General features: G+C 53.8%; 102 protein-coding genes and 2 rRNA genes (1 of these 104 only partly in view). 40 read left to right on the top strand and 64 right to left on the bottom strand.

Annotated elements, in window-relative coordinates; all coding sequences use genetic code 11:
• Window positions 1–79 precede the first annotated feature (79 nt).
• Both OH144_RS01830 and OH144_RS01825 read right to left on the bottom strand, forming a co-directional pair.
• On the bottom strand, window positions 80–241 hold the full coding sequence (locus OH144_RS01830; protein WP_266204581.1) for a hypothetical protein: 162 nt from the start codon (window positions 239–241) through the stop codon (window positions 80–82).
• Between the two features lie 27 nt (window positions 242–268).
• A complete protein-coding gene (locus tag OH144_RS01825; RefSeq protein ID WP_266204580.1) occupies window positions 269–1198 on the bottom strand; it encodes a lytic transglycosylase domain-containing protein in 930 nt (309 codons plus the stop codon).
• A 302-nt stretch (window positions 1199–1500) separates the two neighbouring features.
• On the opposite strand from OH144_RS01825, the gene OH144_RS01820 reads away from it, so the two are divergent.
• The 3 genes from OH144_RS01820 (at window position 1501) to OH144_RS01810 (ending at window position 3164) form a co-directional block, all read left to right on the top strand.
• Entirely contained in the window at window positions 1501–1752 is a 252-nt protein-coding gene (locus OH144_RS01820) for a hypothetical protein (RefSeq protein WP_266204579.1), read from the top strand.
• A 186-nt stretch (window positions 1753–1938) separates the two neighbouring features.
• Window positions 1939–2541, top strand: a complete 603-nt coding sequence (locus tag OH144_RS01815) for a TetR/AcrR family transcriptional regulator (RefSeq protein WP_266204578.1) — start codon at window positions 1939–1941, stop codon at window positions 2539–2541.
• Window positions 2542–2630: 89 nt separating this feature from the next.
• Entirely contained in the window at window positions 2631–3164 is a 534-nt protein-coding gene (locus tag OH144_RS01810; protein ID WP_266204577.1) for a YceI family protein, read from the top strand.
• A gap of 103 nt (window positions 3165–3267) precedes the next feature.
• On the opposite strand, the gene OH144_RS01805 is transcribed toward OH144_RS01810, so the two are convergent.
• The 9 genes from OH144_RS01805 to OH144_RS01765 all read right to left on the bottom strand — a co-directional run bounded on the left by OH144_RS01805 (window position 3268) and on the right by OH144_RS01765 (window position 14795).
• Complete coding sequence (locus OH144_RS01805; protein WP_266204576.1) at window positions 3268–3573, bottom strand: hypothetical protein; 306 nt, start codon at window positions 3571–3573, stop codon at window positions 3268–3270.
• A gap of 143 nt (window positions 3574–3716) precedes the next feature.
• Entirely contained in the window at window positions 3717–4172 is a 456-nt protein-coding gene (locus tag OH144_RS01800) for a YybH family protein (protein WP_266204575.1), read from the bottom strand.
• Window positions 4173–4259: 87 nt separating this feature from the next.
• Window positions 4260–4814, bottom strand: a complete 555-nt coding sequence (locus OH144_RS01795) for a glycine zipper domain-containing protein (protein ID WP_266204574.1) — start codon at window positions 4812–4814, stop codon at window positions 4260–4262.
• A gap of 1320 nt (window positions 4815–6134) precedes the next feature.
• Entirely contained in the window at window positions 6135–6890 is a 756-nt protein-coding gene (locus tag OH144_RS01790) for a class I SAM-dependent methyltransferase (protein WP_266204573.1), read from the bottom strand.
• 6 nt (window positions 6891–6896) lie between these two features.
• Window positions 6897–7349 carry a hypothetical protein gene (locus tag OH144_RS01785; RefSeq protein WP_266204572.1) on the bottom strand — a complete coding sequence of 151 codons (453 nt, stop codon included), beginning with the start codon at window positions 7347–7349 and terminating at the stop codon, window positions 6897–6899.
• Between the two features lie 824 nt (window positions 7350–8173).
• The gene (locus OH144_RS01780) at window positions 8174–9379 is read right to left on the bottom strand and encodes a sensor histidine kinase (RefSeq protein WP_266204571.1); all 1206 of its coding nucleotides are present in this window, start codon (window positions 9377–9379) and stop codon (window positions 8174–8176) included.
• On the bottom strand, window positions 9369–9941 hold the full coding sequence (locus OH144_RS01775; RefSeq protein ID WP_266204570.1) for a chemotaxis protein CheB: 573 nt from the start codon (window positions 9939–9941) through the stop codon (window positions 9369–9371). Before OH144_RS01775 ends, OH144_RS01780 begins: the two co-directional genes overlap by 11 nt.
• Entirely contained in the window at window positions 9941–10771 is an 831-nt protein-coding gene (locus tag OH144_RS01770; RefSeq protein ID WP_266204569.1) for a CheR family methyltransferase, read from the bottom strand. Before OH144_RS01770 ends, OH144_RS01775 begins: the two co-directional genes overlap by 1 nt.
• Complete coding sequence (locus OH144_RS01765) at window positions 10761–14795, bottom strand: response regulator (protein ID WP_266204568.1); 4035 nt, start codon at window positions 14793–14795, stop codon at window positions 10761–10763. Before OH144_RS01765 ends, OH144_RS01770 begins: the two co-directional genes overlap by 11 nt.
• A gap of 37 nt (window positions 14796–14832) precedes the next feature.
• Here OH144_RS01765 and OH144_RS01760 point away from each other — a divergent pair, with 37 nt between their 5' ends.
• Window positions 14833–15021, top strand: coding sequence for a hypothetical protein (locus OH144_RS01760; protein ID WP_266204567.1), 189 nt, complete (start codon window positions 14833–14835; stop codon window positions 15019–15021).
• Between the two features lie 12 nt (window positions 15022–15033).
• On the opposite strand, the gene OH144_RS01755 is transcribed toward OH144_RS01760, so the two are convergent.
• From OH144_RS01755 to OH144_RS01745, 3 genes are all read right to left on the bottom strand, one after another.
• Entirely contained in the window at window positions 15034–15285 is a 252-nt protein-coding gene (locus OH144_RS01755; protein WP_266204566.1) for a hypothetical protein, read from the bottom strand.
• A 61-nt stretch (window positions 15286–15346) separates the two neighbouring features.
• A complete protein-coding gene (locus OH144_RS01750; RefSeq protein ID WP_266204565.1) occupies window positions 15347–15601 on the bottom strand; it encodes a hypothetical protein in 255 nt (84 codons plus the stop codon).
• A gap of 987 nt (window positions 15602–16588) precedes the next feature.
• The gene (locus OH144_RS01745) at window positions 16589–17041 is read right to left on the bottom strand and encodes a hypothetical protein (RefSeq protein WP_266204564.1); all 453 of its coding nucleotides are present in this window, start codon (window positions 17039–17041) and stop codon (window positions 16589–16591) included.
• 311 nt (window positions 17042–17352) lie between these two features.
• Between OH144_RS01745 and OH144_RS01740 the strand changes: the two genes are divergently transcribed.
• From OH144_RS01740 to OH144_RS01725, 4 genes are all read left to right on the top strand, one after another.
• Window positions 17353–19536, top strand: a complete 2184-nt coding sequence (locus OH144_RS01740) for a M3 family metallopeptidase (RefSeq protein ID WP_266204563.1) — start codon at window positions 17353–17355, stop codon at window positions 19534–19536.
• A gap of 186 nt (window positions 19537–19722) precedes the next feature.
• Window positions 19723–20889 (top strand): hypothetical protein, encoded by a 1167-nt coding sequence (locus OH144_RS01735; RefSeq protein WP_266204562.1) that lies wholly within the window; start codon window positions 19723–19725, stop codon window positions 20887–20889.
• A gap of 18 nt (window positions 20890–20907) precedes the next feature.
• The gene (locus tag OH144_RS01730; protein WP_266204561.1) at window positions 20908–22572 is read left to right on the top strand and encodes a BCCT family transporter; all 1665 of its coding nucleotides are present in this window, start codon (window positions 20908–20910) and stop codon (window positions 22570–22572) included.
• Entirely contained in the window at window positions 22569–23444 is an 876-nt protein-coding gene (locus OH144_RS01725) for a universal stress protein (RefSeq protein WP_266204560.1), read from the top strand. The genes OH144_RS01730 and OH144_RS01725 overlap by 4 nt, the downstream gene beginning before the upstream one ends.
• A 33-nt stretch (window positions 23445–23477) precedes the next feature.
• Here OH144_RS01725 and OH144_RS01720 read toward each other — a convergent pair whose 3' ends face one another.
• From OH144_RS01720 to OH144_RS01705, 4 genes are all read right to left on the bottom strand, one after another.
• On the bottom strand, window positions 23478–24089 hold the full coding sequence (locus OH144_RS01720; protein WP_266204559.1) for a MarC family protein: 612 nt from the start codon (window positions 24087–24089) through the stop codon (window positions 23478–23480).
• 124 nt (window positions 24090–24213) lie between these two features.
• Window positions 24214–24891, bottom strand: a complete 678-nt coding sequence (locus OH144_RS01715) for a site-2 protease family protein (RefSeq protein WP_266204558.1) — start codon at window positions 24889–24891, stop codon at window positions 24214–24216.
• Window positions 24892–25145: 254 nt separating this feature from the next.
• Window positions 25146–25427 carry a hypothetical protein gene (locus tag OH144_RS01710; RefSeq protein ID WP_266204557.1) on the bottom strand — a complete coding sequence of 94 codons (282 nt, stop codon included), beginning with the start codon at window positions 25425–25427 and terminating at the stop codon, window positions 25146–25148.
• 166 nt (window positions 25428–25593) lie between these two features.
• Window positions 25594–27360 carry a chloride channel protein gene (locus tag OH144_RS01705; RefSeq protein ID WP_266204556.1) on the bottom strand — a complete coding sequence of 589 codons (1767 nt, stop codon included), beginning with the start codon at window positions 27358–27360 and terminating at the stop codon, window positions 25594–25596.
• A 439-nt stretch (window positions 27361–27799) separates the two neighbouring features.
• On the opposite strand from OH144_RS01705, the gene OH144_RS01700 reads away from it, so the two are divergent.
• Window positions 27800–28303: a DUF4168 domain-containing protein gene (locus OH144_RS01700; RefSeq protein ID WP_266204555.1), complete on the top strand. Its 504-nt coding sequence runs from the start codon at window positions 27800–27802 to the stop codon at window positions 28301–28303.
• 124 nt (window positions 28304–28427) lie between these two features.
• Here the strand turns inward: OH144_RS01700 and OH144_RS01695 are convergent, their stop codons facing one another.
• Window positions 28428–28964 (bottom strand): YceI family protein, encoded by a 537-nt coding sequence (locus tag OH144_RS01695; protein ID WP_266204554.1) that lies wholly within the window; start codon window positions 28962–28964, stop codon window positions 28428–28430.
• Between the two features lie 338 nt (window positions 28965–29302).
• Here OH144_RS01695 and OH144_RS01690 point away from each other — a divergent pair, with 338 nt between their 5' ends.
• From OH144_RS01690 to OH144_RS01670, 5 genes are all read left to right on the top strand, one after another.
• Window positions 29303–29923, top strand: coding sequence for a carbonic anhydrase family protein (locus OH144_RS01690; protein WP_266204553.1), 621 nt, complete (start codon window positions 29303–29305; stop codon window positions 29921–29923).
• A gap of 20 nt (window positions 29924–29943) precedes the next feature.
• Entirely contained in the window at window positions 29944–30840 is an 897-nt protein-coding gene (locus OH144_RS01685) for a hypothetical protein (RefSeq protein ID WP_266204552.1), read from the top strand.
• Window positions 30841–30948: 108 nt separating this feature from the next.
• A complete protein-coding gene (locus tag OH144_RS01680) occupies window positions 30949–31920 on the top strand; it encodes an aldo/keto reductase (RefSeq protein WP_266204551.1) in 972 nt (323 codons plus the stop codon).
• A 151-nt stretch (window positions 31921–32071) separates the two neighbouring features.
• The gene (locus OH144_RS01675; RefSeq protein WP_266204550.1) at window positions 32072–32524 is read left to right on the top strand and encodes a GNAT family N-acetyltransferase; all 453 of its coding nucleotides are present in this window, start codon (window positions 32072–32074) and stop codon (window positions 32522–32524) included.
• A 433-nt stretch (window positions 32525–32957) separates the two neighbouring features.
• Entirely contained in the window at window positions 32958–33128 is a 171-nt protein-coding gene (locus tag OH144_RS01670; RefSeq protein WP_266204549.1) for a hypothetical protein, read from the top strand.
• 121 nt (window positions 33129–33249) lie between these two features.
• On the opposite strand, the gene OH144_RS01665 is transcribed toward OH144_RS01670, so the two are convergent.
• Window positions 33250–34500, bottom strand: coding sequence for a multidrug effflux MFS transporter (locus OH144_RS01665; protein WP_266204548.1), 1251 nt, complete (start codon window positions 34498–34500; stop codon window positions 33250–33252).
• Between the two features lie 126 nt (window positions 34501–34626).
• Between OH144_RS01665 and OH144_RS01660 the strand changes: the two genes are divergently transcribed.
• Window positions 34627–34863: a DUF3820 family protein gene (locus OH144_RS01660; RefSeq protein WP_266204547.1), complete on the top strand. Its 237-nt coding sequence runs from the start codon at window positions 34627–34629 to the stop codon at window positions 34861–34863.
• Window positions 34864–34919: 56 nt separating this feature from the next.
• Here OH144_RS01660 and OH144_RS01655 read toward each other — a convergent pair whose 3' ends face one another.
• Complete coding sequence (locus tag OH144_RS01655; protein WP_266204546.1) at window positions 34920–35603, bottom strand: pseudouridine synthase; 684 nt, start codon at window positions 35601–35603, stop codon at window positions 34920–34922.
• A gap of 75 nt (window positions 35604–35678) precedes the next feature.
• On the opposite strand from OH144_RS01655, the gene OH144_RS01650 reads away from it, so the two are divergent.
• From OH144_RS01650 to OH144_RS01640, 3 genes are read left to right on the top strand one after another with little or no spacing between them, the layout of a single operon-like run.
• Complete coding sequence (locus OH144_RS01650) at window positions 35679–36380, top strand: peptidase associated/transthyretin-like domain-containing protein (protein WP_266204545.1); 702 nt, start codon at window positions 35679–35681, stop codon at window positions 36378–36380.
• Between the two features lie 3 nt (window positions 36381–36383).
• The gene (locus OH144_RS01645) at window positions 36384–36665 is read left to right on the top strand and encodes a GNAT family N-acetyltransferase (protein WP_266204544.1); all 282 of its coding nucleotides are present in this window, start codon (window positions 36384–36386) and stop codon (window positions 36663–36665) included.
• A gap of 13 nt (window positions 36666–36678) precedes the next feature.
• Window positions 36679–37353: an outer membrane beta-barrel protein gene (locus tag OH144_RS01640; protein WP_266204543.1), complete on the top strand. Its 675-nt coding sequence runs from the start codon at window positions 36679–36681 to the stop codon at window positions 37351–37353.
• 274 nt (window positions 37354–37627) lie between these two features.
• On the opposite strand, the gene OH144_RS01635 is transcribed toward OH144_RS01640, so the two are convergent.
• A complete protein-coding gene (locus OH144_RS01635) occupies window positions 37628–39151 on the bottom strand; it encodes a gluconokinase (RefSeq protein WP_266204542.1) in 1524 nt (507 codons plus the stop codon).
• Window positions 39152–39925: 774 nt separating this feature from the next.
• Here OH144_RS01635 and OH144_RS01630 point away from each other — a divergent pair.
• Window positions 39926–40333, top strand: coding sequence for a hypothetical protein (locus tag OH144_RS01630; protein WP_266204541.1), 408 nt, complete (start codon window positions 39926–39928; stop codon window positions 40331–40333).
• Between the two features lie 45 nt (window positions 40334–40378).
• Here OH144_RS01630 and OH144_RS01625 read toward each other — a convergent pair whose 3' ends face one another.
• Window positions 40379–40852, bottom strand: coding sequence for an META domain-containing protein (locus tag OH144_RS01625; RefSeq protein WP_266204540.1), 474 nt, complete (start codon window positions 40850–40852; stop codon window positions 40379–40381).
• 150 nt (window positions 40853–41002) lie between these two features.
• Window positions 41003–41857 (bottom strand): hypothetical protein, encoded by an 855-nt coding sequence (locus OH144_RS01620; RefSeq protein ID WP_266204539.1) that lies wholly within the window; start codon window positions 41855–41857, stop codon window positions 41003–41005.
• 254 nt (window positions 41858–42111) lie between these two features.
• Here OH144_RS01620 and OH144_RS01615 point away from each other — a divergent pair, with 254 nt between their 5' ends.
• Window positions 42112–43128, top strand: coding sequence for an alkaline phosphatase D family protein (locus OH144_RS01615; protein ID WP_266204538.1), 1017 nt, complete (start codon window positions 42112–42114; stop codon window positions 43126–43128).
• Window positions 43129–43190: 62 nt separating this feature from the next.
• On the opposite strand, the gene OH144_RS01610 is transcribed toward OH144_RS01615, so the two are convergent.
• From OH144_RS01610 to murI, 15 genes are all read right to left on the bottom strand, one after another.
• Window positions 43191–44537 carry an amidohydrolase family protein gene (locus OH144_RS01610; protein WP_266204537.1) on the bottom strand — a complete coding sequence of 449 codons (1347 nt, stop codon included), beginning with the start codon at window positions 44535–44537 and terminating at the stop codon, window positions 43191–43193.
• A 95-nt stretch (window positions 44538–44632) separates the two neighbouring features.
• A complete protein-coding gene (locus tag OH144_RS01605; protein WP_266204536.1) occupies window positions 44633–47659 on the bottom strand; it encodes an amidohydrolase family protein in 3027 nt (1008 codons plus the stop codon).
• Window positions 47660–48654: 995 nt separating this feature from the next.
• On the bottom strand, window positions 48655–50550 hold the full coding sequence (locus tag OH144_RS01600) for an amidophosphoribosyltransferase (RefSeq protein WP_266204535.1): 1896 nt from the start codon (window positions 50548–50550) through the stop codon (window positions 48655–48657).
• A 7-nt stretch (window positions 50551–50557) separates the two neighbouring features.
• Window positions 50558–52063: an NADH-quinone oxidoreductase subunit N gene (locus OH144_RS01595; RefSeq protein WP_266204534.1), complete on the bottom strand. Its 1506-nt coding sequence runs from the start codon at window positions 52061–52063 to the stop codon at window positions 50558–50560.
• Window positions 52064–53809: a complex I subunit 4 family protein gene (locus OH144_RS01590; protein ID WP_266204533.1), complete on the bottom strand. Its 1746-nt coding sequence runs from the start codon at window positions 53807–53809 to the stop codon at window positions 52064–52066. It abuts the gene before it with no gap.
• Window positions 53810–53873: 64 nt separating this feature from the next.
• Complete coding sequence (nuoL, locus tag OH144_RS01585; RefSeq protein WP_266204532.1) at window positions 53874–56009, bottom strand: NADH-quinone oxidoreductase subunit L; 2136 nt, start codon at window positions 56007–56009, stop codon at window positions 53874–53876.
• 360 nt (window positions 56010–56369) lie between these two features.
• The gene (nuoK, locus tag OH144_RS01580) at window positions 56370–56678 is read right to left on the bottom strand and encodes an NADH-quinone oxidoreductase subunit NuoK (protein ID WP_323134771.1); all 309 of its coding nucleotides are present in this window, start codon (window positions 56676–56678) and stop codon (window positions 56370–56372) included.
• Between the two features lie 2 nt (window positions 56679–56680).
• The gene (locus tag OH144_RS01575; RefSeq protein WP_266204531.1) at window positions 56681–57193 is read right to left on the bottom strand and encodes an NADH-quinone oxidoreductase subunit J family protein; all 513 of its coding nucleotides are present in this window, start codon (window positions 57191–57193) and stop codon (window positions 56681–56683) included.
• Window positions 57194–57340: 147 nt separating this feature from the next.
• Window positions 57341–57943 (bottom strand): NuoI/complex I 23 kDa subunit family protein, encoded by a 603-nt coding sequence (locus tag OH144_RS01570; RefSeq protein WP_266204530.1) that lies wholly within the window; start codon window positions 57941–57943, stop codon window positions 57341–57343.
• Between the two features lie 32 nt (window positions 57944–57975).
• On the bottom strand, window positions 57976–58545 hold the full coding sequence (locus OH144_RS01565; protein ID WP_266204529.1) for an NUDIX hydrolase: 570 nt from the start codon (window positions 58543–58545) through the stop codon (window positions 57976–57978).
• 123 nt (window positions 58546–58668) lie between these two features.
• On the bottom strand, window positions 58669–59772 hold the full coding sequence (locus tag OH144_RS01560) for a complex I subunit 1/NuoH family protein (RefSeq protein WP_266204528.1): 1104 nt from the start codon (window positions 59770–59772) through the stop codon (window positions 58669–58671).
• Window positions 59773–59976: 204 nt separating this feature from the next.
• Window positions 59977–60735, bottom strand: coding sequence for a type I methionyl aminopeptidase (gene map / locus OH144_RS01555; protein WP_266204527.1), 759 nt, complete (start codon window positions 60733–60735; stop codon window positions 59977–59979).
• A gap of 20 nt (window positions 60736–60755) precedes the next feature.
• On the bottom strand, window positions 60756–61934 hold the full coding sequence (locus OH144_RS01550; RefSeq protein ID WP_266204526.1) for a glutathionylspermidine synthase family protein: 1179 nt from the start codon (window positions 61932–61934) through the stop codon (window positions 60756–60758).
• 14 nt (window positions 61935–61948) lie between these two features.
• The gene (locus tag OH144_RS01545; protein ID WP_266204525.1) at window positions 61949–62497 is read right to left on the bottom strand and encodes a hypothetical protein; all 549 of its coding nucleotides are present in this window, start codon (window positions 62495–62497) and stop codon (window positions 61949–61951) included.
• Window positions 62498–63194: 697 nt separating this feature from the next.
• A complete protein-coding gene (murI, locus tag OH144_RS01540; protein WP_266204524.1) occupies window positions 63195–64010 on the bottom strand; it encodes a glutamate racemase in 816 nt (271 codons plus the stop codon).
• Window positions 64011–64352: 342 nt separating this feature from the next.
• Between murI and OH144_RS01535 the strand changes: the two genes are divergently transcribed.
• The 3 genes from OH144_RS01535 (at window position 64353) to OH144_RS01525 (ending at window position 67341) form a co-directional block, all read left to right on the top strand.
• A complete protein-coding gene (locus OH144_RS01535; protein WP_266204523.1) occupies window positions 64353–64856 on the top strand; it encodes an RDD family protein in 504 nt (167 codons plus the stop codon).
• 90 nt (window positions 64857–64946) lie between these two features.
• Entirely contained in the window at window positions 64947–65336 is a 390-nt protein-coding gene (locus OH144_RS01530) for an SPW repeat protein (protein ID WP_266204522.1), read from the top strand.
• A gap of 115 nt (window positions 65337–65451) precedes the next feature.
• Entirely contained in the window at window positions 65452–67341 is a 1890-nt protein-coding gene (locus OH144_RS01525) for an ABC-F family ATP-binding cassette domain-containing protein (protein ID WP_266204521.1), read from the top strand.
• A gap of 41 nt (window positions 67342–67382) precedes the next feature.
• Here OH144_RS01525 and OH144_RS01520 read toward each other — a convergent pair whose 3' ends face one another.
• Complete coding sequence (locus tag OH144_RS01520) at window positions 67383–68489, bottom strand: hypothetical protein (RefSeq protein WP_266204520.1); 1107 nt, start codon at window positions 68487–68489, stop codon at window positions 67383–67385.
• Window positions 68490–68591: 102 nt separating this feature from the next.
• A complete protein-coding gene (locus OH144_RS01515; protein ID WP_266204519.1) occupies window positions 68592–69665 on the bottom strand; it encodes an alkaline phosphatase family protein in 1074 nt (357 codons plus the stop codon).
• 640 nt (window positions 69666–70305) lie between these two features.
• Here OH144_RS01515 and OH144_RS01510 point away from each other — a divergent pair.
• Both OH144_RS01510 and OH144_RS01505 read left to right on the top strand, forming a co-directional pair.
• Window positions 70306–70449 (top strand): hypothetical protein, encoded by a 144-nt coding sequence (locus OH144_RS01510; protein ID WP_266204518.1) that lies wholly within the window; start codon window positions 70306–70308, stop codon window positions 70447–70449.
• Between the two features lie 141 nt (window positions 70450–70590).
• Window positions 70591–71334: a phenylalanine 4-monooxygenase gene (locus OH144_RS01505; protein ID WP_266204517.1), complete on the top strand. Its 744-nt coding sequence runs from the start codon at window positions 70591–70593 to the stop codon at window positions 71332–71334.
• 188 nt (window positions 71335–71522) lie between these two features.
• On the opposite strand, the gene OH144_RS01500 is transcribed toward OH144_RS01505, so the two are convergent.
• From OH144_RS01500 to OH144_RS01490, 3 genes are all read right to left on the bottom strand, one after another.
• Window positions 71523–72230: a hypothetical protein gene (locus OH144_RS01500; RefSeq protein WP_266204516.1), complete on the bottom strand. Its 708-nt coding sequence runs from the start codon at window positions 72228–72230 to the stop codon at window positions 71523–71525.
• 123 nt (window positions 72231–72353) lie between these two features.
• The gene (locus OH144_RS01495) at window positions 72354–73493 is read right to left on the bottom strand and encodes a CaiB/BaiF CoA transferase family protein (protein WP_266204515.1); all 1140 of its coding nucleotides are present in this window, start codon (window positions 73491–73493) and stop codon (window positions 72354–72356) included.
• A gap of 77 nt (window positions 73494–73570) precedes the next feature.
• Window positions 73571–74326, bottom strand: coding sequence for a YebC/PmpR family DNA-binding transcriptional regulator (locus OH144_RS01490; protein WP_266204514.1), 756 nt, complete (start codon window positions 74324–74326; stop codon window positions 73571–73573).
• Between the two features lie 650 nt (window positions 74327–74976).
• On the opposite strand from OH144_RS01490, the gene OH144_RS01485 reads away from it, so the two are divergent.
• From OH144_RS01485 to OH144_RS01465, 5 genes are all read left to right on the top strand, one after another.
• Entirely contained in the window at window positions 74977–76422 is a 1446-nt protein-coding gene (locus OH144_RS01485; protein ID WP_323134770.1) for a DEAD/DEAH box helicase, read from the top strand.
• Between the two features lie 10 nt (window positions 76423–76432).
• The gene (gene pncA / locus OH144_RS01480; RefSeq protein ID WP_266204513.1) at window positions 76433–77047 is read left to right on the top strand and encodes a bifunctional nicotinamidase/pyrazinamidase; all 615 of its coding nucleotides are present in this window, start codon (window positions 76433–76435) and stop codon (window positions 77045–77047) included.
• A 333-nt stretch (window positions 77048–77380) separates the two neighbouring features.
• Window positions 77381–79831 (top strand): TonB-dependent receptor domain-containing protein, encoded by a 2451-nt coding sequence (locus tag OH144_RS01475; RefSeq protein ID WP_266204512.1) that lies wholly within the window; start codon window positions 77381–77383, stop codon window positions 79829–79831.
• Window positions 79832–79994: 163 nt separating this feature from the next.
• Window positions 79995–81158 (top strand): serine hydrolase domain-containing protein, encoded by a 1164-nt coding sequence (locus OH144_RS01470; RefSeq protein ID WP_266204511.1) that lies wholly within the window; start codon window positions 79995–79997, stop codon window positions 81156–81158.
• A gap of 83 nt (window positions 81159–81241) precedes the next feature.
• Entirely contained in the window at window positions 81242–81433 is a 192-nt protein-coding gene (locus tag OH144_RS01465) for a hypothetical protein (RefSeq protein ID WP_266204510.1), read from the top strand.
• 141 nt (window positions 81434–81574) lie between these two features.
• Here OH144_RS01465 and OH144_RS01460 read toward each other — a convergent pair whose 3' ends face one another.
• From OH144_RS01460 to rocF, 4 genes are all read right to left on the bottom strand, one after another.
• On the bottom strand, window positions 81575–82510 hold the full coding sequence (locus tag OH144_RS01460; RefSeq protein ID WP_266204509.1) for a 1,4-dihydroxy-2-naphthoate polyprenyltransferase: 936 nt from the start codon (window positions 82508–82510) through the stop codon (window positions 81575–81577).
• A gap of 66 nt (window positions 82511–82576) precedes the next feature.
• Complete coding sequence (locus OH144_RS01455; protein ID WP_266204508.1) at window positions 82577–83074, bottom strand: glutathione peroxidase; 498 nt, start codon at window positions 83072–83074, stop codon at window positions 82577–82579.
• A gap of 377 nt (window positions 83075–83451) precedes the next feature.
• Window positions 83452–85242 (bottom strand): arginine--tRNA ligase, encoded by a 1791-nt coding sequence (argS, locus tag OH144_RS01450; protein WP_266204507.1) that lies wholly within the window; start codon window positions 85240–85242, stop codon window positions 83452–83454.
• 2 nt (window positions 85243–85244) lie between these two features.
• Window positions 85245–86213, bottom strand: a complete 969-nt coding sequence (rocF, locus tag OH144_RS01445) for an arginase (protein WP_266204506.1) — start codon at window positions 86211–86213, stop codon at window positions 85245–85247.
• A gap of 80 nt (window positions 86214–86293) precedes the next feature.
• On the opposite strand from rocF, the gene OH144_RS01440 reads away from it, so the two are divergent.
• Complete coding sequence (locus OH144_RS01440) at window positions 86294–87688, top strand: type III PLP-dependent enzyme domain-containing protein (protein WP_266204505.1); 1395 nt, start codon at window positions 86294–86296, stop codon at window positions 87686–87688.
• Window positions 87689–88020: 332 nt separating this feature from the next.
• Here the strand turns inward: OH144_RS01440 and OH144_RS01435 are convergent, their stop codons facing one another.
• The 4 genes from OH144_RS01435 to OH144_RS01420 form a co-directional block, all read right to left on the bottom strand.
• Window positions 88021–88761, bottom strand: coding sequence for a YqjF family protein (locus OH144_RS01435; RefSeq protein WP_266204504.1), 741 nt, complete (start codon window positions 88759–88761; stop codon window positions 88021–88023).
• A 6-nt stretch (window positions 88762–88767) separates the two neighbouring features.
• Complete coding sequence (locus tag OH144_RS01430; RefSeq protein WP_266204503.1) at window positions 88768–89367, bottom strand: DUF4240 domain-containing protein; 600 nt, start codon at window positions 89365–89367, stop codon at window positions 88768–88770.
• Window positions 89368–89465: 98 nt separating this feature from the next.
• Entirely contained in the window at window positions 89466–90011 is a 546-nt protein-coding gene (locus tag OH144_RS01425) for a hypothetical protein (protein WP_266204502.1), read from the bottom strand.
• Between the two features lie 584 nt (window positions 90012–90595).
• Window positions 90596–91126 (bottom strand): D-glycero-alpha-D-manno-heptose-1,7-bisphosphate 7-phosphatase, encoded by a 531-nt coding sequence (locus OH144_RS01420; protein ID WP_266204501.1) that lies wholly within the window; start codon window positions 91124–91126, stop codon window positions 90596–90598.
• Window positions 91127–91239: 113 nt separating this feature from the next.
• Here OH144_RS01420 and hemG point away from each other — a divergent pair, with 113 nt between their 5' ends.
• From hemG to OH144_RS01380, 8 genes are all read left to right on the top strand, one after another.
• Complete coding sequence (gene hemG, locus OH144_RS01415) at window positions 91240–92586, top strand: protoporphyrinogen oxidase (protein WP_266204500.1); 1347 nt, start codon at window positions 91240–91242, stop codon at window positions 92584–92586.
• 17 nt (window positions 92587–92603) lie between these two features.
• A complete protein-coding gene (locus tag OH144_RS01410; RefSeq protein ID WP_266204499.1) occupies window positions 92604–93338 on the top strand; it encodes a polyprenol monophosphomannose synthase in 735 nt (244 codons plus the stop codon).
• A gap of 254 nt (window positions 93339–93592) precedes the next feature.
• On the top strand, window positions 93593–94534 hold the full coding sequence (locus tag OH144_RS01405; protein WP_266204498.1) for a TerC family protein: 942 nt from the start codon (window positions 93593–93595) through the stop codon (window positions 94532–94534).
• Window positions 94535–94863: 329 nt separating this feature from the next.
• Entirely contained in the window at window positions 94864–95970 is a 1107-nt protein-coding gene (locus OH144_RS01400) for a 3-deoxy-7-phosphoheptulonate synthase (protein ID WP_266204497.1), read from the top strand.
• A 228-nt stretch (window positions 95971–96198) separates the two neighbouring features.
• Entirely contained in the window at window positions 96199–97065 is an 867-nt protein-coding gene (locus OH144_RS01395) for a prephenate dehydratase domain-containing protein (protein WP_266204496.1), read from the top strand.
• Window positions 97066–97069: 4 nt separating this feature from the next.
• Window positions 97070–98251 carry a pyridoxal phosphate-dependent aminotransferase gene (locus OH144_RS01390; RefSeq protein ID WP_266204495.1) on the top strand — a complete coding sequence of 394 codons (1182 nt, stop codon included), beginning with the start codon at window positions 97070–97072 and terminating at the stop codon, window positions 98249–98251.
• Window positions 98252–98254: 3 nt separating this feature from the next.
• A complete protein-coding gene (locus OH144_RS01385) occupies window positions 98255–99373 on the top strand; it encodes a chorismate mutase (protein WP_266204494.1) in 1119 nt (372 codons plus the stop codon).
• A gap of 123 nt (window positions 99374–99496) precedes the next feature.
• Window positions 99497–99823, top strand: a complete 327-nt coding sequence (locus OH144_RS01380) for a DUF3817 domain-containing protein (protein ID WP_266204493.1) — start codon at window positions 99497–99499, stop codon at window positions 99821–99823.
• Window positions 99824–100524: 701 nt separating this feature from the next.
• Here the strand turns inward: OH144_RS01380 and OH144_RS01375 are convergent.
• Both OH144_RS01375 and OH144_RS01370 read right to left on the bottom strand, forming a co-directional pair.
• On the bottom strand, window positions 100525–101562 hold the full coding sequence (locus OH144_RS01375; RefSeq protein WP_323134769.1) for a bile acid:sodium symporter family protein: 1038 nt from the start codon (window positions 101560–101562) through the stop codon (window positions 100525–100527).
• A gap of 86 nt (window positions 101563–101648) precedes the next feature.
• A complete protein-coding gene (locus OH144_RS01370; protein ID WP_266204492.1) occupies window positions 101649–103634 on the bottom strand; it encodes a biosynthetic peptidoglycan transglycosylase in 1986 nt (661 codons plus the stop codon).
• 365 nt (window positions 103635–103999) lie between these two features.
• On the opposite strand from OH144_RS01370, the gene purB reads away from it, so the two are divergent.
• On the top strand, window positions 104000–105355 hold the full coding sequence (purB, locus tag OH144_RS01365) for an adenylosuccinate lyase (RefSeq protein WP_266204491.1): 1356 nt from the start codon (window positions 104000–104002) through the stop codon (window positions 105353–105355).
• An 87-nt stretch (window positions 105356–105442) separates the two neighbouring features.
• On the opposite strand, the gene OH144_RS01360 is transcribed toward purB, so the two are convergent.
• The 10 genes from OH144_RS01360 to OH144_RS01315 form a co-directional block, all read right to left on the bottom strand.
• A complete protein-coding gene (locus OH144_RS01360) occupies window positions 105443–106228 on the bottom strand; it encodes an NAD(P)H-binding protein (RefSeq protein ID WP_266204490.1) in 786 nt (261 codons plus the stop codon).
• 108 nt (window positions 106229–106336) lie between these two features.
• Window positions 106337–106858, bottom strand: a complete 522-nt coding sequence (locus tag OH144_RS01355; RefSeq protein ID WP_266204489.1) for a GNAT family N-acetyltransferase — start codon at window positions 106856–106858, stop codon at window positions 106337–106339.
• Window positions 106859–106959: 101 nt separating this feature from the next.
• Window positions 106960–108108 carry a glycosyltransferase gene (locus tag OH144_RS01350; protein WP_266204488.1) on the bottom strand — a complete coding sequence of 383 codons (1149 nt, stop codon included), beginning with the start codon at window positions 108106–108108 and terminating at the stop codon, window positions 106960–106962.
• On the bottom strand, window positions 108108–109082 hold the full coding sequence (locus OH144_RS01345) for a glycosyltransferase family 2 protein (protein ID WP_266204487.1): 975 nt from the start codon (window positions 109080–109082) through the stop codon (window positions 108108–108110). Before OH144_RS01345 ends, OH144_RS01350 begins: the two co-directional genes overlap by 1 nt.
• Before the next feature lie 3 nt (window positions 109083–109085).
• Window positions 109086–109604 (bottom strand): DUF4199 domain-containing protein, encoded by a 519-nt coding sequence (locus OH144_RS01340; protein WP_266204486.1) that lies wholly within the window; start codon window positions 109602–109604, stop codon window positions 109086–109088.
• 28 nt (window positions 109605–109632) lie between these two features.
• Entirely contained in the window at window positions 109633–110142 is a 510-nt protein-coding gene (locus OH144_RS01335; protein WP_266204485.1) for a DUF4199 domain-containing protein, read from the bottom strand.
• Between the two features lie 62 nt (window positions 110143–110204).
• Window positions 110205–111470 carry a dihydroorotase gene (locus tag OH144_RS01330; RefSeq protein ID WP_266204484.1) on the bottom strand — a complete coding sequence of 422 codons (1266 nt, stop codon included), beginning with the start codon at window positions 111468–111470 and terminating at the stop codon, window positions 110205–110207.
• A 1-nt stretch (window position 111471) separates the two neighbouring features.
• Entirely contained in the window at window positions 111472–113478 is a 2007-nt protein-coding gene (locus OH144_RS01325) for a BatA domain-containing protein (RefSeq protein ID WP_266204483.1), read from the bottom strand.
• Between the two features lie 410 nt (window positions 113479–113888).
• Window positions 113889–114000 (bottom strand): 5S ribosomal RNA (rrf, locus tag OH144_RS01320).
• Between the two features lie 104 nt (window positions 114001–114104).
• Window positions 114105–115343: ribosomal RNA gene (locus OH144_RS01315) — 23S ribosomal RNA — on the bottom strand (it continues 1654 nt past the right edge of the window).

The raw sequence follows: 115343 nt of genomic DNA, 5'->3' as shown, positions 1-115343 counted from the left end.
ATAGCAGGTTAAGGTATAAAAAGGGCCGCCTTGCGATTTTGCAAAGCGGCCCTCTCTGTGTTTACTTAGGCTTGGCTCGCTATGGCCAGCGTGTCAGCTGCGCGGCTCCCCTCAGCTCTTGCCGCACCTGCGGACCATCAAAGTAGCGCAGCACCGATTCTCCCTCATTCTTCACACCCAGGCTGTGCACGGCCCACCCCCGGGCCTCCGGCTCTCTTTCCGCCTGGCGCAAGGCATCCACAAAATCATACCCTACCCACAGCTATGCTTACATCGCCTCCTGCGGCAGCTGTAGCTCAAACTCCTCTCCTTTCGCCACTGTCAGCTTGTAATCCTTTATCCAAGGGTTGTAGAGGCGCAGGGTTTTATAGTTGGTACCCTGCTCCAGGGCAAAGGCGGGCAGGTCAGCGAGCGTGGAGGCAACTTTAACCGTACGGGAGGGCAGTGGCTGGTAGCCGTGCTCCTCCGGCAGCTCAAAGTTATACTTCTGCGGGTTGCCCAGCACTTCCTTCAGGGCCAGGATACGGAACATGTAGCGGGAGGTCTCGTCGTTTAGGTAAAGGTCGTAGTAGGAGCTTACCCCCTGGCGCTCCAGCGCGCGGCCAAGGCCGGCCATGCCCCTGTTGTACGAGGCGGCGGCATTGGTCCAGGAGCCGAACCGCTGTTTGGCACTTTTCAGGTACTTTACGGCGGCTAGCGTGGCTTTTTGCACATGGAAACGCTCGTCTACTTCCCCGTTCACGATCAGGCCGTAGCCCCGGGCAGTGTCGGGCATCAGCTGCCAGAAACCTGCGGCGCCTGCCGGGGAGGTAACGTGCCCAAACAGGCTTTCGGCCAGCGCCAGGTAAATGAAGTCTTCCGGAATGTCGTTCTCCTGGAGCAGGGCTTTTATCTCCGGCACGTAGCGCTGCATGCGCTTCAGGCCCAGCAACGTGGTGGCATGCAGGTATGAGTTTACCAGCAGCTCGCGGTCCAGCCGCTCGGCCACATCCGGTATATGGAGCGGCACCGGCTCGCCGGCAAAGCTAAGGGCGTCTGGCACAGCTGGCGGACTAAAAACCGGCTTCAGGGCTTTTGCATTCGTCTCTGAGGCTGCTGAAACGCCCCCCGCCGTCATGATCTGCTGCTGGCTGCACAGTTGCAGTGCCACCACCAAAATCACTGTAACCCAAATGTACTTCCAAATCTGCTGTGCCATGATGCCTTCCCTCCTGTTTTAATATGTAATAAATGTACCGCTGTTAACTTCCCTTAAGTTAGGGAGAAATGCAAAAGCATCAAAACCAGTTCCTCCCTATTGTATTTATACTTGCACCGGCTTTACAGGTATGATGCTGTCTGAGCGCAGGAAAAAACATAGAATTCCATGTTGAAACTTGCCATTTCAGCTGTTCTCCTCTCCTTCCCCGTCTCAGCAGAAGATGACCTGGTGTTACGGCTTTTCAGTAGGTAGCCGCAGAGAGAAAACCGCATCCGAAAGTATACATAACCGCCAATTCTATGAAGTACCTGCAACTGTTGCTTCAACATAGGCCCGGCAACTATTCCTTTGTGCGAAACCTGAAGCCGACCTTACGGTTTGTGGCCCTAGTGGCTACGCCGCTCTCCCTCATCAACAGTTTTGTTGGCACTTATGGCAGCGCTGATTTTCTGGCGCAGTGGGCGAACAGGTTCGCGTTCAGCCTCATCATCATTTATCCGCAGGCAGTGGTGTACGTTAGCCTTATTAAATGGTACGACAGCAAACGGTAACGGATTAGGGCCGTTGTGGCGAAGCGACGCAGCAAGTATAAATTTTAAGTAGCCCTCCTTCTTTTTATAGTATACTCCAGGCAGGCGCCGGGTAAATCCGGATTAACACCTCATCGGATTTTGTTCTTAGCCCGGGAACCTATACCTTTGCTAACACTGTTAGGTAAAGTAACAGAAGTATAAGAAATGGGAATAGCGGAACGGAAGAAACGGCATAAAGAAGAGGTACGAACCTCCATCCTTGCGGCGGCCTGGCAACTGGTGCTGCAGGATGGGTGGCAGGCGCTCTCTATCCGTAAGATCGCGGAGGCCATTGAGTACAGCGTTCCTGTTATCTACGACCACTTTACGAATAAGGAGGCCATTCTGCTGGAGCTTACAAAGCAAGGCTTCCGGCAGCTGAACCAGGAGCTTATCGGGGCCAAGGACAAGGCAAAAACTCCGGAGGAGCAGATCGAGGCTATGGCTTACGCCTACTGGAAGTTTGCCTTCGACAACCCGGCTTACTACCAGGTGATGTATGGCCTGGGCATCCCCTCCTGCGAAACCGTGAACCAGATCAGCGAGCTGGGTACTTTCAGCGAACTGATCCTGCAGCCGGTAAAAGAGCTGATCGCGTTGGGCAAGCATCCGGAAACAGACCCTTTCCTGAAGCTGCACACGTTCTGGTCTATGCTGCATGGCCTGGTCTCGATCAATATGATGGGCAGCGGCGAAAACAAAAACGAACTGAACGGGTTGGTGCTGCAGGATTTTATCCGCGGCTTCGTGTCAGGCATGAAAACCTAATTTTTTTGCCCTTATACCTAACACCGTTAGAAAACATAGCATCATTATATTTTTATAATACAAACAAGTAAACTTTAATACGAGTAATTATGGCAACTACAAAATGGTCTCTGGACCCAACCCACAGCGAGCTTGGTTTTAAAATTAAGCACCTGATGATCTCTAACGTTACCGGCAAGTTCACCCAGTTCGAGGGGGAGGCTGAAACGGAAGGCGATGACTTTACGAACGCAAAAGTGGTGGCCAACATCAACCCGGCCTCTATCGACACCAGCAACGAGCAGCGCGACGAGCACCTGCGCAACGCGGACTTCTTCGCAACAGAGGAATACCCGAACATGACATTCGTTTCCACCAAGGTGGAGAAGGCGGACGATGATACTTTTAACCTGTATGGCGACCTGACCATTAAGGACACTACCAAGCCGGTGAAGCTTTCTGTTGAGCATAACGGTGTGGCCACAGACCCATGGGGCAACGTGAAGGCGGGCTTCTCTATCAGTGGCAAGATTAACCGTAAAGACTGGGGCATTAACTACAACGCTGCCCTGGAGACAGGTGGCGTGATGCTGGGCGAAGAACTTAAGATACAGGGCGAGGTACAGCTGGTAAAGCAGGCCTAAGCTCCTTCTTCATAACCATACTTCGAGGCTGTCCGGATATACTGGGCAGTCTCGTTTTTTATATAAAATCTACGATGGCCTGGCATAAAGTATAAAAATGGACCTACCCCCGCTCAATAACGATGTACCTGGCCGAGAAGCCGTTTTGCTTGTAGAGCGCCTGCAGCGCCGTGATCAGGGATTGGATGCCTGTGCCTTTGTTGTTGTTGTGGCTGCTGAGCGGCTCGAGGTAGTTTTTGTAGCCTCTCCCACTGATGCGCCCCATGTAGCTCCTCGCTTCTGCCTCTCCCACTTCCGTCAGCCCCTTGGCCAGCACCACGCGCCGCATATAGGGCAGCGCCGACTTCATACTTTGGTAATCAGAAAAAGCGTAGAGGCGATAGTACGAGCTTAGCTTAATGGAATTCATGAAGGCAAAGATAGCAGCCTTGGCTGTAAGCCGCTTACTTGATTTGGGCAGCGCCCTCTCCCTAAAAAGAAAAGCCATGCAACTCTCCAGCTGCATGGCCTCCCGTTTATACTTAAGCAGCTTTCCTCAGCTGCCCATACTTGTTAATTCTTTACCTGCACCGGCAGCCCCTCCAGCTGAGCATAGCTCAGTTTCCAGTCGCCTTCCGCGGTTTTCTTCCAGAGAAGCATAAAGTTACCCTCTCCTATGCCGCGCAGCTGTTCCTGGCCGGTAGGGAGCACATCCACCGAGAAGGTGCCCGCCTCGTAGGCGATCTCATCGTCTACGCCCGAGCTTACCACGTTTGTTTTCAGGTCGGCGATGGTGCCGTAGGTATCTTTTACCCACCTGTTTGCCACCTCGGTTTTGCCGTTGAAGTGCGTTTCGCCCTGAATGAACTGAACGTCATCTGCCAGGTACGAGATCACTTTTTCCGGGTCGTTGCTGTTCCAGGCCCCGATAAACTCCTGGTTCAGGCTTTGTACGTTCACCGCCTCTTCCGGCTGTGTGCAGGAAGTAAAAATAGCGGCAAAGAACAGGATATATACATAGCGTTTCATAAGTTCGATTGTTAAAAGTATAACATCTGTAAGTCTGGTCTGTCTGCAGCAAGCTTTATACTTGCTGCAGACAGAGCTACTTTATACTTACCAGCTTTTTCTTCTTACCTCAGAGGTAGAGTAAGCGGTTGACGGGTCGCCGAAAGAAAGGTTAGGCAAATACCCCATGCTGATGATCGGGTTGTACAGCTCGTCGTTGTAGGCTGCGTAAGGCACTGTTACCTGATTCTGCGCCACCAATGCCTGCCTGGCTGGTTCCGCCTGCTTTTTAGCCGCTACCGGCTTACTGGCCGGGGTGGTTCTGGCGGCAACCGTTCTGGCGCTGCTGGCCTCAGCGGCTGCCCTGTTAGCGGCGGCAATTCTTTCTGCCTCGGCAGCCCGCTCGGCCTCTGCTGCTTTTTGTCTGTTATCGATGCCCTTACCGATGGCATAGCCTGCGCCGCCACCTACCACACCGCCCACTACACCGCCTACCACGCGGTTGCGCTTATGTATTACGGCACCGGCTGCTGCACCTGTGGCAGCGCCAATAACGGCACCTTTAGCCTGTGGGCTTATTTTTCTGTCTTGTGCCTGGGTTGCAGAACTCAGCAGGATCGATACTATAAAGACCAAACTGAAAATGTAATTTACCTTTTTCATAAAACGTGCTTTTAAGGTTTTAATAAACTATCACGTATGGATGAAAGGATAATTACAAGATATATGCCACAACAGCTGTGCTACCGTCTGTCATACACCTATAATATTGACTATCAGTATATTAATTTTTTATAATTTTCTAAGTGTGATACGAAAACAGGGGCAATCGCCAGGGAAAGGGGCGGCAACTGGGGAAGTATATACTTAACCCTAGTGTGATTTATGTAGAAGTATAGACTTGTTCCTGGCTCCTCCCCATCCTCTTAATCTAGCGTAAGTCTACAGATTCGTATTTTGCAATGGTGCCGGGCTTACTAATTCACTGATTACCAAAACTATAGACTTATACTTGCTACTGTACTGTATACTTGAGCTATACTATCGCTGCCGCGGGTTTGTAACCCGACTGGTTTGAAAAGCCATACTGTATACTTTGGTTGTGCTGCTATACTTTTATACTTAAGTTTATACTTCATACCTCCCCTGGCGCAAGCGTCCGCTTTTGCCTCTCTTAGCCGCTGCTTCCTGCAACTGGAATCAGGCTATCCTTGCTAGCTGCCGTTCATCCACGGCTTTACAACCAACTTGTTGCATTCTATACTTTGGTGCTCTCCAGCCCGAGAGGGCTCGTCCTTTGGCATCGCGCTGTCTATTGAAGCTGCTCCTCGCTCCGCTCCGGGCTGCTGAGCAAGCTCAGCACCGCAACAATAGAAGGCGCTCAACCCAACGACTGGGTATCAGTTCGATAGCCACGGCTGACGAAGCTTGAACAGAGCTCCCCTCCTTGGACTACCGAGAACGAGAGTTCGAAGGTAGCGAGCGCAGCTCTGAGGGGTAGGGGTGGTTGGACCAGGTACAGCAGAACTCCCTCTCCTGTTTTTAGGAGAGGGCTGGGGTGAGATATAATTCCCCTCCTCGGAGGGGTTAGGGGTGGGTTTATACTTTGTAGTCCTGCTGTTCCGGATTTGCAATCCGGAACGCTGTTACCTGCGGATTTGCAATCCGCTTTTCTGTCCGTAGCTACTGCCTTTGCCGGGGCAGATTACAAATCCGCGGCTATTATACTTCCGGATTGCAAATCCGAAAGAGCAGGAAAGGGTAGGTTTATACCTGTAGAGACAGGTCGCGACCTGTCCGCGCGATACCAAACGGAGTTCATACTTCAGCAGAAGTAATGACAGCCTCCCCTCCTTAGACAAGGAGGGGTAGGGGTAGTTGGATTCGGTACTGCAAAGCTCCCTCCCCTGTTCTTAGGAAAGGGCCGGAGAGGGTTGAAAGCTCCCCTAACAGCAGGTTTGGCTTAACCGCAACTTGAGTGACTTAGTCTGTGGCCTTCCGGAACACCAGAAAATGCTGGCGGGGCAGAAAGTCCTCTTGCCTCTGTAGCTCAAAGCCATTTGCGCCCAGTTCTTTGGTTATCTGGCGCACGCTCATCTTATGCAATTCCTTCACCCGCACATCCGGGTCCTCGGCGCGGTACTCGAGCAGCAGCAGTTCGCCATCGGGTTTCAGTGCCCGGCGTATGGCTTGCAGCACCTCCTGCGGGTATTCCAACTCGTGGTATACATCCACCATAAAAGCCAGGTCCAACGAGTTGTCGGGCAGGTTTACCGTCTGGCTGCCGCCTTTCACGACCTCTACATTCGTCAGGCCGAGTTCTGCCTTGCGCTTTCTGATTGCCGCCACGAATTCATCCTGTACCTCCACGGCATACACCTTCCCCTCCGGCACTTTGGGGGCTACCCGGAAAGTATAATACCCTACCCCCGCACCGATATCGGCCACCACGCTGTTTGGCCGCAGTTCCATGTTCTCAATGGCCAGGTCTACCTGGTCCTCCTCCTGGCGCGACTCCCGCTCCAGCCACGCCCCGCCTGCGGGGCTAATAATGCCCGCAATTTCACGGCCCATGTATACTTTGCCAATGCCACCGCGGTCAGGTGTTTTGTAGGTATATCCGTTTGCGGAAACCTGTTTCTGCTCCTGCGCCTGGCAAGAGTTGCAGGCGCTCAAGCACAGCAATAGAAGTATAAAGTATAATCCGGAAATTAGTTTGGCTGTGGCAGGCAGGTGCATAGGCTATCAGGTTAGTTTTTCAAGGCGCTGCGTCAGGTCGTCAATCAGTTCTTCGCTCCACCTGCCGGCCACCTGTTCGTATTCAGATTTTTCCCAGCGCTGCAGGTAGGGCTTCTCGAGCCAGCTGTTGTTCTTGTCCGGCCCCACAGTATAACTGTTGTACTCTAGTTTGAACAATACGTCTTTGGTCAGGTCAAATGTTTCTACGCCCGGCTTCTGAAAGCCCTCCAGCCGCAGCTTTAGCCCCAGCTGCTGCACGTTGCCATTCTCCACGCTTATTTCTGTGTCAGCATCTGCCGCCGGGTCCCTGGTCCAAGTGTCGATGATCCGCTCCAGCCCGAAATTATCAAAGAGGGGAAGTATGGGGCTGATGCTTTGGTGAATGTGCTCTGCCAGTGTGGGCAGGATGGTGTTGTAAAGGTGCTGGATGGTTTGCTTATCGCGTGTTGGGTATTCCATGGGTTTATTTTTTGGTGTTGATGGGTTGGTCAGGTGATTGCTTCTTCAGCTGTACGATCATAGCCGCCGCTTTTTGCAACAGGACACAAGCTATACTTGCTAGCTGCTGTTCATCCACGGCTTTACAACCTTAATTGTTTCATTTCTGACATTGGTGCTCTCCAGCCCGCGAGGGCTCGTCTTCCCGCATCGCGCTGTGTTCCCTTCTTTTGCTACCCTTCGGTCGCAATGCCGCTTTCGCGGCACCGGAATCTCACAAGGCGCTCAACGGAAAGACTGTGATTTGGTTCGATAGCTGTTGCTAATTGTCATCTCGACCTATGGGAGAGATCTCTTTAGAATTCCGGCTTGATCTCTCACAGCTACGCTGGCTCTCTTCGGCTCCCGCCTCAAGAGTACTCGAGATGACAGGGAAAGGAGTAAGTATAATTCTCCTCCTCTGGACTAGCCAAAACGTGAGTTTTGAGCTAGCGAGCGTAGCTCTCAGGGGTGGGTTTATACTTTGTAGTCCTGCTGTTCCGGATTTGCAATCCGGAACGCTGTTACCTGCGGATTTGCAATCCGCTTTTCTGTCCGTAGCTACTGCCTTTGCCGGGGCAGATTACAAATCCGCGGCTATTATACTTCCGGATTGCAAATCCGAAAGAGCAGGAAAGGATGGGTTTATACTTGTAGGGACAGGTCGCGACCTGTCCGCGCAACGCAACAACTATGCAGTTTATACTTCAGCAGGAGTAATTACGGGCTCCCCTCCTTAGCCAAGGAGGGGCAGGGGTGGTTGGAACACTATAAAGGGGAATCTTTTTTAAACCTCACATCCTGCCCTACTTCAGGTATACCCTGAACTCAGACCCTACGCCCAGCTCGCTTTCAAACTCGATCTTTCCGTCGCAGTTCTCCACAATTCTTTTCACGATGGCCAGGCCCACCCCGGAGCCTTCTACGTGGGCGTGCAGGCGCTTGAACATGCCGAACACTTTACCCTGGTCCTGCTTGCGCAGCCCCAGGCCGTTGTCGCGCACCGTCAGCAAGGTATAATCCCCTGCCACTGCAGTAGTGATAACGATCTCGGGCTTCCTGTCCGGCGAGCTATACTTGATGGAGTTGGAGACGAGGTTGTACAGGATGCTGCGCAGGTTCTTGCGGGAGAAAGTAATTTCGGGAGCGGCCGTAAAATCGTCCACAATGGTGGCGCCATACTTTTGGATGAGGTCTTTGATGTACAGCTTCACATCCTCCAGTATCTCCTTAAAAGGCACGCTTTCAGGCGCCACAGCCTGCTCCTCGTACTGCACCCTGGCTACCTCCGTTAGGTCTAAGAGCGTGTTTTTGAAGCGGCCCACGGCATCGTTAATCATACCTATAATCGGCGTTACATCCTGCAGGTCGAGTCTTTTCTCCTCCAGCGTATCCTGCAGGACCGTTATCAAGCCCTCTATGTTATTGATGGGCGCCTTCAGGTCGTGGGAGGCGGTGTAGACGAAGTTATCCAGGTCCTTGTTTACCTTGGTCAGTTCACGGGTGCGTTCCTGCACGCGCTCCTCCAGTTGCTGGTTTAGGTCTTTGGTTTCTTTGTTGATCCGCTCCAGTTCCTTTTTCTGCAGGTAAAAGCGCACAAAGGCCGCCACCTTGGCTTTGGTGATGGACGGGTGCAGCGGCTTGAAGAGGAAATCCACGGCGCCGGCCTCAAAGCCTTCCAGCACGTGGGTCTCCTGCTGGGCAATGGCCGTTACGAATATGATCGGGATGTCGCGGGTCTTGGAGATATCGCGCAGGTAGCGGGCTACCTCGTAGCCGTTCATGCCGGGCATCTGCACATCCAGCAGTATAAGAGCGAGTTCCTCCTGCAGCGCGATCTTCAGGGCCTCCTCGCCAGAGTTAGCAAATAGGTAAGTGATATGATCGTCGTCCTCCGAAAGCAGGCTCTCCAGACTCACAAGGTTCTCAGGCTTGTCATCCACCAGGAGTATCTTTACGGGGTGCACGGTCGTATCCGGGATAAATAGCTTCAGGTCGTGGTCAGTGTTCATGTAAGGAAAGCAAAAACTCCTTTATGCGCGCAACATTCATTACGGTGCAGCCAGGGATACTATCGATGGCTGCCTGTGGCATGGTGGCTACCTCGGCTTCGTGCGGGTCTTGTGCAATCGCCATACCTCCTTTTTCAAAGATATAGTTTAATCCTGAACTTCCGTCCCTGCTGGCGCCACTTAAAAGTATACCCACCGTGTTTTCGCCAAAAACATCCGCGGCGCTGGCAAAGGTAACGTCTATGGAGGGGCGCGAATAATTCTCCTGTTCCGAATCATCCAAAGAGAACGTATGGTCCTTTTCGAGCAGCACGTGGTAATTGGCCGGAGCCAGGTATACGTGCCCCGGCAAGGCCGGCTCCTTCTCCTCTACCTCCACCGTCCTGAGCAGCAGCTTTCTGCCAAATATATCCTGCAGGCTGCCTTCCTGGTTGCGCAGGCGGTGCAGCACCAGTATAACAGGTATGCTATAACTGACCGGCAGGTCCGTTAAAACGGAGAGCGATGCCTGAATGCCGCCCCAGGAACCGCCCATCACGATCAGTTTTGGGGATGCTCGCATCAGCTTACTTTACGGTATATGCGGTTGCTTTTATCTACGATGTCGTACCTGGGGCTGATGCCCGACATAGCCAGCGTTTCCTTTTTGCCCAGCGCCAGGTAACCCAGGCTCACCAGGCTCTCATCGAAGAGGTTGAACACGCGCTCCTGCAGCTGCCGGTTAAAGTATATCAGCACGTTGCGGCACACTACCAGGTGGAACTCGTTGAACGAGGTATCCGAAGCCAGGTTATGCGGGTAAAACACCACGTTGCGCACCAGCGATGCGTTAAACTTTACGCTGCCGTAGTTACTGGTATAGTACTCCGCGAAATCGCGCTTGCCCCCCGCCGCATAGTATGCCGCCGCATAGGCCGCCATGCTGGAGGCTGGGAAAATGCCTTCCTTCGCCTGCTTCAGCACCTTTTGGTTGATGTCGGTAGCGTAGATCTTGGTGCGGCCCAGCAGCCCCTCCTCCTGCAGCAGTATGGCCAGCGAGAAAAGCTCCTCGCCCGTGGAGCAGCCGGCATCCCAGATCTTGATAAACGGGTAGGTGCTAAGTATGGGCAGCACGTTCTGGCGCAGCGACAGGAAGAACGTCGGGTCGCGGAACATCTCCGTCACGTTCACGGTGATCTCCTGCAGGAAATTCTCGAAAAAGAAGCTGTCTGAGAACAGCCTGTCCCGCAGCGCCTCCATACCCGGCAGGTGCTTCTGCCCCAGGAATCGTTTGACCCTGCGGTAAACCGAGGCCCGCGCGTAGCCGCTGAAATCATACCCGTACTGCGTATGTATGTCCTGGATGAGCGCCTCTACCTCCTGCTCAAACAGCTCATCCGTCTTAGGCTTCATACAACCAAACCCGCATTAAGGTCAGCAACTTGTCAGTATCCACTGGTTTTGGTATATAATCAGAAGCGCCGGCCTCTATACATTTCTCTCTGTCTTCTTTCATGGCTTTTGCGGTGAGGGCAATGATCGGGAGTTGCTTAAAACGAGAAATCTCCCGAATTCGTTTTGTCGCCTCAATGCCGTCCATCTCCGGCATCATCACATCCATCAGCACCATGTCTATGTCGCTTTCGGAGCCCAGCTTCTGCAACGCCTCCTTCCCGTTGTAGGCAGCCGTTACCTCCATGCCGTGCATCTCCAGCAAGCTGCTCAGCGAGTAAATGTTGCGCACGTCGTCATCCACCACCAGCACCTTTCTGTCGCGCAGCACCTCCTCCGGCACGTGCAGCTTCATCCTGAACTCCCTACCCTGCGGCAGTTTCTGGTTTACCTTGTGCAGGAACAGCTGCACCTCATCCAGCAGGCGCAGGTACGAGTACTCGTTCTTGATGATAATGGTGTTGGCGAATTCCTTTAGCTGTGTTTCCTCTTCCTCGCTCAGGTCTTTGCCCGAGTAGATGATGATCGGGATATCCGAAAGTGTGGTCTGCAACCTGATCTTCCTCATCCATTCGTAGCCTTTCATGCCCGGCAGGTTGAGGTCAAGTATGATACAGTCTACTTTCTGCCTGGCCAGCACCTGCTCGGCTTCCTCCGCCGAGTAGGCGGGGGTGGACTTGAGCCCATGCGCCAGCAGCAGCTCACCTACCGCTCTGTTTTCGATCTCGTTATCCTCCACAATAAGGATGTTCTCGATCGTAGCGTCCGACCCGTTGAGTATAGAGCTAAAGGCTTTGTTCAGCATTTCCAGCGTAACCGGCTTTGGCAGGTACTCCTGTTTCTCAGCATGCTCGCCGATCACATCCTTGTCGTAGGCCGACATTACGTGCACGTTCATGTGGCGCAGCTCCCTATCCTCCCGCACCTGCTTCAGCACGTCCCAGCCCGTCATGTCAGGCAGGTGGATGTCGAGCAGCATGGCGTCGGGCTTCTCCTCGCGGGCCAGACGCAGTCCTTCGCGGCCGGTATAGGCCTGGTGCACTTTGAAATTTTTAGCCAGGGCAAAGTCTGCCAGAATATCACTGAAGCCCTTGTCATCCTCCACGATCAGCACTTTAATATCCTGCTTCTCCTGGCGCTCCATGCTCCTGAACATTTGCCCTACACCTTGCCCTTTGCTTTGCGCGGGAGCAGGAGCAGTTGGCTGAGCCTGTTTTATACTTGTGGCTGGCTCAGGCTGCTCCTTTTCCACCACCTGCGGCACGCGCGGCAGGTACAGGGTAAAGGTGCTGCCCTGGCCCGGCTCGCTCTCCAGCATCAGCTCGCCGCCCAGCAGCGTGGCCAGTTCCTTACTGATGGTAAGGCCCAGGCCGGTGCCGCCATATTTGCGCGTAGTCGACGTGTCTGCCTGCTGGAATGCCTCGAACACCACGTCCTGCTTCTCTTTTGGTATGCCGATACCGGTGTCGCGCACCGAGAAGGCCAGGATATCGTTCTGCTCGCGCAGCTGCTCCGACCTGAACTTTGGCTTGTGCAGCACCGGCGATATGGAGAACTCCACCTCGCCACCGGCGTCGGTAAACTTAAGCGCATTGCCAATAAAGTTTTTCAGGATCTGCTCCAGGCGGAAGCGATCGGTTACAATGGTTTCGGAGCTGCCCGGGTTGATGCTTTCGATAAACCGGATCTGCTTCTTGGTGGCCACCTCCCCAAACAGCGGCTTCATCGAGATATCCTCCAACTTCAGTTCCTCTGTCTCCAGCTTCACCATTCCTGACTCGATCTTGGACAGGTCCAGGATCTCGTTTATCAGCCGGAGCAAATCGTTGCCTGACTTGTGGATGATCTGGGCGTGGTCGATCTGTTTGGTTGAGAGGGTGTTCTCCACGTTGTCGGCCAGCAGCCTGGAAAGTATGAGGATGCTGTTGAGCGGGGTACGCAGCTCGTGGCTCATGTTGGCCAGGAAGTCGCTCTTATACTTGCTCACCGTCTCCACCTGCTGTATCTTCAGCTCGATGGCTTCGCGGGCATCCTCCAGGGCCCTGTTCTTGGCGCCAAGCGCTTCGTACTGCTCCTCCAGCAGCTGGGCTTTTTCCTCCAGCTCGGCGTTTTTCTCCTGCAGCTCCTCCTGGTTCACGCGCAGCTCCTCCTCGGATGCCTTCAGTTCAGCATTCAGCTGGCGCAGGTCTTCCTGCTGCGTTTCCAGCTCCTCGGCCTGGTTCTGGGTTTCGTACAGCAGCTCCTGGGTTTGCAGGTGTGCTCTTAAAGTATGGATCATCACTGCCACGCGCTCCGCAACAGTATCGAACAACCTTTGGTGCAGTTCCGTGTAGGGGTGGCGCGCGGCAAGCTCCAGCGCCCCAACGATATTGTTGCCAAAGTATAAAGGTACGATGATAACCGAGGCAGGCCCAATATCTGAAAGGGCCGTTTTAATCTTCAGGTGCTCCTCCGACACGCCCTCCAGCACTTTCACCTTGCGCTCCTGAACGGCCTGCCCCACTTTGCCCAGGCCAATCTCAAAAGTAGGAAGTTGCTCCAGGTTCACGGCCACGCCATAGCTGGCCGCGGGTGTCAGCCTGCCGTCGCTTTGGTGCAGGTACAGGACACCCGCCTCAGAGCGCGTATACTCACACAGGAAGTGAATGGCCTTTTCGGATACTTTCTCTAGGGCTGTTTCGCCGCTTACGTGGCTGTTAAGCTCCGCCACGCCGGTAAGTATAAAGTTGCGGTTGGTGTTCTCGGTGGTAAAGCGCTGCAGGTTGTTTTTCATGTCGCGGATGGCCATGCTCAGCACGTCTTCCTCGCTTTGGGCAGTTACCGCCACATCGTAGCGCCCCTCGCCAATGGCCTGTGCCACTTCCGAGAGATGCACTGTTTTATACAGCACTCCCCTGAAGGAGGTAGCCACGCTCCCAATCTCATCTTCGCTATCGATATCGATCTTTACATCGGTAGCGCCCAGCTTGATGCGGTCGGCAGCGGTTTTCAGCTTCGTGAGCGATACTGAGATCATGTTGATGATGTAGATGGACAGGGCAACCGTTAGGCCAAGTATGAGCAGAAAGGCAATGATGAGCGTGGCCACGGCCTGCTGCTTCTCCACCACCCGCTCGCTTATATCGCTCTTGATGCTGCCTGAAAGCGCCGTTTCCGCCTTGCGGAAATCCTCTATGCTGACGGTAAACTCGTCAAAGACGGTGTCCGGGTCGAAGGAGGTCAGGTTCAGCTGTGGGTCTGCCTCGATGGACTGCAGCACGGTTGCCACCTTTTTATAATTCCCGGAGGAGATAATGCCCTGCACCTGGCGCATTGCCTCCGGCCCGGCATAGCGGCTAAAATTATCGAGGGCCCGGTTGTAGGCAGTAATCTGCGACCTGATGGTGGCGTAGTCGTTGTAATTGAAGCGCTCCCCCTGTATGGCATTTAAAAAGTAGCTCCTGACCCTGGCCAGTTGTATTTTGGCCTCGGTGAGCTGGCGGAAACTCTCAAGCTGGCGCCCCAGAAACGTGTTGCCGACACCCGTGGCGTTCGCGTCCATCCTGTTGAGCAGGTTGAAGATCAAGCTGCTCGAGTACTCCCTATACTCCTGCTGATTAAAATTCTGCTGATCGAGGCGGCTCCTATACTTCTTCTGCTCGCTCAGCAGCAATAGTTCCGGCAGTACCCGGCCCGAACGCTCCAGGAAAGCACTCAACTCCCTTTCGGCAGCATCCGTGGTGGCCCGGGCTGCCTTTGCCTCCAGCAGCATGTCGGTGTCGCCGGTTGCGGAGGCCAGCATGCGGGCACGTTCCCGCTGAAACGCATGAAGCAAAGCGGATATTTTCTCCGACTCCTCCAACTGCAGTTCCTCCTGCTTCAGGGCGGCGTTCTCTTCCAGTTCATTCTCTACCGCGGATACAAGAAAGTATACCAGCGGAACGAGCAGCAGGGAAAGCAGCAGAATAAGCTTATCCCTGATCTTTAGGTTCTTTATGAAGTTCATCTAACGTGCGTATAGTCCGGTTCTGTTACCTACTAGATTGCAAGTTAGTAAAACAAAGTATGAGTTTCCCGCCCGTATTGCCTTTCTTCCTGAGGTTTCGGCCTTTCTGCTGCGCTTTGGCGCCAGAGCGGACGGCCCGGGAAAAGGCATAGCAGGATGTGCATGGGGGATGCGGCGCACCATTTTCCCGGAGGGTTCCGGTACGGGCGCAGGGGTGGGTAAATAGAATACCGGCAGGTTACCAATCAAGCATTTCCATCAGGTCTACCTGAGTAATGTAGGGCTCCAGTGCCTTATTGCTGGTAAAGCCACGCACCAGGCTGATGTAATCGTTTTCAGGATTATACCAGACTTCGGCAAAAAAGCTGCCCAGGTTGTAAAGCTCAATGCGGTAGCCTCTTCTGCCACGGTAGGCAATAAAATTCCCGTGCGCCCAGATAATCTCCAGTCTTCCTGCCAGGGTGTGGGTGTTAAATAGGTTGAGGTTCATGTGGTAGTATACGAGGTTATTCAGAAAAGGAGGCACCCTGTACGGGCTTTGTTACAACGCGTTAGGAGGCCGCCTTAGGATAGGCGTCATACTCGTCCGGGCTCTCAAAATCCCAGTATACTTCCAGGGTAGTGGGGCCGCTGAGGTAGGCTGGAATGGGCGTATAGATCACCAGGCCGTCCTTGAAGACGCGCTTGCCCGATCTGGAAAGGCGCATGGCCTGCCAGAGCAGCCTGTCGCGAATCTCGGTGCTTACCGGCCGCCTGGCATTGACAAACGGACTACCCTCCCCGAATTTAAAAACAGTGGTGTACATGGCGTTGTGGTTCTGATGGTACAATCTATCCTACGCAAGTTTCAATTATTTAGTATAAGGAATCGAAGGAATTATTACCTTGTGTTACGAGATCCGGAAATTGTGGGTGCTGCCGAAGCCCTGTGTTCCATAGCTCTACTTTTATACTTTTTATACTTGCTGTTCCGGATATCCTTGTCTGGAACCTCTCTGCTGCAGATCTCCTGATCTGCACAAGCTATACTTTATACTTGCCTTTTTCTATGGTGCAAGTCTTTTGACTTGTACCTATCATGGCGTCGGGTTTGCAATCCGACTGGCTTGAAAAGCCATACTTATACTTTGGCTATACTTCCATAGCCGCTGCTTTCCGCAACTTGAAACAAGCTATGCTTGCTAGCTGCCGCTGATCCTCAGCTTTACGACCAACTCGTTTCATTTCATATTTTGGCTCACTCAAGCCCGGGAGGGCTCGTCCTTTGGCATCGCACTGTCTACATTTCCTTTGCTCCTAAAGTCGCAATGCCTCGCTCTCGCTCGTCACCAGAAATCTAGAAGGCGCTCAACCCAAGGACTGGGTATCAGTTCGATAGCCGCCGCTGACGGAGCTTGAACGGAGCTCCCCTCCTTGGACTACCGAGAACGAGAGTTCGAAGGTAGCGAGCGCAGCTCTGAGGGGTAGGGGTGGTTGGACCAGGTATCGCGAATGCCCCTCCCATGTTTTTAGGGGAGGGCTGGGGTGGGGTGAATTCCCCTCCTGGGAGGGGTTGGGGTGGGTTTATACTTTGTAGGGACAGGTCGCGACCTGTCCGTGCGATATCTGCTGCAATGAAACTTATACTTTGTAACTACAGCTTAACTTCCCTTCCATCAAGATCTCCCGAAATAAGTGCGGGATTTTTAACTTCCAGGATGGCATAAGGAAGCAAAAGTGTGCTTCTAGAAGCGAGCGTAGCGCTGAGGGGGAAGGGTCGCTCGAACCGGTAATTCCCGCCCCCAATCCTCCAATTACTTCGCCTCCTTCTCCCCCAACAGCCACTGCAGCGCCGTTTGTTTATCCATGAAAACCTCGTGCCGGGCGGTGCCGTGGTGCTGGTAGTTCTTTTGTGCCCGCTGGGTAAAGCCCCTGAAGGCAACGAGGCTGTTGTAATGGTCGGGAAGGAGAACAGCGATTTTGCTGATGTCGGATGTTGCCACCAGCGCCGTCCACTCGTTCTCTACCCAACGTTGCTCCTGCGAAGTGATCACGAAAATCTCCGCGTCATCAATCAGCCAATGCCTTACCTTGTTTTCAATAGAGAAGTCTAGCGCCCAGAGAAACCCCTCTCGCCGCTCATCAAAATCGATTTGCCGCATCCACTGAATCGTTAGCAGCGAGCCTGCTTCATAATAAAGAATTGAGACAAACCCGTTCCGGAAAACCTCCTCAGACACGAACTCATGATACCTGGCTTCTTCCATAAGGCACACTTTTGCTCTGTTTAGCGATGATCATTCTTATATCCTCATCCTAAAAGAGTTACACGATAATTATAAAAATATGATGGCAAAATATTGCTTTTATGGGCTTAAAGACACGGAAACAGACAATCTTAAACTGTTGCTGCACGATATTTGTGCAGACACCACCGCACGAAGTATAAAAAGCAGCCACACTGCCTTAGCTACCCTGCGGGGCGGGGCGGCATTATAGTTGTTTTTTGTATCTTGTGCTTAATTTGCAGTTAACACCGCCTGAGCAGGGCATTATTCACCCAATTTTAAAGTATTCTATGCAAAAGAAAATTATAACAGCAGGTAGCCTGATGGCTGTACTTGCCCTGACCAACTGTGCCACGGTAGAGGACAAGTCGCAGCAGGCACAGGCAACCGTAGAGCAGGCGCAGGCTGAAACCAACCCGCTCCTGAAGGAATGGACCGGACCGTACGGCGGCGTGCCAGCCTTCGACAAGATGAACCTGGCCGACCTGAAGCCTGCCATGGAAAAGGCCATGGCCATGAACCTGGCCGAGATAGAGGTGATCGCCAACAACCCGGAGCCTGCCACCTTCGAGAACACCATCGAGGAGATGGAGCGCGCCGGCGAGGAACTGGGCCGCGTATTCACCTACTATGGCATCTGGAGCAGCAACGTATCCACGCCTGAGTTCAGAGAGGTGCAGGCCGAGATGGCTCCCAAGATCTCTGAGTTCAACTCTAAGATCTCCCAGAACGAGAAGCTGTTTCAGCGCATCAAGACCGTTTACGAGAACTCCCAGAAAAACCCATTGCCTGCCGACCAGCAGCGCGTAGTGCAGCTGGTATACGAAGGCTTTGCCATGGAAGGCGCCGACCTGAGCCCGGAAAAGAAAGAGCGCTATGCAGAGATCAACAAAGAACTTTCATCGCTTTACACTGAGTTCTCTAATAACATACTGGCCGACGAGGAGAAGTATGTTGTGTACCTGACAAAAGAACAGTTGGGCGGCCTGCCGGAGTCGTTTGTAAAGGCTGCTGCCAAAGCCGCTGCTGACCGCGGGCAGGAAGGCAAGTATGCCGTGACAAACACCCGCTCCAGCATGGACCAGTTCCTGACCTACTCGAACGAGCGTGCGCTGCGTGAGAAAGTATGGAAAAACTACTACTCCCGCGCCGATAACAACGACGAGCACGACAACAAGCAGAACATTGTAGACATTCTGAAGCTACGCCGCGAGCGCGTGCAGCTGATGGGCTACGACAACTATGCGCAGTGGCGCCTGCAGAACCGTATGGCCAAAACCCCTGAGGCGGCCATGGACCTGATGATGGCCGTATGGCCGGCTGCCATTGCCAGAGCCAAGGAAGAAGTGGCCGACATGCAGCAACTGGCAAACAAGACGAGCAAAACCAAGATCACGATTGAGCCGTGGGATTACCGCTACTACGCCGAAAAAGTGCGCCAGGCAAAGTATGACCTGAACTCTGACGAGGTGAAGCAGTACCTGGAGCTAGGCAACCTGACCGATGCGATCTTCTTTACGGCTGGTGAGCTGTTCAACTTCAAGTTCACGCCGGTACCGGAGGGCTCTGTGCCGGTTTTCCATGAGGATGTGAAAGTATGGGAAGTGACCGACAAGACAACCGGTGCCCACATCGGCCTGTGGTACCTCGATCCGTTCGCGCGCCAAGGCAAGCGTTCCGGTGCCTGGGCTACCACGTACCGCGCCCACACCACCTTTGACGGCAAGAAAAACGTGCTGTCGTCTAACAACTCCAATTTTGTGAAGCCTGCCCCGGGCGAGCCGGTGCTCGTATCGTGGGACGATGCGGAAACGTTCTTCCATGAGTTCGGTCATGCGCTGCACTTCCTGGCCTCTAACGTGAAATACCCAACCCTGAACAGCGGCGTGCGCGACTATACCGAGTTCCAGTCGCAGTTGCTGGAGCGCTGGCTGTCTACGGACAAGGTGATCAACAACTACCTGAAGCATTACAAGACAGGTGAGCCGATGCCGCAGGAGCTAGTGGCCAAGATCAAGAAGGCCGCTACCTTTAACCAGGGCTTTGCCACCACTGAGTTCCTGGCTTCTGCCCTAATGGACATGCACTTCCACCTGGTAGACCCGAGCGGACTGGACCCTGCCAAGTTTGAGAAGGAAACGCTGGCAAAACTGGGGATGCCGAAGGAAATCGTGATGCGTCACCGCTCCCCGCACTTTGGGCACGTGTTCTCCGGCGAGGGCTACGCCACTGGTTACTACGGCTACCTATGGGCCGACGTACTGACCTCAGATGCAGCAGAGGCTTTTGCTGAGGCGCCAGGCGGATTTTATGACGCCGAGGTAGCAGCCAAGCTGGTAAAATACCTGTTTGCCCCACGCAATTCCATGGACCCTGCCGATGCTTACCGTCACTTCCGCGGCCGCGACGCCAAGATCGACGCGCTGATGCGTGACCGCGGTTTCCCGGTACCGGGCCCGCAGTCTAAGAAGTAAAATCACCGCTGCACGCTAAGCTTATACTTTGAAGCGCGGTTTACAAGCAAAGGCCCTGCAGACGTTGTGTTTGCAGGGCCTTTTGCTATAGCACGAGTCTGCCCATACGCCCCTCCTTTCCCGTTCCGGAGTAACTTTTGCCCCCTTAGCTCGTCAATAGAGAAGTATACTTTAACGGCTGTACAATTGAAGATAGCTTTACAATACCGGTTCTGTTTACTGTTAGCCCTCTTTCTTATCTCCGGCAGGGTGTGCCAGGCGCAATTCCCGGAAGAGAAGCCTGAGGAAAAGCCATACCTGAAATTGGGCGGCGCCGTGCGTTTTAACTATAACCTCTCTACCTGGAAGGAGGACCAGTTAGACCGTGGCGGGGACTTTGGCTTTGACATGTTTCGCATCAATGCCGAAGCCGAGTACAAGGGCATCAAGCTCAATGCCGAGTTCCGCCACTACTCCCAGGCTTTTGGAGGTTCTTTTCTCAAACAGGGCTGGTTTCAGTACGATTTTTCAGAGCAATCGCAGCTACAGGTGGGCCTGAACCAGGTACCCTTTGGAATCCAACAATACAACTCCAACAACTGGTTCTTTAACATCACCTACTACGTGGGCTTTGAAGATGACCACGACATGGGCTTCAAGTATATCCACGACTCCGGCCGCTGGCAGTGGCAGGCGGCCTATTACAAAAGCGCCGAGGAGTTCGTCTTTGCTTTAACAGATCCCAGCCCCAACCGCTATTCCTACGATGTGACCGCACGTAATAAGGAAAACAACCAGCTCAACTTTAAGGTCGTGCGCCGCCTGGGCGATAGCCTGGCACACGAGCTGGGCGTTTCGCTGCAGGGCGGGCTACTCTACAACCTCGACACCGAGCGCAACGGCACCCGCTACGCCGAGGCAATACATTACGAACATAAGGCCGACCACAGCCCCTGGAACATCAAGCTGCAGGCCATGCTCTATCATTTCAACCCAAAATATGCTGCCGGGGCCAATCCGGGCTTCGTAGAAATGGGCGCTTACGGGGCTAACTATAACGTGGCCAACAAAGGGGAAATTTACACGGCAAACATCGCCTACCACATTCCTTTAAATACCCGTCTCGTACAAAGTATAGATATTTACAACAACTATGGCTTTTACAACAAACGAGTAAGCGGTTTCGAAAACGCTCACATGAACGTACTTGGCGCGCTCTTTACAGCCGGCCCCATGTATATCTATACCGACGCAGCCTTCGGCTATAATCACCCGTGGCTGGGCCCCGAGTGGACGAATGCCCTTGCCGCAGGCACACCCGGCGACACGAATTGGCACATGCGCTTTAACATCAACATGGGGTATTATTTCTAACTTATAAAAACACGATGCATGAGTAAAGTAAGAAGTGATACAAAGAGGTCGTTTGGCCTGGATGTGAACGGCCCCGTGTTCTGGTCGTCCATTGTGTTCCTGGTGGTAAGCATAGCCCTTGTGCTTATTTTCAGGAAAGATGCGGAGGAGTTTTTCAGCAACACCCAGGCAGTCATTACATCCAGCATGGGCTGGCTGTTTATCTTGAGCGTCAACCTTTTTGTCGCCTACTGCCTGTACATGGCCTTCAGTCGGTTTGGTAAAATCCGATTAGGTGGGAAGGACGCTAAACCAGAGTTCAGCACCTCGGCCTGGTTTTCTATGCTATTCAGCGCCGGTATGGGCATTGGCTTGCTGTTCTGGAGCATTGCGGAGCCCATCAACCATTTCCAGACGCCTCCGCTCGGTGAGCCCGGCACACCGGCCGCCGCCCGACAGGCCATGAACTTCACTTTCCTGCACTGGGGGCTGCATGCCTGGGCCATTTATGCGCTGGTGGCGCTGGCGCTAGCTTACTTTACCTATAACCGACAGATGCCGCTAACAGTACGTTCCGCCTTCTATCCTTTTCTGGGCGAGCGTATCCATGGCGTGGTGGGGCATGTGATTGATATCCTGGCCGTGATCGCGACGCTGTTCGGCCTGGCCACTTCGCTGGGGCTGGGCGTGCAACAGGTGGCCGCCGGCCTGAACCATGTGTTCCCGGCCATTGTGAACGATATCACCACTCAAATCATACTTATCGTGGTGATCACTGGTATTGCGACCATTTCGGTGGTGACCGGAGTGGATAAAGGTGTGCGTATCCTGAGCGAGTGGAACATCCGCGTGGCGCTGTTCATACTGGTGGCCGTGTTGGTACTGGGCCCAACCGTTTTTATACTTGGCTCCTACGTGCAGAACACCGGCTCCTACATCGGCAACTTCATGCAGCTCTCGTTCTGGAACGAGGCTTACTCCACCCGGAACTGGCAAGGCTCCTGGACGGTCTTTTACTGGGCCTGGTGGATCTCCTGGGCGCCTTTCGTAGGCATCTTTATCGCGCGGGTCTCCAAAGGCCGGACGATAAAGGAGTTTATTCTGGGTGTGCTCATTGCCCCCTCGCTCCTCTGCTTCCTGTGGATGACGGCCTTCGGCAGCACCGCCCTACGCGAAATCCTGGCTGGCGACGCCACCATAGCGGAGGCCGTGGCAGCCGACATGTCCACCGCCTTGTTCGTGTTCTTCGAGCAGCTGCCTTTTTCAACGGTACTTTCTGTGATAGGCGTTATACTTATAGCCGGCTTCTTTGTCACCTCTTCCGACTCCGGTTCGCTGGTAGTGGTTAGCCTGACCTCCGGCGGCAAGCTAGACCCCCCGGTTGGCATACGCGTCTTCTGGGCGCTAGCGGGCGGGGCTATCGCGGCGGTCTTGCTGATCGGCGGCGGCTTACAGGCACTGCAAACAGCCGTCATCATCACGGGCCTGCCCTTTGCCATCATTCTTTTGCTGATGTGCTTCAGCCTGTACCGCGGCCTGAGCGAGGAGGCCGAGGAGGAAACTAGGCTCGGCAAGGCCCAGCAGCGCAAGGCTTACCAGCAACTGGTGGCCGAGATGCTGGCTAAGCGTGCCCAGAAACAAGATGCTAGAACAGCTGAGAGCAGAAAAGACGCCTCCATATCACCAAACCCTGATACGTTATGATCTCAATTGATGCCATGATGGTCTGCCTCGACCTGAGCGACCTGGATGAGAAACTCGTTGCCTTTTCCCGCTCCCTCTGCGAACGCCTGCAGGTGCGGAAGGTGTACTTCGTGCACAACATCAGACTCTATGAACTGGGCGATGATTTCCGGGAGATGATCGGAAATGTAGACCTTAGCAGAGAAGTAGAGGAGAACATCACCGACATCGTAGCGGAGCAATTCGGCAACATCACCGACCACGAAATACTGGTAAGCGAGGAGCCCAACACCGAGGTGATACTTGCTGACATAGTGAAGCGCTATGGCATAAGACTGACGCTGCTGGGGAAGAAGATGAGCGACAAAAGCACAGGTGCCCTGGGCACGAAGCTACTGCGCATACTCCCCTGCAGCCTGCTGGTCTTCCCCGAGACGGCCAGCTTCAACGTCCGGAGGGTACTTGTGCCCATTGACTTCTCGGACACCTCGGTACACGCGCTGAGGCTCAGCAAAGAGCTGTCGGACCAGCTGAACCTGCAGCTGGAGATCATGCACGTCTACCGGCTGCCGACACAGTTTTTCCCACTGATATCGGAAGAAAAAGCCGTCCGGAAGGCCGAGGAACTGGTGACAGAGAAGTTTGCTGACCTGCAGAAGCGCCACCGGGAGATTGCCGGGGTGCCCTATACCCTGGTGCGTGCCGCCAACAAAAGTATAGCCGAGCGCATTGTCCTGCACCTGGAGAGAGGCCGCCACGACCTCTTGGTGCTCGGCCTGAAGGGAAACAACCCGCTCCCCTCGCTGAGCCTGGGCAGTGTACCCACCGAGCTGTATAACACCGATATCGACGTGCCGCTTTGGCTGGTGTACTCGAAGGAGGTGATAAAGTAAAGAGGTAGGACTTTGGAGGGAACCTGGTTTCGGCTAGCCTAGCCCACCCGAAACCAGGTTCCTGATCCCCGTCACGATCATGTCTATACCGATGGCGCCGAGGAAGAAGCCGTTGACGCGCAGTAGCAGCTCCATGTTCTTGTCAAAGGCCAGCTGCACCTTTTTGGAGCGCATGCTGCGGCGAATGTTTTTCAACCCCATGATGATGGCAAAGTTGACAAGCATAATGATGGCAAGCGACAGTATGCCCTGCCACAGCACCAGCTGCTCCGACATCAGCACGGTGAGGGAGATGGTGCCGGCACCGACCATAAACGGCAGCGCGATCTCGGAGGCAAGGTCGTGCAGGTCGCCTTTTATCTGGATGAACGCTTGCTTGCCCTGCACAATAAAGATATAGGCAAAAGAGAACAGCACCACGCCGCCGAATATCCTGAACGACTCAAAGTTGATGCGGAAAACCGTCTGGAACACCACATCGCCAAAAAGAAGAAACACCAGGTAAATGCCAAACGAGATTAGGGAGGCCTTTAGGAAGACGGCCTTAAAATCTGCGTTCGACAGGTCGCTCATCACCGGCTTGAGGTACAGGAAGAGCGCAAAGGGGTTCAGCATCACCAAAAAGCTAAAAATTGCTGCAATCATAAGTTAGGTTGTATTTATAAAGTATAGCATACTACGGGGTGTTCCGATGGAGAATCCGCCCCCTCCGGCGGGCGGGCGTAGGCTTCGCGTCAGTGCTCACAAAAGGCTCCCGCCCGGCAATGTGTCATAGTGGCACCTTGGGATAATTAAAAACCTCCACCTCTTCGCCATTCTTCGTATGGAGCAATCGGCTCGGGCGATTATTTTGCGCTAATTGATGCGCTCGGGCAAGTGCCTGCTCCTCCTCCTTAAAAGCCTCCACCACGGTTCTGTTATGATCCAGCACTTGCCACTGTTCCTTCTTCTCATCCCACTGGATGCGGTAAATACTCTCGGCTGTGGGCCGGTTGCGGATCAGGTCAAGAATGTACTTGCCGTCGCTGTAGCTGCCGTCCGGGTAAGGCATGGGCAGCAGCGCAAAGAAGATGTAGTACATCGAAAAGTACGTAAACTGGTAGGTGAGCATCCCGGGTTCCAGCATATCCTCCTCCACCATAAATACGATAGCCACCGCCGATAGGGCGTTGAACAGCACTCCCCCCGAAAAGATGAGGATGTTGGAGAATCGCTGGTTGCGCTTTAGGTTATCATAAGAGCAGAGCCCGTACCAAAAATAATACTTCCTCACCTCCAGTATCCCCACCCGAAACAGAACGTCTCCGGACCCCACGGTTACTTTTATATTCTTGCCGCCCATCAGCCAGGCAAAAAACACATGGCCTGCCTCGTGGAGAAAGGAAATTACCGGAAGCACAAGAAAGAAAGCCAGGAAGAACTTCGGAATGTCGTTGATGCCAAACATAGTCCTCTCTGTTACGGTATTCTGGAGAATTGTATGTCCTAATGTCGTGATGAGGCGATATCCCAAGTCCTGCCGGCGCCGCGCTACCGGTAAACGTTACGGCGGCAGAGACCGACAGCCTGCGGGGAAGTATGAGCGGGAAACATGCTCTTGGGGCCGGGCCGGATGAAGTATAAACCCAGCGCCGACAGGCATTGCTCCAAACAAGAAGAGGAAGCACCTGGCTTCCTCTTTCTGCTTATGAAGGCAAGTCATTAACTGGTGTACTTGTCCTTGCCAAGTTGCTTTACGAGCTTGTTGTATACGCCCAGCAGCAGGAAAGACGGGGCCCACTGGCCTACGAATAAAGCTTCTTCGTCTTTCTTCATCACTTTAAGTGTGGCTGATATAGCCATAGAACCCAGCGCGGCCCACAGGTACATATCGGAGGGGATGCGGGCGGTATATTCTTCTATTGCTGCAGCCACCGGCCCTTCTTGTTTTTGCGGGTTCGCCTTGTCGGCTTTGTTTTTCAGGTCGTTCATTGATGTTTCCATAGTCTACTAATGGTTTAAATTTTAGGTTTATTTCAGTAGAAACGGAGCATACTGTTTTAATGTTATGAAAAAGTGTTCAAATGTAAGCTTGCCCACACTTTGCCGCCGCAGGGTTTTACTTGCCTTATACTTACAGCGGGCCGAGGCACGCATGCGCTGCCTCTCCCTAAAAAAACCGGTTTACCTTGGTCAGCTCCTTCCGATACTGCGTTAGCAGGCGGCTCTTGGAGATAAAGCCCTTGAACTTGCCGTGCCGCACCACCGGCAGCGTCCACAGCTTGTAGGTGTCAAACTTATCCAGCACATCCGAGGCCGACTCGTCGATCTCCGCCACGGCTTCCGGCGGGTGCATCAGGTCGCGGGCAAGTATGTTGTCGTAATTGGAGGTGTCACCCAGGCGCTGGCGCAGGTCGCTCAGCGTGATAATGCCCTGCAGCATACCCTGCTCATCGAGCACCTGCTGCACATTCCTGTTCGATTTGGTAAACCCCTCCACCACCTCCCGGAAGGAGGCGCTCTCCCTCACCGGCGTGTCATCCGCATCTATCAGTTGCTTTATACTTAGCTGGTTCAGCAGGATGCGGTCTACGCGCAGCGCCTTGCTCTGGCCCGCGGGCTGCACCACGCTGCGGCTCAGGTTCTCCATGTAGTACTTGAGGAAGTACGACACGGCGCACACCAGCATCAGGGGCACAAACAGCTGGTAGCTCTGCGTGATCTCGGCCACCAGGAATATGGCGGTAACGGGCGCGTTCATGATGCAGGCAAACACACTGGCCATGCCCAGGAAGATGAAAGTGGCGGGGTTGAGCGCGTAAAACGGAAGCACGAGCACCGCCACCTTGTAGAACAGGAACCCCAGCAGGCCGCCCGTAATCAGGGAGGGCGCGAAGTAGCCGCCCTCCCCGCCCGAGTTCACGCAAATGCCCGTGCTGATCGGCTTCACCATCGTGATCAGGAAAAAGAAGAACAGGTTGAACCACACGTTGTTGGGCAGGGCAGCCAGCGGCGAGTTCACCAACAGCGAGCGTTCCTCGTTGTTGAGCAGCGCGTTTATACTTACATAGCCCTCGCCATACATGGGCGGCAGCAGAAAGATGATGCTGCCCAGGGCAAGCCCCCCTACCAGCGCCCGCAGGTAAGCGTTCTTGATGTTGTTGAAGACCTTGGCGCAGTAGCTGTAGGTCCGGAGCAGGTAGTTCGACATGAGCCAGCCCAGCACGCCCAGTAACACCACCAGCGGAATCTCCTCGTAGGCAAAGTCGGTGAGCGGCACCTGGAAGCGCAGGTGCTCGCCCATGATGAACTCAAAGAGGATCTTGCCGGCCGCCGCCGCCACCAGCAGCGGGATCAGCAGCGTGGGGGTGAACTCGGGAAGTATGGTTTCGAGGGCGAAGATGAAGCCCCCCATGGGCGCGTTATACACCGCCGAGATGCCCGCCGCCACGCCGCACCCGATCAGCAGCGTGCGCAGCCGGTAGCCCAGGCCCAGGAAGCGCCCCACATTGGAGCCCACGGCCGCCCCGCTCGAGATGATGGCCGCCTCCACACCCGAGCTTCCGCCAAAGCCGATGGTAAGGCCCGTGGTGATGAACTTGGAGTAAATTAGCCGCAGCCGGATAACCGAGGAGTGGTTCTCGATGGCGTCGATGACGTGGCGCGCGCCGCCAAAGTATGCCGTCTGGCTGAAGATGTTGCGGTTGATGAACGTGACGATCAGAAAGCCGATGAGCGGCAGCAGGAAGTACAGCAGTTTGGGAGCGAAGTATACGGCGTACTGCTCTATGTAAAAGATGATGGTCTTGATGAGTATGGCCGAGAGCCCCACAATGGATCCAACCACCACGCTTAGCACAAAGGGCATCACACGGTTGTTGCTCTGCCGCCTGCGCCACTTCAGAAAAGCCAGCTGGTATGGGTTTAGTCTGCTCATGTACTCGTGTTCGTACGCTTTCTATACGTTTTTGGCATGATACGCCTTGCCTAGGCAGGGGATTTATACTTTAGCAGGCATGGTGTAAGGTAACGTCGGGCCGCCTTCCTCTATCCGACAACGAAAGTTTAAGGAAATGGCTGCATTTAACTTTTTCCCGGCCTTGCACACGCCCCGTAACAAGTTATGATACTGATACATAAACCTAAAAATACATAGTAACACATCCGTGCCAGTCAGCCCCTCTGCCCCGCGCTTCAGCACATCTTCTATCCCTCGTTTTTTGAATTTACCCTCAAAAATGTTTAGCTTGAGCTGAGCGGGATATACGTGCCTGTCGCCAGCAGGAGGGCAGGCTGCATCTTTTGCTCTCTTCCCGGGGGCAGGGAGAAGGTATCCTTTTTAAATCAATTTTTCACCCAATCCAAAAAAATCCATTATGGTATTCATTAAGAAAGGGACAATTGCAGCCGCGTTTGTGATGGCAACCATGTGCCTGGGCAGCGCGGCTAATGCTCAGGAGGCAGCCGCTACCCCGGACGGAGCCGCCCAGGAGCAGGCACAACAGCAGTACTCGGAGGAAGACCTCCAGAAATTCGTGGAGGCCAACACCAGCGTGACCGACATTCAACAAACCAGCCGCGACACCGTGGTTGCCGTGATCGAGGAAAACAGCCTAACGCTGGAGCGCTTTAACGAACTGGCCAAGGCGCATCGCGCCAAAAAACTGGAGGAGGTAGCCGAGAACCCGGAGGAGATCGCCGCCTTCAGCAACGCCGCGCAAGCGGTAGTAAAGCTGCAGCCTGAAACCAAAGAGAAAATAGAGGCGGCTGTGCAGGAGCATGGCCTGACGATGGAAAAGTATAACGCCCTGATGAAGGCCTACAAGGAAAATCCTGAGGTACAGAACCAGGTAAGAAAAATAGTGGCCGAAAAGAAATAACGGTTGCTGCCAATGCATGTAAACTAAAAGCTCCGGACATAACTGCCCGGAGCTTTTTTTTATACTTACGAAGTATACACCCTCACCCGCGCATTACGGGCAAGCACAAAGCCAAGCGGTAGACTTACGCCTGCTTCACCAGCTGTATCTCGCAGTTCAGCTTTATGTCGTCGCTTACCACCACGCTGCCCGCCTCGGTCACGGCGTTCCAGGTAAGGCCGTACTCCTTGCGGTTTATTTTCCCGGTTACCGTAAAGCCGGCTTTTGTCTGTCCGTAGGGGTCTACCACAATACCGCCAAACTCCACGTTTACGCTTACCGGCTTGGTGGTGCCCCGAATGGTCAGGTCGCCGTGCAGCTTATACTCGTCTTCGCCCACTTTCTCGAAGCTCTTCCCCTCATACTTTACCTGCTCGTGGCTTTGGGCATCAAAAAAGTCGGCAGACTTCAGGTGCGTGTCGCGCTGCTCGTTATTGGTGCTGATGGAGTCTACATCGGCAGTGAATAAAATACGGGAAGCTTTGGTAAAGTCATCCTCCTCGGTCTCTACCTCCACGTTAAATTTCCCGAAATAGCCTGTCACCGTCGAGATCATCAGGTGCTTCACCTTAAACTGCACTTCGCTGTGGGTTGGGTCTACTACCCATTTTGTTGTAGCCATAGTTACTCGTTTTATATGTGTTAATTATTTTCCAGAATTAGTAAGCTCCTTATTATCAGAGCTGAGTAAGGTAAACGGGCGACGATGCATAACGTTCTCTCCCGCACGGCCGCTCCCTTAACCCCTACATTACATGTACATACATTTAATTTAGCAAAAGGTTTACGTTTTATACTTAGTCCCTAAAAAAATTTGCCAGCGCGCCGCGCAGAACGCCTCCCTGAAATTATACTTGCACACATTTTTTCTGATTGTGCTATATTTGAAGTCAGTAACTACTGCAGTGACTTGGGAAACCGGCACAGGCAGCATTCTAAACTAAATTCCAACACCGCCCCATGAGAGTACACACCAGAGAAACCCAGAGCAGCCTCACACCTGAAAAGGCCATCCAGTTCCTGAAAGAGGGCAACGACCGCTTCGTGCGAAACCTGAAGGCTAACCGTAACCTGCTGCAGCAGGTAAACGAAACCTCCACCGGGCAGTTCCCCTTCGCCATCATCCTCAGCTGCATCGACTCCAGAACCTCTGCAGAGCTTATTTTTGACCAGGGCCTGGGCGACATCTTCAGCACCCGCGTGGCGGGCAACGTGGTGAACGAGGATATCCTGGGAAGTATGGAGTTTGCCTGCAAGGTGGCCGGCTCTAAGGTAGTGTTGGTTTTGGGCCACACCCACTGCGGCGCCATCAAAGGCGCCTGCGACCATGTGGAGATGGGGCACCTGACCGGCCTGCTGCAAAAGATCGAGCCTGCCATAAAGCTGGAAACCACCACTACCGACAGGAGCAGCAAAAACACGGAGTTTGTTCAAAGCGTGGCCGAAAACAACGTGCACCTGATGATGGAGCGGGTACGGGAAGAAAGCCCGATCCTGAAGGAGATGGAGCAGAGCGGGGAAATCAGCATCATCGGGGGCATGTATGACGTGGAGACCGGCAAGGTGGATTTTTACGAATAGACCATACTTACTGGGAGTAAATGAAAACGAAGAGCCTGCTGCTCGTTCTACTTAAGGTTATTCTTCTCTCCTGCACTGTTGAGCCTTTAGAAGAGAGAGTAGAGCAAGCTTCAGAGGCCTCCGTACATACTCCTGCTCAAAGTTCTGTCCTGTACCTTAACAAGGTCGGTTATTTCCCGGAAACAGGTGAGTTTTATGTTTCCCTTCACTCTATCAAACCATTAACTGAAGAAGACTACAATTTTTTAAGCAAGAAAGCTGATTCTGTAGTATTTGATGATAATGAAAAAGGCAGGTTCAGGCTACCGAAGGCAACAGCAAGAGAGTACTTCAATTTCAGCAGCCTGGATACGATAAAAGTGTATGACTCCGAACATAACTTTATCACAAAGGCCACACTTGCGCGAGCAGAACATTTCCTCCACATAAACGGCTATTTCATTGCTGTCTTTAAGCCAGCAGACGTTGTTCCGGACAGGCAGGCCGACTTCTATTGTTTAGGCACAGCAAGTGTGGAGTTAGAGGATCTGACAATGCAATCAGTAGCAAGCGAGGAGCTGACAGAAAGGATAATAAAAGAACTTGACCTGAAGCCGGAGTATGTATGGCACTCGGAGCACGTATTGGTGGAGCCATACAATGCCACCTATTCTGTCTATGCTTTCAGCGAAGGCTCCGGAAAAACGATCTCATACATTACGGAGCTAAAGGATAATGAACTCCGGGTGCTTTATAAACTACAGGAAGAGTACACACTGAATAGTATCCAGCCTGTACCTGTGGAAAGGAATGGTAAACCGGTTCTGCTGCTACACCTTACACTACCTGAATCGGATGCGGTGGATGATTATGTGGTTGGCGTTTATGATGGAAAGGAATACCAACTGCTGCCAGATAACCGGATTAAGCTTAAATAAGCTGCATTACCAAATGTAAGCATCCTTTCATACTTCACAGCAAAGTAGAAGCGCATACTTCTTCCGCAGCTTTTCGTACTTTAGGATTCCACCAAAACAAAAGAACCTATGCAGTACAGACGATTTGGCCGCACCGGCTGGGATATAAGCGAAGTAGGCTATGGCATGTGGGGCATGGCCAGCTGGACCGAGTCGGACGACCGGCAGTCGGAGCAGTCCCTGGATCTGGCCGTGGAGCGCGGCTGCAACTTTTTCGACACGGCCTGGGGCTACGGCAAAGGCCACAGCGAGGAGCTGCTGGGCCAGCTGCTCAGGCGCCACCCGCAGCAGCGGCTATACATCGCTACCAAGATCCCGCCCAAAAACTTTACCTGGCCCTCCCGGCCGGAGTTTAAGCTGGAGGATGTTTTCCCGGCGAGCCACATCATCGCCTACACTGAGAAAAGCCTGAAGAACTTGGGCGTGGAAACGATTGACCTGCAGCAGTTTCATGTATGGGAAGACAGCTGGGCGGAGCACGAGGAGTGGCAGCGCGCCGTGGAGAAACTGAAGGCCGACGGCAAGATCCGGCACATGGGTGTCAGTGTGAACCGCTGGGAGCCGGAGAACGTGCTCAACACGCTTCGCACCGGCCACATCAGCACTGTGCAGGTGATCTACAACATCTTCGACCAGGCACCCGAGGACGAGCTGTTCCCGCTCTGCGAGAAGCTCGACATCGGCATCATCGCCCGCGTTCCGTTTGATGAAGGCACCCTTACCGGCACCCTCACCAAAGACACCACCTTTCCGGAGGGCGACTGGCGCAACACCTACTTCGTGCCCGAGAACCTGAACAGCAGCGTGGACCACGCCGAAAAATTAAGGCCGCTGGTGCCGCAAGGGATGACGATGGCAGAGATGGCCCTGCGCTTTATATTGAGCAACCCGCAGATCAGCACCACCATACCCGGCATGCGCAAAGCCAACCACGTAGAGGCCAACCTGGCCACCAGCGACGGCAAGGGCCTGCCACAGGAGCTGCTGCAGGAGCTGAAAAACCACCGCTGGGACCGCCAGCCGACTGAATGGTCGCAGTGAAAGTATAAAGTATAAACAGCCTGAGCCCTGGCACAAGCGTCCGGACTTAAAGTATAACCACAGCCGCTGCCACTCCCGCAGCGGCTTTTTTATGCTTACAGGAAGTCAGATGTATGCTATCTTTGCCCCATCAATTTCTGAACAAGATTACATGAGCCTTACCCAACTAAGCAAAGCTTTCGACGAGCTTACCCCGCACGAAATGTATGAGATGTTGCGCCTGCGCAGCGAGGTGTTCGTGGTGGAACAGACCTGTGTGTTCCTGGACATGGACAACAAGGACCAGAAGTGCCAGCACCTGCTGCTCTACCAGGATGGCGAATTGGTGGCTACCTCCCGCCTGGTGCCGCCCGGCCTCTCCTACCCCGACGCCATGTCCATTGGCCGCATTGTTACAAGTATGAAAGTGCGCGGTACAGGTGTGGGCAGGATCCTGGTGGATTACTCGATAGAAGAATGTTATCGTCTTTATGGTCAGGGGCCTATCAAAATCGGGGCGCAGGTATATGCCAAGGGTTTCTACGAGAGCTTCGGCTTTGTGCAGTCAGGCCCGGTATATGATGAGGACGGGATCGACCATATTGAGATGACGAAGGTGGAGTAGTAGGTTTAAAGCATTTAATTGCGCTACCGGGTCCAACCACCCCTGCCCCTCTGCTTCACCCCACCCCAGCCCTCCCCTAAGAACAGGGGAGGGAGCTCTGCTACTTCTGCTGTCATCTCGAGCAGGGCGAGAGTTCTAGCCGGAATTCTAAAGAGGTCTCTCCCAAGGGTCTGGATAGCAAATAGCTATGGCTATCGAACCTGTTCCCAGTCCTTGTCCAGAAGACAGTTATCATCCCCCTGCCCCCTTCCAAGGGGGACTTGGTTCAAGTTGTATCAGCCAAGGCTATCGAAAACTGATCCCAGTCCTTGGGTTGAGCGCCTTGTGAGATTCCGGTGCCGCCTTGGCGGCATTGCAACCGAAGGGTAGCAAAGGAAGGGAACACAGCGCGATGCCAAAGGACGAGGCCTACCGGCCTAGAGGGAGCCAAAGTATGAAATGCAACGATAGGTATGTAAATCTACAGGATGAACGGAAGCTAGAAAGTATAGCTTGTTTCCAGTTGCGTCAATCAGCAGCAAAGGCACAAGCCGACGCTGGCGCTAGTGAAAGTATAACCGAAGTACAAAGTATAAATTATGCGGATCTGGAGATTCCGCAGTAGAGAAGGTTCTGGACAAGGATGTCCGGAACAGCGGAAAACAAGTATAAACAGGTCTAAGTGACTAAACGGCACGGGTTACAAACCCGCGCCAGCATAAAGGCTGCAGAGAGCAAAATGCCTTCTACCGCTCCCGTCCTGTCGAAATCAGCACCGAGGTACCTTCCTCTACAGCGCGGCGGCTGGCGCGGAAACGAATGGTGCGCTTGCCCAGCAACAGCAACAGCAGCCCCACTACAGAACAGCCTGCCATTACGCTTACCATCGGCAAAGCGGTGCCCGTATGCAGCACACTCACCGCCGCCGACATCAGCCCCCCCATCGCCATCCTGAAACTGCCCAATAGCGCCGCGGCACTGCCCGTGTTTTTGGTGAAAGGCGCGAGCGAGAGCGCCGTGGCATTGGGATTAAGTAAGCCCTGCCCTGTTAGGAAGATGAACAGCAGCCCGATAAGCGCCAGCTTGCTGAACCAGCCATAGTACGTGCCCACCACCAGCAGTATTCCCACGGCCGTCTGGTAAAAGAGGGTAAAATTGATCACCTGCTCGCTTTTAAACCTGTTCAGAATCACGTGGTTGAGCTGGGTGGAGCCGATCATAGCGAAAGCCAGGAAAGCGAAGATCCAACCGTATTCCTGCTCGCTTACGTTGTAAATGTTCATGAACACATCCGCGGAGCCCGCTATGTAGGCAAAAGGAGCCGCCGTAGCGATTCCCCCGGCCAGGGTATACAGCAGAAACTGCTCCTGCTTCAGCACCAGGACAAAGTTTTTCAGCACTGCCTTCGGTTTCAGGGAGATGGAGGCATCCGGCTGCCGCCCCTCCGGCAGCGCAAAGTACACCCCCAGCATAATCAGGGCAGTGATCACGGCAAGTATAACGAACACCGCGTGCCAGCCAAAGGCTGCCGTCACGTAACCGCCCACCGTAGGCGCCACCATCGGCGACACGGCAATCACCAGCGTGAGCAGCGAGAAAGCCTGGGCCGTTTTGTTCACCGGGAAAATATCACGCACCAGCGCCTGCGCCGCCACCATGCCCACACAGCCGCCAATGGCCTGCAGGAACCGCATCAGGATAAACGAATCGATGGACTCGGTGTAGGCACAGGCCAGCGAGGTAAGGATGTAGATGAAAAGGCCTGCGTAAAGTGGGTTCTTGCGCCCGTAACGGTCCAGCAAGGGGCCGTAGAGCAGCTGCCCTACCGAAATACCTACCAGGTAAGCTGTGAGCGATAGCTGCACCTGCGCAATGGTGGTTTTCAGGTCGGAGGCAATGGCCGGGAATCCGGGCAGGTACATATCAATCGAGAATGGACTGATCGTGGCCAGCGAACCCAGGATAAGTATGATGATGAAGTATTGTTTACGCGTCATGTAAGGTGGTAAAATCGCCTCAAAGTTACAACATATATTAGACTCTGCAGCTGCTCCTGCCGCTGCCGCACAGAGGTATATAACCCCTAACTTGGTGCAAAGTTTAGGAATGTTTACCTTGCCTGCATGAATACCCAGGAGGCACAGCCTAATCCCAACATTTTGCTGGAACTTGTAGAGCACCGCATGCCATTTGGCAAGTATAAAGATACCCTGCTCTGCGATCTGCCCGTCTCGTACCTGGAGTGGTTCAGCAGCAAAGGCTTTCCGCCGGGTAAGCTGGGCATGCAGCTGGCCACCATCTTCGAGATCAAGACAAACGGGTTGGAGTATTTGCTGGCTCCGCTCAAGCGCCGCCGCTAGGCCGCATTATCAGGTTTTTACGCTGTTGGCAGGTTAAAGTACAGTGTAGGGTTGCCCTACGCCACGTCAAAGCAGCTTACCTCCCTCACTTCCCCGGCTGCCATTTCACTTATACGGATGTTTCCGATGCGCACGCGCACCAGGCGCAGGGTCGGGAAGCCGACCGCGGCCGTCATTTTGCGCACCTGCCGGAACTTGCCCTCTGTAAGCGTGATGGAAACCCAACTGGTAGGTCCGTGCCGCTCATCGCGGATGCGGCGGGCTCGCTCAGGTAGCTCGGGCGCAGCCTCAAGCCGCTGTACCCGGCAAGGCTTGGTCTGGTGCCACTCCTTTTCGGTGCGGATAGAAATGCCCTGCGCCAGCTGCTGCAGCGCCTCCTCCGTCACCACGCTATCCACCTGCGCGTAATACTCCTTCTCTACTGTGCTGCCGCGCACCGCCTCGCTCACTTTACCGTCTGTAGTCAGCAGCAGCAGCCCCTCGCTGGCCTCGTCCAGCCTCCCGATGGCCATGGTGCCTTCCGGGAAGCCATACAGCTCCCCCAGCACTTTCTTCTTGCTGGTTTCACTGATAAACTGGCTCACGTAGCCGTAAGGCTTGAAAAGTATAAAGTGGCGGTGCATAGGGTAATATTTTATCCGGCTGCAAAGGTACGGGAATGGTTTTATACTTGCCACCTGCAACCATACTTCTGCCCGATGGGTCGTCTCGGAAAGGCACAGCCGCCTTTGTTGCTGCACGTTATTTTACATAAACTATGGAAGGAAACATTATAAAATTTATATATTGTAAATAAATCCTACGGGCACCACTCCATGAAAACATGCACGAAGCTCCCGCTATACTTTGCCCTGCTGCTTTTAAGCTGCTGTCTCACCGCCTGCGACCTCCACAAGTACGACTATATCAGCAAGTACTGCCCCGGCTCCTGCACTGTTATTAAGGGCCGGATAACCGACCAGAACGGGCAACCGGTTGCCAGCACCATCATGCGCATCAAGTGGCATAACGACGGCTACCTGCAGCCAGCCTACACCACCGAAAAAGCCGCTACCATCACCGATATGAATGGAACTTACGAGTTGCGCTTCCTGCTCCGCGACAGCGAACTGGAGAAAGGCTACTTTCAGATTGAGGCTAGCAAGGAACTGGATACCTACCTGGGCTGTACAGACAACAGCCTGTGGTACTCTCGTGACATCTCCCGCGACACTACCATCATCCAGAACTATACCATCGCTCCCTCGGCCTTGTTAGAGTTTATTACCGACATCCAGGAACCTGAACAGCCACAGGAGCGCTACCAGGCCTTGGTAAAGTATAAACTAAGGACCACCGACTCCGACAGCTGCACCTATGCTTACGATGGCCGCGGGGGATATCTGAGGGGGCAGGTACAAGTGCCTGCTGACATACCCGTGGTAGTTTATATTTTAAAGCCAGGGGCCGGAATGACAAAAAAGGACGTGCTGACGCTGCAGTCGGGTGAAAGGCGGCGCTATACCTTACAATTTTAAAGTATGAAATACGAGATCTTACACGAAGAGAAGTACCAGCAGTTTACCGCCAAGCTAGGGCAGGACGAGGAGGCGGAGATAGCCTACGCCAGGCCGGAAGAAGGTGTGCTGGACCTGACGCATACGTACGTGCCCGAGGCTTACCGCGGCACCGGGCTGGCGCAGGAACTGATCAACGCGGCCCTGGAGTACGCCCGCCAGCACCACCTGAAAGTAATCGCCTCCTGCCCGGCCGTGAAGAAACACATCGCGCGGCACCCCGAGCACCAGGACCTGCTGCAGTAACCTATACTTCCCGATGAAGCGATTTATACTTTATGTACTCCTGCTGCTCTGCACCTTACCTGCCGCTGCACAAACAGAGGCAGAGCCTGCGCCAAAGCATGTGCTGGGCCTGCAGTTGGGGATCGCTCCTGTAAGCGGTAGCTTTGGCAAGGGTGGTTTTGACGATGCGTACCCGGCCTTTGCCCGCGACGGGTTGCTGCTGACGGCCAGCTACCGCTACAACCTCGGCAGGCACCTGGCCGCCGGGACTTCGGTGAGCTACCGCCACAACCGCTACGATCTCGATGCCTTCGCTGCCCCGGACGATGAACTGGTAACTGGCAAAAGCTCCGAAGCCTGGCGCTCTGTGTTTACCCTGGCCGATGTATACCTACGGTTCCCGGTGGAGGGGGTGCTGGAAGCATACCTGAAAGGCTCCATGGGCGCCTCCTTTAACCGCAGCGCCTCCTGGCAGGTGCAAACCGTTTACGGTGACATCGTGATGCCCGCCGACAGGGCCACGGCCCTCGCGCTGGGTTGGGGCAGCGGCATCGGTTACAACGCGCACCCTTTCCTGGTCACGGTGGAGGCCGGCATGCTGCACACCAAACCTGTGTTTACCGTTCCCAACACCCAAGGCCATCTTTTCCGGCACCGCCAGGCTATGAACACGTTTCATGTCAGCCTTGGCGTACAGTTCACGCTATAGCCTTGATGGAAGACGAAAAAAATCTTGCACATTTTTCCTACCTGTTTCAAGGCTAGAAAAGTGCGTTAGTGCATCAGAAACCAAGGTTTTATACTTTAGCAGCTCATCAACACAAAAAAATTGTGTGAAATTTTTCACCTAACCGTAACCTTGCATACCCGGCCCCGTTAAAGAGTATGGCTAAAAGTTGAAAATAGATTAATAAAAGCAAGGGACTCTGGAGACGGAGTTCCTTCTTTTATTTTAGGTGGGTCTCACTGTTTCCACCGGTAGATCACACCTTGCCCAGCTGCTCAAAACTATCCTTCAGCTTCGGGTACAGCGATTCGAAAACGGCGTAGCTCTTGGCATAGGTTTGGTGGTTTTTCTCGTCAGGCTCAAAGGTGCGGCTCACCCGGATCATACTTTCCGCAGTTTCGAGCGAGGGAATCAGTTTAAGGGCGTACATGCCCATGATGGCTGCCCCAAAGGCGGAGCCCTCACGGGTCTCGGTCAGCTGCACTTTCTTGCCGGTCACGTCGGCCAGCATCTGCACCCACAACTCGGAGAAGCAGAAACCACCATTGGCGTAAATCGATGCAATTGGCCCGACCACCTGCTCCAGCGCCTGCACCACGCTGTTCACGCTGTAGATCACGCCTTCCATCACCGCCCTCAGAAAGTGCGCCCGCTTGTGGTTATACCCAGCCCCGATAAAACAGGCCCGCGCTGAACCATCCCAGATAGGGGCCCGCTCACCGAGCAGGTAAGGCAGGAAGAGCAGCCCTTCCGCGCCCGGCTTTATACTTTCCGCCACCTCGTTCAGCAGTTCATAGATGTCCTGGTCCTTCAGGCTGGCTTCAACGGTTTCGGCGGCGTAGAACGTATCCCGGAACCAACGCAGCGCCACCCCGCCATTGTTCACCGCCCCGCCCAGCACAAAATGGTCCTCGTTTAGGATGAAGCTGAACACGCGCTCTTTCAGGTCGGTGGCGGGCTGGCTGGCCATCATGCGCACCGCACCGCTGGTGCCAATGGTCACCACCGCCTCCCCGGGCCGCACCGCATGCGAGGCCAGATTGGCCAGTGTGCCATCGCTGGCTCCAATTACGAAAGGCGTGTCGGCCGGGAGGTGAAGCGCTGCGGCATCCGCTTCCTGAAGGCCCCTGAAAGTATAGGTGGGCGGCACCGGCTCCGGAAGTTGCTCCGGATGTATGCCCGCCACCTGCAGGGCATCCTCGTGCCAGTTAAACTCAAAGATATGGAACAACCCCATGGCCGAGGCCACAGAGTAATCAACTTTATACGCTCCGAAAAGCCGGAAAAGCACATACTCTTTAATGCCGATGAACTTGGCCGCCTGCTCAAACAGCTCCGGCTGCTCCGCGCGCAGCCAGCACAGCTTCACGAGCGGCGACATGGGATGCACCGGCGTACCGGTCTGCAGGTAGATCTTATGGCCCACGGTGCTGCTCTTGATCTCGTCGGCATACGTATGGCTGCGGGAGTCGGCCCAGATGAGGCAGCGGGTCAACGGCTTACCGGCGGCATCCATTACGATCAGGCTGTGCATGGCGCTACTGAAGCTCACCCCCTCTATCTTATACTCCTGCTGCCCCAGCCACTCTGCCACGCCGCTGAGGGTCGCGAGCACCGCCTGCAGCACCTGCTCCGGCTCCTGCTCTGCCTGCCCCGGCTCCTGGCTGATGATCGGGTACTCCTCCACCCGCTGGTACAGTACCTCGCCGCCCATCCCAAAGGCTACGCTTTTGGTGCTGGTGGTGCCGATATCCACGCCGATAACTGTGCTTTGTTGCATCGTTGATGATTTTAGTGTTGCATACGCAACCGCTGGTACAGGTTTATACTTCTGCGGTATTTTTGTTTAAGATCATACTTTGCGGCTTCACGTGCAACCCCGCTTTGCGAATACACGCTACTGCCGTTGCTCAAGAACCGGCTATACATACTTTACAGCTTCTGAACAGCTATATGTGCGCGGCCAAAGCCTGCTGAGGCGCTGCTGCAGGATTCCCTCTCGCCGGTCCACACACCTTGTATAAGCGCCTTTATACTTTACCGCGCCTGCCAACGGACATCAGAAACAGGTTTTACACACTTCTGCCCCCTTGCCGCACGCCCGCAGCCAGTGAAGTGCACCTACCAAAGCCACTGATTACCAGCTTTAAACTGTGCGGTGCGGTAGCTGAGTTTACAAGTATGATTTTATATGGAAGGCCAGGGGATATCCATCTCTGCTCGCTTTCCTCCTCCTGCTGAGCCTTATCACGGTATACTTCCGTTACCAGGAGCGGCAGCGGCTTAAGAAACAATAGTAACCTCCTTTTGCCACATACAGCCACGTCTGCAGCCATTATGGGCTGTGGATAAAGTATGAAAATGTAGATAAAGTGTGGGCTGGCGATCTCCCGAAAAAGTATAAGCCACTGCCTTTCAGTCCTTTTTACAGTTGCTACCCACGGGCCGCCACTGCGGCAGTGTAAAATTTGTCCACATTCACATTTCGTACATATTGATTACCTATTTTTGTAAAGAACAAGACGCTTACACAAACAGGCAACGGACAGTAGCGATGGTTAAGACAAACACACACAGAGGCGAGGTAATACGCGATGCCATCAAGGCGAGCGGCGTGGCAATAGGCGTGGTGGCCGAGAAAATGAGCATCAGCCGCAAAACACTTTACAATAAATTCAAGGAGTCGAGCATTCCGTACAGTTTTATTTTGAAGCTGGGCGAGGTGATCCACCACGATTTTTCACAGGACTTCCCACACCTGGGTAAAACTGTGAAAAAAGAGGCCCCAAAGCCGCAGCCGCAAATGAGCACCAGCCTGCTCCTGCCCTTCGACAGCGATCCGCAGGAAGTATATAAGCCCAGCAACCTCCGCGACTGCGAGCAGGAACTGGTGAACCTGCAGCGCAAGTACATTAACCTGCTGGAGAAATTCAACGAGCTGCTGCTGAAGACGCAGGCATAGCCCTGCGCCAATTCCCAGCGCCCGAGGGGCTCCCCCGCCCCCGGATCAGTATTTGATGATGCCTCCTTGCTCGGCGTCGTTGTCAATGCTCTCTTCGGTGCCGGCCATAAAGGTGGCTACGGCGGTTCCGTTGGCATAGAGCGTAAGCACCTCACCGGAGATCCGGTAGCTATCCACGCGGCTGAGTATATCCATCAGCTGGTTTTCCTGGTCCATGTCGGGGCAGGCCATGCGCGAGGAGCCGAGGCCGGATAGCGCCAGGTTTTCACCGTTAAGCTCATACCTGCCAAAAAACCTATTGCACCCGGTAAACCCATGTACCCGGGTTTTGCCCTCCTCAAAGCGGATAAAGGCCGTTCGGGTGTCCTGCGGCCGCTGCACGTCCTGCCCCTCCAGCGAGAGCAGCGTCCAGTAGGCATCCAAAACACTATCCGTTTGGGCTGTCCGGTTCGTAGGCTGCCTGGTGCAGGCGCCGGCCAGCAAAAGCAGTAGCCCTAGCACCGGAAGTATACGTGTCATTCTTTTCATCATCTGGTAAATTTATCACAAGAGTATAACCGCCTTTCCTGGCAGCAATGTTTATACTACGCAGCAGTTGCCCTAAAGTATGGCACTGAAAAAGCCCGCAGCTTAGCCGCGGGCTTTGTAGTTCAAACCTGCCAGGCTATCCTACCCTCTCGGAGATTCCATGCCGTAGCTGCTTGCGCCGGAGTTTGCGCGGTAATCCGGACCGGATGTTTCGCCGGGGCGGCGGTAGCGGCTGCTGCGCTGGCTGTAGTCGTCGTTGTCGCTCACGTAAGAGCGGTTGCTAGCATAAAGGCCGGTGGCATAGTTATCGCGTTGGCCGGAGTTGCTGATCTCACCACGATAGCGCATGTCGTCGCTATCGTAATCGCGGTCGTAGTAGTTGCGCTGCTGGCCGCCGCGGTAATCGTTATCGGAGCGCCTTTCGCGGTGCTCGCCGCGGTCGTAGTAGGCATCTATGCCCAGCATGTTATAGCCGCGGTCAGAGCGGCCCCTGTACATCTTCTCATCGCGGTTAAAGTCCTCATAGCGGCGGCCCTGGCCACCGCTACGGTAGCTGTTGTCCTGGCGTCGGTAACGGTCGCTGTCGTGGCTACCGGAGCCGGCACTGTAATTTGTGCCCCTGGCGGTGCCATAGGTGCCGTAGTTATCCTCAGCACCCCAGCCTGTGCCTCTTTGTCGCTCATAGCCGCCGCTTTGCTCGTTGCGGCGGTTCCCCATGTAGGGGTTAGGGTCGCCATAGTGATAATCGCTGCCGCGCTGTTCCGTTACGCCACGGTAGCTGCTGGCGCCGTAGCCGCCCACCGGCCCGCCGCTGCGGTAGCCGAAGTTAGGATCTGGGTTAGCGCTGCGCACGTTGCGGTACTCGGCGTTCTCATCGCGCATGCCATAGTAGTTGCCATGGCGGTTGCTGTAGCGGTCTCTGTAATTGTCAAAGGCCTCGTTACGGTCGGATCTATTTTCGTAATCTCGCTGATACTCTCTGTCGTTTCTTTCCATAGTAAAGTCAGTTTATTTTACATGTATACTACCCTATAAACGCACCTCAGCTCTATACGTTTTCTTTTGCCGGACTCAACATGCTTCTGGTCGCCTCCGAGCCATACCCCAGACTACGGCCAGTTAGTACCAACCGTATACTCAGCAGAAAGCCCTGCCCCTCAGCATAGGGTTTTCTTTTGGCCTGCCGGAACATATGTGCAAGAGCAGGTGTAGTAGGAAGTATGCTTGCAAAGAAATGTACTATCAGGAACATGGCGCTGATTATCCTAGCCCTGTGCCTGTTTTCAATAGATAACCTAAAGGCCCAGAACAGGCAAACCACTATTGCCTTCGGCTCCTGCAACAACCAGGACGAGCCGCAGCCGCTGTGGCCCTCCATTGTAGCCACAGACCCCGACCTGTGGATTTGGCTGGGCGATAACATCTATGCTGATACGGAAAACATGGATACCCTGGCCAACAAGTACAACCGCCTGCTGCAGCACCCCGGCTATCAGGCACTACAAAAAACTGCCGCTATCACCGGCACCTGGGACGATCATGACTACGGCTATAACGACGCAGACGGCAACTACCCCAAAAAGGCGGAAAGCCAGCAACTGTTCCTTGATTTTATGGGCGTGCCTGCCGATGATCCCGTGCGAAAACAGGAGGGTATTTACCGCAGCTATACATATGGCGAGGGCGAACAGAAAATAAAAGTATTGTTGCTGGACGGCCGTTATCACCGCGACCCGTTCAATGAGCTGTTTGGCCTGTACCTGCCCAACTACGGCGGCGATCTTTTGGGAGAGGCGCAGTGGCAGTGGCTGGAGCGCGAACTAACCAACTCCGACGCTCAGATTCACCTCATCGCCAGCGGCATGCAGGTACTTCCGACGGGCTACGCCTACACCAGCTGGTCGGCTTACCCAAACGCCCGCAAGCGCCTGCTGCGGCTCTTGGAAACCACGCATCCTGCTAACCCTATCCTGCTCTCCGGCGACCGGCATGTGGGCGAGCTGGCTAAGATTGAGCTGGCAGGTTACGCGCAGCCGGTTTACGAGATCACCTCCAGCGGCATGACCCACCACCGGGAGCCCAGCAGGCACGGCAACCGCCACCGGATCGGCCAGCAAGTAGGGGCGCTCAACTTCGGTTTGCTCACCATTGACTGGGGAGAAGCGGAGACAAAAGTGACTATGCAGATACGGGGCGTGGAGCACAAGGTGCTGCTGGAGCAAAAACTTACGTTTGAGAAGACTCCAATTCCTGTTTCCAGTAGATAGCCATAAAAAAGCCGGGCTGCCAACGTGTGGCAGCCCGGCTTTACTTTAACAGCAAGTATAAATTACTTACCTGCAGCCGACGAGGTAGCCGTAGTCGGCACTTGCTGCTGCTGGTTTTTATACTTGTTCTCAAACTTCTCGTAGAGGTATTTCTGCTTGTCGTTCAGGTCCACCTGGCGGCCCTGGATAAAGGCGTACGTCACGTTGTTGGTGCGCATGTCCAGCAAATCGCCTGAGGAAACCACCAGCGTGGCGTCCTTGCCTACCTCCACAGACCCGGCCTGCTTTTCTATACCCAGGATCTTAGCCGTGTTGAGCGTTACCGCCGCCAGCGCCTGCTCCTTATCCAGGCCGTAGGCAGCGGCTGTACCGGCAATAAACGGCAGGTTGCGGGTGCCGTGGATGCTCAGATTATAGTCCAGTGCGAACGGGATACCCGCCTTGTGCAGCAAATACGGTGTTTTGTAGGGCATGTCCACATCCTCCTCCGCTCTGGAAGGCAGGGCATGTACGCCAGAGTAAATCACGGCAATGTTATTGGCTTTCAGGAAATCGGCCACAGCTATGGCATCGCGGGCGCCCACCACCACAATCTCTTTCACGCCGTGTTTCTTTGCAAAGTTAACGCCTTCGATAATTTCCTTGCCGTAGTTAGCGTGGAGGTAGAGCTTACGGGACCCATCGAATAAACCGGTCATAGCGGCCAGTTTCAGATTCTGGTTGTCGTGCTTTCCAGAGGTATACACGGCCGCATCGCGGAACAGCTTCTCCAGTTCCAGGATCGTTTTCTCACGGCCCTCGGCCATACGCTTCAGGCGCTCATCGACCTCCTTGTTACCTGTTTCCACCAGCATGTAGGGCCAGTTCAGGTGCAGCCCTTCGTCCGCTTTCACAATGGCATCCTCCCAGTTCCAGGCATCCAGCTGCACAATAGAGGAAGTACCGGAAATCGTACCGCCGATCGGCGTCAGCTGCGTCATCAGCACGCCGTTGGCGCGCACCGTCGGGATAATGTCTGAGTCGGTATTGTAAGCGATCACGGAGCGCACGTTCGGGTTCATCTCGCCAATCTCACGCCAGTCGATGGTTGCCTTCACGCTCTCCACCTCGTTGAGGCCAAGCGTAGCGTTTGGCTGGATCAGGCCCGGGTAAATGTGCTGGCCTGTTACGTCCACTACTTCGTAGCCACTCAGGTTTGCGCCGCTCTGCGGGCCGGCATACGTAATTTTCCCGTTATCGAAGCCTACGGCGGCGTTCTCCACTACCTGTCCGTTGCCAATGTGCAGGGTTGCTCCCTTCAGCAGCATTGGTTTGCTTTGCTTAGGCGCCGGGGCTGGCACCTGCGCCATTACCGGCACTGCGAAGAGCATTGCCACCAAAGCAGAAATATATCTTTTATGGATCTTCATTTCTTTAATTGTTGAATTTATTTGATTGATGATTGCTAATTGTTGATTGTTTCTAATTCAAAAACAATCAACAATTAGCAATCATCAACTAACATTTAATAGGCAAAGTATGACTCCTCCTCGCTGTGCTGCACGTCTTCGCAGTGAACCACGTGAGCTTTTCTGCTTCGGGGAGCCTGTGTTTTAGCACCGTTGCCCTTCTCGTGCAGCATCTTCTGCACCAGGCGCATGCGCTCTTTCTCCAGTTCCTCACGCAGCTGCTCGTCGCGCTCCACATCGTAGTAGGCGATGCCGTCCACGAAAGTCTTCAGCGGCTTGGCGTAGATAGAGAGCGGATGCTCGTTCCATAGCACAATGTCCGCGTCCTTTCCGGCCTTCAGGCTTCCCATTCTATCGTCGAGGTGCAGGAGTTTAGCCGGGTTCAGGGTCACCATTTTCAGGGCGTCCTCTTCGCTCATACCGGTATACTTCACACTCTTGGCTGCCTCCTGGTTCAGGCGGCGCGCCATCTCCGCGTCGTCGGAGTTGATGGCCGTCACCACACCCAGTTGGTTCATGATGCCGGCGTTCTGCGGGATCGCATCTTTCACCTCCATCTTATAGGCCCACCAATCGGAGAAGGTAGAGCCGCCAATGCCGCGCTCCTTCATCTTGTCAGCCACTTTATACCCTTCCAGGATGTGCGTGAACGTGTTCACCTTAAAGCCCATCTCGTCGGCCACTTTCATCAGCATGTTAATCTCGGACTGCACGTAAGAGTGGCAGGTGATAAAGCGCTTATCGTTGAGAATCTCCACCAGCGTCTCCAGCTCCAGGTCGCGGCGCGGGGCCGTGGCTTTGGACTTTTGCTTTTTAGACAGGCTGTTATAGTTCTTCCAGGTCTGCTCATACTCTTTGGCGCGCTGGAAAGCATCTACAAACACCTGCTCCACACCCATTCTGGACTGCGGGAAGCGAATCGTCTGTATGCCGCCCCAGTTCGACTGCTTTACGTTCTCACCCAGTGCGAACTTGATGTAGCCATCGGCGTTCTCCACCAGCAGCTCATCGGCACTCTTGCCCCAACGCAGCTTAATAATAGCCGACTGACCGCCAATCGGGTTAGCGGAGCCGTGCAGTAACTGCGAGGTGGTAACGCCACCTGCCAGCTGACGGTAAATGTTGATATCTTCAGGGTCTACCACGTCAGCCATGCGCACCTCAGAGGTTACGGCCTGCGTGCCCTCGTTCACGCCGTCCAGGGCAATGTGCGAGTGCTCATCAATGATGCCCGGTGTTACGTGCTTGCCTGTACCGTCAATTACTCTGGCACCAGACTCGCTCAGGTTCTTACCTACCTTGGCGATCTTGCCGTTCCTGATCAACACATCCGCGTTCTCCAGCTTCCCTTCCTTCTCGTTTGTCCAAACGGTGGCGTTTTTGATGAGCATGGTCTCCTGCTTTGGCAGCTCCGGCTGGCCATAGGCCTGAAACGGGTAGATCATGCTGCCGATGGCCGTGTTCTCCTCCTCTTTCTTCGCACGGTCTTTCTTCTCCTGCTCGGTCATGGCTTCGGAGTAGGCCGCCACCCACTTCACCGAAGAAGCGTTTGGCAGCTGGCCCTCGCCCTGCAGGTTTTTGTCACTCACCCAGCCGCTCAGGCGGATGCTCTGCTTGCTGTCCTTGCTCTCAGCAAAAGAGATGGTTACCAGGTTTCCCTTTATGCTGATGTTGCCTTTTACCGTGTCCTGCGCAATTACCTTCAGCTCTGGTTTCTCTGCAGAGCCGGCAATCAGGAGTTTACGACCCGTGTCGTTCCCTAATTTCAAAGTATAAACGCCACGGTAATCGGCCGGCACGTCAGAAATTCTGTACTGCTCGCCCTGTACCCAGTTCTCCAGGATCACACCGTCCTCCGAGAAAAGATTGTCGGTGGTGATGATGAAGTTGGCCAGCATGCCCTTGTTCAGGCTTCCAACCAGCTTATCGGCGTTCAGGAGTTTAGCCGGTGTAGCTGTCAGCGCTTTCAGAGCCTCCTCCTCGCTCAGGCCATACTTTACGGCTTTGCGCAGGTTCGGCAAAAAGTCTTTTTTATCCTTCAGGTCGTGTGCGGTGAAAGCGATGGTCACGCCTGCTTTCTGCAGCAGCGCTGCGTTGGCAGGAGCCATCTCCCAGTGCTTCATATCATTCAGGGCTACGCGGCGCGCATCAAACGGGTCCTCCACGTTATAGGCGCTTGGGAAATCCAGCGACAGGATGATGGGCGCATTGGTGGCCTTGATCTGCGGCAGCATCTGGTACTCGTCGCCGGCGCCTTTCATGATGTACTGCTTGCCAAACTCATCCCCCACCTTATCGGCACGCAGTATGTTCAGCTTGTTAGAAGCCTCAAAAATCTGCGGGTAGTTATTGGCCTGCGTAAAAGCGGCCAGGGAGATATTTTGCTCTTTCTGCGGATTCTGTGCGTTCCACTGGGCATCCAGGTACGTCTGGCGCAACAACGCCACGGAACCCATCAGCGAGTTCGGGTAATCCTGCTTCGAGGTACCTTTCTCAAACGAGAGCGCTGCCGCGGCTCTATCCTTCAGCACGACCTCGTTCTCGCGCTTCTCAGCCAGTGTTACGAGGGCAGCCGTACCACGGGCGATGCCATCGCGGTGCACGGCCAGCACCGTACCGAATCCCTGCTTGCGCAACTCCTCCGCCTTTTTGGCGTCTACCTTGAACAACTCCACGGCGTCTGTTTCCGGGCGGATGGCCTCGTTCCAGTTAAAGGCGCCCTCTTTCGTGGACTCCATCTGCGGGGCCGAGCGCCAGCTGCGGCGCTCGGCCTTTACCTCCGGCACACCGTAGTCGCTGAACATGTCCACCAAACCCGGGTAAATATGCTTGCCTTTGGCATCCATCACGACGGCTCCGGCAGGCACCTTTACGTTCGTGCCCACGGCCTCTACTTTTCCGTCGCGGATAACAAGGGTGGCGTTGGGGATAGTTGTCTTATAATCGGTGTGAACGGTGGCGTTGGTGAAGGCCACGAGCCCGGCGCGTTCGTCGTACACGCCATTGCGCGGAAAGGTCTCCTGCGCCATTACACCACCTGCACTAAAAGTAAGGCAGGCTGCAATGGTTAGAATTTTCTTCATTCTGTAGATGTAGGTGATAGTTTAAGGTTTAGACAAGTTTCGGCTATCAATGTAAGCATCAGGGAGATAAAATACTATATAATTGTATGGTTTTCCTGCTATAATTGCTGCCGAAGTTGCTTCATATCCTTTGACTGCTGCCGCTGCGGAAGGCTTAATGGGGAAGATATATTTTTGGAGATTTAGCTGGAGGGTGGGTTCCTTACAATGCTGATAAGTTTGTAAACCGGTTAGCTTGCAAAGCATACTTTATACCTGGGTTATACTTTCATACTTATACTTTGGCTATAGTACTTACTTTCTTCTGCTGTCCCGGACTTCTTCGTCTGCGTCGCTGCGGTATCGGATCCAACCACCCCTACCCTCTGCTTCACCCCTCCCCTAAAACAGGGAGGGAGCTTTTGCAGCATTTGTTCCAACCACCCCAGCCCCTCCGAGGAGGGGAATTCACCCTACCCCAGCCCTCCCCTAAAAACAGGGGAGGGACATTCGCGATACCTGGTCCAACCACCCCTACCCCTCCTTGTCTAAGGAGGGGAGCTCCGTTCAAGCTCCGTCAGCGGCGGCTATCGAACTGATCCCAGTCCTTGGGTTGAGCGCCTTGTAGATTTCCGGTTTCGCTTTAGCGAAATTGCGACAGCAAAGGAAATGTACACCGCGCGATGCCCGAGGACGAGCCCTCTCGGGCTTGAGAGCACCAAAGTATGAATTGCAACAGTAGGTTTGTGGGAACTAGAGGATCAGCGGTGTTTTGAATGGATAGCTTGTGTCCAGTTGCAGGCAGCAACGGCTATGGAAGTATAGCCAAGGGAAGTATGTGCAAAGTATAAGTATAGCTTACACGGGACGTGGACGTCCGCAGCAGTCTTGGCTATGCAACATGAATCGAACTCCCTCCCCTGTTATTAGGGGAGGGTTGGGGAGGGGTAAAACAAAACCGGCCGCTGCACAAGGTACAGCAGCCGGTCCTAAGTATGATTTATACTTTATACTTGTTAATAGGCTCTTCCGGACTTGTTCTCCACGAAATTCATAAAGGCACGGTTCACGACGCCTGTACCACCCGGGGTAGGGTAATTGCCGGTGAAGTACCAGTCGCCTTTGTGGTTCGGGCAGGCCTGGTGCAGGTCTTCGATAGTCTGGTAAATCACCTGTACATCTGCATGCACCTCTGGCGCTTTCACGATCTCGGCAACTTTATTCGAAATTTCGTTGTGCGTGAACATGTTGTATAGCTCCTGTACAAAGTTGGTTTCCTTAAAGGCTGGCGTACCAGCAGCGGCAAGGCACTTGTTATAAGTTTCCTGTACCTTTATTAACTGCCCACGATCCTTCAGCAGGGCCAGAAGCGCTCTGAAAGCCACAAACTCCTTCATCCGCGACATATCAATGCCATAGCAATCCGGGTAGCGGATCTGCGGCGCGCAGGACACGATGATGATCTTCTTCGGCTCCAGCTTGTCGAGCATTTTTATGATGCTCTTCTCCAGCGTCGTGCCGCGCACGATCGAGTCGTCCAGCACCACAAGCGTATCCACGCCTTTCTTCACCACTTCGTAAGTAGTATCATACACGTGCGTTACCAGGTCGTTTCGACTGTCGTCGTCGGTAATGAACGTACGCAGCTTGGCGTCCTTGATCACCAGTTTCTCGGCACGCGGCTTAAACTGCAGGATCTCGTCGAGTTCTTCCTCCGTCAGCTTCTGGTTAAGAATGGCCTGTTTGCGGTAGTCGCGCAGGTAGTTCTCGATACCCTTCATCATGCCCAACCACGAAGTTTCGGCCGTGTTCGGGATGTAGGAGAACACGGTGTTTTTCAGGTCGTAGTTAATGGCCTCCAGGATCTGCCTGCAAAGCAGCTTGCCCATGTTCTTGCGCTCGGTGTATATCTCCGGGTCGTTGCCGCGGGAGAAGTAGATGCGCTCAAAGCTGCACGAGAGCTTCTCGCGCGGCTCCACCACTTCCTTCAGCTCCGGGTTTCCGGCTTTGTCAACGATGAGGGCATGGCCTGGGGCAATCTCCTTTATCTCACTGTACTCTATTCCAAAGGCGGTTTTAATAGCCGGCTTCTCTGAAGCGACTACCACCACCTCGTCATCTATGTAATAGTACGCCGGACGGATGCCGTTCGGGTCGCGCATGACGAAGGAGGCACCATACCCTGTAAGGCCAGCCATGGCATAGCCTCCGTCAAAATCCTTGGCGGCACGCTTGAGCACACGCTGCATGTCCAGGTTCTGCTCTATGAGTTGGGTGATTTCTTTATTGGTGTAGTCGCCTTGCTTGTAGTTGTCGAACAGCACCTGGTTCTCCTCGTCGAGGAAGTGGCCGATCTTCTCCAGCACCGTGGTCGTGTCGGTCTTCTGCTTGGGGTGCTGCCCCAGCTCCAGCAGTTTCTGAAACTGCTCATCCACGTTGGTCATGTTGAAGTTACCGGCCACGGCCAGGGAGCGGCTGCGCCAGTTGTTTTCGCGCACCATCGGGTGGCAGTTGTCCACGCTGTTGAGGCCGTGGGTGCCGTAGCGCAGGTGGCCCAGGTACACATCACCTAAAAACGGCATGTTCTCCCACACCCACTCCACATCTTCGGCCTTGTCAGGGTATTGCTCCTGCAGCGCCTTATACTCCTTGCCGATCTTGCCAAAGATACTGTCGATGGCGCGGGTTTTCACGGAGCGGAAGCGGCTGATGTAATCGATGCCGGGCAGGGCGTTAATCTTGATGCTGGCGACACCCGCACCGTCCTGGCCGCGGTTGTGCTGCTTCTGCATGAGCAGGTACAGCTTGTTGATGCCATACATCGGTGTGCCGTACTTCTTGGCGTAGTAACTGATCGGTTTCCGGAGCCTGATTAAGGCGATACCACATTCGTGCTTTATTGCGTCGCTCATGAGTGCTTTATAGTGTCTGCGCCAGCAATTGCTCTATCCAGCGGAGCAGCAGGTCGGGTTTAAAGAACAGGACCAGCAGCGGCAGGGCGAACAGCGCCAGCAACAGTTTTTCTGACGGTGAAATAACTAAATTTTCGTGAGATTGATTCCCTTTGAAGAAAAGGTAGTATGGTATCTTGATATAGTAAAAAAGCGCCACCCCCGTCAGCAGAATCCCTGTTATTAACAGGGCCAGCAGCAGGTTGTTTGCCGACAGCGTGTAAGCCTCCCACACGTTGCTAAAAATCAGCAGTTTGCCCGTGAAGCCGGCCAGCGGCGGAAGCCCTGTGAGTGAGAGCAGGTAAAGCAGCGCCATCACCCCAACATATGGCTGCGAGCGGCCCAGGCCCGAAAAGCCCTCCAACGTCTGAACGCCATTTTTTTCCTCGGCCACCTGCAGCAGCAGGAAAACACCGAAGTTCATAAACAGCAGCACCGTGAGGTAAAACAGCACGCTGGAAGTATAGCCGGTGCCGAAAGCCAGCAGCGCCATCAGCAGAAAACCAGCATGCGACACGGAAGAGTATGCCATCAGCCTGCGCGGCGTGCGTTGCCACAGCGCCGTGAAGTTTCCGATAGCCAGGGTGGCGATGGCAGCAACGCCTAACAGCAACTGCACATCGGCAAAGGCATCGGGGTCGGTAAAGTTGCCCACAAAGCGAAGTATAACCAGGATACCCGCTATTTTTGGCCCGGTGGAGAAGAGCGCCACCACCGGCATCGGCGCCCCCTGGTACACATCCGGCGCCCAGAAGTGGAAAGGCGCGGCAGAGATCTTGAAGAAAAAACCGGCCAATACCAGTACGGCGGCTACTGTTACCAGCAGTGTGTCGGCTTGCAGCAACCCCAAGGCGAAGGCCTCCGAAGTATAGTTCAGCGTACCCGTCAGGCCGTAGAAAAACGACATGCCATACAGCATCACCCCCGCCGACAGCGTCCCGTAGAGCACATACTTCAGGCCGGCCTCCACGGCGCGTTTCTCGGTTTTAAACGTAAGGGTAAGGATATAGGAGGCGATGGAAACGACCTCAATGGCCAGGAACACCATCAGCAGGTTAACCGATTTGGCCATCAGGTTGAGGCCCAGCACGAGTATTAGCACCAGCGCATAAAACTCGCCCCTACCCTCCTGCAGCTTTTCCAGCCGCCTGAGCTGCAACGCCATGAAAATGGCAAATATACCTGCCGCGCTGAAAAGGATGCCGCCGTAACGGGCCAAGCCATCCGAGAGCAGCAGGTTCAGGAAAGGCTCGTCGCCGGAAGTATAGCCCCCCAATACCTGCAGCACCAGCACCCAGAACAAACCGGTAAGGGCCAGCCAGGGCAGCAGCTTTTTTATACTTTTAGCTTTGAACAGGTCGAGCGTTACGAGCAGCAGGAAGAAGCAGGCCAGCACCAGCTCGGGCAACAGCGAGCCTGCTCCCGCCAGGATGGCGTTCAGTTTATCCGACAAGTATACCGCCTGCTCGTTCACTTATTTCAGTGTTGATAAGATTAAACCCAGCTGCTCCTGCCCCCGCTGCAGCACCATTTCCGTGAAACCATTCACGGTCAGGCCGATCTTGTCTAGCAGCAGGTGCGGGAAGATACCGAAGAGCAGCGCCAGCACCGCCAGCGGCACCAGCATCAGGTACTCTCTTGTGTTGAGATCGGTGATGAGAGCGTTCTGGCGCAGCTCCGGAAAGATCCAAAACTTACCGAAGAACATGCGCTGCAGCGCCCACAGGTAGTAGGCTGCGCTCAGCAGCAGGCCCAGCACCGCCACAATAGTAAGCCAGCGCGGCAGCAGGCCTGTGGCCTCCGGCGCACCGAAACCGCCTACCAGCACCAGCAGCTCCGAGATAAACCCGGAGAAGCCCGGCATGCCCAGCGAGGCGAAGAAAGCAATCACCACAAAGCAAGTATAAGCCGGCATGGTGTTGGCCAGACCCCGGAAGTTATGGATCATGCGATCATGAGCACGGTCATAAATTACGCCGACTACCAAAAAGAGCATGGCCGAAATAATGCCGTGGCTGAACATCATGTAAATAGCGCCGTTCACGCCCTCGTTAGTGAGCGAGGCCAGCCCCAGCAGCACAAAGCCCATGTGCGATACCGAGGAGTAGGCGATGAGCTTTTTCAGGTCTTTCATGGCCAGCGCGTTCATCGCCCCATAAATAATAGAGAGCACGCCTAAGCCCCCGACGAGTATGGAGAAGTAAGTGCCGGCATCCGGGAAGATCGGGTACACAATGCGGATCAGGCCGTAGCCACCTACCTTTAAAAGTATAGCCGCCAGCAGCACAGAGATAGGTGTCGGGGCCTCCACGTGCGCATCGGGCAGCCAGGTATGCACAGGCACCGACGGCACCTTGATGGCAAAACCGGCAAACAACAGCAGAAATGCGATAAAGCGCAGCGGCAGGTTCCAAAGCATACTTCCGGAGAGCACGTGCAGCAGGCTGTTAGGGATAAAGTTGGCCGGCTCCATCATGGCCGGAATACTGAAGGTACGCACCAGGTTATAGTTGCTGATCTGGTTGCGCTGCAGCATCTGCTGCACCTTATTGAGCACCTCTGCACCAGCCACCTGGCCCTGCTCCAGCAGCCCCATCTGCACCGCCGTCGCCTGAGGATCGATCACGGAAGTATAGAGCCCGATCATCACGATCAGGATAAAAAGGGAGCCTACCAAAGTATAAATAAAAAACTTGATAGCGGCGTACTCGCGCTTCGGACCGCCCCAGATGCCGATCAAGAAATACATCGGCAGGAGCATAAACTCAAAAAAGAGGTAGAACAGGAAGAAGTCGAGCGCCAGGAAACACCCCATCACACTCGTCAGGAGTAGCAGGTAGAGCAGGAAATAGCCCTTCACGTTTTTGGTGATGTTCCAGGAGGAGATCACCCCGATCACGCCTACTATGCCCGTGAGCAGCACCATGCTGATGCTGATGCCATCCACGCCCACAAAATAGTCGATCTGGAAGCGCCCCAGGTTGCCGAGCGAGAAGCCGATCCAGTTGAGTTGCTGCACAAACTGGTAGCCCATCTGCCCGTTGGCAGCCGCAGCACCGTCAAACCGGAAGTATAAAAGCACGGCCAGCCCCATCTGCACCAGCGACGCCAGCAGCGTAATTGCCTTGATTGGTTTGTGCAGGCGCACCGGCAGCAGCAGGATGACAACCGCTGCCACCAGGGGTGTAAAAATGAGGCTCGTAAGTATAAAATCGTTCAACTTTACCTATTGTTGATTGTTAATTGCTGATTGTTAATTGTTAAATCCTGATCCCAAAGGTAAATCAAAACAGGATGATATATAGCATCAGCAAAATAAATCCGAACAGTGAGTAGGCAAAGTAGCTCTGCACTTTACCGTTCTGAAGGCCCCGGCCCACGCGCCCCAACACCTTCGAGAGCGCCCCTACCAGCCACACCAGCCCATCTACTACCCAGCGGTCGAGCCAGGCCACAACCTTCGCCAGGATCACCAGGGCTTTGCTGCCGTTGTTGAGCACATAGTCAATAACCTTTAGGTCGATGTGGTAAAGCTTGTGACTAAGCCGGAGCGTTGGCTGCACAAAGGTGCTCTCGTAAAATTCGTTCAGGCGGAAGTGCTGATGCGAAACCCGCGCTAGCTTGCCCTGTGGCTCCTCGTGCAGCAGTTGGGCAGAGGTTCGGCTTCTATACTTCAGGATGGCCCAGCCAATACCGGCCACGCCCAGCAAGGTAGAAAGGACGCCAAAGATGATGTGCAAAGTATGATTTGCCGCATCCTGTGCCTGCACCGCCTGCAAAAGCCGCTCGGAAAGTATGGCTGACAGCGATAATTTACTCAGGCTGATACCCTGCAGCAGCCAGCTGCTTCCGAAGCTTAAGGGGTTAAGCGAGAAGAAAATGCCCAGCGAAAGGATGGCCAGCAACACTACCGGCAGCGCCATCACGCGCTCTACCTCCTGCCGGGCCTTCAGCCGCACATCCTGCACCGGAAAAGCTGCCCTGAACCCGCCGAAGAAAATATACCACATGTGCCGCGCCATGTAAAAAGCTGTGAGTAGCACCACCGTAAACCCGATCACTGGAATGACAAAGTATACACCGCCTCCCATGGTCTGTGCCCAGGCCCAGCTGCCGGAAAGAATGGCATCCTTGGAAAGGAAACCGGAGAACAACGGCAAGCCAACCAGGGCTGCCGCAGCGATGAGGTACGTATAAAATGTAAGCGGCATGGTCCTGCGTAGTCCGCCCATATGGCGAATATCTTGCGCATCGAGGTACAGTTGGTGCTGGTGCAGGCCCCGGTGCATGGCATGGATGATGATGCCGGAGTTGAGGAACAGCGCCGCTTTGAAGAATGCGTGCGTCGAGAGGTGAAACAGTGCCGCATCGTGTGCGCCCACGCCCATGCCCATCACCATATAACCTAGCTGCGAAATGGTGGAGAAGGCCAGCACGGCCTTAATGTCGTACTGCGTGAGTGCCACCAAGGCTCCGACCAGGGCTGTAATGGCGCCAATGATGGCAATGATGATGAGAGCTTCGGGGGTGAAGAAGGCGTAGCAGCGGGCCACCAGGTACACACCGGCTGCCACCATGGTAGCCGCGTGTATGAGCGCCGACACCGGCGTCGGGCCCTGCATGGCGTCAGGCAACCAGACCTGCAGCGGAAACTGCGCCGACTTGCCCACGCAGCCCATAAACAGCCCCAGCCCTGCCACCGTCAGGAAGACCGGTCCCAGTTCTACCCGCCAGTCCTGCCCATCCAGCGTATATGTAGCGATAAAGCTGCCGCTCTCCCAGACCCCGTTGCCGATGAGCATGCGCAGCGCCTCCAGGTCGAAGGTGCGAAAGTAAGTATAGAAGGCAAAGAGCCCGAGCAGCAGCCCGATATCCCCAATGCGGTTCACCAGGAAAGCCTTTTTATTGGCCGCCACCGCCGCCGGTTTGTGAAACCAGAAGCCAATGAGCAGGTATGAGGAGAGCCCGACCAGCTCCCAGAACATAAACAGGAGCAGCAGGTTATCCACCAGCACAATCCCCAGCATGCTAAAGGTAAACAGGCCCAGGAAGGCGAAGTAGCGGCTGTAGCCCCTATCGCCGTGCATATAGCCCACCGAAAAGAGCTGCACCAGCAGTGAAATGAACGTAACGATCACCAGCATCAGCACCGTGAGGTTGTCGAGCAGGATTCCAGCCGTGAAATCGGTAAGGGAGTTACCCGGCAGGCTAAACCAGGTTGTGCGGCTGTGGAAGGTGGCCGTGTTCCAGGTCTGCATGAACAGCCATCCTGAAAGTATAAAGGCCACTGCCGTTAGCCCGATACCCAGCCAGTCGCCGTGGCGCGGCAGGCGCTTACCAAGTATAAACAGCACCAGAAAGCCCAGCAGCGGCAGCAACAGCACAACCAGTGCGGCTGTGGTCTGGGGGGTGGCTGCCAAAGGCTTTAAGAGTTCGGATAGCTCCAACGTATACTTCTGGTTTGGTTTCTGATATGCGTGGCCGGGCCAGCTAAGAGCGGGCAAAGTTAACCAAGATTTATAAGATACAATGATTTTAGGAGGCAATCAAAGCTTGGGGGCTTCACCAACACCTTTTAAAGTAATTCTGCCGCAAGTTTAGCGCTAGCGTAACTTGCGACTATTTATCAGGCAAGTTTTCAACTTGCATTATGCGGAGCAGAAAAGAATAAATGGATAGTTGCCTTCTAGTAGATAACCTGGCCCTTCGGCCCAGCTGAGTTACAAACCCAACTTCATGCAAAGCCACAAGTTAAAAACTTGCGGCAGGATAAGTTTCCCTTACTCTTCCTGCGTTGCTACCTCGCTCAGGTTGGCTGTTTTAAAGTACTGGTATACCCGCAGCACAATGGCCAGCGCCACGGCTGCCTCGGCGGCGGCTACCACAATCACGAAAAGCGAAAACAGCTGCCCTTGCAGCAAAGCAGGATCGTGCCGGCTGAAAGCCACCAGGTTGAGGTTGGCGGCATTAAAGATCAGCTCAATACCCATCAGCACCACCACGGCGTGGCGTTTGGAGATAACGGCCAGTACCCCGATGCTGAACAGCACGGCACTCAGGAGTAAAATATGCTCTAACGGAATATCCATACCTATACTTTGGGTTTGTCGGTGGCTATGTAGGCAGCGCCCATCAGGGCGATGAGCAGCAGCAGCGAGGCAAGCTCAAAAGGCACCACCACATCCGTCATCAGCTTAATGCCTATACTTTGCACCGTGCTTTTCTGATCGCCCAGCACATCCATCTCAGAAGTCTGCAGCCACGGCAGCGCGCTGATATTCGCCTTGAGTATCGTATAACTCAGCCCGACAAGTATAAGCCCGGCCACCAGGGTGCCCCATACTTTGTTCACGCTCTCCGACAGCACCGATTTATCGTGCACGCGGCTGCTGAGCATGATGCCAAATAGTATGAGCACCAGTACCCCGCCCACATACACCATCAGCTGCGTAACGGCGATAAAATCAGCGAACAGCAGCACGTAAATGCCCGCGATGCTCAGCAGCGTGATCAGCAGCGAGAAGCCCGCATACAGCAGGTTTCGCGTCAGCACCATGTAGGCCGCCGATAGTATGGCAAGTATGGCGAAGAGGTAGAAAAGCACGGTTTTGTTGTTAGTTGATCGTTATTGGTTAATGGTTGTTCAAAGGCCTCACAGTGTCCAGAGGCCCTGCGAGGGTCTGTTGCAAAAGCTCTTGCTCCGTAGTTTACAAGACACTCGCGGGAGCTGCGCACGCCGCGAGGTCTACGCTTACCCCTGCTTCCGTGCCGCCAGCGCCGCCGCTTTGGCTGCGGCCATTTCCTCCTGCTGCCTGGCTAGCAGCTGCTTCTTCTCCTCAGCCTGCTCAGGCGTGATGTCGGTAAAGTGGTAAACCATGTTCTTGATGTCTACTTCCGAGAAGTCGTACACCGGCGTCATGGTGAGGCAGTCGGTGGGGCAAACCGTGGTGCAGAGGCCGCAGTAGCAGCACTTGGCCATGTCAATGTCGAACACCGGCGCAAACAGGCGCTTTTTCGTGCCATCGGAGGTCATACCGATATCTTCCGTAGCCTTCACCGACTCAATGGTGATGCAGTTTACGGGGCAAATTTTGGCGCAGAGGTCGCAGACAATGCAGTCGTCGATCTCGTTGTGCAAGCGGTAGCGACCGTTGTCGGGCACAGGGAGGGCCTCGTACGGGTACTTCAGCGTAGCCATGCCATCGGGCTGCTTAAAATAATTCTCGTCCGACACATACTCGGGGGTACGGCGGTTACGGGCATTCTTAAAGTGCTTCCAGGTCAGGCCTAGCCCACTCAGCAGCGACTTCACCACGTACCCAAAACCGGTTTTATTTCGAAGCGCTTCTTTCATCCTTTAAAGTTTAGACCTAGAGGGTAAGACACTTAGAGCGCATCCTCCTCCAGCTCATTTATTATACTTAGCAACTCACTCAGCATCATAGCAGTGGCGCCCCAGACGGTATGGCCGTCAACACCAAAATAAGGCGCAGAAATCTCCATATTGCCAGATACCACCATATTCGTGATGCCCCTGATGCTTTTATCGAGCAGCGTGGAGAGCGGTACTTCTATCAGTTGGTCTACCTCCCTCGGGTCAGTTAAAAATACTGGTTTGTGGTTTATATAACCAACCACCGGATGCACCATATGGTTGCTGGCAAACACAAACAGATCGCTCAGGTGGCCAATAACTGTAACATCTGCCGGGTTGATACCTATTTCTTCCTTCGCCTCTCTTAAGGCTGTTTCGTAGAAATCTGCGTCTGCTTTTTCTTTTCTGCCTCCGGGCAGCCCTATCTGGCCGCTATGTACGCCCACATAAACGGGCCTCAGGATAAGTGGCAGCTTTATTTTATCTTTATCCTGGTAAAACAGTATCAGTACGGCACTCTCCTTCGTCTGGCTGTCGGGCTTCGCTCTGAGTTTAAGGTTGCTCCGGGCTATACTAGCCATTTGGTTATGAGCTGCTTCACCAGGTAATGGCTCCTGCAATCTCTTTCTGAGTGCCTCAATAAATTTGTGCATTAATCTGTTACCAAATGTATCTGATTCCCCTCTCCACTCTTGCGTCTAAAATTATATCATCAACAAACGCCAGATACCTGCTATTAAAACTACAGCCAGTGCTACCGGCGTGAGCACTTTCCAGCACAGGTGCATGAGCTGGTCTACGCGCAGGCGCGGATAAGTCCAGCGGAGCTGCAGCTGTAAAAACAGCAGCACAAAAGTTTTGCTCAGCAGCCAGAAAACACCCCACAGTATGCCGGATAACTCGCCCGGTGTGCCGGAAGTCCAGTAAGCCAGCGCCACAGGGCCAATGTTCGGAAGCGGTGTGTTCCAGCTACCTAAAAACAGCACCACCGCCACCAGGCACACCAGCACCATCATACTATACTCAGCTAAAAACAGTACGGCGAACCGGAAGCCCGAGTACTCTACATGGAAACCCGCCACCAGTTCCGACTCCGCTTCCGGAATATCGAAGGGGGCGCGGTTGCTCTCAGCCAGTGAGGCGATGAAGTAGATCACAAAGGCCACCAGCAGTATGGGAGCCCGGAAAATGTTCCAGGTTGTGATTCCTCCAATGGTGGTGGTGTTGATGCCCAACGCCTCAATGCCAAACAGCCAGTTCATCTCATACTCCAGCCCCGGGAACTGGTTCATCAGCGCCCCTTGCTGGTAACTGATCTCCTGGAAATCCAACGACTGGCAAATCATCACCGCCGAAAGTATAGCCAGCCCGGCCGGAATCTCATATGACACAATCTGCGCCACCGAGCGCATCGCGCCCAGCATGGCATACTTGTTATTGGAGCCCCAACCAGCCATCAGCAGCCCTACCACATCCAGCGACACAATGGCCAGCAGGTAAAATACGCCGATGCCAATGCCCGCCGGCACCAGGTCCGGCGTGAAAGGGATTACGGCAAAGCCTGCAAAAACAGCAGCAAAGATGAGGATAGGTGCCAGCTTGAACAGCTTCTTATCAGCTGCGGCAGGCACGATGTCTTCCTTCTGCAACAGCTTTAGCACGTCGGCCACGGCCTGCAGCGAGCCCTGCGGCCCCGCCTCGGTAGGCCCCATGCGGTCCTGCATAAAAGCGGCCACCTTGCGCTCGGCATAGGCCAGCACAATCACCACTCCCAGCAAGGCTCCTAAGGTCAGCAGAAAAGCGAGCATAGCGTTTATCTTTATCCCCGCAAAGGTAGGGTTAAATTTGGAGAATTGAAGATGCAGGGTCTGGTTACTGAGCTTGACAGGAGGTCGTTGGTGATAGTGCAACCATACAACGCATTAGTAGCACAGGTAAACAATAATTATAGTAGATAGACTTTTCGGGTAGGTACGAGCTACAAGCTCGCACCAGCATTGGCAATGAAGGGTCTATATCCCATTCGCTTTGGTAAGGATGATTGGCTCCCCGTCGGTGATCAAGATCGTGTGTTCGTGCTGCGCCACAAAGCCGCCTCTTTCGGCCAGCAGCGTCCAGCCGTCTCCTTTTTCGTGGGTATAGCTGCCTTTGGTAGAGATGAAGGTCTCTACGGCTACTACCGTGTTCTTTCGGAAGCGCTGCGTATTGTACCTGTCGTAAAAGCAAGGGATCTCCTCAGGTGCCTCATGCAGGCTTCTCCCTACGCCGTGCCCCACCAGGTTCTTAATCACCTTAAAGCCGTTCTTTTTGGCTTCTGTCTCAATAATCCTTCCTATCTCCGAGATTCTTTTCCCGCCTTTAATTTCCTTCAGCGCTTTGTGCAGCGCGCTTATGGAAGTTGCCACTAGCTTGTTCAGGCCGTGCACATCCTTGCCAAGTATAAAAGAGCCGCCGTTGTCGGCATAAAAGCCATTCAGCTCCGCCGACACGTCAATGTTCACCAGATCCCCCTCTTTCAGCACCGTGTTCTCGGAAGGGATGCCGTGCGCGGCCTCGTTGTTTACGCTGATGCAAGTATAGCCGGGAAAGTCGTAGGTGATTTTTGGTGCGGACTTAGCCCCAAAGGATTGCAGCACCTCATAGCCATACGCATCCAGCTCTTTGGTTGTGATGCCTGGCCTGGCATACTCGCGCATTTTCTTTAGTGTAATGGCAACTGCCTCGCTTATCTGCTGCATACCAGCCAGATCTTCTTCTGATTCTATAGACATCCTATATGTTAACTTACAAACTACTCTACCAAATGCGGCACAAACTGCGACAGATTGGTGATGATACCCTTTTCCCTTCGAAACCCGATAGCGCAACCTTCGCCGGCCCAGAACACGCCAGCCTGGTACTGGTAACCTCTATTATCCTCGGGCAGATCTACCCAACGCTGGTACACCTGCTGCTGCTTGTCGTACTCGCCTGCTATTTTGGTTACCGGCACACGGTCCACTACTTCTATACTTTGCCCCTCGCGGCCGAAGTAGGGTTTGCGGATATACTTGCCGCTGATAGGTGAAAGATCGGTTTCGAGGAGGAGCGGGTGGTAAGGGTACGCTTTCCAGAGCCAGGCCAGCATGCCTTTGCTTTGGAACAATAGCGTATAAGCCGGGTTGGCGATAACCACGTTTCGGGTGGCCGCCAGTTGCGTGAGGGTGTCGCAGAGCTCTGGCTCGTCCCAGGCTATCTGCTCCCAGGGCAGCAGCTTAAACAGGAACGGAAACTGCCGCCACTGCTCTGCCTCCACCTGCGCCCAAACGCCTCGCTCAGCCCCCTCTGTAGACACACTCATCTCCTCTGCCGCGCAAAGGTGCGGGTCGAAACCAGCCTCGGCAGCAGCCTGGGCTATCACGGCGCAGTTGGCTTCGTCCTCGGCGCTGCCCCCCATGTAGGTGAGCAGCAGTGCGGGTGCCAGGTCGTCGTTGAGCATGCGCCAGGTCTTCAGTTGCTCCACCAGCGCCTCGTACAGTCCCGAGTACTGCTTGGCATCGTGTTTACCGGCAGCTGCCAGGCTCGCCCACTGCACCACGGCCGTTTCGGGTATGGAAGTAGCGGTATCGGCGTTGAACTCCAGCAGCTTTGGCCCCTCCGGCGTTTGCACCAGGTCAAAGCGGCCATACAGGTGCCAATGCCTGTCGTCGTTCCAGGACTGGCGCACCAACTCCCACAGGTTCTCCGGTATCCCCAGCACGCGCAGGAATTCGCCCGGCAAATCATCGGGAACGGCATTGGTCATCATCTCGTACAGCGTATCGGCAGCCTCCAGCAAGGCATCGGCCTCCTGCTCGGGCAGCACCACTGCCTCGCCGGGTACATAGTTGGCGCAGCCGTCTTCCACGCACCACTCCCAACCAAGGCCACGCACAGCCGTTTCCACGTCGCCGGAATGCGTCTCCACACGGATCGTCGTATTCTTCTGCATTAAAGTCTTATATATTAGGCTCCTGCCCCACCGCTACGGCCTCTAAAAAAGCCACTTCTGCCTGAGCGAGGCGCAGTGCTTTGCTGACGATACGTCTGCACGTTCTGGCGCCATGCGGTAGTATTGTTCATGATGTTCGGGTTGGCGTAATAACCTGCGCGCGGTCCCATGGTACGGCCAGCCATATAACCCAATGCGCTCCACCACAGCACATTGCCCATACCAAAGCCTCCCTGCTGGTATACCTGCTGGTTATCAGCCAGAGCCTTCATCTGGTTCTCCAGCTCCAGGCCCTGCAGCGTGTCCACGCGGCCGTCGTTATACTTTAGGATAGCCATACTTTTACCGGGTGCCGTGGTCCGCTCGTCGGTTATCTTCCACTGGTCCGGCGTCTCTTCTGTCAGCTCCGTAATGATGCCGTCCGGAACGACTACTTCCTCGCCGGTGTTCCACTCCTCGCTCTGGTTATTAGGCCCGCAGCTTGTCAGGCCCATGCAGGCAGCGGCCGCCACGATAAAAGCATTGCGCTTCAGGTCGCCTATGGTCAGGTATTTCTTCTTCATCAGGATTAGTCTTGATTAGCATAAAGATAACCTTTTTACGCGGAAGTGCCTTAAAATGGTCCGGTTTATACTTGTTCGCAGCAGTTAGGTGGTTACAGATTTCAATTTATTAGATATGAAAGCAGGTTCTTCGAGTTTTTGGTAGCGATACCGAATTTCACCTCACCCCAACCCTCTCCTAAGAACAGGAGAGAGAGCTCGGTTCATGTTGCATTGCAAGCAGCTATCAAAATGATACCCAGTCCTCGGGTTGAGCGCCTTGTAGATTTCCGGTGCCCTGAAAGGGCAGCGCTATGGCGCAGGAGGGAACACAGCGCGATACCCGAGGACGAGGCCTCCCGGCCTGGAGGGAGCCAAAGCAGGAAATGAAACGATGGGTTTATAAGACTGAGGATGAACGGCAGCTAGCAAGGGTCGCTTGTGTCCAGTTGCAGAAAGCAGGGGCTATGAAAGTATAGCCAAAGTATAAAGTATAAGCAAAGTATAACCAGGATCTCGGAAATAAAAGGCACGGGCTACAAGCCCGCGCCAGCGAAAGTATAAACCGGCAAGTATAGCTCAAGTATAAGTATGGCTTTCCGAGCCAGACGAGTCACCGATATAACCTCATCCCCACGACATAGGACTGAAGTCCTGCAAGGAAGGAGAGATTTACATGCTCTCTAACTCCCAAACTCTTTAACTCTCTAACTCCATATCATTCCCACAGCGGGTAGTGCTCCAGGTGTACTTTGCGCTTAAAGAAGATGCGGGTGCTTTCCTCGAAAGAACGGGTGAAGTCGGAGACGTAAAAGGTATGGTCGCCGGAGCGTTTTTCGGCGGCGAGGTGATGCTGATCCAGGTAATCCTTTACCTGCTGCGCCACGATCTGGCTGGCATCCAGCACGTCCACCCCGCCTTTATAATAATTCTCTATCTGTTTTTTGATGAGCGGGTAATGGGTGCAGCCAAGTATAAGCGCCTCGATGTTCTGCAGGTGCGGGTCCGAGAGATAGGCATGGATCACGCTCTCGGAGATGGAATCATTAAAGAAACCCTCCTCTATCATGGCCGCCAGCAGCGGCGTGGCCAGCGACCTCAGCTCAATGCTGCGATCCAGCTCGTCCACCTTCTTGCGGTACACGTTGGAGTTCACGGTTTGCTTGGTGCCGATCAGGCCGATGGTTTTGTCGGGGTAGCTCTGGCCGATGTGCCTCACGATCGGGTCTATGACGTTGAGCACTTTGGCTTTGCTGCCCACATACTCCTTCACCAGCTCATAAGCCGCCGCCGAGGCCGAATTGCAGGCGATGAGTATCACCTTGCATTGCTGCCGTATCAGCAGGTCGCAAATCTTTACCGCGTAGGCCTGTATCGCCGCCGTAGACTTGTCGCCGTAGGGCAGGTGGGCGGTGTCGCCGAAGTACACGAGGCGCTCGTTTGGCAGCACATTTATAATTGCCTGAGCCACAGTAAGTCCACCTATCCCACTGTCAAAAATGCCTATCGGCCTGTCTCTCTTTTCCTGGTTCATGAAGAGCGAATTTAGCTAAAACAAGGAGAACGCAGCTGTTCACCCTTGTAAAATATACATTCACTGTATTTTGTAACCTTTTCGAATTTATAACTCCTAAACAAAGTTATATTTGCAGAAAATTAATTCACATAACCACACATCCTTAATAAAAAATATTCAAACTATTTGCTGTTTTACAATAAAAATGTATTTTTAACAGCAATACCCTACTACGCCACACTTAGCTAACGATGCAGGTAGCTAACCTTGCCAAAGGTGCTCCTCCAGATAAAGGGAGGGAAGAAAGATTTAAGAGGCTCATAACAGGCCGTACAGAAACTATATATCCTACTACTGCTCATGCAAAGCACTTATACGCTCTCCCCCGCACCCACGGTAAAACGTTCTGCTTTATACGGCACGCTTTCTGCCCGATTCGTTTCCTTTCTGGTAGACACCACCCTGTTGGTTTTTCTCTACACGTTTATTATTTACGGGATGGGCGGCAACCTGGAGCATGTTTACACCTGGGATAAGATCTATAGCGGCGGCATTAAGCTGGACGAACTGCTGGTGATTGCGAAGCTGGTTTTCCTCAACCCATACTTCCCGCTCCTCCATTGGGCTTACTATACGGTGCTGGAATCGTCGCAGAAACAGGCCACCATCGGCAAGTTTACCATTGGCCTGCGCGTGACCGACCTGCGCGGCAGGCCCGTCACGTTTGCACAGGCTAACCTGCGCTACTTCTCCAAACTGCTCTCCCTTGTTCCGCTGGGCCTTGGTTTTGTGCTGATGGTGAACTCGCGAAGGCACCAGATGCTGCACGATTACATAGCGCGTGCGTTGGTCGTAAACGAGTAGCCATTCACTCAAAAAATTGCACTATTTTTCATACTAATCTAATCGGGCTCGTATAACAACCTGTAAACTATTTACGAAAGGAGGTTTGATATGAGATTTATCCCAACCCGATTCCACGGGATATTAGATTATGTGGTGGGGTTGTTATTTATAGCAGCTCCATGGTTATTCAATTTTTCAGATGTTAGCGCCGCCACCTGGGTAATGGTGGCCGCCGGTATCCTGATCCTGCTCCAGACGATCTTCACAGACTTTGAGGTAGGGCTGATCCACAAGATTCCGATGCAGACGCACCTGATGGTCGACTTTGGCCTGGGCGTAATTCTGGCCCTGTCGCCGTGGATGTTTAACTTTGCAGACCGTGTATACATGCCGCACCTAATTGGTGGTGTGTTCGCGATTCTGGCTTCGCTTACAACCCACCGCAGGCCAAGCGAGGCTTACAGCAGGCGCCACGCCACACAGGATACCATACACTAAAAATAACTTTAACCGCAGCAAAAAGGCTGGCCCCACAAGGCCGGCCTTTTTTATACTTGCCTGTTTTGTAGAGCCGGCATTATCTTTTGTGTCGGCACATCACTAACTTTGTAGTATGAACTACCTATCTGCTGAGAATGTATCCAAGAGCTTCGGCGACCGCTGGCTTTTTAAGAACCTGAACTTTGGCATCAGCCAGGGGCAGCGCGTGGTGCTGGTGGGCGTAAACGGCTCCGGTAAAACCACCTTGCTCAACATCCTGGCCGGCAAACTGCCTCCTGACGAAGGTAGCGTGAGCGTGCGCAAAGAGGTAAGCATCGGCTACCTGGGCCAAAACCCGGAGTTCGACGAGGAACTGACCGTGCAGCAGACCATTTTCTCGATGCAGAACGAGACCCTGGAGCTGATAAAGGATTACGAGGCTGCCATTGCCAATCCCAACACCGCCGCAGCTAAAATGCAGCAGCTCATGGAGCGCATGGACGAGTTGCAGGCCTGGGATTTTGAGGTGAAGGTAAAGCAGATCCTCTCCAAGTTGGGCATCAACAACCTGGATGTGCCGATCAAGAGCCTCTCCGGGGGCCAGCGCAAGCGGGTGGCCATGGCCCGTGTGCTGATAGAGGAACCGACCATGCTCATACTCGACGAGCCCACCAACCACCTGGACCTGGACACGATCGAATGGTTGGAGGGAATGTTGAGCACGCAGAACACCACCCTGCTGATGGTAACCCACGACCGCTATTTCCTGGACAAGGTAGCCAACGAGATAGCCGAACTTGATAACGGCGAGATTTATACTTACAAAGGAAATTACAGCTATTTCCTGGAGAAGAAGGCCGAGCGGGAGCTGTCTGCCGCCGCCGAGACGGAGAAAGCCCGCAACCTGATGCGCAAGGAACTGGACTGGATCCGTCGCCAGCCCAAAGCCCGGGGCACCAAGGCCAAGTATAGAGTAGATGCTTTTGAGGAACTGAAGGAGAAAGCCGCCAAGAAAACAGCCGGCCCGCAGCTGGAGCTGTCGGTGAAAACCACGCGCCAGGGTGGTAAGATCATCGAAGTGGATCATATCTCTAAATCGTTCGGGCAGAAGAAGATCGTGGACGACTTTAGCTACGTCTTTAAGAAAAAGGACCGCATCGGCATTGTTGGACCGAACGGAGCCGGCAAGTCCACGTTCCTGAACATGTTGACGGGCAAATTGCAGCCGGATGCGGGGCTGATTGACGCCGGCCAGACCACGGTGTTTGGCTACTATACTCAGGATGAGCTAGTGTATAAGGAGGACCAGCGCGTGATCGACATCGTGAAGGAGATTGCCGAGGTTGTGGAGATGGCCAACGGCGAGGTGATCACGGCGAGCCAGTTTTTGCAGCACTTTCAGTTCGCCCCGCCGCAGCAGTATACGTTTGTAAGCAAGCTGAGCGGTGGCGAGAAGCGCCGTCTGCAGCTGCTGCGCGTGCTCATCAAAAACCCGAACTTCCTTATCCTCGACGAGCCTACCAACGATTTGGACATCATCACGCTCAACATCCTGGAGGATTTCCTGCTGAACTTCGGTGGCTGCCTGCTCATCGTGAGCCACGACCGCTACTTTATGGACCGGCTGGTGGAGCACCTGTTCGTGTTTGAGGGTGAAGGGCAGATCCGCAACTTCCCGGGCAACTACACCGACTACCGCGAGTGGCAGAAAGAGCAGGAGAAGCAGGACAAGCTACAGCAGGAAGAAGCCAAAGCTGTTGCACCGGCACCGGTTGCGGAGAAAAAACCGGAGCCACCTAACGGCAAGCGCAAGGCCACCTATAACGAGAAAAAGGAGTACGAGCGCCTGGAGCAGGAAATAGAGCAGCTGGAGAACCGCAAGGCTGAGTTGATAGAGACCATGAACGCCGGCACCACCACCGACCATGAACAGTTAGGGGCCTGGGCAAAGGAATTAGAAAGTATACACGAGCAGCTGGAAGAAAAGGAGTTCCGATGGCTGGAGCTGGCCGAACTGATGTAAGTATAAAGTATAAAATCCCCTTCTGCGCTCAGGAGGGGATTTTACTTTTCCAGCCCCTTCACCACCACACTGGACCGTAGGTTCTGCTGCCCCTGCCGCACAAAGGCATTATGAAAATCCCTGGGGTCGTTGAGGGCTTCGTAAAATTGGTCAAGGTATTTGGTGGTTTGCCGGATGTAGCCCCTGTCCAGCAGCGTAAAGCTTTGGTATACTTTGTAGATGGCGGGCTTGCGCTGGTTAAAAACTTTCCGCACCTGCACGTATACTTCATCGGGGTAGGTATACCCCCGGAACAGCCGCTGCCTGACTGAAGTGATGCCTAACTCGGGCGGCGGCGAGGCATAGGGTGTCGCCACAATGCCGGCATAATCAAAATCAAATGGCACGGGTAGGGGCGCAGCAAGCGAGTCTACCAGCAGCAGGTCGATGTTGTGGCGGTAGGGCACCGACCAATCGGTGTTGCCGATCATGAACTGAAAGAACGCCAGTTTGGCCATGGGCATTTCCGCTGTCCTGTCCATGCGCACGAATGCCTCCTCGGGCATAACGGTGGCGTTGTTGCGGGCGGCCATCACGTCATCATCCTCAATCAAAAACGCATACCCTGTCTGGGTTTTGCGCCTCCCCTTCAGGTCTTCGTACTGTACCCGGCACAGCCGCACGCGGTAACTGGCATCGGTCAGGGTGTTGTATACTTTATATACCAGGTACTCGCGCAGCACATATTCGTCGTTGATGCAGTGCGTAACCATTTTCAGCTTGTTCACCTTACCGAAAATGGTTTTCTCCACGGTTTTGCGGGAGAAGTTGAGCTGCAGCGGCGGGAAATCACACACGGAGGGGTCGCGGCGGCGGTTGCCCCGCACCCGCACCTTCAGCTTCTCCTCCACCTCCACACCACTGGCATCCTTATAAACAAGCACCGCCCCATGCGACTCCCGCTCATCGCCCCTATCCTTCAGGACCGTCTTCATATCCATCCGGAGGGTAAAGTGCAGCACCTCGTTACTCAGGAAAAGTGGGTTTTGAAGCTCCCTGGCCTCTGTATCCGCGAAAGAAAGTACAGTAGTGTCAGGCTGCGCCCGGAGCTGCAGTGGCAAACTGAGCAGCAGCAGAGAAAGAACGAAGTAGGAGAGCCACGTTTTCATACCTGTGGACGGCTAATTATAGTATACTTCCTGCGTTTGTAAGCGCAAGAGGCACTTACTTCTCTACATGCACCCGAATGGGGCAGCTTCGCAGGGATGGCTCTACCTGAACAACTCTTCCATCACCCTGCCCTTCAGCATAGTGGTGTCCATTTTTATCTCTAAGCGGATGGAGTCCCTCTTTTGCGCCACCAGCGTCGTGTCCATGGCGAGCTCCACGAAGGTGGTATCCACCCGTGGCACCACCACCACCGAGTCCATCTCTAGGTTGAGCAAGCGTGCCACCGTGGGGGCAATATCGATGAGGGTATGCCTTGTTTCTACCATTCCCCTCCTGAAATCCGGCCCCAGGGCCAGCAGGTAGATCTGCTCGCAGCCGGGGCAGTTGTCGCCATGTTCCATATAGCCGCCGTCTACCTCGTCCAGGTGGCGGCCATGGTCGGAGGTGATAAACAGGGTGGTCTTCCCCCGGAAAGTCTCGTCCTTGTTCAGAAAGTCCCAAAGCTCCTTTACATACCGGTCGTCCCTGGAGATACCCCTTAAATAATTTTCCCAGTTGCCGGCATGGGCGAAGCCGTCGGGCTCCATGAAGTTGATGAGCATCAGGTTGGGCTTGTAGTTCATCAGAATCCGCTTTGCCTCTACTAGCGTCAGTGAATCCATGCGGTAGCCGGTGCCGGGGCCGCTCTTGCCCGCATTTACCGATGGCTGAAATGCATTCTCCCAGCCGGGCCTGCTGGTATTGGCAAGTATGTGCAGCTTGTCTTTGCTCGAGACGATCCAGGCTGCTGTGGCCGGTTTGCCCGTCTGCTTCAGGAAATACTGGAAAATGGAAGGGTTAGCCGGAAGCTCGTCGCCGTAATTATCAATCGGCTGGTTCACGCCAGTAGTGATAGCCGCGTGCCCGGAGTTGGTGTAGGTATAAGCATCGTTGAAGAAGTTCGGTAGGAAAACGCCCATCGGCATCAGGACGGTGGACATGTTTGGGATAATCCCCGGCACGGTTCCCCAGGTTTCAGACCAGCGTGTGCCGTCTATCACGACAATCACCACATATTTCGTTTTAAGCGGTTTGGTGGCAGAAGGCGGTGCAGCACAGGCAGCCAGCAGCCAGAACAGCAGCAGCACCGCCTTCCTGCCGGCGCACCTATACTTTCCTATAGCTGTTTCTGCCATACTCCCGCCCTCCATACTTCTAATTTTGTATACGATTTGTATAAATGTTCAGATAAAGGAGAAACGTAAGATCCAACTTCCCTTGCAAAGTATAAACCCTTCCCACCCACCAAACATAAGAGAAGTTTTGCCGCACCGTATCCAACCACCCCTACCCCTCCTTGTCCAAGGAGGGGAGCTCCGTTCAAGCTCTATCAGCGATGGCAATCAAATCTGATCCCAGTCTTTCCGTTGAGCGCCTATGCGAGTTTTTCCGGTGCAGAGCGAGAGCGAGGCAGCCCGAGGCACGAGGGCAGGAAAAGCTCCCAGCGCGATGCCCTTATCGAGGGCCCCTACCCCCAGAGCCCGCTCGGGCTTGAGAGCTCCAAAGCCAGAAATGAAACGAGCAGGTTGTAAAGCCGTGAATGAACGGCAGCTAGAAAGAATAGCTTGGTCCGTGTTGCAGTGAGCCTTGGCTAAGAGAGGCGCTACGAAGTATAAGCTGGCAAGTATAAAGTATAGCACAAGTATAAATTTACAGCCAACGCAAGTATAACCAAAACGCATACCCCACCAGAAAAAACAAGTCAGCTACAAAAACCTACCCCCGCCATTTGCGTTTAACCCAGAAGTTCGCATTCTTGCAACTGTAACAGAACACATGCATCAACCCGCAGCCATAGCGACCACACTTCCTTTGCCAACATCCCTTGGCATGGCGCTGCTGCGTACTGCCTATTCTTATTGCCTGAGCGTTTATAGCTATTACAGCTATTATTATCGCTATTACAGCACCCGCAGCTAAGGCAATCACCAACACCTAATATTTTAGACTCGAGGAGCAACGCCACCAAGGCCCTCCCAGCGGTGAACCTGCCAAAGCAGCGGGCCTAAGCCCCTGCTTTTTTTCGTTTGTACCCAATTCAAAAAACCAAACCATAACAACATGAACCTGACTCAGAACTACAGCACCTACACCGAAGAGAACCATAACGTTTGGGCCATCCTGTTCCAGCGCCAGATCGAGAACCTGCCCGGTAAAGCCATCCCCGAGTTTTTTGAGGGCCTGAAGCTGGTGAATTTCCAGCCGGACCGCATCCCGAACTTTGCGGAGGTAAACGAGCGCCTGAAGCCCCTGACCGGCTTTGAGGTGGTGGCCGCTCCCGGCATTGTGGACGATGCACTGTTCTTCGGCCTGATCGCGGAAAAGAAGTTCCCGGCCACCGTGTGGATCAGGAGTATGGGCCAGCTCGAGTACCTGGAGGAGCCGGATATGTTCCATGACGTGTTCGGCCACGTGCCGCTGCTCACTATTCCGGTGTACTGCGAGTTTCTGGCAAAACTATCGGCCATGGCGCTGCAGCACGTAGACCGCCCCGATATTGTGGACCGCCTGACGCGCATCTACTGGTACACCATCGAGTTTGGCCTGTTCCGAAAGCCTGGCGCGGAGGCGCGCATTTACGGTGCAGGCATACTTTCGTCGGTTGGCGAGAGCAGGCTGTCGGTATCGGAGCAGAGCGTGAAACACGACTTTGACGTGCAGCACATCCTGGACAGAGCCTACATCAAGGAGACGTTCCAGAGCCAGTACTTCTGTATCGAGAGCTTTGAGCAGCTGCTGGAAAGCCTGCCCGAACTGGAGGAAGCTATCCTTAAACTGCGCGAGGAGCCCGTGGAGGCCGAATAGGGTGTGGGCCCGAATTGGTGACAGTCACGCCTCCCCCTCCAACAAGTATAACTCTGCACTCCAGAGGGCTTAGGGGGGGGCTGCAATCACCACCCTCATCAAAAAAAAGAGTTTTAGTTTAAAGATTGACGAGAAAAGGCCCGGGTGTTGCCCGGGCCTTTTTATGTAAGTATAAAGTATGAAGGAGGTTAATGCGTAAGCTCCGGGCTTATCTGGAAGCCGAGTTTGCGGGGCTTGGTCAGGTGCATGTTCTCCAGCTTTTGCTTCAGGGTAATACGCTCGATGTCGCTCACGTCCTGGCCCATCAGGTCGTTGTTCACGGCGGCAATCATGGCGCTCTCCACGATGATGCGCAGCACCCGGTTGGTGAGCACGTTCTCGGCGATATTGGTGATCTTCTCCTGCGGCAGGTCCAGCTGCTTCACGCCTTCAATACAGTAGTGGTTCTCGATGTTGATAAGCATGCGGCCGATGAGGTACCCCGGGTCGTCGAGGCGGTTATACTTGATGGTGTCTGCCATGAAGTTGTAGGCCATGATGTGCCCGAAAAAGCGCCTCCTGAAGTCCTCGTCCACGTAGTCGTTGCGCATGATCTCGTAATCGTCCGGGAAGGTGATGATATTGGTGTGCATCACGAAAACCAGCAGGTCACCGGAGAACTTTATCTGGAACTCATGTTCGCCGATGTTGCGGTACTCTATCACCACATCCGCATCCTGGCGCGTGACCCGGTCGGTCAGTTCCGCCACCAGGTCCTGCGAGATACTTTTCAACCGCTCAAAGGCCTGCTTGGTATTGCGGTAAATCTCCTGCTTGGTTTTGGACTTGTGGTGCAGGCCGCTGATGATATCATCTAATCGACTGGTCTCTATCTTTTTCTCTTCTTTCTCTTCCATAGTTTGTATGCCTTTGGGTGTGTCAGAATTAGTTTTTACCCCTCTTTTGGCCACTTTGTTTAGTTTCTGCGGATTTGCGCAAGTATAAACAAGACCGTAAACAGCGTAAGCAGGCGAATTTTGTCAGCAGCGCAGGCCACTAGCGCCCTCAGCTCCACCATTAGTATACGTTGGCGGCGGGCTTAGCTCCAGTTCCTGCTGCCCCTGCAGCCGGAAAGCCACCTGCCGCAACCCCGGTTTGCTGTTGGGGTGGTGCAGCAACAGCTGCTGCGCCTGTGGCAGCTCAAAAACTTCCGGTATGGTATGCACGGCGCCGGCCGGCACGTGCCGGGTGTGCAGCTGCCGCAGCAGGCTTTCCCGCTCCTGCTGCGCTATGAGCTGGCGCAGCCGCCCGTTTACCTCCTGTCGGTGCTGTACGCGCGCATAGTTGGTTTTATACTTCGGATCATCGGCCATACCTTCGGCGCCAAGTATAGCGCACAGCCTCCTGAACTGCCGGTCGTCGCCGATGGCCAGCACGAGCTGTTTGCCGCACCTGCACGTATAAACCGAACCGTAAGGCACAATATTAGGATGCTCAGAACCCATGCGCTGCGGCTCCTGCCCCGCCACCAGGTAGTTGGTGGCCTGGTTGGCCAGCGCCGACACGGCCGCCTGTAACAGCGACACCTCCACCAGCTGCCCCTGCCCCGTGCGCTCCCGCTGCAGCAGCGCTACCAGCAGCCCTTCCTTCAGTTGGTGCGCCGTCAGGATGTCCATAAGGGCCACCGGCATCTTCACCGGCGGGCCATCCGGCTCGCCGTTCAGGTACATAAAGCCACTCTCGGCCTGCACCACCGCATCGTAGCCTGCCCGTGCATCCTCGGGCCCGTAGCCGGTGATGTGGCCATACACCAAACGCGGATTCATACGTTGCAGGGTTTCGTAATCTACCTGCAGCCGCTCGGCGTCACCGGGCTTGTAGCTGGCAATCACCACGTCGGCCTGCCTTACCAAGGTATACAGCTGCTGCAGTTGCTGCGGCTCCGTTAAGTTCAGGGCCAGGGAGGTTTTGCCCCAGTTGGCGGCGCAGAAATAGGCGGGGGTATCGGTTTGGGCAGGTTCGGAGCCCAGCTTCCAGCTGCGGGTGACGTCACCGTGGGTGGCGGCGTTCTCCACCTTCAGCACGCGTGCGCCCAGCTCGGCAAAAAACTGCCCTACGCTTGGCCCGGCCAGCACGCTTGCCAGCTCCAGCACCAGTAGGTCTTTAAAGATCGGTTGCATTGATTTATACTTTGCGTCATCGCCAAACAAAAAGCCGCAAACCTGAGTCTGCGGCCAGTTTATACTTTGCCATACCTCTACTCCAGCGCTGCCAGCACTTCCTCGCTCAGCTCCAGGTTGTGGTATACTTTCTGCACATCGTCGTCGTCCTCCAGCGCGTCGATCAGCTTCAGCACTTTCCGCACCGCCCCCGGGTCCTCCACCTTCACCGTGGTCTGCGGCAGGCGCTGCAACTCGGCGTTCTCCAGGTCAAGGTTAAGCTCCTCTACCTTTCGCTGCATGGCCCCGAAATCCTCCATGGCGCTGTAAATGGTAATGTAGCCCTCCTCAAACTCCACTTCCTCGGCGCCCCCGTCGGCCAGCTCCAGCAGCAGCTCGTCCTCGTCTATACTTTGCCCGGGGTCTAACCTTGCCACAAACACGCCCTTGCGGTCGAAGAGGTAGTCCACGGAGCCGCTGGTGCCCAGGCTACCGCCGCTTTTGTTGAACATGGTGCGCAGGTTCTGCACGGTGCGGTTAATGTTATCGGTGAGACACTCCACCAGCACCGCCACGCCGCCGGGGCCATAGCCTTCGTAGCTTACCTCGCTGTAATCGCCGGCATCGCTCCCCTCTCCTTTCTTCACGGCGCGCTCGATGTTGTCCTTAGGCATGTTGGCAGCTTTGCTCGTTTGGATAACCAGGCGCAGGCGCGCGTTGCCATCCGGGTCGGGGCCGCCCTCTTTCACGGCCACCGTGATCTCCTTTATCAGTTTGGTAAAAATCTTTGAACGTTTGGCGTCAAGGGCCCCTTTCTTTCGCTTTATCTGCGACCACTTATTATGTCCTGCCATAAACTATAATCCTATACTTGTTTTGATATACTCCTCTAAACCGTGTCCCCTCTAAGCAAAATAAGCAAATTTTAACCGGAAAGACATAAAAAGAGCGGCCCTGCTTTCGCGGGGCCGCTCCTGTAAATGTGTATGGTAACATCTAAAGATGCCGCTGCTAAACCAGCAGCATAAAGATGGCATTTACAATATTAAGGCCTACCAGTAGGAAGAAGTTAGGAGACTCTTGTATAACTTTTTTCATGACTTTGTTGGAGTTAATATATATTTTTTGTGATGTTATGATTTGAGTTGTTTTGAAGATGTTTACGCCTCTTCAGCGGCATTGTTTCAGATAATTATAATTTTACTAACAAAGATTAACATATATGGATATTATAATATGCGCTCCCGGCCTGTAAATAAATATTCAAAACAACCTCCTCTCGATTAAAATTGGACTAAACCAATTTTACCACCACATCCACTCTGCCACTCTGTCCTATTTTTTACAAACATAATACATTCTTTTTTATACTCCCAACATTATCCAAAAAAATATTTGAAAAAATGCATATATTTTTAGTCGGCATATTTGTAGTATATTTACAGAGAAAAGCGGCTGATGGAAAAAGATGGCCGCCATGTACTAAACCAAAATATTAAACACATTGGACTTCCATTCTTTTAACCTACACGAGGATGTGCTGACGGGCATCAACTCTATGGGCTACAACAACCCAACCCCCGTACAGCAGCAGGCTATCCCGCTGATCCTTGAGCAGAAAGACCTTATTGCCTGCGCTCAGACCGGCACCGGAAAAACGGCGGCCTACCTGCTGCCGCTTATCGACCGCATTTCGAACGAAGGCTATGAACACACCAGCACACTTATACTGGTACCTACCCGCGAGCTTGCCAAGCAAATAGACGAGCAGGTAGAAGGCTTTGGCTACTTCGCCTCCGTTAGCTCCATTGCCATTTACGGCGGCAACAAAGGCGATGACTGGGAGCAGCAGAAACGCGCCCTGACCACCGGCGCCGACATTATCATAGCCACCCCGGGGCGCCTGCTCTCGCACATGGCCATGGGCTACGTAAGGCTCGACCAGCTCAATCACCTGGTGCTGGACGAAGCCGACAAGATGCTGGACATGGGCTTTATGGACGATTTGATCAAGATCATCAGCCAGCTACCCAAGCAGCGCCAGACACTTCTCTTCTCGGCCACTATGCCGCGCAAGATCCGTGAGCTGGCCCAGCAGATCCTGCAGCAGCCTGCCGAGGTGAACCTGGCCATCTCCAAGCCGGCCGAGGGAATAGACCAGCGCCTCTACCTGACCTACGACAACCAGAAACTGCCATTGCTGGAGCACCTGCTGCGCGAGTTGGATGTGCAGAGTATGATCATCTTCACGTCCCGAAAATCCAACGTGACCCCAATCGTGCGCTCGCTCAAGAAGATGAACTTCACGGTAGAGGGCATCTCCTCGGACATGACGCAGGATGAGCGCGAGAAGGCACTGCAGGGCTTCAAAAACAAGCAATACCAGATCGTGGTGGCCACCGACATCCTCTCCAGGGGCATCGACATCGACAGCCTGAGCCACGTGGTGAACTTTGATATGCCGCAGGACGCCGAAGACTATGTGCACCGCGTGGGCCGCACGGCGCGGGCCGCCTCCACGGGTATGGCCATTACGTTCGTGAACGAGAAGGACATGTACCGGGTACAGAAGGTGGAGCGACTGATTGAGCGTGAGCTGCCAAAGCTGCCGCTTCCGGAGGACTTCGGTCCTGGGCCCGCCTTTGACCCAACACGCCGGGACGGCGGCAGCCCACGGCACCGTAGCGGCAACAAGCCTGGCTCGGGCAGCAAAGCAGACAGACACCGCAGCAAGCACCACAGAGGGCCAAAGTCCGGGGCACCACGCCCGGAAGGCGCCCAGCCAAAGGGGGAGGGCAGCGACAGGCCCGTAAAGCTAGCGGGACAGCCTGGTGGCGAGAACCAGGGCAAAAGCAGGAACCGCAACAGGAATCGCAACCGTAACAGGAACAAGGATGGTAACCAGGGTGGCAGCCCGGCCAACAGCGCCGCTACCACGCCACAAGCATAAATCAGGCATAATGCGCGCTTTACTGCTGATAGACATACAGAACGATTTTCTACCCGGAGGTGCACTGGCCGTGCCCGAAGGGGATGCCATTCTCCCGGTCGTGAACAGGCTGCAGAGCCAGTTCGATGTTATAGTGGCCACCCAGGACTGGCACCCGCCGCAGCACAAGAGCTTTGCCTCGCAGCACGAAGACAAAAACGTGTTTGAGGTAACGGACCTGAACGGGCTGGAGCAGGTGCTGTGGCCCGACCACTGCGTGCAGGGCACGCTAGGGGCTGAGTTCTCGGCAGAGCTGGAGCAAAACCGCATCGAGGCTATCTTCCGCAAGGGTACCGACCCGGAGGTGGATAGCTACAGCGGCTTTTTTGACAATGGCCACCGGAAAAATACCGCTCTTGCCGGCTACCTGCGGGCCAAAGGAGTGACAGAAGTATACCTGGCCGGCCTCGCCGCCGACTTCTGCGTGTACTTTTCGGCCAAGGATGCGCTGGCAGAGGGCTTTAAAGTATACTACCTGGAAGATGCCGTCAGGGCCATCAGTGCGGAGGGTTTTGAGAAAGCCAAGACAGACTTGGCGGAACGGGGCGTTCAGCTCGTACCTAGCCATACCCTGCTACTGCAATAAAGTATAAGTATACATTCTATGGAAAAGCCGCCCCGACAAGAGGTGGCTTTTTTTTACGCCCTCCGCACCAGATGCGCAGTGGTTGGCAAACAGACCATACTCCAGCAATTCCTGTACTTACAGCTGCTGTTATATAATTAATCCATTAAATATTTTATAAACCATATGCTATATCTAAGAGATTTTGCGTTATCTTTCCAGACACAAAACTTTTAGGGCAGGGATAGGCTGAACAGCCTCAGGAATTTAGGGGAAAGTGTGTACCTGAAAGTATAAGTATAGGCCAGCTTATACTTTGTGAATCGCAATACGCACACTCTAACCTAAGTATACATGAAACAAACCTTACTACTGGCCCTGTGCCTCTTCATCTGCTTCACTTCCCTAGGGCAAAGTACCGGCATCATCAAAGGAATAGTGGTGGACTCCGCTACCCAGGCCCCGCTCAGTTATGTTACCGTGGTCATAAGCCCTCCGGACAAGGATGAAGCTTTGAAAACATCCTTCACGCAGGCTGACGGCAGCTTTGAAGTAACCGGCTTGCCGCTCGCCCCCTACAAACTCATACTTACCTATGTGGGCTACAAACCATTCTCGGTGCAGGTGCCGGCGCTGGAGGCAGGCAAGCCTGCTGACCTGGGCAAACTAAGTATAGCCAGCTCGGCCAAGCAGCTGCAGGAGGTAGAGGTAACCGCCGAGAAGCTGCTCATCACCCAGGACATCGATAAAATAAGCTACAACGTGGAGTTCGACCCGGAGAGCAAGACCACCACGGCCCTGGAGATGCTCCGCAAGGTACCCATGCTCAGCCTCGACTCCGAAGACAACATACAGCTCAACGGCAGCAGCAGTTTTAAAGTGCTGGTAAACGGCAGGAACTCCACGCTCTTTGCCCGCAGCCCCAAAGATGTGTTCCGTAGCATGCCGGCCAACACCATCAAGCGCATCGAGGTGATTACCGACCCGCCCGCCAAGTATGACGCCGAGGGTATTGGCGGCATCATCAACGTGATAACGCACGACAAGCCGCAGAACGGCTACAACGGCAGCGTGTACCTCTCGCAGGCTACCCCCGACAGCCGCTTTGGCTCCGCCAATATCCGGGCGAAAATAGGCAAACTGGGCATTTCGGCCTACGGCGGCAGCAACAAGTTTACCAGTCCCGACTCCTATTCTTCTTTTGAGCGACGCGACAACACCTCCGGCACCACCTTGCAGCAGCAGGGCCAGGGCAATAACGAAAGCCAGTATAACTACATCAACAGCGAGCTGAGCTACGAAATAGATACGCTGAACCTGCTCACGGCTAAGTTCGATTTGAACAAGAGCGAGTACGAGTCGGCTTACCTGCAGACGGTGGAGGAGTTTAGCAGGGGACAGAATCGTACCCAGGCCTTTGACCGCAACACCTATGGCCTTGGCTCCTGGGGCAGCTACGAGGTGGGGCTGGACTACCAGCATACCTTCAAGCGCAACAAGGAACAGCTACTCACCCTCTCTTACAAGATTGGCGACAACTCCAACAACAGCGACACGGACCTGGAATTTGTGCCTACCCTGAACTATACAGGCCCCGTTGGCACGCGCACGCAAAACGACGGCAAATCCATAGAGCAGACGGCCCAGGTAGATTACGTGCACCCCATTAAGAAGCATACGCTAGAGGTGGGCGCCAAAACCATCCTCCGCGACAACGGCAGCGACTACTTCTACCGTAACTATAACCCCGAAACAGGTACGTATGTTGATGTGCCGAGCCTGACGAACGAGTTTGACTACAGCCAGGATATTTACGCCGCTTATACTTCGGCCAGCCTGCGCTATAAGAAATGGGGCGTACGGGCAGGCACGCGCCTGGAGCAGACGGTGGTGGATGCCAACTTCAAGTCATCGGGCTCAGTGGCCGACCAGGACTACCTGAACCTGATCCCGAGCGTGACGCTGACGCGCACCCTGAAGGACATGGCCTCCCTAAAGCTTTCTTATACCCAGCGCATCGAGCGGCCCAGCCTGTGGTACCTGAACCCCTACGTGAACAGGCAAAATGAGAAAGCCATCTCCTTTGGTAATCCGAAGCTGAAGGCTGCCACCAGCCACGTCTTTAGCCTGGGCCACAGTATGTTTAAAAATGGAAAGTCGCTGAACAGCACCTTGACCCATACGTTTACCAACAACGCCATCCAAAGCTACACCACCTTTAACCCCGCAGACTCTGTGAGCAGCACGACCTTTGATAACATTGGCAGGAACAACACGACCACCCTCTCCATCAACAGCAACGCCACGTTCTTCAAGAAACTCAGTGTGAACCTGAATGGCTCCGTGTCTTACAGCCAACTTAGCGGAAACATAGCCGGCGTGGACCTGGAAAATAGCGGCATCAGCGGGAACATCTATAGTTATGCCAACTACAGGTTCGAGAAAAACTGGCGGGCCGGGGTAAACCTGGGCTACTATGCCCCACGCGTGATGCTGCAGGGCGAGTCGGCCGGGCAGTTCTGGAACGGCTTCTCGCTTAGCAAAAGCTTCCTCAAAGACGAGAAAGCCAGCATCAGTCTGTCGGTGCAAAACCCCTTCGGCAAATACTTTACCGGCTACAGCGACCTGAGCGGCCTGAACTTCGAGCAGCGCAGCGAGTACCGCTACCTGCGCCGCCGGGCCAGCATCGGCTTTAACTACAGGTTCGGTAAGCTGAAAGAGGACATCAAACGCACCAAGCGCGGCATTAAGAACGACGACCTGAAAAGCGGCGGCGGAGACAATGGCGGCGGAGGCGGTAATTAATAGCTGAAAGTATAAAGTATGGCCCGGCTGCTCATAGAGGTGGCCGGGCCATACTTTATGTATTGGGTACTTTTATACTTTGGAAGGGACAGACCTTGCAGCCCCCTGCAGAGTACTCCGAACATTGGGGCAACAATCGTATCACATCCTTTAAAACATCTATATGAGAGGTATAGCATTACTATTTATCGTACTGTTGCTTAGCACTTCCTGTAAGCCCACCTCCGAAGGCTCCAGGGCTGCTTCCTTACAAGAACTTCAGGCTAAGCCAGCAGCGTTTGATGAAAATGAGGTTGAGAATGAATGGATACGCACCAAAATAGATAGCGCCATGAAAGCCAATAACATTCCGGCTATCTCCATTGGGGTTATTCGCAACGGGAAACTTTCATATGTGGAAGGCTTCGGGGAAAAGGAACGTGGCAGTACGTCCAAAGTAACTGAAAGAACAGTCTACCAAATAGGCTCAGACACTAAAAAGCTTACCGGTATACTTGCTAACAATCTGATTTCTGAGGGTAAGTTAAGGGCAGAGGAGTCTATTGTTACTTACTTACCGGATGCATTAACAAGTGAGGCCAAGGAAAAGCTTAATGCCATAACCGTTCAACACCTGCTCCTCCATAGATCAGGCTTGCCTTACAGAGCTCCGGGCAACAAAAGAATAGACGGTGAGCCCATGCTTGTTCCATACACAGAGCAGGACTTACTAAAAGACCTGAACGAGTTGCAGTTAGAATCTGAGCCGGGGTCTGATTTTGGATACTCTAACTTTGGGTACGCAGTGGTTGGGTATATACTTGAGCAAGCAAGCGGACAGAGCTATGGAGCCCTGCTAAAGAAGTATATCGCCGACAGGTATGACTTAGAGAACACTTTCGTAGCGCCTGATGCAGCACAAATGGAACTGATAGCTACACCCTACCGGAAAGACGACAGGAACAGAAAAACCAGCCTTTTTGTGATGGGTAAGTTAACTTCGGCAGGGGGTGTTTACTCTAATGTGGAGGACGTATCAAAGTTAATGCTTGCACAGATGCAGGCCTACCGGCTGTTTAGCCAGAAGGGTGATAAGAACAACCCATTGATCCTGACTGAAAGTGACGGCATAGAGGGGTCTCATTATGGTTATGGGCTAAACAAAACTGTAGACAAGGGCACGACGCGCTATGGCCACGGAGGAGATATGGATGGTTTTGCAAGCGGATACGTGTTCTATCCGGAGCTCAACAAAGGGCTGATTCTGCTTACTTCGAGTGGTGGGCGCTGGTTTGGTCAATTAGAAGGTGAACTGAGAAGAAAGCTGTTCGAGCAGGATAACCTATAAAACGGAGCTACCAACACCGGCTATGCGTCAGCTACGGTCCCCCTATAACCCAGCATTATGTGCGCCATCTATAGAAACTGAAAGTGAGATTAGTAATAACGTTTATCCTGCTTCTTATTGTCTCGCAGGTAAATGGTCAGATTGACCTGAGTAAGCCTTTTCAAGACTGCCATGCAGGAGGAAGCATCACCTTGTATGACTACCAGGCAAAGAAGTGGATACACAGCAGTGCCAACAATAGCCATATTGGTACACTACCCGCCTCTACTTTTTAAATAATGAATACTTTGATTGCGTACACAGCCCTTGAGCATCAGCTGAAGGAGAACACCTTGCCGGATCAACCCTTCTTTTCCCAACCCGATTTCTCGCCTGCTCTTAAAAGGATAAACAACTTTTTCCTGCCACATCAATCTTTACAGCACCTGCCCCACCCCAAACAGCAGCACAAACAGCAGCGTCGTCATGGCCATTTGCTTTAAGTAGGGATCCAGCTCCCTGGAGGTTTGCTTGCGCCACACGTTTACCCCGTTCACCAGCACCAGCGGCAGGGCAAGTATAAACAAAAACTGCCACGAGCTCTCGTAATTCAGCACGACGTAAGCAAGAGCGCTCAGCACACCTCCAGCCAAAAGTATAAGGTGGTACACACGCGCCTTCCTAGGCCCCAGCCGCACAGGTATGGAACGCTTGCCGGCCAGTATATCAGAGTTGATGTCGCGGATGTTGTTTACGTTGAGCACGCCTACCGAAAAAAAGCCGCACACCAGGGCCGGAAGTATAACCGTGGCCTCCAGCGCCTGTGCCTGCAGAAAGTAAGTACCCAGCACGCCCACCAGCCCGAAGAAGATGAAAACAAAAATGTCACCCAGACCGGCATAACCGTAGGGCTTGTCGCCGGCGGTGTAGTTAATGGCCGCCCAGATAGAGGCCAACCCCAACACCAAAAACAGCAGGAACAACAGCATGCCCTCGGCACCAAAAGCCACCCACAGCAGCCCCAGCCCCGACACCAGTGAGAGCAGGCTGAATACCAGCATCCCCTTTTTCATCTGTTCGGCCTGTATGTGCCCTGCCTGCACGGCCCGCATCGGCCCCTCCCGGTGCACGCTATCGGCTCCGTGCTTGGAGTCGCCGTAGTCATTGGCCAGGTTGGAGAGGATCTGCAGAAACAGCGTAGTAAGCACGCAGAGGCCTACCACCGTGGCGTCGAAAAAGCCGTGGGCAGCCGCCATAAACCCGCCCATACTTATACAGGAAAGCGCCAGCGGCAGCGTGCGCGGTCTAAAAGCCGAAATCCAGGCCTTTGCCAGGCCTGGATTCTGGGCACTTGTGTGTTGGGATGTATTCAAGTTTCTATCCTATGCTAAAACCTGGCGCAAGCGTTCGCCTGTGCCAGGCAAAATCACTACCTGGAGTTACTGCTTAATCGCGCTTAGCAGCTCCTCATCCATCGGCTTTACTTTAGACGGGTAAAAAGCCACTACTTTACCATTTTCGTCCACCAGATACTTGCTGAAGTTCCAGCTCGGCTCCTCATGGTCCGGTGCGTTCTGGGCCAACCAAGTATAAAGCGGGTGCTGGTCCTCCCCTTTCACAGAAATCTTTTCAAACATCTGGAAGGTTACGCCAAAGTTCTTCTGGCAGAAGGAGGCGATCTCCTCGTTAGAGCCTGGCTCCTGGCCCCCAAAGTTGTTGGCCGGAAAACCAAGTATAACCACCTCTTTGCCGTGCACCTCGTGCAGTTGCTGCAAGCCTTCGTACTGCGGTGTGAAGCCGCACTCAGAGGCGGTGTTCACCAGCAGCACTTTCTTACCTTTGTATTGCGAAAAATCCACCTCTTTGCCATCCAGCGTTTTCATTCTGAAAGTATAGAAATCACTTGTTAGGGTGTTAGTGGTTGGTTCTGTAGCCATCGTTTCTTGATTTTGGTTTGCCTCAGCCCCGCCAGTGCAGGAAACTGTCACACCTAATACAAGCGCCAGTGCTAAAAGTTTTTGCAGGCTTTTCATTGTGATCATTTTATGGCTTTTAAAGTATGTTGAAAGCTATTTATTAAAAGTGGTCCCTTTGATGCATTGCCGTAGACTGTCCCCTTGAGGGGACCGTAGGGGTGTAAAGCCAATAGCTAAAGCCCTTTACACCACGCGAACACCCCTCTAACTCCCCTCAAGGGGAGAATCTTATTGCCTCTATGTTCAGCTTTACTGCTATAAGCTTGCAGGCATAGTTAGAGCCTAACAACCCTGCCTTCAAAGGGGGACTTTTCAGCATTACCGCTTCAACCTCTACCTTACATTCGCTCCGGCACCTCAATGCCCAGCAGTTTCATACTTTCGCGCACGAAGCGGGCCACCATGGCCGAAAGAGCGATACGGAAGCTGCGTGCCTGCTCGTCCGTTTCGTTGAAGATCGAGATCTCCTGGTAAAAACGGTTGTAGGCCTTTGCCAACTCGTAGGCATAGTTAGCGATAACAGAAGGCGCATACAGGTTGCCCGCTTCCTTTACCACCGCCGGGAAGTTCACCAGCTGGGTGATCACCTCCTGCTCCACCTCATGCAGGTTTTCAAAGTTTTCAAACACTGCCGGATCATACTTGATGCCCATCTCTCCGGCCTTGCGAAGTATGGCCGAGATGCGGGCATGGGTGTATTGAATGAACGGGCCCGTGTTACCCCGGAAATCAATGGACTCCTGCGGGTTGAAGAGCATGCGCTTTTTCGGATCTACCTTCAGCAGGAAATACTTCAGGGCGCCCATGGCCAGGGTATGGTAGAGCTCCTGCGCCTGCTCCGGCGTAAAGCCTTCTATCTTACCCAATTCCTCGGTCTGCTGGCGGGCCGTGTCGATCATCTCCTGCACCAGCTCATCGGCATCCACCACGGTACCCTCACGCGATTTCATCTTACCGGAAGGCAGGTCCACCATGCCGTACGACAGGTGGTAAATGCCATCGGCGTAAGTTTTACCTAGTTTCTTGAGCGTGGCTTTCAGCACCTGGAAGTGGTAGTTCTGCTCATCGGCCACCACGTATACTGACTGGTCGTAGGGGAAGTCGTTATACTTCAGCTCGGCAGTGCCCAGGTCCTGGGTAATGTATACCGAGGTGCCGTCGGCGCGTAGCAGCAGTTTCTCGTCCAGGCCTTCGTCCGTCAGGTCTACCCACACAGAGCCGTTCTCTTTCTTAAAGAAGACTCCTTTCTGCAGGCCCTCCTCTACGCGCTCCTTGCCCAAAGTATAGGTTTGGGATTCGTAGTAGTATTTATCGAAGTCAACACCAATGGTGCGGTAAGTCTCATCAAAGCCGCCATACACCCAGGTGTTCATCATCTTCCAAAGGTTCACCACGTGCGCATCGCCCTGCTCCCACTTCAGCAGCATTTCCTGCGCCTCCAGCATCCACGGCGCCTTTTTCTTGGCCTCCTCTTTGTCCATGCCCTGTTCTACCAGCGCGTCGATCTGCTCTTTGTAGGCCCGGTCGAACAGCACGTAGTATTTGCCTACCAGGTGGTCGCCTTTCAGGCCGCTGGTTTCAGGGGTTTCGTCGTGGCCCAGCTTCTCGTAGGCCAGCATCGACTTACAGATGTGGATACCGCGGTCGTTCACCAGGTTCACCTTCATCACCTGGTGGCCGTTGGCCTTCAGGATCTCGGCCACCGAGTAGCCCAGGAAGTTATTGCGCAGGTGGCCCAGGTGCAGCGGCTTGTTGGTGTTGGGCGAGGAATACTCCACCATCACGTTGCGGCCGCTCGGCTCGGCATGGCCATAATCCGCATCAGACATAATGCCACGGAACAGGCGCAGCCACTCCCGCTCCTCTACCTCCAGGTTCAGAAATCCCTTTACCACGTTAAAATTCTTTACCTCCCCGGCATGCTCCTTCAGGTACTCGCCCAGCGCCTGGCCGATCTGCTCAGGGCCTTTGCCCACCTGCTTGGTGTAGGGGAAGGTAACGAAGGTAAACGAGCCGGCAAACTCCTTGCGGGTGGGTTGCAGGGCGATTTCTGAAGCATCAACAGTGACTCCGAACAGGGCTTGCAGCGCCTGGCTTATACTTTGGCTAATGGCGTTTTGTAAGTGCATTACTATATGGCTGTACTTTTAGATTCTCGGTGTAAAATTGCGTCGGTGGCGGCCTCCAGAATATCAAAGGCGTTCTCGGCCATGGTATTCTCCGTATCCAGTGTCGGGTTGATCTCCGTCATCTCGTAACACACCACGCGCGGGTCCTGCAGCAGCAGGTAATTTAGTTCTTTGGCCTGCTCCACGGTAAGTCCCACCTCCACCGGTGTACCGGTGCCTTTGGAGAACTTGGAGTCAAGACTGTCCACATCAAAAGACACATAAATGATGTCGCACCCCTGCAGGCGGTCCAGGGCCTCCTGGGCTACCTGCGGTATGCCTTTCTGGTTCACCTCACTATAGGTAAAGTTCTTGATGCCATACTTGCTGATGAGGTAATCCTCGGGCTCCTCGGTGTCGCGCACCACGATGTAAACCAGGTGCTCGGGTTCTAGCTTCGGGCCTTCGAAGCCCAGCTTTTTCAGGGAGTTCCAGAAGAAAACGGTTTCCGGCGCGGGGTCGTTTATCTGGCGCTCCAGGTTGTCCAGGTTCAGGGCCATGGCCAGCGGCATGCCGTGCACGTTGCCCGACGGCGAGGTATAAGGTGAGTGGATGTCGGCGTGGGCATCGATCCATATTACACCCAATGTTTTCTCAGGATAGGCGGCTTTTATACCAGCAATGGTACCGTGTGCGTTAGAATGATCACCGGCGAGCACCAGCGGGAACATGTCCATGGAGATAGTCTGCTCCACGGCGTTGGCGATGTTCTTCTGCACGGTCAGGATGCTATCGATGCGGTGGGCGTTCGGGAAAACGTCCTTATCGAATAAAGTATAGTTCAGATCTGGTACGCTGATAGAGTTAAACCGTTTGAAGTAGTCAGAACCTTTATCCCAGCAGGCTACGCGTAGCGCTTCTATCCCCATGCTGGCCCCACGTGTTCCGGCCCCCAGCTCAGACCTGACTTCTATCAGTTTTACTTTTTTCATAGATTTAGAACAAACTTTTTGCAAAGATGGTAAAATACGAACAATATTGCATGTTTTCTTAACTTCCCCTAACCAACAGAATGGATAAATACACGGATCTGATCCACCAAACTTTTGACTTCCCTACTGATGAATTTACAGTAGAAAACAATGAGTTGCTGTTTAATGGTATTCCACTGATGGACATCATTAAGCAGTACGGCACTCCTCTTAAACTGACTTACCTGCCTAAGATTGGCTCCCAGATACAGAAGGCTAAGCGCCTGTTTAACGAGAGCATGCAAAAGCTTGACTATAATGGCACTTATACTTACTGTTACTGCACCAAGGCCTCTCACTTCTCTTTTGTGATGGAGGAGGCCCTGAAAAGCGGGGTGCATATCGAGACCTCGTCGGGTTATGATATGGAGATCGTAAAGGCGCTGTACAAGAAAGGAAAGATAGATAAGAACACCTATATTATCTGCAACGGCTTTAAGCGCGAGCGTTACCGCCACCACATATCCGGACTTATAAACGACGGCTTCGTGAACTGCATGCCGATACTCGACCACCTGGGCGAGATCGACTACTATAAGGAGCACGTAAAAACCAAGGCCAAGGTTGGCATACGTCTGGCCTCAGACGAGGAGCCGAAGTTCGAGTTTTATACCTCGCGCCTGGGCGTGCGCTACAACGATGTGATTGACCTGTACGAGCAGCAGATTAAGCCCGATGAAAGGTTTGAGCTCAAGATGCTGCACTACTTCATCAACACAGGCATCAAAGACACCTCCTACTACTGGTCGGAACTGAGCCGCTTTGTGCACAAGTATGCCGAGGTGAAGAAAGTATGCCCGGAGCTGGACACGATCGATATTGGCGGTGGCTTCCCGATCAAAACCTCGATACAGGCGGACTACAATTACCAGTACATGACCGAGGAGATCCTGCGTACCATCAAGCGCATCTGTAATGAGGAGGGGGTGCCGGAGCCAAACATCTTCACCGAGTTCGGCATCTTTACCGTAGGCGAGAGCGCCGCCAACATTTACTCTATCCTGGACGAGAAGCTGCAGAACGATAAGGAGCTCTGGTACATGATCGATGGCTCGTTTATCACCAACCTGCCCGATGCCTGGGCCCTGAACCAGCGCTGGCCGCTCCTCGCCGTGAATCATTGGAACAAGGAATACCGTAAGGTACAATTAGGAGGTATGACCTGCGATAGCCAGGATTATTACAATTCCGAAATGCACTCTTTCCAGGTGTTCCTGCCGAAGATACCGAAGGGTGAGCCCCTGTACATTGGCTTCTTCCATACGGGAGCGTACCAGGAGCAGCTGAGTGGCTACGGTGGCATTAAACACTGCCTGATTCCTGCGCCACAGCATATTTTGATCGATAGAGACGAGGATGGAACATTAAAGCACTGGCAATTTGCGCCAGAGCAAACCAGTGAGTCTATGATGCGTATACTGGGGTATGAAGTATAGGTGACTTCCTATATTTTTGAATCACTTTTTTTGCTTTTAAAGAATTTATACTATTTTTGGTTCTAAATCCTTCAAAATACAATGTCATGAAGAAAGTTATCCTAATGGGCAGTCTGTGCCTGGCAATGGGCATGGCCTCTTGCAAAACGTACTGCCCGGCGTACAATTACGCAAAAGTTGAGAACTCAGCTCAGGAAAAGGCAGTTTTAACCGCCTCAGCTGAGGAAGTGGCTACAGAGAAAGCCAGCATCTAACTCCCCCACGCATAAAGAACTAAACCATACATACAAAAACCGGCCTTGTGCCGGTTTTTTTGTTTTTAGGGAGAATATTTAAATAGCTATCGCTTTGTCGGCAATGCGCTTATCTATACATTTCTTATTCTCAACGGTAATTTCGGAACCTTCTGCTAGCATCACTGATACCGGGCCCTGGTTGTTTAAGAAGCTAAAGCGCTTGCCGTATACTTCGCCAAAATCTACGCCTATCTTATAGTCCAAAACCTCATAGACGCCCCACCTCGGGTGCGTTACCTCGTACTCATTTGTCTTTGCTTTGCTAACCCTGGCATAGCCCCAGTAGTGCTCTGTGATGAACTCTGTTTCACTTCCGGCCTCTATCTCTGTTGCTTTGCTGCTAGCCCTAACGCTAAAGGTTTGCCACTTCGAGTTCTTTCTCCAACTATACTCCACCAGCCTTTCGTCTCCTGCTTCCTCCCACCGGTGCCTCATGGGCAGTGTCTCGTAGTTCTCGTTGTAGATAGTGTTGGCCACTAAAGTTAAAGCAGGTTTCGGCACAATTTCCTTGATGAACACGACTCCCCTTTTCCACTCGCCCTGCTCCAGCCGCTTTACATAAAACCGCAGGTTCACTTCCTCAAAATTTACATGGAAGGGAATTCTGCAGTTCAGCAAACGAGTATTCACAAACATAAAGCCCACCAGACTCACATAGCACTTGCCGTTCCACAGGTCCAGTTCGGTCCCGTATGGGAGGTAGTCTGTTAATAGCGAGCGCTCTACTTCGTAGTTAGCAATCGCCAGCTTTCGCCATTCTGCTTTAAGGAAGCTCATGTTGCTTTACACATTATGTGGGTATTTGGCAGACAACTTTGGGAACATCTGCTTTAAGGCATCGCTTCCCTCTTCCCACTCGTACCCTGTCGTCTCCATTTTCTCTTGGTATGGATAAGGCATACGCTGCCCTGTTAGTTCTTTGAAAACCGTAGCAGGAACATAGCCCAAGCCTTCCCTGTCAACGTCTTCAATTATATCAGAGTCTACTTCAACAAGTGTTTCCGGGTCATTGATTGTATTGTAGTAGAAATCTCTGCCTTGCCCGATTACCCATTCCCTGAAGTCATTAAAGCAGTCATCACCACAACCGCCCTCAATAATGTATACAGCCCCCCATAATTCCCATGTGTTTGCTAGCCCTCTGAAGTACCGGAACCTGTTCCCAAACAAGATGATCTCGTCAGGTGTTAACCGGCGAAGTTCGCCTGCCAACTCTTCCTGCTGTTGCTCGTAATCTCCGTTTGCTTTGCTCCTGGTGGTTTGGATGATGTCCCAAAACTTCTCCTCGTCCATAAGCGCATCTGAAGCGGTAAAGTTTGTGATCGGGGGTGTAGTAGTTGATATCTTTTTTGTTCCGCCAAAGAGTTTGTTAAACAGGCCCATAGGTGTAAATGATTGCTTTAGTTGATACGATAGTTATAAATAAGACAGCTAACCTGCAGGTATAGCAGATGGTAGGGCGTCAGCCAAAGAAAGTATGATTACTGTACTCTGCTTTGTTCCTTAATTTTTTCTCTGTTAAGCACCAAGCCGCCTCTACCTAACTCAATCTCACCCCCACTATTTATCCAATCTTCTACAGATTTAGACACTCTCCAGGTCTTCTTAATTTTCAATGTGTCCTTATCGAAGAGTTTATAAATTCTAGTAGCCCAATCCTTGTGCTTCTTTCTTAATTCTTCATTTTTAACCCATCCTGATTTATAATATATGCGACTAGGTGCCATCAAGTTGTTTGAAACAGTACTATTATCGATCACTATGATTGGGTCTTTCATGTAGTCAAAGAGATACTTCCTTTCAATTTCCCCGCTTCCTTTACTGGAACACTTGGGCTCTCTGAAGCCGTTTCTGAGCCAAAGAACCAAACTTTCAAATTCACCAAGTTCCTCAATGCTTCCAATAGGCCTTGGTGCGTCTGTTTCATAGAAAGAACCTCTGAAGACCTCTGCTTCGTTCAATGCAATAATCGCCAGGACCTTCTTCTGAATATCTTTTTTATCAAAGAAGAAATTTAGTTGGCTCATTTAATAAATTTTAATGCGTCATAACGTTTTGTACAGGCTGCGAACGAGGCGCAGCCGAGTATGAAGCATGTGCCGTGTTGGGCATAGAAGTTTTAAATTAACCTTTCCCAAAGAAGCCCATCGATAAATAAGTCAAAAGACTACCTGTTATCAAGATGAATGCGAGAAATACTGTCATTGATACTCTTATAGGGTTTTGGGATTTTCCCCTCAATAATATATAGTTTAATCCTATTGTCAATAATCCAAAAATGGCTAATTGGTATAGTAGAACCTTTTTATAACAGATGATATTTCCAAAACAAACTGTGTTAAACTGAAGGTCTTCGTCATAAGCCGGGTTAGGAGATGTGCCCATGTAAATTACTTGTAGAAAAGTCACAGCGAGTAATATCGCAAGATTAGGCCAAATAATTCTGCTCCAGTCAAACATCAATTCTTTACTTTATATTTCCCTATTATGCCCAACTACCGGCTAAACGGAAGTCTATTCGGCTTATCTGCATTATGTGTGGAGGTAGTCTTACCTATCCCTCATTCTTGACAGTTCTGTCTGTGAATATATCCAGATCAACATACTTTTCCTATACTCCCCCAACCGCTTCCCCAAGTATAAACTGCGCCGCTTCCCACAGGTCAGCCATTTGCCATACATGCGCGCCGGGTTCATACTTGCCACCCACCAGTATACCGCGAACGCCTACTTTTTCAGCAGCCTCCAGATCACGTAGCGAGTCACCCACCATCCAGCTTTGGGCGGGGTCTATGTTATACCTGGCGATGGCTTTCTCCAGCATCAGGCTATCGGGCTTGCGGGAGAGGGAGGCGGAGGAACTCGGGTGGCCGGGCGCCATGTAGTGGGCATCGATCAACGAGCCGCAGAAGTCCTGTAGTTTCTGGTGGCAGGCCAGCACATCCGTTTTTTTGTACAATCCCTTGGCCACGCCCCCTTGGTTTGTAACCACGATCAGCAAATAGCCGTTCTTCTTCAACAGCCTAAGCGCCTCAGGCACACGGGGCAGCACTTCAAAATCTTCCAACGCATACGTATAGTCGCCACGCTCACGGTTCAGTACACCGTCGCGGTCCAGGAAAACGCACTTTTGCTTCTGCATGTGGTATAGTTAGTGTGGGTTGGTGCGCTAAATTACGCATTAAAACGTTTAGGAGGGTAAATGCCGGTCCCGGCCAGGGTAACAAAGTATAAAATAAACAGGAACAGCAGCAGATGAGAGTAGCGATTATTGGAGCGGGGATTTCGGGGTTGGCGCTGGCCTATTACCTGCAAAAACTGGGCATCCCCTACGATTTACTGGAGGCCGGCAGCCAGGTAGGGGGCAACATCCGCACGGTTAGAGTGGGCGATTACCTGCTGGAACTGGGCCCAAATGCTGTCCAATTCTCGCCGGAGCTGGACGACCTGGTGCGGGAGCTGAAACTGGATGTGGAAGTACTCCCGGCAGCCGACAACAGCCATAACCATTTTGTGCTGCGCGACGGCACCTATCAGCAGCTGCCGCTCTCGCCTTTCTCACTCCTCTCCAACACCTGCTTCTCCTGGAAGACCCGCTACCGCATCCTGCAGGAAAAGAACATTCCGCCTGCTGAGCACGCGTATGAAACCGTGTCGCAGTTTTTCGAGCGCCGCTTTGGCCCTGGCGTGCTGGAGTACGGGGTAAACCCGCTCATCTCCAGCCTGTATGCCGGAGACCCGGATAAACTGCTGATCCGAAAAACTTTTCCGCAGCTAAAGGAGCTGGAGATGGAGCACGGCTCTGTGCTGAAGGGGCTGGCGCACCACCGGAAAGCGGCCGACCGGCTCAAGTCGTTTTCCTTTGTGGAAGGAATGCATACTTTGCCGCTCGCTATAGCAGATAAGCTGATCTCGCTGCACACCGAGCACCAGGTGGAGATGATTACCCGCTGCGAGGGCAAATACATCGTGAGCTGCGCCTCCCCCTCCGAAACCGACACCGAGGAGTATGACATGTTGGTGCTGGCGCTGCCTGCCCCCAAAGCCGCCGACCTGCTGCACTATACTTTCCCGGGCATGGCCGCCGCGCTGCAGAACATCCACTACCCGCCCCTGTCGGTGGTGCACACTGCCTACAACCGCCGCGACGTGAGCAATCCGCTGGAGGGCTTCGGAGCCATGCACCCGAGGGCCGAAGACGCGTTTACGGCACAGTCTATCTGGAGCAGCTCTGTTTTCAGTGGCCGTTGCCGCCCGCACGAGGTGCTGTTTACCACCTTCGTGGGAGGTGTGCAGGCCGAACACCATGCTTTAACGGAGCGAGAGGCGCTGCTGCGGCAGGTGCATCAGGAACTCAAGGAACTGCACGGCATCACCTCCGAAAAGCCGAATTTCCAGTACGCCCACCTCTGGCAGCAATCCTTGCCCCAGTACGACATTCACATAGAGGATGCCCATCAAATGGCCCAGACCCTGGAGAGCGAGGGCATGTACATCGCCGCCAACTGGCATTCGGGTGTGTCGGTGCCGAGTTGTATACGCGCTGCCAAAGAGTTGGCCTGCAAAATTAATTCTACCAGGCCTCATGCCCACAATAGCTGATTAGCTATATTTGCCGGATGAAAGACGCGTTGGTGATCATCCCAACTTACAACGAGCGGGAAAACATAGAGGCGATGGTGCGGAAGGTGATGTCCTTACCCCACCCCTTCGAGCTGTTGATTATCGACGACGGATCCCCGGACGGCACCGCCGACATTGTGCGCCAACTGCAGCTGGAATTCCCCGGTCGCCTGCAGCTCGAAACCCGCCAGGGCAAGTTGGGCCTCGGCACGGCCTACATCCACGGTTTTAAGTATGCGCTGCGCCACGGCTACGAGTTCATTTTCGAGATGGACTGTGATTTCTCGCACAACCCTGACGATCTGCTGCGCCTCTACGATGCCTGCGCCAACAACGGCTACGACGTGGCCATTGGCAGCCGCTACGTGCAGGGCGTAAACGTGGTGAACTGGCCTATGAGCCGCGTATTGATGTCGTGGTTCGCCAGCTCGTATGTGCGCCTGGTAACAGGCATGCCCATTCACGACACGACGGCTGGCTTTAAATGCTACCGCCGCAAAGTGCTCGAAACCATCCAGCTCGACGAGATCCGTTTCGTGGGCTATGCCTTCCAGATCGAAATGAAGTTCCTTTCCTACAAGTATGGCTTCAAGATAAAGGAAGTGCCGATCATCTTTACTGACCGCACTAAAGGCACCTCTAAAATGTCGTCGGGTATTTTTAAGGAGGCCGTGCTGGGCGTGATCAAGATGAAGCTTAGCAGTTATTTCCGCCACTTCGACCGCTACTAGCCCGGCTCTAAAGTATAGGCAGGCACTAACGTTTATACTTTGCTTCCGTAGCCAGTTGGTAGAAGTTGGAAAGCTAAAGGGCCAGGAAATAAGTATGCCTGGGATCTCCGCTCACGAACAACATATACCCCTTACTCCACCCAGGGCGCCTGTTCCGGAAGTATAGCTGGCTACAGCAGCTTTTCGGCGAACAATGCATGTGAGTTTGCCACCCCTTGCCTATATTTGTTTCTTCTAAAGACACGACTTAGCTCATGGACAGCATTTATTTCTGGATCTTTTTTAATGCCTTTGTAGTGCTGATGCTGGTACTGGACTTGTTCGTGTTCCACCGCAAGGAGCATGAGGTGAAAATAAAGGAAGCCCTGCTCACCAGCCTGTTCTGGATTATGCTGGCCCTGGGCTTTAACGTGCTCATCTACTTCTGGAAAGGCGAGCAGCCGGCCATGGAGTTCCTCACGGGCTACCTGATCGAAAAGTCGCTGAGCGTGGACAACCTTTTCGTCTTCATCCTGATCTTTAACTACTTCAAGGTGCCGCTCAAGTACCAGCACAACCTGCTGTTCTGGGGCGTGTTCGGAGCCCTGGTGCTGCGCGCCATCTTTATACTTGTCGGCGTGGCGCTCATTGCCAAGTTCCACTTCCTCATCTACATTCTGGGCGCTTTTCTGGTGTACACAGGCATTAAAATGGCCTTTACCAAGGACAACGACGTGGATCCCGAGCAGAACCCGCTGGTGAAGTGGGCCAGCAAACACCTGCGCATGACCAAAACCGCCGTGGGCGGTAAGTTTTTTACCAAGATAGACGGCAAATGGTACGCCACGCCCATGTTCCTGGTGCTGATCATGATCGAGAGCACCGACGTGGTGTTCGCCGCCGACTCTATCCCGGCTATCCTTGCCATCTCCAAGGATCCCTTCATTGTGTATACTTCCAACGTATTTGCCCTGCTGGGCTTGCGCGCCCTGTACTTTGCGCTGGCAGGCATTATGCAGCTGTTCCATTACCTGCACTATGGCCTCTCGCTCATCCTGGCCTTTATCGGCGTGAAGCTGATTATCAGTGATATTTACCATATCGACATGCGCTACGCGCTGATAGCCGTAGGAGCTATTCTGGCTATTTCCATCATCGCCTCGCTTCTCTTCCCTAAAAAAGAAAGTGAGCTGCCCGAGCCACCGGTAAAAGAGTAAACAACTGATTGTCAAGACACAGCAGCACACCTCCCACCCTGCCTTGCAAAAATATTTTCAGACAAAAACTTGCTTTGTTGCCCACTTATACTTTATACTTGCTGTAAATATAGACAAAGACATGCTTCAGCAACTAGCCTGCATTAATACGATTTCCTTTAAGGTGCCTCATACGGGGCTTCCGAGGTAATGTATTTGTGCGCTGTAAAAGAGCTGTAAGATATAAACCACCAAGGGAGCCCCGCCACAAGCGGGGCTCTTTTGCTTTAAGCGTATCTCAAACTTATATCAACCAAAAACAAAACAAGATTATTTAACATGCCAAAACCATGAGAGCAAGTAGAGCACCGATCAATGTAGCACAGAAAAGCAGCTTCCGACATGCAGACGGCAGCCTGGTGCTAATTGCGGGACCATGCAGTGCCGAGAGCGAAGAACAGATGCTGAAAACAGCCCAACAGCTAAAAGCCATTAAGGGAATTAATGTGCTACGTGCTGGTATCTGGAAATCGCGCACACGCCCTAACTCATTCAAGGGTGTCGGTACGGTGGGGCTACAGTGGCTTGACATGGTGAAAAAAGAAACCGGCCTGCGCACCGCCTGCGAAGTGGCCAATGTACAGCATGCCGAGGAGGCCATGAAGTATGGCGTAGACATCCTGAGCATCAGCGGGCGCGCGACGGTAAACCCTTTCGCCATGGAGGAGATAGCCGCTGCCCTGAAAGGAACTAATATGCCTGTACTGGTGAACAACCCGGTGTACCCGGACCTGGGCCTGTGGCTGGGAGCGCTGGAGCGCCTCAATCAGGCCGACATCACCGACCTTGGCCTGATCAACCGTGGCTTTACCGCCGATGAGCAGTATCCCTACCGCAACCACCCGCGCTGGGACCACATGCTGCAGCTGAAGGACATGCATCCGGAGCTGCCCGTACTTTGCGATGCCGCGCACATTGCCGGCCGCCGCAGCCTGCTGTACCCGGTTAGCCAGAAAGCCGTAGACCTGGGAGCAGATGGCCTGCTGTTCGAGTCGCACGTGAACCCGGCTGCGGCACTCAGCAGCCCGCAGCAGCAGCTGATGCCGCAGGAGCTGGGGCTGCTCATCAACGCCATCGAAACGAAGGTGAAGCTGGACGGCACCAACCACCTGGTAGAGCAGCTCGACGACCTGAGCCAGCAGATGGACAGCATGGACAAGGCCCTGATGGAGCTGTTGCTGCGCCGCCGCGAGGTATCGCAGAAGATAAGCCTGCACCAGATGGGCGATGTGCAGGAGAGCCTGCAGGTAAGCCGCTGGCAGCGCGAGCTGGACGCCTGGCTGCAGCGAGACGACTATACCGAGATGGACAGCCACTTTGTGAGAACGCTGATGGAGGCGCTGCAGCAGCACCGCAAGTACCCGCAAAGCGGGGTGGAGTCATCAGCGGTGGCGTAATAAAAGTAATTTTTAAGTAGGATTTCTGAATCTCACAAACTAGCTTTGGAGCAGAAAGATGTATAAACACATGTTGCACAACACATTTTACTTTAGCTTTTACTTTTTTGGTACTCCGCCGGGGCTCCACAGGTAATGCTATTGTGTTTGTGAAACACACCAAAGTATAAACCGAGAAGCCCCGCCACAAGCGGGGTTTTTTCTTTTTAACCCCATAGCATCCACACCATGAACAGAACCAGAATTGCCATACAGGGTGGGCCCGCCTCCTTCCACGATGCGGCTGCCAGGCAGCTGCTCGCCGGCAGATCCGTGGAGACGGTGCCCTGCACCACCTTCCGCAGCCTTTGCGCTTCGCTGCAGCAGGCGGAGGTGGATATCGCCGTGATGGCCATTGAGAATACCCTGGCCGGAAGCCTGCTGCCCAACTACGTGCTGCTGCAGGAGCACGGGCTGCACATAGCGGCAGAGCATTGGATGCCCATTGACCAAAACCTGATGGCGCTGCCAGGGCAAAGTATAGCCAGCCTACAGACGGTGCTATCGCACCCGGTGGCGCTGGCACAGTGCAGCGGCTTTCTGCAGCAGCACCCGCACCTGCACCCACAGGAAACCCACGATACCGCCGACAGTGCGAAGCTCATTCAGGAACAGCAGCTGCAGCACACAGCCGCCATTGCCGGAAAAGCGGCCGCAGCGCTTTACGGCCTGGAGATCCTGGCCGCTGGCATCGCCGAATCGGCTCATAACCATACCCGCTTCCTGCTGCTGCAGCGGGAGCAGCCTGCCATACCGGCCACTGCCAACAAGGCCATACTTACCTTCCGCAAGCCGCTGCATACCGCCACTCTCACTTTACTGCTAAGTCTATTGCAGAAGCACCAGGTAGAGCTGGCGCTCCTGCAGCACCTCCCTTCTTCAGAGGAGAGAGGCGACATGGTGGCAGAGCTGGAGGCGGAGCATGTGGAGCAGCTGCAGGAGGCCATCGCGCAGGTACGGCCGCTGGTGGAAGAGTTACAGGTGCTGGGGCTGCTGCAGAAGGCGGCGCGTCCGCTAACCTCAGCATCCGAAAAAGAGACAGCAGCCATACGTTAAGAAGATGATCATACCTAAAGCAGACAGGCTACAGCACGTGCAGGAGTATTACTTCTCGCAAAAGCTGGCGGAGGTGCGGGCACTGCAGGCGCAGGGCAAACGCATCATCAACCTCGGCATCGGCAGCCCCGACCTGCCTCCCTCCGAGGCTACCATAGCGGCGCTCGCGCAGTCGGCGCAGCAGGCCACGAGCCACGGTTACCAGCCCTACAACGGCACGGCTAAGCTACGTCAGGCCATGCAAGCCTGGTACCAGCAGCTGTACCACGTGGAGCTGCAGGAGCAGGAGGTACTGCCGCTGGCGGGCTCTAAGGAAGGCATTTTCCATATATCCATGGCCTTCCTGAATCCCGGCGACAAGGTACTGGTGCCCAACCCCGGCTACCCGGCCTATGCCGCGGCGGCACGCCTGGCCGGCGCGGAGATTGTGAGCTATACGTTGGAAGAGGCAAGCGGCTGGCTTCCGCAGCCAAAGGAACTGGAGCAGCTGGTGGCGCAGGGCGGCTTTAAGCTGATGTGGGTCAATTACCCGCACATGCCAACAGGCACTCCCGCCGCCATGCATACATTGGAGTGGCTGGTGGCCTTTGCGCAGCAGCACGGCCTGTTGCTCATCAACGACAACCCCTACAGCCTGGTGCTGCACGAGCAATCGCCGCTGAGCCTGCTACGTGTAGCCGGCGCCAAAGAAAACTGCCTGGAACTGAACTCGCTCAGCAAATCGCATAACATGGCGGGCTGGCGCGTAGGCATGGTGCTGGGGAAACAGGAGTACCTGTCGGCCATACTTGCCGTGAAGAGCAATCTCGACTCAGGGCAGCTGCTGCCGGTGCAGGAGGCCGCCATTACCGCCCTCCATAACAGCCAAAGCTGGCACGCGGAGCGCAACGCCGTGTATGCCCAACGGCAGCAGCTGGCGCACCTCCTCCTCGATCAGCTCGGCTGCACCTACACGCCAGGCCAGGTAGGCATGTTTGTGTGGGCACGCGTGCCCGAGGAGGTAGCCGATGTAGAAGTATACCTAAACCAGCTCCTCTATGAGCAGGGCATTTTCCTGACGCCCGGCAAAATATTCGGCAGCCAGGGCGAGCGCTACCTGCGGGTTTCCCTCTGCGCTCCCGCTGATCAGCTCAAAGAAGCCATCAACAGAATAACATCATCAACAGAAATTTTAAATCAATTATAAATCATGAGTACCAACACATCTAACCTCAACACAGTAGCTACCACAAAAATCTTGAATGGTGGCCCCCTCCCAACCGTTATCGCCGGCCCCTGCAGTGCCGAATCGGAAGAACAAATGCTGCAGACGGCACGCGAGCTGAAGAAAGACCACCGCGTTTCTATCTTCAGGGCAGGCATCTGGAAGCCCCGTACCCGCCCGGGACAATTCGAGGGAGTAGGCAAGGTGGGGCTGGAGTGGCTGCAGACGGTGAAGCAGGAAACAGGGCTGCAAACAGCCGTGGAGGTAGCTAATACCCAGCACGTGGAAGAGGCGCTGAAGTATGGCGTGGATATACTTTGGGTGGGTGCTCGCACAACCGTAAACCCTTTCTCGGTGCAGGAGCTCGCCGATGCGCTGCAGGGCGTGGACATTCCGGTGATGGTGAAAAACCCAGTAAATCCGGATATTCAGCTGTGGCTGGGCGCGCTGGAGCGCCTGAACCGTGCCGGCATCACCGACCTGGGGCTGATTCACCGCGGCTTCTCTACGCCTAACAGCAAACCTTACCGCAACCACCCCAAGTGGCAAACCATACAGGAAATCCGTACCCTGGCCCCTGGCATTCCGCTGCTCTGCGACCCGAGTCATATTGCCGGCCGCCGTGACTTGCTGGAGACTGTAAGCCAGCAGGCCCTGCATTTAGGTGCCGATGGCCTGATGATCGAAACGCACATTAACCCGGATGTGGCCCTGAGCGATGCCTCGCAGCAGGTAACACCGGCCGGACTCGATAAGCTGCTCACGGTGCTGGACCTGGAGAGCGAGCGGGTGGCGCAGCCAGAGCAGCTACAGGACCTACGCAGCCTCATCGACAAACTGGACCATGAATTATTAAACATGCTGTTCCTGCGCGCGGATGTGTCGAAGCGGATCGGTGAGTATAAACGCGCTAACGCGCTCGATATTTACCAATCAGCACGCTGGAAGGAGATACTGGAAAACAGGCTGAAGGTCGCTGGTGAGATAGGCCTGGATGAAGATTTTGTAAAGGCGATTTTCGACAGCATTCACGGCTTTTCCCTTGGTATCCAAAACGAAGTATTTGCCGCGCCGGTTGTTGCTAAACCGGTAGAGCAGCAATAGCCTTTTTAGTGTAGAGTAACAGCCTGAAGTATACTTCTGTCGAATTTCGGGAACCATGTAGGGCACGTTTTGTACCTTTGTCTTGTTGCAAGGCAGCAACATTTACCAAAGAAATCAGCTCTCATGAAAACTCCAATTTCGCGCCTCCGCACGGTGGGCATTTACGAAGGTTTGTCTTACCTTATTTTGTTGGGTATCGCTATGCCCTTAAAGTATATGTTCGACATGCCCCTGTTTGTAAAGTACGTTGGTTGGGCCCACGGCCTGCTGTTCGTGCTCTACATGCTGGCCCTGCTGCAGGTAACGCTGGCACACAACTGGGGATTTAAAAAAGTGGCGGCTGGCTTTATCGCCTCCCTCCTGCCCTTCGGCCCCTTTATACTTGACAGGAAGCTTTTAGATAAAGAAGAAGCTGCTGTAGAGGCACAGAAGCAGAAACAAATGGCTTAAAAACGCGATTTCTATACTTGTGAAGCGCCCGCTTGCTCTTGTAGCAGGTGGGTGTTTTGCTTTTTATACTTGCATTATACTTTTCCCTTCGAGTTATACTTCAGCTATACTTGTATACTTGCCTTTTTCCATGGTGCAAGTCTTCAGACTTGTATCCATCCATGGCGTCGGCTTTGCAACCCAGCTGACATGAAAAGCCATATTTATACTTTAGCCATACTTCCGCTCTTTCGGATTTGCAATCCGGAAGTATAATAGTCGCGGATTTGTAATCCGCGCGAGCCATACTTTATGCCTTGCTTATACTTGCTGGCTTATACTTCCCTAGCCGCTGCCTCCTGCAACTTGACACAAGTTATACTTTCTAGCTTCCGCTGATCCTCGGTCTTACAAAGCTACCGTTGCATTTCTGGCTTTGGCTCCCTCCAGCCCGGGAGGGCTCCCCGAAATCCTTCGGGGTAAACTCTTTCCCGCATCGCGCCTTGTACATTTCCTTTGCTCCTGACGTCGCAATGCCCTCACGGGCACCGGAAATCTACAAGGCGCTCATCGCAAAGACTGGGATCAGATTCGATAGCTAGAGCTAACGGAGCATGAACAGAGCTCCCCTCCTTGGACTACCGAGAACGCGAGTTCGAAGGTAGCGAGCGCAGTCTGAGGGGCAGGGGCGGTTGGACACATCCTCAGTATCCTTCTAAGAGCTACTCCACAACCTTCCTGCGCGCCTCCGCCTGCGCAATGATACTCGAGGCCAGCAGCTGCAGGGCGTGGTAAATCATGATGGGCAGCAGGATAATGCCGACCATATTGCCTCCGGGGAACAGCACCTTCGACATCACCGTGCCGTGCACCAGCGATTTTTTAGAGCCGCAGAAGATGGCCGTCAGCTGGTTTTCGCGGTTAAAGCCCAGCGCTTTGGTTATGCCATAGATGATGCCGTACACCAGGAAGAACAACCCGATCATGGCAGCGCCAAGTATAAGTATATCGGTAACGCTGTAGCCGCTGAACATTTTGCGCGCAAACGACTCTGCGAAAGAGGTGAACACGATGAGCAGAATAATGATCTGGTCGAACACCCGGAGACGGCCTTTGTTGCGCTCGGCAAATGCGCCCCAGTAGCGGTGCAAAAGTATACCCAGCACCACCGGCAGCAGCACCTGCAGCACCAGCTTGCCCATCACGCTGCCCATGTCAAACCCTTCTGCACTTGTGGTCAGGAACAGGCCCATCCAGAGCGGCGTGATGAAAATGCCCATCAAACTGGAAATGCTGGCGTTGAAAATCGCCCCGGGGATGTTGCCACCCGCTATCGACACCATCACCACTGACGAGGACACCGTGGAGGGTAGCGCCGCCAGGTAAAATACCCCCAGCCACAACAGCTCCTGCGGTGTGTCCCTGAACAAAGTATAAAGGGGCAGAATCAGCAGCGGGAAAAGTATAAATGTGCTCAGCTGCACCACCACATGCAGTTTCCAGTTGCTCAGGCCTACTTTCAGTTTCTCGGGGCTCAGGCGCAGGCCGTAGAAAAAGAAGATCAGCGACACGCCATAGTTGGCCACATCGCCCAGCGAGAGCGGCTCCCGGTCCACGCCCAGTTCCGGCCACAGGTAGGCCAGCACAATCATGCCTAGCAGCGCCAGCAGAAACCAATCCAGCCCCACACGTGCGGCCATGGCACTGGCTCTCGGAATCAGGCCGATAGGTTCTTGCTCCGCGTTCTGTACTTTTTTCATCAGCGCAAGTATACGCAATCTATACTTTATAAAAGCAAACAGCCCCTGCAACCGAAGCTGCAGGGGCTGTTTTATACTTCAGATCCTTAAAAATCGAGCATATCAATGGTCTCCAGCTCAAACTGGTTTGTGTCCTCCTCTATCATGGTCGTGTCCGGCGCGGTTACGATCAGGTCGCGGGCACGACCATAGAGGTGCACGTTCGGGTACAGGTTCTCGTATTCCTCCTGCGATATCAGGCCACGGCGGCGCATGATCCCCCCAAGCATACGGTAATACCCCGATTTCCAGCTACGCAGGTTGCCCTGGTTATCAAAGGAGGCGCGGTAGCGTTTCGGGCTCGGGATGATGCTGGTCAGAAAGATAGCCTCCGCTAGATTCAGTTCCGACGGTTGCTTGCCGAAGTAAAAGCGCGAGGCATCCTTAGCTCCGTACACATCCGGCCCCCACTCAATAATGTTGAGGTATACTTCAAACAGGCGGTTCTTCGACACCAGGTCCAGGTTCTCGATCAGCCACACGATTATGGCCTCCTCCACCTTGCGGGTGATGGTTTTCTGACGCGTCAGGAACACGTTCTTCACTAGCTGCATGGAGATGGTACTGCCGCCACGGGCAAAATCGCCCTCCTCCAGGTTCTTGATGATAGCCTGCCGGAACGCTTCCTCATGGAAACCGTTGTGGCTGTAGAAGCCCGCATCCTCGGCAGAAAGAATGGCATTGCGCAGGTAAGGCGATATCGTATGTATCGGCGCATAAAACGGATTGGCGGGCCCCACGGTAAACGTACGGATCGGCTTGCCATACTCATACATGGTATGCGTGAACGAGCTGTTTATCTTCTCTATGTTCGTCTTGCCCCACTCCACAATCTTGAAGTCTTCGGAGGCATCCAGGTCGGAGTCGAACACCACCTGCTCCACGCTGTCCATGTTCAGGTGGAAATTAAGGTCGTACTGTAGCCAGCCCTGGGTTTTTATCCCCTCCAGGTTCTCGAACAGGCCGGGCGGCAGGGAGCTGAAGAAATCGTTGCCCGGCACTTTCTCCGTCTTCACCTTGAGGTCAAATATTTTGGAGGTTTTGTTTTGATAGGAGGCGTATATGTTAGCGCGGGCCTTGTTAACGCGCACCTCCGTCAGGCTGTCCACCACAAAGAGGTTCTGGCCAAGCTTTAGCACATAATTTACGGCGCCCTCCACCACTTGTATGTCCTCATCGGCCAACTTCGGATGGTTCAGCATGAGGTTGTTTACCATGGCCGAGCCGCTCACGGTGAGCACGTCGTTGCGGTACTTTTTATCCTTCAGGCTCACGTGCAGCGTATCAAAGGCCACCATGGCATCAAATTTCTGCTGCACATAAGGCAGGCGGATACCTGCCGTATCGGCTGTATAGAGGCTGGCCGAGATATTATAGTCGCGCGCGTCGATGGTGCCCTTTACATGCAGGTTGTTCACCAGCGAATCGGTGCGCACATACACCTCCGAGTCAATTTTACCGTCGTTTATCAGCAGGTAGGGCATCCGCACGTCAATCGTGCGGCTAGTGGAAGTATACGAGGCGTTCAAGTTCTTGAAATCCACCTGGTCGGGCACGTTGTCGAAGGCGGTCTCGAGGAGGCGGTTGAGCAGCTGGCCGTAGTTGCGGCCTGCCTCCGTGGTATCCTTGGGCTGCTCCGGGGCCTTCTCATCCTTTTTCAGCAGGAAATCGAAGTTTGTCACGTCGCCCTTTTTGACGGCGGTCAGGTAGCTGTCGTTCACCTCCAGGCGCCTGAACACGACACGGCCCTTAAACAGGGAGCGGAAGCCCACGGTGGCGTGCACACTGTCGGTGGTAAAGAGGGTGTCAAGGCCGTGCGGCACCAGCGTGATATCGCTGAGCACCACGGCATTCCAATTGACAAAAGCTGCATTGCCGATGTTGAGGTCTACAGGGTAGCGGCTCTCTACTTTCGCGATAACGCGCTCCACCGTATAGCTCAGCATTTTACTCCGGAAGGCAAAAAGCAGCGCAAACAGGAGCACAAGGAAGGCCAGCACACCGCCAACCCACATGATAACTTTATTTTTCAAACGATGGTCCAAAGTATAGTCCGATGCGAATTAAGTAATAAGAATCTGTATCAAAAAAAGTGGCGTCAGGTAATAGGCACTTTTCTCTATATAGTCACTCATGAATTAGCCTATATACCTATTTTTACCACTTCTTACGGCTGCGGCCCCGTTAGGATATACCAGCCACGCCCCTATCCACAAGCTTAGTGCCAAAAAATATTGACGCACAACACCTTAACCCTGTTCAGATTCAATAAGTTGCGTCTACTTTCTGTGCGGCCGGCGCCCCCCGCACAAAGTATAAAGTATAAACGGGCGCCACAGAATTGGCTTTGTGTGGCAAAGGTGTGTATCTTTGAAGAGGAGAATCACATCCCCAAACCATGAACCTGACAACACTTACCGCTATTTCGCCGGTAGATGGCCGTTACCGCCGCCACACCAGCGACCTTGCCCCTTTTTTCTCGGAGTTTGGCCTGATCCGCTACCGTGTGCTGGTGGAGGTAGAGTACTTTATCGCGCTCTGCGAGCTGCCGCTGCCACAATTGCAGGATGTTAACGCAAGCCTGTTTCCGGAGCTGCGCGCCATTTACGGGAATTTTACGGAGCAGGAGGCCCTGACCATCAAGGAAACGGAGAAAACCACCAATCATGATGTAAAGGCGGTAGAATATTTTCTGAAAGAGAAATTTGACCAGCTGGGCCTGGGCGAGCATAAGGAGTTCATCCACTTCGGGCTCACCTCCCAGGACGTAAACAATACGGCTATTCCGCTCTCGCTGCGCGAGGCGCATGAGCGCGTGCTGCTGCCAACCTACCAAAGTATACTGCAAACCCTGCAGGGACTGGCGCATGAGTGGAAAGACGTGCCGATGCTGGCGCACACGCACGGCCAGCCGGCCTCCCCTACCCGTTTGGGCAAGGAGATCATGGTGTTTGCCGAGCGCCTGCAGCGTCAGCTGGACCTGCTGGCCCAGGTGCCTTTCTCGGCCAAGTTCGGCGGTGCTACCGGCAACTTTAACGCCCACCATGTGGCGTATCCAGGTATAAACTGGCCTGAGTTCGGCAACCGCTTCGTGCAGGAGCAGCTGGGCCTGACCCGCAGCCAGTACACCACGCAGATTGAGCACTACGACAACCTGGCCGCGTACTTCGACGGGCTGAAGCGCCTGAACACGATCCTGCTGGACTTCTCCCGCGACGTATGGCAATACGTGTCGATGGGTTATTTTAAGCAGAAGATAAAGGCCGGTGAGGTGGGTTCCTCTGCCATGCCACACAAGGTTAACCCGATCGACTTTGAAAATGCTGAGGGCAACCTGGGCATCGCCAATGCGCTGCTGGAGCACTTGTCTGCCAAGCTGCCTATCTCCCGCCTGCAACGCGATCTCACGGACTCTACGGTTCTTCGTAACGTGGGAGTGCCGCTGGCGCACGCGCTTATCGCCCTCAAATCCCTGGAGAAAGGGATTGGGAAACTGGAGCTGAATGAGGCCGCCCTGCACGCACACCTGGAGGACAATTGGGCGGTGGTAGCGGAGGGCATCCAGACAGTGCTGCGCCGCCAAGGCTACCCGCAGCCGTACGAGGCACTGAAGGAGCTGACCCGCAAAAACGAAAAGATGACTCAGGAGCGCATCCATACCTTCATCGACACGCTGCAGGTAAGCGAGGAGGTGAAGGCGGAGCTGAAGAAAATCTCTCCGTTTAACTATACCGGCGTGGAGCAGCTGATCTGATTTACTGAAGTATAAAGTTATAAATCCCCGGCAGTTTCGGCTTCCGGGGATTTTTGTTTTGGGTGGATTTATACTTGTAGCCGCGCTTTATACTTTGCCTCGTTGCAGGTCGTGCTGCAGGAAGTACGTTAGCGTAAAGCGCTCGTCAGTGCCTGGCTCGCGCTTCCCTATGCGCGGCTCCACCTCAAAGTCACCCTCGTTAAAAGGCCTGTAGAAGTGGATGTTCTCCGGAGTGTAGGGCAACTGCTGGTAGGTGACGCCGGCTGCCGCTGCCAGTTCCGCCATGCCATAATCACGCTCGCCCAGTAAAGCCTTTACCTCTTTACCTGTAAAATCCCGCTGCTGCAGATGGTTAGCAGCCTCAAAGGCCACTTCATAAGAGGAAACATAAGGTAGTTTCAGATTAGGCGCATAAGGCGTGTGGAGCCCCCAGTTCAGGTTCTCGAAAAAGTTTCCGCAGCGCAGGTGCAGCAGGTGCTGAGGCAAGTACCGGTTCAGTTCCTCTTCCAGCGCCACCAGCCTGGTTGGCTTGCCTGCTTTTTGGATGATGCTGTTGCTGATATTGACAATATGCGTTACTGCTGTGCCTTGCAGCAAACGCGCCAGCCTTTGCGCTGTGGCAGCAACATCTGTGAAAGCATCATCCGGCACGGTCAGCAACAACCTGTTGGCTTTCAGGAACGCCTGATGCAAAAAAGCGTCATCGTTAAAATCGCCTTCCCATACTTCCGCCTTGCCTTCAAATTGCCCTAAGCGGCTACGGTTGCGGCCTACTACGCCTACCTTAGCGCCTCTAGATAGCAGCTCTTGCGCCACTTTGCCGCCGATGTTGCCACCGGCGCCCAGCACCAGTATGTAATTTTCCTTTTTCATAGTTTTAGTTAGGAGTTATACTTGTAAGGCAAATTAAAACTGTAACTACAAAAGTATAAGCAGCTACCAGAAAAACAGCAGAAGGCGGACGCCAGAAAGCAGCAGGCCTTACCAGGGCAGCCCGTTTAGGTTAATGTATTTAGGGTTGTAAGGGGGCAGGTTGTTCGCCGGAAGCAGCATCACGTTAGAGTTGTAGATCTCCTCACCCGTTGGCTGATGATAGTATAACGCACAATCCTCTACTTTATACCACCCCGTGCGGCTGTAGAACGGCAACAGGGCGTCAGCACAGAGCAACAGAGCGTAGGCATAACCTAACTCCTCGAAAACAAGCTTTTCCGCCTCGCGCAAAACCTGGCTTGCATAGCCTTTGCCCCTGTTGTTCTTTGGTGTAATAACGTTGTTGATACCCGCTACTTTATACCTCTTCCCATCCATACTTACCTCGCGCAGTACCACATGGCAAACCGTAGCTACCTCGCCGTTCTCATACATCGTCAGCACCCACTCTGGCTGCGCCCACACACGCTCCTGCACAAAGGCAACGTGACCAAATTCCTCCTCAATAAGCTGGTTAAGAACGTTTCTGGCAGAAGGCGTTAACTCACTATATTTTTCAATCTTGATCATCCGCAAATATTTGCTGCAAATATATACCGATAACTATACTTCAGCGTACAGAGAGTGCTGTGTCAGCGAAAAATGAAGGTAATTTGTACGAAAGTAGGGTGCTAAACTTTCACCCGCTCCGCCAGTTCCCACACCGCCTGCACAAAGCGGCTCCAGCTAAAGCGCTTTTTATACTTGCTGATGTTCCCGGCAAGTATAGTCGCCTGCCCGGAAGAGTAGAAGTGATGAATGGCGGCGGCGATGGCCTGTGGCTGCGGCTCCACCACATAGCCCACCTCGCCGTGCGGCACCAGTTCCGAGAGGCCTCCCACGCGCGTGACCACCATCGGTTTGTCAAAATGGTAGGCCACCTGCGTCACGCCGCTCTGCGTGGCGTGTCTGTAAGGCTGCACCACCAGGTCGGCGGCGCAGAAGTAGTGGCGCACCTCGGCGTTCGGTATAAAATCGGTGCGAAGTATAAGCCGGTCCTGCAGCTGCAGTTGCTCGATGAGCTGGTGGTAGGGCGCGGCCTCCTCGTAAAACTCGCCGGCCACAACCAGCTTCAGGTTATGCAGCTCCTGCACCTGTGGATCGGCCATGGCCTGCAGCAGCAGGTCGAGCCCCTTGTAGGCACGGATAAAGCCGAAAAAGAGCAGGTAGTTATACTTTGGGTCCAGCCCCAGGGCGGCGCAGGCGGCCTCTTTAGTCTCGGCCTCGCCAAAGTTGTCGTAGAGGGGGTGCGGCAGGTATGCATTGGGCTTTTGCGGCTCAAATCGCTCCAGGTCCTGCTGCACAGCGCGCGACAAGGTTACGAAGCCGTGGCAGGAGCTGAGAAAATACCGGGTAAGGGGTTCATCGCCGGGGCGCTTCTCGTGCGGCACCACGTTATCGGTGATGGCCAGGATGCGGCTATACTTGTTGCGGCGAATAAGGCGGGCTATCGTGCCCAGCGCCGGTCCCATAAACGGCAGCCAGTACCGGAACACTACCAGATCAGGCTTTTGCTTTTTGATATACTGCCCCGCACGCCACCAACTAACAGGGTTGATGGAGTTGATGAGGACTTTTATTCGTAGCCCATCGGGCGCAGGCTCTGTGGTAAACTGGCTCTTGCCGGGGAAGAGAAATGAAGGGTATTGCAGGCGAAAGGTCACGATCTCCACCTCGCAGCCCGCCTCCTGGAAGGCATAGGCCATGCGTTCGTTAAAGGTGGCCATGCCTCCGCCCCGCAGCGGGTGCGCCGGCCCGACGATGATTACCCGCCTCGCCATTATTTTTTAATGGAGCCTACTTTGTCTCGGATCAGGTACTCGTTGCGCTTGCTTGACGCCATGGAGATCATCTCAGCCAGGAATCCGGCCAGAAACAGCTGCACACCAAGTACAACGGCCACCAGCGCCAGGAAAAACAGCGGCTGGTCCACAATGTCACGCACGCGGCCATCGGAGTATAGGCCAAACAGTTTCTGCACGATCAGCCAGATCGTAATGCCCAGGCCCATCACGAACATCAGCGTGCCCAGCGAGCCGAAGAAGTGCATCGGGCGCTTTTTAAAGCGGCTCACAAACGTAATCGATAGCAAATCAAGGAAACCGTACACGAAGCGCTCCAGTCCGAACTTAGTGGTGCCATACTTGCGTTCCTGGTGTTGCACCACCTTCTCGCCTATCCTGGTAAAGCCGTTCCATTTGGCGATAACCGGAATGTAACGGTGCATCTCGCCGTGTACCTCTATACTTTTAACCAGCAGTTGGCGGTAGGCCTTCAGGCCGCAGTTAAAGTCGTGCAGCTTTATGCCCGAAAGCCTGCGTGTGGCGCCGTTAAAGAACTTTGTAGGAATGGTTTTGCTCAGAGGGTCGAAACGCTTCTTTTTCCAGCCACTCACCAGGTCATACTTCTGGTGCTTGATCATGTCGTAGAGGGCCGGGATCTCCTCGGGGCTGTCCTGCAGGTCCGCGTCCATGGTAATGACCACTTCGCCCTCGCAGCGGCGGAAGCCCTCGTTCAGGGCGGCAGACTTGCCGTAATTGCGGTTAAAACTGATGCCCTTAACGGCTTTGTCCTCCTCACCCAGGGCGTTGATCACATCCCAGGAGCGGTCGGTGCTGCCGTCGTCCACCAGTATCACCTCATAAGAAAACTGGTGCGCATGCATCACTCTCCTGATCCAGCGCACGAGTTCAGGCAGCGACTCCTCCTCATTGAAGAGCGGAACTACTACCGAAATATCGTAAGTGTATTGCATGTTTTACTCAAACTCCGGTCGCGAGTTTTTCATCACCGCAGAGATGATCAGCGACAGGATAAACCCAAAAATCAACGTGATCAAGGCAGAACCGAGGATCACTGTGAACGGCCCCTGGAAGTTCTCAGCGATAGCCATACCCGCATCGATCTGCTCGTCGGTCATGCCATCCTGCAGCATCTGCACGCGCTGTTTCTCCATGATGCGGCTCATATAATCCGGATCCACAAACTCCATATACAGCCAGGACGAGATACCGGAAAGGAGGCCGTAAACAACTGAAACAATCGAGCCAATACCCAATCCCTGGCCATACGACATGAAACCATTGTTTTCCTCCTTATAGTTCTTCATGGCCATCACGATACCTCCTATCAGAATAAGGTAAGCGAGGCTGGAGATCCAACGGTTCTCTGCCATGCCGGACACCATCAGCACCAGGGTAAAAATAACGCCGATCAGCGCAAAGATGAAGCCCCACTTTAAGGCAACAGATCCAACGGAAGGTTGTTTCTCAGTCATAGTTGATGTGTTATAGGTTTAGATGAAATTATTTCCGGAAAAACACGGCAGCCACCAGCGCGAAGATGCTGCCCACAATCAACCTCCACAAAAAGAAATCAGCGGCCTGTGTCGTAGGCGTCAGGTTCTCCAGCGCCTCATACACGCCCCTGTACGACTCCTCCCCTAGCAACTGCACCTGCTGCTCCCGCGTCTCCTCCATCAGGGCCTGCATCTCGGCGATATGGTTCTGCAGGATTTCAGGCCCCACCAGGTATATCAGCGCCAGTACCAGCAAGGCAGAGGTCAGGGCCGTATAAAATGCCACCGCCAGACCTACCCGCAGTCCCCTGCCAAACGTCAGCTCTGTATCGCTATACTTTTTATAGTTCCGGATGGCCAGAAAGACGAAGATCGGAATCGGTAAATAGGAGATCCTGCCCATGTCGCCGAAGGGATTGTAGCCTGCAACGTATAGCAGCGCCACCAGGGCAAAGCAGATGAGGCCGCTCAGCACTCCATACCGTATACCAATCCGCACAATTGTTTGATTAAACATAGTCTCTCCCTCGGGCAAATACGGCACAGGGCCTACCCTACCTTAATATAGGTATAAATATATTAAAAAGAATCGTTGAGCACTAACTGCCCCTTATGTATTGTTCCCAGTACACGCCCTTTCAACTCACGGCCAAAGAAGGGGCTGTTGTGCGATTTGGATCTGCTTTTATCCACCGACGGTACCCAGGTCTGCTCGGGGACGAAGATGGTGAGACTTGCCGCCTCGCCCACTGCCAGGCACGCCTCAGGCAAGCCAAGTATGCGGCGCGGGTTGCTTGTCAGTTTCTCCAGCAGCTGCTCCAGTGGCAGTTCCAACGTGGTGTTCGCCACCGCAAAGGCTGTCTCCAGGTTTATGATGCCGAACTCCGCCAGGTCAAACTCCAGCTTCTTTGCTTCCACGTCCTGCGGCATATGGGCCGATACCAGTGCATCGATGGTACCGTCTTTCAAGCCTTCTTTTATGGCTGCCGCATCGGTTGAGGTACGGAAGGGCGGCGTTACTTTATAGTTGGTGTCGAACGGCTCCATGGTCTCATCGGTAAAGGCAGCCTGGTAGCTGGCCACGTCGCAGGTTACCTGCAGCCCCTCTTCCTTCGCCCTGCGGATAGCCGCTACGGCAGCCGCTGTGGAGATAAGCGAGAAGTGCAGTTTGCCGCCTGTGTAGCGCAGCAGCTGCAGGTCACGGGTAATGGTTACCTCCTCCGCCAGGGCCGGGATGCCTTTCATCCCCAGGCGGGTGCTGGCCTCGCCTTCGTGCATCTGCCCGTTCTCGGTAAGGCGCGTATGCTCCGGCCTGTTCAGCAGCAGGCCGTTAAAAGGCTGTAGGTACTGCAGCGCCTTCAGGATCACGTCTGCGCCCTGCAAGGGGTGCGTGCCGTCTGTAAAAGCCACAGCCCCCGAGCGGTGCAGGTCGATCATCTCTGTCAGGTCTTTGCCTTGGGCATCAACGGTTACAGCAGCGGCGGGCAGAAGCGTTACCGGCAACGTGTGGGTTTTGTGTTTGATGAAGTTAATGGCGCCCTTGGTCTGCACCACCGGCTCGGTGTTCGGCAACAGCAGCACCTCAGTAAAGCCTCCGGCGGCAGCGGCGGCGGCCAGGCTCTCCAGGTCTTCCTTATACTCCAGCCCCGGCTCACCGGCATAGGCCTGCATGTCCACCCATCCCGCCGATACGCAGAGACCATCGGTCGCAATTACTTTATCTGCCTGCTGCTCATCAGGCCCAATGTAGGCAATAGCGCCGTTCTCGATAAGGATGTTCTGCTGCTGCAGGTGGAACTCGGATTGGGGATTGTAAATAGTTGCTGCTCGGAGAAGTACTTTCATGTCAGAGGAATCTAATAAGTGCTATTTCGGCCATCAGGAAAAACAGACACAATATTAGGCAATATTTCCAAAGCTTGACGCCAAAATATCGTTTTTCAAACTCACCTTTCACCGAAAACGCATCGCCGTAGTCGTACACGTGCACGTTTGGCCGGCCCTTGCCCAGCAGCGTGCGGAGTTCATCGGGGCTATACTGCTCCAGGTAAGACTCCTCCTTGCCGTAATTAAAAGCCAGGGTAGCCACTGCGGAGTCCTGCAACTGCAACGTGTAAAAACCTGCTTCGCTCATGTCCGGAGGCACATTAAAGTATAGCCTGCCCCCGCGCACTTGCTGCTCAGGTATAAAGGCGAGGCTATCTCTCCTGAGTTCGTACACGCCTTCCTGCCTGGATTGCACCGACGCAGGTAGTTGGATGGTCCCTCCTCCCAAAGTATACGCCAGCTGCTGCGCTTGCTTATAGCTGCTGATAGCCAGCCTGTACATAATGGGAACAAAGAGCGCATGGTTAGGCAGTGCACTATAGTTTTCCTGCAGCGGTGCGGCCATAAGGTAGACAAAGCCGCTGCCCCTGTCGAAACGGGAAAGGAACGGTGCACCGCCTTTATACTTGAGGATGTCATCCGATGCCCTGGTCCAGGCTATACTTCTGCCGGCAGCCGGCATCTGCATCTCGGCATCAAAATCAGAAAAGATACTCCGGAAGAAGGGGTTATTGGGGTCCGGTGCGGCCAGGGAGGTCTTGGCAACTTCGGCACCTGAGCCTGTAAAAGAGGCAGGCAGGTTCAGACTCTGGAAAAGCGCGGCATAAGCCCCTTTATCCTGATCGGCAGGTGGAATTATACTTAGGCTCCCTCCTTCATTTACATAGTTGGCCGCAGTTGCCGCCAGCGCTGCCGATAGCGACTCTACTCCATTTAGTATGACTATGTCAGCGGCAGCCAAGGTGGCATAATCTATACTCCCGCTCCGGAAAGAGGCGAACCTGAAGAATGGCTCGTTGCCATACAGGCGCTGCAGTTCAGAGTTCTGGTTATCTGTAACCTCAACAACCTTGATGGGAGCAGAGGGAGCCAGCACGAAGTAATACGTATTGTCGAACTCTACCGGGTAGTCCTCTACCTGAACATAAGCTTTCGTTGCCCTGCCTGCGGATGCCTTAAAAGACATCACCGCTGCGGTTGATTGCTTTGCCGGCAGATCTATACTTAGTGCTGATGCCTGTTCCTCCTGTATAAAAAGTTTTACAGGCACATCTTCCACCGCCTCCGATCCTGTGTTCGTCAGCAGCACATGCAGCCTGTTCTCTGCGCCGGGTCTTACAAACTCATCCTCCAGGTAAACAGAATCTATGGTGATGTTGGATACGTTGGCGGCAGCCAAGGGGACAAGATGCACCTGCGTAAGTGAATCAGCAGCATCCAGTACAGCTGGCGAAAAGTTGTTCTTCTGAAAGTCCGAAAGTATGAAAATATGGCTGGGTTGGCTTTTTAGCACTTGGGAAGGCGTAAACCTTTTTGCGGAGAAATCAAGCCGATCAAGAATGGCTGCAGCTTCACCCTTCTGTACAGGCGCTCCGTGGTTTAGACTTTCTGTGCCCGATAGCCTGAAAGCAGCGGAAGCGGGGAAAAGATCAGTTATAACCTTGGCTTTATCCGTAGCCACATGCAGAAGTGTCAGGTCTTCCTCCATGTGCAGGTTCTGCATGCTAAAGGAATTATCTACTGCTATGCCTACATCTGATCCATCAGTAGCCATTGCCGCATCGGAGGCTGGCAGAAAGGGCTGCGCAAAAGCCAGCACAAGAAACACGATAAAAAGAACCCGGCAGAGGAGTATGAGTAGTTCCTTCAGGTTGCGTTGGCTTGCCGTAAGATCCTTCGATACCTGGATGAACCTGACATTACTGAACATGACCCGTTTGGCACGCCTTAACTGCACCAGGTGAAGTATAATCGGAACAGCCACAGCTGCCAGTGCAAACAGAAAGGATGGGTACAGGAATGCCATAGCTCAAGTTAAAGAGGCGCAGGTGAAAAAACAACATGCCCCCAGAGCTATACTTTAATTTCTGTTGAGAAGTTAGAAGATGAAGAAAAACAGGAGGAGCACCTAACTACTTTAATCCTGCAAGGGTAAGGCCGTAAAATTCTAATGCTATTGAGTAGAAGGCTTCCTGCTATGTTGTAAAGATGCTTGATCGGAGTTGTAAAGATGCTGATCGGAATAGAGAACCTGATCAACCCCAGGTTTATCAACAGCTAGCCTGTTGGCAAGTACAGGATCCGCTTGAGAAGCCCCGATCGCTAAGGTTGGGGCTTTTTCTGTGGCTTGGCTCGGCGCCGGCCTTGGAGGTGGGGGGTGGGGGGAGGAAAAAGAAAAAAGGGGCAGCGGGATTTCTCCTGCTGCCCCTTTGTTGGGGTTGGCGGCCACCTACTCTCCCGGGGGTGAACCCAGTACCATCGGCGCTCCCGGGCTTAACTGCTCTGTTCGGAATGGGAAGAGGTGCTCACCGGGGCCATAGCCACCATTATCGTCGGCACGGCTGTTATGCGTGCGCAATGCTTTGTAGACATGATATGTGGGGGAGAGATGAAAAAAAAAGGTGAGAGCGGCGGGCCGGTAAAGCCGGGGCCTGTAGAACGCGCCCGGGCAATTAGTACCGCTCGGCTTTGCTATTTCTAGCTTTACACCTGCGGCCTATCAACGTCGTCGTCTTCGACGGCCCTTCCAGGGAGATCTCATCTTGGGGCGGGTTTCGCACTTAGATGCTTTCAGCGCTTATCCCGTCCGAGCGTAGCTACCCTGCGCTGCGGCTGGCGCCACAACAGGTCCACCAGAGGCTCGTCCAACCCGGTCCTCTCGTACTAAGGTCAGGACCCCTCAAATCTCCTACGCCCACAACAGATAGGGACCGAACTGTCTCACGACGTTCTGAACCCAGCTCGCGTGCCACTTTAATCGGCGAACAGCCGAACCCTTGGGACCTTCTCCAGCCCCAGGACGTGACGAGCCGACATCGAGGTGCCAAACCTCCCCGTCGATATGAGCTCTTGGGGGAGATCAGCCTGTTATCCCCAGAGTACCTTTTATCCTTTGAGCGATGGCCCTTCCATACGGAACCACCGGATCACTATATCCGCCTTTCGGCCCTGCTCGGCTTGTAGGCCTCACAGTCAAGCTCCCTTGTGCTATTGCGCTCTGCGCACGGTTACCAAGCGTGCTGAGGGAACCTTTGAAAGCCTCCGTTACTGTTTTGGAGGCGACCACCCCAGTCAAACTACCCACCAAGCACTGTCCCCCTCTTTGAGAGGTTAGGCGCCAAGCAACTCAAGGGTTGTATTTCAAGGACGGCTCCACGATGCCTGGCGACACCGCTTCACAGCCTCCAACCTATCCTACACATGAGTTACCCAGCGTCAATGCTAAGCTATAGTAAAGGTTCATGGGGTCTTTCCGTCCCGTTGCGGGTACTCGGCATCTTCACCGAGACTACAATTTCACCGAGCTCACGGCTGAGACAGCGCCCAGATCGTTACACCATTCGTGCAGGTCGGAACTTACCCGACAAGGAATTTCGCTACCTTAGGACCGTTATAGTTACGGCCGCCGTTTACCGGGGCTTCGATTCAATGCTTCGCCTTGCGGCTAACATCCCCTCTTAACCTTCCGGCACCGGGCAGGTGTCAGGCCTTATACTTCATCTCTCGATTTCGCAAAGCCATGTGTTTTTGTTAAACAGTCGCCTGGGCCTTTTCACTGCGGCTTCTCTGGTTGCCCAGAGGAAGCACCCCTTCTCCCGAAGTTACAGGGTCATTTTGCCGAGTTCCTTGGCCGTGATTCACTCGAGCACCTTAGGATTCTCTCCTCGACCA

Origin of the sequence: Pontibacter kalidii (assembly GCF_026278245.1) — a bacterium.
GTDB classification, from domain to species: domain Bacteria; phylum Bacteroidota; class Bacteroidia; order Cytophagales; family Hymenobacteraceae; genus Pontibacter; species Pontibacter kalidii.
This window is presented reverse-complemented; position numbering and strand designations above follow the sequence as displayed.

Bases quoted from the DNA above. Each gene is read 5' to 3' on its own strand.
- OH144_RS01825 (WP_266204580.1), bottom strand. From the start codon at position 1,198: ATGGCACAGCAGATTTGGAAGTACATTTGGGTTACAGTGATTTTGGTG.
- OH144_RS01820 (WP_266204579.1), top strand. From the start codon at position 1,501: ATGAAGTACCTGCAACTGTTGCTTCAACATAGGCCCGGCAACTATTCC.
- OH144_RS01815 (WP_266204578.1), top strand. From the start codon at position 1,939: ATGGGAATAGCGGAACGGAAGAAACGGCATAAAGAAGAGGTACGAACC.
- OH144_RS01810 (WP_266204577.1), top strand. From the start codon at position 2,631: ATGGCAACTACAAAATGGTCTCTGGACCCAACCCACAGCGAGCTTGGT.
- OH144_RS01805 (WP_266204576.1), bottom strand. From the start codon at position 3,573: ATGAATTCCATTAAGCTAAGCTCGTACTATCGCCTCTACGCTTTTTCT.
- OH144_RS01800 (WP_266204575.1), bottom strand. From the start codon at position 4,172: ATGAAACGCTATGTATATATCCTGTTCTTTGCCGCTATTTTTACTTCC.
- OH144_RS01795 (WP_266204574.1), bottom strand. From the start codon at position 4,814: ATGAAAAAGGTAAATTACATTTTCAGTTTGGTCTTTATAGTATCGATC.
- OH144_RS01790 (WP_266204573.1), bottom strand. From the start codon at position 6,890: ATGCACCTGCCTGCCACAGCCAAACTAATTTCCGGATTATACTTTATA.
- OH144_RS01785 (WP_266204572.1), bottom strand. From the start codon at position 7,349: ATGGAATACCCAACACGCGATAAGCAAACCATCCAGCACCTTTACAAC.
- OH144_RS01780 (WP_266204571.1), bottom strand. From the start codon at position 9,379: ATGAACACTGACCACGACCTGAAGCTATTTATCCCGGATACGACCGTG.
- OH144_RS01775 (WP_266204570.1), bottom strand. From the start codon at position 9,941: ATGCGAGCATCCCCAAAACTGATCGTGATGGGCGGTTCCTGGGGCGGC.
- OH144_RS01770 (WP_266204569.1), bottom strand. From the start codon at position 10,771: ATGAAGCCTAAGACGGATGAGCTGTTTGAGCAGGAGGTAGAGGCGCTC.
- OH144_RS01765 (WP_266204568.1), bottom strand. From the start codon at position 14,795: ATGAACTTCATAAAGAACCTAAAGATCAGGGATAAGCTTATTCTGCTG.
- OH144_RS01755 (WP_266204566.1), bottom strand. From the start codon at position 15,285: ATGAACCTCAACCTATTTAACACCCACACCCTGGCAGGAAGACTGGAG.
- OH144_RS01750 (WP_266204565.1), bottom strand. From the start codon at position 15,601: ATGTACACCACTGTTTTTAAATTCGGGGAGGGTAGTCCGTTTGTCAAT.
- OH144_RS01745 (WP_266204564.1), bottom strand. From the start codon at position 17,041: ATGGAAGAAGCCAGGTATCATGAGTTCGTGTCTGAGGAGGTTTTCCGG.
- OH144_RS01740 (WP_266204563.1), top strand. From the start codon at position 17,353: ATGCAAAAGAAAATTATAACAGCAGGTAGCCTGATGGCTGTACTTGCC.
- OH144_RS01730 (WP_266204561.1), top strand. From the start codon at position 20,908: ATGAGTAAAGTAAGAAGTGATACAAAGAGGTCGTTTGGCCTGGATGTG.
- OH144_RS01725 (WP_266204560.1), top strand. From the start codon at position 22,569: ATGATCTCAATTGATGCCATGATGGTCTGCCTCGACCTGAGCGACCTG.
- OH144_RS01720 (WP_266204559.1), bottom strand. From the start codon at position 24,089: ATGATTGCAGCAATTTTTAGCTTTTTGGTGATGCTGAACCCCTTTGCG.
- OH144_RS01715 (WP_266204558.1), bottom strand. From the start codon at position 24,891: ATGTTTGGCATCAACGACATTCCGAAGTTCTTCCTGGCTTTCTTTCTT.
- OH144_RS01710 (WP_266204557.1), bottom strand. From the start codon at position 25,427: ATGGAAACATCAATGAACGACCTGAAAAACAAAGCCGACAAGGCGAAC.
- OH144_RS01705 (WP_266204556.1), bottom strand. From the start codon at position 27,360: ATGAGCAGACTAAACCCATACCAGCTGGCTTTTCTGAAGTGGCGCAGG.
- OH144_RS01700 (WP_266204555.1), top strand. From the start codon at position 27,800: ATGGTATTCATTAAGAAAGGGACAATTGCAGCCGCGTTTGTGATGGCA.
- OH144_RS01695 (WP_266204554.1), bottom strand. From the start codon at position 28,964: ATGGCTACAACAAAATGGGTAGTAGACCCAACCCACAGCGAAGTGCAG.
- OH144_RS01690 (WP_266204553.1), top strand. From the start codon at position 29,303: ATGAGAGTACACACCAGAGAAACCCAGAGCAGCCTCACACCTGAAAAG.
- OH144_RS01685 (WP_266204552.1), top strand. From the start codon at position 29,944: ATGAAAACGAAGAGCCTGCTGCTCGTTCTACTTAAGGTTATTCTTCTC.
- OH144_RS01680 (WP_266204551.1), top strand. From the start codon at position 30,949: ATGCAGTACAGACGATTTGGCCGCACCGGCTGGGATATAAGCGAAGTA.
- OH144_RS01675 (WP_266204550.1), top strand. From the start codon at position 32,072: ATGAGCCTTACCCAACTAAGCAAAGCTTTCGACGAGCTTACCCCGCAC.
- OH144_RS01670 (WP_266204549.1), top strand. From the start codon at position 32,958: ATGAAATGCAACGATAGGTATGTAAATCTACAGGATGAACGGAAGCTA.
- OH144_RS01665 (WP_266204548.1), bottom strand. From the start codon at position 34,500: ATGACGCGTAAACAATACTTCATCATCATACTTATCCTGGGTTCGCTG.
- OH144_RS01660 (WP_266204547.1), top strand. From the start codon at position 34,627: ATGAATACCCAGGAGGCACAGCCTAATCCCAACATTTTGCTGGAACTT.
- OH144_RS01650 (WP_266204545.1), top strand. From the start codon at position 35,679: ATGAAAACATGCACGAAGCTCCCGCTATACTTTGCCCTGCTGCTTTTA.
- OH144_RS01645 (WP_266204544.1), top strand. From the start codon at position 36,384: ATGAAATACGAGATCTTACACGAAGAGAAGTACCAGCAGTTTACCGCC.
- OH144_RS01640 (WP_266204543.1), top strand. From the start codon at position 36,679: ATGAAGCGATTTATACTTTATGTACTCCTGCTGCTCTGCACCTTACCT.
- OH144_RS01635 (WP_266204542.1), bottom strand. From the start codon at position 39,151: ATGCAACAAAGCACAGTTATCGGCGTGGATATCGGCACCACCAGCACC.
- OH144_RS01630 (WP_266204541.1), top strand. From the start codon at position 39,926: ATGGTTAAGACAAACACACACAGAGGCGAGGTAATACGCGATGCCATC.
- OH144_RS01625 (WP_266204540.1), bottom strand. From the start codon at position 40,852: ATGACACGTATACTTCCGGTGCTAGGGCTACTGCTTTTGCTGGCCGGC.
- OH144_RS01620 (WP_266204539.1), bottom strand. From the start codon at position 41,857: ATGGAAAGAAACGACAGAGAGTATCAGCGAGATTACGAAAATAGATCC.
- OH144_RS01615 (WP_266204538.1), top strand. From the start codon at position 42,112: ATGGCGCTGATTATCCTAGCCCTGTGCCTGTTTTCAATAGATAACCTA.
- OH144_RS01610 (WP_266204537.1), bottom strand. From the start codon at position 44,537: ATGAAGATCCATAAAAGATATATTTCTGCTTTGGTGGCAATGCTCTTC.
- OH144_RS01605 (WP_266204536.1), bottom strand. From the start codon at position 47,659: ATGAAGAAAATTCTAACCATTGCAGCCTGCCTTACTTTTAGTGCAGGT.
- OH144_RS01600 (WP_266204535.1), bottom strand. From the start codon at position 50,550: ATGAGCGACGCAATAAAGCACGAATGTGGTATCGCCTTAATCAGGCTC.
- nuoK (WP_323134771.1), bottom strand. From the start codon at position 56,678: ATGGATATTCCGTTAGAGCATATTTTACTCCTGAGTGCCGTGCTGTTC.
- OH144_RS01570 (WP_266204530.1), bottom strand. From the start codon at position 57,943: ATGAAAGAAGCGCTTCGAAATAAAACCGGTTTTGGGTACGTGGTGAAG.
- OH144_RS01565 (WP_266204529.1), bottom strand. From the start codon at position 58,545: ATGGCTAGTATAGCCCGGAGCAACCTTAAACTCAGAGCGAAGCCCGAC.
- OH144_RS01560 (WP_266204528.1), bottom strand. From the start codon at position 59,772: ATGCTCGCTTTTCTGCTGACCTTAGGAGCCTTGCTGGGAGTGGTGATT.
- map (WP_266204527.1), bottom strand. From the start codon at position 60,735: ATGTCTATAGAATCAGAAGAAGATCTGGCTGGTATGCAGCAGATAAGC.
- OH144_RS01550 (WP_266204526.1), bottom strand. From the start codon at position 61,934: ATGCAGAAGAATACGACGATCCGTGTGGAGACGCATTCCGGCGACGTG.
- OH144_RS01545 (WP_266204525.1), bottom strand. From the start codon at position 62,497: ATGAAGAAGAAATACCTGACCATAGGCGACCTGAAGCGCAATGCTTTT.
- murI (WP_266204524.1), bottom strand. From the start codon at position 64,010: ATGAACCAGGAAAAGAGAGACAGGCCGATAGGCATTTTTGACAGTGGG.
- OH144_RS01535 (WP_266204523.1), top strand. From the start codon at position 64,353: ATGCAAAGCACTTATACGCTCTCCCCCGCACCCACGGTAAAACGTTCT.
- OH144_RS01530 (WP_266204522.1), top strand. From the start codon at position 64,947: ATGAGATTTATCCCAACCCGATTCCACGGGATATTAGATTATGTGGTG.
- OH144_RS01525 (WP_266204521.1), top strand. From the start codon at position 65,452: ATGAACTACCTATCTGCTGAGAATGTATCCAAGAGCTTCGGCGACCGC.
- OH144_RS01520 (WP_266204520.1), bottom strand. From the start codon at position 68,489: ATGAAAACGTGGCTCTCCTACTTCGTTCTTTCTCTGCTGCTGCTCAGT.
- OH144_RS01515 (WP_266204519.1), bottom strand. From the start codon at position 69,665: ATGGCAGAAACAGCTATAGGAAAGTATAGGTGCGCCGGCAGGAAGGCG.
- OH144_RS01510 (WP_266204518.1), top strand. From the start codon at position 70,306: ATGCATCAACCCGCAGCCATAGCGACCACACTTCCTTTGCCAACATCC.
- OH144_RS01505 (WP_266204517.1), top strand. From the start codon at position 70,591: ATGAACCTGACTCAGAACTACAGCACCTACACCGAAGAGAACCATAAC.
- OH144_RS01500 (WP_266204516.1), bottom strand. From the start codon at position 72,230: ATGGAAGAGAAAGAAGAGAAAAAGATAGAGACCAGTCGATTAGATGAT.
- OH144_RS01495 (WP_266204515.1), bottom strand. From the start codon at position 73,493: ATGCAACCGATCTTTAAAGACCTACTGGTGCTGGAGCTGGCAAGCGTG.
- OH144_RS01490 (WP_266204514.1), bottom strand. From the start codon at position 74,326: ATGGCAGGACATAATAAGTGGTCGCAGATAAAGCGAAAGAAAGGGGCC.
- pncA (WP_266204513.1), top strand. From the start codon at position 76,433: ATGCGCGCTTTACTGCTGATAGACATACAGAACGATTTTCTACCCGGA.
- OH144_RS01475 (WP_266204512.1), top strand. From the start codon at position 77,381: ATGAAACAAACCTTACTACTGGCCCTGTGCCTCTTCATCTGCTTCACT.
- OH144_RS01470 (WP_266204511.1), top strand. From the start codon at position 79,995: ATGAGAGGTATAGCATTACTATTTATCGTACTGTTGCTTAGCACTTCC.
- OH144_RS01455 (WP_266204508.1), bottom strand. From the start codon at position 83,074: ATGGCTACAGAACCAACCACTAACACCCTAACAAGTGATTTCTATACT.
- argS (WP_266204507.1), bottom strand. From the start codon at position 85,242: ATGCACTTACAAAACGCCATTAGCCAAAGTATAAGCCAGGCGCTGCAA.
- rocF (WP_266204506.1), bottom strand. From the start codon at position 86,213: ATGAAAAAAGTAAAACTGATAGAAGTCAGGTCTGAGCTGGGGGCCGGA.
- OH144_RS01440 (WP_266204505.1), top strand. From the start codon at position 86,294: ATGGATAAATACACGGATCTGATCCACCAAACTTTTGACTTCCCTACT.
- OH144_RS01435 (WP_266204504.1), bottom strand. From the start codon at position 88,761: ATGAGCTTCCTTAAAGCAGAATGGCGAAAGCTGGCGATTGCTAACTAC.
- OH144_RS01430 (WP_266204503.1), bottom strand. From the start codon at position 89,367: ATGGGCCTGTTTAACAAACTCTTTGGCGGAACAAAAAAGATATCAACT.
- OH144_RS01425 (WP_266204502.1), bottom strand. From the start codon at position 90,011: ATGAGCCAACTAAATTTCTTCTTTGATAAAAAAGATATTCAGAAGAAG.
- OH144_RS01420 (WP_266204501.1), bottom strand. From the start codon at position 91,126: ATGCAGAAGCAAAAGTGCGTTTTCCTGGACCGCGACGGTGTACTGAAC.
- hemG (WP_266204500.1), top strand. From the start codon at position 91,240: ATGAGAGTAGCGATTATTGGAGCGGGGATTTCGGGGTTGGCGCTGGCC.
- OH144_RS01410 (WP_266204499.1), top strand. From the start codon at position 92,604: ATGAAAGACGCGTTGGTGATCATCCCAACTTACAACGAGCGGGAAAAC.
- OH144_RS01405 (WP_266204498.1), top strand. From the start codon at position 93,593: ATGGACAGCATTTATTTCTGGATCTTTTTTAATGCCTTTGTAGTGCTG.
- OH144_RS01400 (WP_266204497.1), top strand. From the start codon at position 94,864: ATGAGAGCAAGTAGAGCACCGATCAATGTAGCACAGAAAAGCAGCTTC.
- OH144_RS01395 (WP_266204496.1), top strand. From the start codon at position 96,199: ATGAACAGAACCAGAATTGCCATACAGGGTGGGCCCGCCTCCTTCCAC.
- OH144_RS01390 (WP_266204495.1), top strand. From the start codon at position 97,070: ATGATCATACCTAAAGCAGACAGGCTACAGCACGTGCAGGAGTATTAC.
- OH144_RS01385 (WP_266204494.1), top strand. From the start codon at position 98,255: ATGAGTACCAACACATCTAACCTCAACACAGTAGCTACCACAAAAATC.
- OH144_RS01380 (WP_266204493.1), top strand. From the start codon at position 99,497: ATGAAAACTCCAATTTCGCGCCTCCGCACGGTGGGCATTTACGAAGGT.
- OH144_RS01375 (WP_323134769.1), bottom strand. From the start codon at position 101,562: ATGAAAAAAGTACAGAACGCGGAGCAAGAACCTATCGGCCTGATTCCG.
- purB (WP_266204491.1), top strand. From the start codon at position 104,000: ATGAACCTGACAACACTTACCGCTATTTCGCCGGTAGATGGCCGTTAC.
- OH144_RS01360 (WP_266204490.1), bottom strand. From the start codon at position 106,228: ATGAAAAAGGAAAATTACATACTGGTGCTGGGCGCCGGTGGCAACATC.
- OH144_RS01355 (WP_266204489.1), bottom strand. From the start codon at position 106,858: ATGATCAAGATTGAAAAATATAGTGAGTTAACGCCTTCTGCCAGAAAC.
- OH144_RS01350 (WP_266204488.1), bottom strand. From the start codon at position 108,108: ATGGCGAGGCGGGTAATCATCGTCGGGCCGGCGCACCCGCTGCGGGGC.
- OH144_RS01345 (WP_266204487.1), bottom strand. From the start codon at position 109,082: ATGCAATACACTTACGATATTTCGGTAGTAGTTCCGCTCTTCAATGAG.
- OH144_RS01340 (WP_266204486.1), bottom strand. From the start codon at position 109,604: ATGACTGAGAAACAACCTTCCGTTGGATCTGTTGCCTTAAAGTGGGGC.
- OH144_RS01335 (WP_266204485.1), bottom strand. From the start codon at position 110,142: ATGTTTAATCAAACAATTGTGCGGATTGGTATACGGTATGGAGTGCTG.
- OH144_RS01330 (WP_266204484.1), bottom strand. From the start codon at position 111,470: ATGAAAGTACTTCTCCGAGCAGCAACTATTTACAATCCCCAATCCGAG.
- OH144_RS01325 (WP_266204483.1), bottom strand. From the start codon at position 113,478: ATGGCATTCCTGTACCCATCCTTTCTGTTTGCACTGGCAGCTGTGGCT.